Below are 115343 nucleotides of genomic sequence, written 5' to 3'. Positions count from 1 at the left end.
GCGATAGGCGAAATCCTGGTGATTGAGTGCGTCGAGGATTCCGGGCCGGCTGAGATTGGGGAACCCCATGACGGTCAGCGTGCGAATATAAGAAGCGCCCAGGCGCGGCTCGAGCCCGCCGGTCAGCGGCTCATCGGCGAGCAGCGCGTCGAGATAGAGCGGGGTCTCGGGCACAGCCACAGCGTGGCGGCGGGTCGAGACGGTGCCGTGGAGATAGGTCAGCAGTTCGGCGGAGCCGAGCGCGCGGACCTCGGGCATGAAGGCGGCGAACAGGTCGAGTGCGCGGTCGCGCTCGGCAATGAAACTCTCCAGCGCGCCGCGCCAGTCTCGGCCGGCAGTGCCGCCGGGTCGTTCGACCAGCGAGCGGCCGGCGCTGTCGCTGCTGTCCGCCGGCGGCAGCCAGACCAGGCTCAGATGATAGCGGCTTTCATAATGGGCGCCGCCTCCCAGAAATCCGGCGCGGCGCTCCTGCTCAACCAGCCACGATGCGGGGTCGGGGAAATCGCTGTCGGGATAGCCCAGCGCCTCGCGGCGCTCGGCGTCGAAGAACAAGGCCCAGCCCGTGCCGAAACGCTTGAGGACATTGTTGGCGCGCGCGCAGGTCGCGACCAGCTCGGCCTCGGTCGCGCTTTCCAGATCGGGCCCGCGAAAGGCGAGCACGGCGAGAAAGCTGCCGTCCTTGTTCAGGACGATGCCGTCAGCGACCAGCGCGGCCCAGGGCAGATGGTCGGCAAGCCGGTCGGCTTTGCTGCGATATTCGGCGAGGTTCAGCACGCGAAATAGCCTTTCTGGCGCAGGTGCCGCAGGAGGACGGGAGCGAAATCGGCATCGCGGCGCGCCGCCATCACCGCGAGGCTGTGCCCGGCGGCCCAGAGGAGAAGGCCGGCCAACCATTGCTGGAGCCCGAGACCGACCGCGGCGGCGAGCGTGCCGTTGACGATCGCGAGCATGCGGGGCGCCCCGCCGAGCAGGATCGGCGACCCGAGGCTGCCGTGGATCGGCGCCTCGAAGCCGGCGATATGCTCGGTCCCGCTCTGAAAGGCCGGCGTCCCGCTCATGCGATCAGCGCTCCCCCGCCAAAGCTGAAGAAGCTCAGGAAGAAGGACGATGCGGCGAACGCGATCGACAGGCCGAAGACGATCTGGATCAGCCGCCGGAACCCGCCCGAGGTCTCGCCGAAGGCAAGCGTCAGGCCGGTCGTGATGATGATGATCACCGCGACGATCTTGGCGACCGGACCCTGGACCGAGTCGAGCACCTGCTGGAGCGGCTCCTCCCAGGGCATGCCGGTGCCGGCGGCCTGGGCGGTCGCGGCAAGCGCCAGACCGAGGGCGCCGGCGCCGAGCGCGGTGAGCATGGGCGACGGACGGCGCGGGACGCGCAGGCCGGACGTGAGAAACAGGCGCAGGGTCATGGGGCATCTCCTTGTTGGCTGCCGGGGAAAATCGGGGGTGTGGGACACGGCGGCGCGAACGGGTCGCCGAGCAGATCGACGAGGCCGTAGGCGCCGGTGTCGGGATCGATGCCGGCGACGCGCGCGATCTCGCTGACGCGGCGGGCAAGCCCGCGGCCGGATATGAACACGACCATGTCGATCGCCTCGGCGATCAGCCGGCGCGGCACGGTGACGACAGCTTCCTGGACGAGCTGCTCGATCCGGTAGAGCGCGGCCATCGCCGAATTGGCGTGGACGGTGGCGATGCCGCCGGGATGGCCGGTGTTCCAGGCCTTGAGCATGTCGAGCGCTTCGGGGCCGCGCACCTCGCCAACGATGATCCGGTCGGGCCGCAGGCGCAGAGTCGAGCGCACCAGGTCGGCCATGGTGACGACGCCGGCGCGGGTGCGCAGCGCCACGGTATCGGCGGCCGGGCTCTGCAGTTCGCGCGTGTCCTCGATCAGGATCACCCGCTCGTCGATGCTCGCCATTTCGGCGAGCAGGGCATTGGCAAGCGTGGTCTTGCCCGAGCTGGTGCCGCCGACGACGAGGATATTGGCGCGGTCGGCGACTGCACGCCGCAGCCGATCGGCGGCCGCTTCGCCCAATATGCCGTCGCTTACGTAATCGGCGAGCGTATAGAGCCGCGTCGCCGGCTTGCGGATCGAAAAGCACGACGCCAGCGATACCGGCGGCAACAGCCCTTCGAAGCGCTCCCCAGCCCGGCCGTCGAGATGCGGCGGCAGTTCGGCCGAAACGATCGGCGCCCCGCCATGGACTTCGGCCCGGGCATGGCTCGCGACCAGCCGGACGATCCGCTCGACCTGCTCGGGCGCGATCCGGACATCGGTATCGACACGACCCTCGCCCAAGATGTCGACGCGCAGCGCGCCGTCGGGATTGACCATGATCTCGATCACGCGCGGGTCGCCGAGCGCGGCCGCGATCGCCGGTCCCATTGCTGTCCGCAGCATCGCGCGGCGGCGCGCATGCGAAACCGACTCGGTGATCGCCGACACGGGGGCGTCACCGTTCATCGCGGATCCTCGGCGAGCAGAGCATCGCTACCGAAGGTCTGGCGCCCGCTGGCGATCTGCCGGCTAACCTGGGTGACGAACGCATTGAACCGGGCCGAACCGGCGGCACGGCCGGCCTGGTCATTGTCGGCGAGCGGCGGATGGATCGCGAGTTCGTAGCGGACGAACAGCGCGAGGGTCTCGAGCAGGATATGACCGTCGCGTTCGATCCGACCGAGGCCGTGGGTCAGCCGATCGAGACGCGGGCCGAAGCGATCGTCGAGCGCATGCGTGCCGCGCCGGTCGAGCCAGGCGGTTACCGCATCGGCGAGGATCGCCGACTTGGACGCGCCGGGCGCTGCCGCCAGCGCATCGAGCCGCGCGCTCAGGCTTTCCGACAGATAGAATTGATGGCGGATGCGGGCCATGGTCAGAAGCCCGGCAGCAGGTCGCCGGGGCGGTCGCTGCCTTCATCGATGGCAAAGGTGGTACGCGCGATCGTAGCGGCGCGGGCCTGCGCCATCGCTCGACTGTCGGCGGCAAGATCGCCATCTTCCTCGGCCAGGCCCAGCGGATCGACAGGCTGCGACTCGGGTTGCGCAGGCAGGTCCTGAGGCAGTCCCGGATGGCGGTTCTGCTCGAGCCCGCCATCGGCCTGCTCATCGCTGCCGTCATCGCTGGTGATCAGCCGTGCATCGGGCGCGCGCACCAGCCCGGTCCAGTCGTCGCTGCGCGCCGCCGGGCGATCGCGATATTCGCCGGCCCCCAGCCGCGGCGGCGGCAGCACGCGATCCGAGAAATTGCGATCTTCATAGTAGCGCAGCTTCTTCGCGCGGATCGGCGAGTGACCGGATACGAGCACGAGTTCGTCGCTCGGCGGCAGCTGCATGACCTCGCCGGGGGTCAGCAGCGCGCGGGCGGTCTCCTGCCGGCTGACCATGACGTGGCTGAGCCAGGGCGCCAGCCGGTGGCCGGCATAGTTGCGCATTGCGCGCTGCTCGGTCGCGGTGCCCAGTGCATCGGAAATGCGTTTTGCGGTGCGCTCGTCATTGGTCGCGAAAGCGATGCGGACATGGCAATTGTCGAGGATCGCATTGTGCTCGCCATAGGCCTTCTCGATCTGGTTGAGGCTCTGCGCGATCAGGAAGGCGCGCACGCCGTAACCCGCGAGAAAGGCCAGGCTGGTCTCGAAGAAATCGAGCCGGCCGAGTGCCGGAAACTCGTCGAGCATCATCAGCAGGCGGTGGCGGCCGGCCGCCACGCCATCGGTTCCGCCGGCATGAAGCTGCTCGGTCAGCCGCCGCCCGATCTGGTTGAGCACCAGTCGCACCAGCGGCTTGGTTCGCGAGATGTCGGAGGGCGGGACGACCAGATAGAGCGAGAGCGGCCGCTCGGCCTCGACCAAATCGGCGATGCGCCAGTCGCACCGCGAAGTGACCGCGGCGACCGTCGGATCGCGGTAGAGCCCCAGGAACGACATCGCGGTCGAGAGCACGCCCGAGCGCTCATTTTCGGACTTGTTGAGCAATTCACGGGCAGCGGAGGCGACGACCGGATGGACCAGCGGCGCATCAGCGGTGCCGAGGTGGTTAGTCGCCATCATCCGCTTGAGCGTGGCGACGAAAGAGCGCTGCGGGTCGGACAGGAAGGTGGCGACCCGCGCGAGCGTCTTCTCTTCCTCGGCATAGAGGATGTGAAGGATCGCCCCGACCAGCAGCGAGTGCGACGTCTTCTCCCAATGGTTGCGCCGTTCGAGCGCGCCTTCGGGATCGACCAGGATGTCGGCGATGTTCTGGACGTCGCGCACTTCATGCGCGCCGCGGCGAACCTCGAGCAGCGGGTTGTACCGCGCCGAGGTTGCGTCGGTCGGATTGAACAGGAGGCAATGCGAGAAAGTCGCGCGCCAGCCGGCAGTCAGCTGCCAGTTCTCGCCCTTGATGTCGTGAATGACGGTCGAGCCGGGCCAGCCGAGCAGGGTCGGAACGACGAGACCGACGCCCTTGCCGCTGCGCGTCGGCGCGAAGGCCATGATGTGCTCGGGTCCGTCATGGCGCAGATAGCGATGGCCGGCAGCGCCGAGAAAGACACCGGCATCCTCGAACAGGCCGGCACGGCGCAGATCGTTGGGCGTTGCCCAGCGCGCCGAACCATAGGTGGTGACATTGCGGCGCTGGCGCGCGCGCCACAGCGACCCGAAGATCGCGGCGCCGCAGCCGACCAGTCCGCTTGCCGCGGCGATTTCGCCAGCCGTGTCGAAGACGTGCGGGGCGTAGGCATCGAAATGATACCACCAGACGAACAGCGCCCAGGGCCGGTAGATTGGCGTGCCCCCGACAATCAGCCATGGCGCGCCCAGTTCAGCCTGATAGGCGAGCGCCGCTGCGGCCCATTGCGTCGCGAACCACACGCCCGCGATCACGATCGCGAGCACGACGAAGATCTGGCCGATCAGCAATTTTGTCGGGGTCATGCGGGCTCTCCGCCCGCACGAGAATCAGGTCGCGGGCCTCAGCCCCTGTGTCGGATGCTCCGCCGGTTGGCGGCAGCGCCCGCGCTTCGCCAGGGAGCGCCATTCACCGCCACTGGAAACTCGTCGGACCAGGCGGCTCATTCGCGGCAATGTCTGATTTGCGCCCCAAAGTCGGTCATTCCGCTGGCTGGCCGCTGACCCTGAAAGCCGCCGTTCGTTGAGCAAATACCGATTGGCGTGATGGGTGGATTACGGTCCGACCGTTTTCGGGACTCATATGGCGTAAGGAGCCGTTCACATGGCGCAGCTGCCGCCACATAACTCAACCGCAGTTTCTCGGACGAAGCGAGCTACCCCAACCTCCCGACGTGCGCTTACCTCGTCTCGGCTTAGCTTACATTCTCACCGTTACGTGGCGTCTTTCGGGCCTCGACGATCCGCAGGAGATGGCTTGCGAGGATCAACATCTCACCCGCTTCTGTCGCGTCCTCCAGCGCGACGGTCCGATGGCTGACCGGATTCTTATAGGAGCCGATCGCGCCAGAGAAGAGTGCCGAGAGCGCCTGGCGCTCGGCCGGCACCAGGCTCATGTCCGTCAGCGGCCCAGTGTCTGGATGGAACGCCTGTCGCATCAGATCCGTGCCGATGTCACGCGCGGTGAACCCGCCCGCCTCTCGCACTGCCTCCTCGACGGCTTTGAAAGCCTCGAACACGGCGGTGTCGTAGTTGCCGCGGATGAAGTTGCGCCACGCGCTCGCAGCTAATGACGGATGGAGGAGCTCCCGCGGAAGTAGACTAGCCTTGCGGAAGTCCGCAAACGCGGTCTCGCTTGCGACCGCCTTTCCGCGCCGTGTGACGAACTGCCAGCTGTCGCCTTTGGAGGCGATGAGGCCTTGGGCCTCCATCCAGCTCCATGCCTCAGCGATCGCCTCTTCAAGCGGAGCGGTCAGCTGCCTGGGATAGACCTCATTCAACTGCCTCAAGCCGTTGATGAAGTTGTGCAGATGTACCTGACCACCGTCCTCGACGAGAGCCCGCAGGATCACGCCGCCGAGCTCCTCCGGCTCCAGTTCCAAAACATCCTCTCCGTTTGGGATCCGACGCGCGAGCCGTTCAACCACCTGCGTTCTCCAGTCAGCGGGGCGGACCGCGCCGACATTTCTGTTGCGAACGCAAGCCGCTATCATACCAATGCGGCGGATGGATACTTTAGGCCGAACTGACCTCCCGTGACCGCCTTCGAAATCACCAAGGAGATGATCGGCCGCATATCCGACGTGCAGCTTCGCGAACTGCTAGCGCGCCTGCTCGAGGCCGAAGCGCGCGCGCGCAGCATTCCGCTGTCGGGCATCGCCGTTGGTGGCAACCAGACCGCCGGCGACGGAGGCGTCGACGGTTCGATTTCCTGGGTGGGCGCGCCGGAGCCAGCAGGCTGGCTGCCTCGGCGGCTGATCCACTTTCAGTCGAAGGCCGAGGCGATGGGGCCGGCCAAGCTGACCAAGGAAATGCGGCCCAAGGCGGTGGCACGCTCAATCTTCACGGAGCTCGCAGAGGCGGAAGGCGCCTATGTCGTCTTCTCCAGTGACGACCCATCGAAATCAGGCCGCGATGCACGGTTGGGGGCAATGCGGAACGCACTGGCCGACGTTCCTGGCGCCGACGGGATTGCACTCGACTTTTATGGTGCCGCCAGCATCGCGCGATGGGCCAACCAGCATGCGGGCGCCGCCCTCTGGCTTCTCGAGCAGCTCGGTCGCCCGTTGGCGGGTTGGCGAGGCTATGGCGCCTGGTCGGCACCCGGAAGCGCGGGGCAGCTTTATTTGTTTGACGACACAGCCCGCGCTGTCATCGACGGTCGCGACTTGGCGATGCGGGAGGCCATCGCGACCATGCGGGAAATCCTGTCCAGTTCCGGCGGAGTCGTGCGCCTCATCGGACTGTCGGGGATGGGGAAGACGCGGCTCGCCGAAGCCCTCTTCGACGACCGCCTCGATGGATCGAGCGCCTTGCCGCAGGAACGAGCGATCTATGGCGACGCCGGCCTCGACCTCGCAGTGAGCGCGGCACTGATGACCGAGCAGATCGCCGTCGCCGGCGTCGATGCTGTCATCGTCGTCGATAATTGCACGCAGCGCGCCCATGGGCAGCTCGCCGAAATCGTTCGCCGGGGACATAGTCGCGCGAGCTTGCTGACGATCGATTATGACGTGCTAGGTGAACAGCCGGCCGGCACGCTGGTGACGCTCGGCAGCAACAGCGAGGATATCCTGAGGGGTGTCCTAGGGCAGCGCTTCCCGCGGCTCACCGACGCCGAGCGCCGCCACCTCGCCGAGTTTTCCGGCGGAAACGCCCGGATCGTCCTCAAGATCGCCGAGGCCGGCGACAAGAATATCGACCTGTCCAAACTCAAGGACAGCGAGCTGCTCGAGCGGCTGTTCCAGAGCGGCCGGCAGCAGGCGGACGGCAAAGCGCGCGAATGCGCCGAAGCGGCATCGCTCGTACATGCATTCTACGTGACCGCTGGCGACGGGCACGAGATCGAGCATCCGTTGCTGGCGGGTCTCGCCGAGGTGACCCCGCAACTTTTCTTCCGTACCATCGCGACCTTCCTCGACTGGGGGGTGGTGCAGCAGCGCGGACCGCAGCGTGCGGTCATGCCGCCGCCGCTCGCCAACATGCTGGCGGCGCCCTATATCCGCCGCAGCGACCCCGATGTGCTGATCGCGACATTTCGCAGCGGTCCACTCCGCCTGTTCGCCTCGTTCGCGCGGCGCATCGGACAGCTGCACGATGAACCTGCCGCAGTCGCCATCGCTGAGCGTTTCTTCGCGGCAGATGGCCCGCTCGGGCATCCGGTCGCGCTCGACCCGCTAATGCACCGCGCGTTCATCCATGCCGCACCGGCCTCGCCCGAAGGCGCGCTGAGCGCAATCGAACGGGCGCTGGCGGGCAGCGCACGCGCGCGCCTGCTCGAGCCCGACGAACAGCGGCGCGATCTCAGCCAGCTTCTCGTCCATCTGGCACACGAGCCGCGCCTGTTCGTCCGCGCAATCAGCGTGCTGCTCGCCTTCACGCTGGCAGACCGCGACACGCGAGAGGAACTCCAGGCGCGATCCCATCTGCTCCAGCGCTTCTGGCCGATCCTGTCGTTCACACTCGCCGATCAGGATACGAGGCTGGTCAGCCTCGACCGCATGCTCGACGATTCCGCTGACGCGGTCCGCGCCCTTGGCGTCGAGGCGCTCGACCATATGCTCGACGCTAATCATTTCAGCTCGTCTCTCAATCTCGAATTTGGCGCCAAGGCGCGGCTCAAGGAATGGCGGCCGAACAACGGTGCGGGCTACCAGCCCTGGTTTGACGCCGCCTATGGTCGCCTGCTCGCCATCGCCGCGAGCGGTCGACCCGAGGCCGGGCGCGCGCGAGATGTGATCGCGGAGCATTTTCGCGAGCACTACGACAGTTTGATCGACGACAAGACGCTGGACGCCATGCGCACCGTCGGCGCCGGCGGCTATTGGGAGCATGGCTGGCGGGCGATCAACGACACGCTCCATTTCATGCAGCGTCGGCCCGTGCCCGAAGATCCCGCTGGCGCGGCGAAGCTCGATACGTTGATCGCGCTGGAGCGCGATTTTCGACCCAAATCGCTCGATGATTTTTTCGACACCTTTGTCCTGGGCGAACCATGGCGGCACTGGCATCCCAATGGCAGCGATCGGAGGCTGCTGCGCAGCGCCAGCACGCTCGCTCGCGCCGTCGGACGCGCCATGATGCGCCGCAAGGTCCCGCTCGCGCCATATCTCGACCGTGCCGCCACGGCGAACGGCGCCAACAGCGTGTGGCCGTTCATGGTCGGGCTCGCGCAGTCGGCAACCGATCTCGATTCGCTGTGGGACGCTGCCTATGCGCGCTTCAAAGCATCCGATCGGGGCCATCCCGGCTTGCTCGGCGGCGTGCTCGAAGGCGCCCGCATCCGGCATCGCGACTGGGTCGAGCGTAGGCTCGATTCGCTCGTCACCGATCCCGCGCTTAGCGAGCAGCTCGTGACCTTGCACAATGCCGTGCCGCTCGACGCCGTGGCGATCGCCCGGTTCAGCACCGCGCTCTCCCAGGGAGTGATATCGGTCGATCGCTTCTCGCAACTGATGATGGGCAGCGTCACCAAGCCGCTATCGGGCGATGTCCTCGCGCGCTTCCTGCGCGAATTGTTCGCTCATGACGAAGGCCTCGTTGCCGCGCTGCAAATCCTTCACATGCGTTTCTACGGCGATCGCAGCGACAACGTGCCGATCGATCCAGCGCTGATCGCGGTGGGGCGCGAGATTCTTTGCGACCCGCGCATCTACACCCAGGATTTCCGGCAGCAGGACCACGGCATCACCGAGATCGCCGAGATCGTGTTCAGGGCCGGCGAGGATCCCGCGCTGGCGCGCGCGATCTGCATCGCGATGCGCAACAATGCCGGCGACAATTACGTCAGCGACCGCGAGTTCAGCGGCGTGGCGGCGCTGATCATGGAGCGCTATCCACTGATCGTCTATGAGGAAATTGTCGAGAAATCGGCCAACGAGCATCTCCTTGAACGCTTCTTCGGCGAGCTTGCCAACGATGATGAGGATAAGGTCCTCGAGCCCGAAAAGGGCGTCGCGACCCTACTCGACTGGGTCGCGCAGGACGCTCAGGCGCGTGCGCTCAAAGTCGCCCATCTCGTCCGGTACATGGTCAAGGACGAAGCCAGCGGCGAATTGCGCTGGTCGGCGCTCGCATTGGCATTGGTCCGCCTCGCCCCAGATCCCGCCGCGGTCCTGCGCGCGTTCGAGCAGCGCTTCTTTACCGGGGCCGGCTGGGGACCCTTTTCGCTCCGGTTTGTCCGCCGCCGGCCGCTGGTCGCCGCGATGCTCGTCGATGCCGATCCGTGCGTTCGCGCCTGGGCCCGCGAAGCGGGACCGCGGCTCGAAGACAGCATCCGCCGCTGGGATGACCGGGATCGCGATCGGGACAGCCGCTTCGAATAGGCTGGGCTGTGGTGACCGCTGTTCCGCCCGGCAGGGCGATGCACCAACTAGCCGAATAGCGATCGCGTCGCTTCGGGTTCGGACAGGTTCAAGCGACGCTTGACGAAATCGAGCAGCACTCGGCCCGCGGCGGTCGGGGCGAGCTTATGCCCTTTGCACTTCGGACAATTGAAGCTGGCGCGCATCTCATAGCCGTTGCCGGGCGGTGCATCGCCGCTGCCGCCGCAGGCGTCGCACGGCTCCTCGAGCGGTGGCAGTTCGGGGTCGTTACCGTGCATGGCGGATCCTCGGTTGTGCGGCGTTGCGGAGGAGGGCGGGCGAGCGACGCACGCTAGGATCCACGCGGCTTGAATGGTCGCGTCCGCTTCCCGGTAGGCTTCACGCTGCGCTTCGGCTTGGGTTTCGCCGCGGGCGCCGCCTTGCCGCTCGGCCGCACACTGGTCGGCTTCGTCTTGGTGGTGCGCGTCGGCGCTGGAGCTTTTCGTTTCTTAGGTGCGTCGGGCGCCTGCGGCACCAGACGAAATTGCTTCACGACGGCCCTGATGCCCTCGACGACATTCTCCCAGGCGTCGCCGCGGCGCGCCCATTGGTCGATCGGCTTGGCATCCCTCGGCAGGAGCTTGTACCTGGCCATGCGCGTGTGCCGCCACTGGCACTGGCGCAGCAGGACGACGACGACAAAGAGCTTCTTGCGGGCCGCCTTGCGCAGCGCGAACCCATATTCGGTCTCGAAGCAATAGCGTGAAGCCAGATAGTTCGGGCTCGCCAGCGCGACGAAGATGTCCGCTTGCTTCAATGCCCGCCTGATATTGGGATCGAGCTCGGCGCCGGGGGTTATGTCGCCGTCGAACCACGTGCGCACGCCTTCGCGGTGCAGCTGCGCCATATGAGTCTCGAAGCGCCTCCTGAAATCATCATCGAGATGCGAATACGACACGAAGACCGATGCCTCGCGCGCACTAGCCATGTCGGCGACACTTGCTGTCATTTAGCGTCAACATTGTTTCAGCCCAAAGATCTCCGTGCTTGTCCAGCCTGCGCCGCCACGGCACCGGCTTGGCTCGCGCACTTCTTCCAGCTCTGCTAGTCAGGGTCCATGGAAATCTTGCGCGTCCCGAAGCACCCCGGAAACGCAACCGTGGCGCGCCTGACGCTCTTAAAGGCGCATGGCGGCCGCGTTCGCGCGAATCTGAAAATTGAAGGCTCGATGTCGGGGTTCATGGAGGATCGCGACCATGCGACGGTCGCCCAGGCGGAAGACTGGGCGATCAAAGGAGCCGAGCAGCGGCGCGCCAGCGTGCTCATTATCGAAGATCGCACCTAACAGATCCCGGCAAGACCGACTGGCTTTTCGTAACATGGCTATCCATCGTTCGCTCCGTTCAGCTCGACAGGTGCGGCCGCCAGGCTCATCGGTGGACTCACATTAACGTGTGTTTGAAGTTGAGATCGGTGACGGGATCGCTGAACGTTCGCATCTGGGTCTAAGCGGGGCTTCAGATTTCTGACCGAACGTCTGCTTTGCGCTCTGGCCACCGAAAACCGGCCTGTCGGCAACTAGCCCAAACTCGGACGGGACACGCTCCTAGCTGATCACCGGCCCGCCCCGTCCGCGCCCGAGGCTCCAGTTGACGCCATCGCCGCGCATCAGACCCGAGACCGGACTCCCAAGCTGACGGTCAAGGGCCGGCTTCCAGGGCACGAGCGTGAACTCGCGCGATTTCTCGACCAGCGCAAACCGCCCGCTGACCAGATCGAGCCGGCGTTTGAGAACGCCCTCGATCCGCTCTCCCGAACGCGTCTCGACGAACGGCTTGCCGAACTCCCCAGCCACCTCGCCCGCGACCCGCAGCAATTCACGCCGCTGCAGGGCCGCGATCAGATTGCCGGCGACCCGGATGGCGCCACCCGCCTGCGGCTCGGCTAGTTCCTGCTCGACTAGCCATTGCCGGCGCACATCCTGTGCAGCCTTCACCTCCTGCCCGAACCCCGCCGCGCGCACCGGGGTCGGATCAATGCCGGTTTCGAGCCGGTCGAGCCAGGTCGCGGCATCGGCGCGCGGGAGCTGCGCCAGTGGCACGGACGACAGCGTTTCGATCGTCACCGGACGGTCGCGCGCGAGCCGCGCTTCATAGGCCTCGACCTGGGCGAGATGATCGGGCGCGATGGTCCAGCTGCCATCGGGGTGACGCTCGGCCCCGCCCGTCGTCCGCCGGATCGCTTCCAATCGGCGGACATGGGTTTCGGCGAATGCCTCGCTGGCATTGGGGTCGTGGCGCAGATGCAGATCGACAGAATAGCGCCCGTCATTTGCCGCGGCGACGGTGGCAACGGTGCGGTCGACCTCGCGGATGCCGCCCGTCGCCGGCGCGATCCGCACGATCGCGCCTTCGCCAATCGGCTCGACCGCATCCCCGCGCCCGATCCCGACATAATGGGTGCGGCCATCGACCCCGTCGACAATCAGGAAATGCCGGTCGCGATGCTCGTCGGCGAGCCCGCGCATCACCACGCGCCCGACCAATGGCGCTGCCTGGTCGGTAGCCGGGTCATAGATATGGCGATCGCCCGCCGGCCGGTCGAGCCGCCGGGCAGTGAGTTCGCGCTGCAGGGTGCGGATGATGTCGCCGCGTTCGCCCATCTCCCGCAGCGTTGCTTCGAGCCCATCGGCGAGCTGCCAGCGCCCCTGCCCCTGATGTTCGGCGAGACCCATCTGCCCCAGCGCCTGCAAGCGCCCGGCGCGCAGCGACTGCTGCAGCGGATCGCGCGCGGCGATCGAGACGGTGCGCGTGCTGTCCACATCGCGCAGCAGCTGCCGGTCGGTCGCGGTCAGCCGTTCGGCGCCGATATCCTGGCGCAGCCGGGCTTCGATTTCCTGGTCCGTGCGTGGCCCGAGATCGAGCGTGACCAGTTCGGCGGCGCGGGCGCGCATGCCATGCGCAATATATTCGCGCGCGATCACCAGATTGCGGTCCTGATCATCGACCCCGCGCAGCATGATGTGGGTGTGCGGGTGCCCCGTGTTGAAATGGTCGACCGCGACCCAGTCGAGCCGGGTGCCGAGATCGGCTTCCATCTGCGTCATCAGCCGGCGCACCATCGGCTTGAGATCGGGATATTCCGCGCCGTCCTCGGCCGAGACGATGAAGCGGAACTGGTGGCGGTCGCCGCTGCCGCGTTCGAGAAAGGCCTTGCCATCGGCCTGGTAGTGCTCGGCCGAATAGAGCGCGCCGGGCTCGCCGTCGCGGGTCACCCCGTCGCGCTGGATGTAGCGCAGATGCGCAGTCGCCCCGGCCAGCCCCTTGCCGCCGAGCCGGACGAGCCGGGTTTTGATCGTGACCCGCCGCCCGCGCTGCCCGGCCAGAGCGGCCCGGCTCGAGAGCAACCGGCCAATGCTCGCACCGCGCCCGATGCGGCTGCCGTCGAAGCGGCGATTGCGGCCCTTGCCGATGCCGCCAGTCAGCGCGACCGCGGCGACCACGCGCCCGAGATATTTACGGCCCTTCTTGCCGGCGCCGCGCGACCGCTGGCGGCCGAGCCGCGGCTCGAACTCGTCCTCGCTCATCGCCGCGCCTCGACGCTGTCTCCGGCCTCCACCCGAGGCCCAGAAAACCGGGGAATTCCGCCATTTCCAAGAGGAACGCCTCCATCGCCAAAGGCGATGCCTCCACAAAAAAGGATGTGCAGACAATCACTTGGGCAATGACCGGAGGCATTGCCTTTATCTTGCATTCCCTTCTCCTCCTTCCCCCACCCCACCAGGCTCAAAAAAAGGGAGAAGCAGCGCCCGACCGACGCCGCTCCTCCCTGGCCACATTCGCCTGCGTCAATGCGCATCCGCGAACGCCTCCCGCGCTGCCTTGGCGCTGCGGAATGTCCGCCGGCCCATCAGACCGTGCGGCACCCCATCGCCATCGACGATGCTCACCGCGACGAACCAGCGCCCGTCGAGCCGCCCGCAGATTGCCACCCGATCGAGCTCGAAGTCCTCTTCGTCCTCCCCGTCGAAAGCCCCGAGCCAGCGTTCTTCGGCCCGCGCCTCCCACAGGAATTCGCTTTCCTCCGCCTCGAGAAACCGCTGCGCCAAAGCCTCGCCCGCGCCCCTTCCGAACTCGATCTCCAGCCCGGTAATCAGCCGCTCCATGACCCGGTCCGACGCCGCGCCGATGCTCTGGAAATACGCCATGATCTGTCTCCTCGACCTCGCGTTCTCACCATTGAGAACATGCATGTGGAGACGGGTGGCGGAGCGGCTGTCAGGGCCGCTGGAGCGCAAGCGGAAGCGCCGCGAAGCGGACGTGGGGGGAACCGATTTTCGCAGAAAATTGGGGGGCACCCGCGGGCCTTGATAGCCGCTTCGCCGCCCGTCATGCTCGGACATATCGAGACGAGCCCCTCCCCCGCCCGCGATCATTCTCTGCCCTTGCGGACCGCGAACAGCCCGCTTTCCGCCGGCACTGGAGCTGGTGTTTGTGGCGCGGACTGGAGGTCGCGGCGCAACGCGAACAGCAGCTGGCGCGGCGGACTGTCGGCGGCGATGGCCAGTGCCGCTGGCCGCCCGGTCACCGCCGCCAGATAACCGACGGTCTCGGCCGTCAGCGTCGATCGGCGGGCAAGATAGGCGGCGTAGCGGCCCGGCCCGGCATTGTAGGCAGCGAAGCAGCCGGGATAGCCGAACCGGTCGTACATCGCGCGCAGATAGGCGGTGCCGGCCAGGATATTGTCGCGCGGCTGATCGGGATCGGTGCCGAGCCCATGGGCCTCGCGCATCGCCGCCCAGGTGCCCGGCATCAGCTGCATCAGGCCGATCGCGCCCGCGCGGCTGCGAATCAGGCGGCCACCCAGATGCGTGTTGCCGCCGCTTTCGGCGCGCATCACCCGCACGATCCACGTCTGCCGGATGCCGAACCGGACCGATGCCTCGGCGATAAACGGCTGCCAACGGAGCACGCGGTCGACCACGGGCGCCGGCGCTTGCTGGGCGAGGACCGGTAGCGGAATCGCTGCCACTGCGAGCGCGATGGCGAGCCTCAGCGCGCCCATAGCAGCCGCGCCTCCCCGACGATCGCCGAGGCCTGCGCAGCCCCGAAATAGCGCCCGTCGAACGACGCTGCGACGCCGGGAATGAGCAGCAGATAGTCGCCGTCGCGCAGGGTCCGGCAGCCGTTCCACCACGGCATCAGCCGGCCCTGGCCGTCGCGGCGGGCACGCTGGGCGGCGATATGACCATTGATCAGCACCGCGGTCCCGTGTCCGCAGATGCGGTCGCCGGGCACCGCCGCGACCTGCTTCACCAGCGGGACATTGGCGGGAAGATAGTGCCGCCGGGCGGCGAGCAGCCGCCACGGCTCGGGCGCCCAGGCGATGACGGTGGCGCCGCGCAAAGGCCGCGCGATCGGCCGCACCGCATAGAGCCCGCGCGGCATGCTGGCGCTGGCATTCCATACCAGATGCGGCGTCGGCGGCGCGATCACGCTGCATCCGACCGCGACGATCAGCACGCCGAGCGCGGCGGCGCGGCGCGCAATTCGGCGTCGGCGGGCACGGTCGCGGCGCAGCTGCGCCCCGAAATCGGCGATGGCGAGCAGCCCGGCCCGGCTCACTTGCCCGCCTCCCGCACGCCGTCGGCGCGCGCCTGCGACCACACCACCAGATCGTCGATATGATATTGGACCATATGCATGTGGCGGCGCGGAGTCGGGCCTTCGCCCTTGCCACGCAGCCGCTGCAAGGAGCGCTCGGAAATCCCGAGATAATGCGCTGCCTGCGCGGTGTTGAGATAGGGCGTGCCGTGCCGCGCGGCTTCGGCGCGGCGGATTTCATCGTCCATGCAAGTCTCCGGTGCTGCTGGCGGCGGCGGGCCGCGCTGAGGCTCCGGGACTTGGGCTACGGGCGGGCGCTGGCAGAGGCTCGAAGATCAGCCCCCGCAAAATCGAGCCCCCCGGCACCGGACAGGGCAACGGCCCCGCGCGTCGCCGCGCGGGGCCGTCCGTCCGTTCTCTTTCGGCCGGGCTCAGTCGGCCGGGTTCCAGATGATCGCGAAGGCATCCTCGTCGTCCTGGCCGGCGGCGCGGCCGAGATTGGCGTAGAGGGTGCGCGGCCCGAACTCCGGCGCGGCCATGGCGAGGCTGACATAATCCTTGCCCGAGCGCTCGCCGGTGCGGATCCAGCCGCCGCCGACCTCGCTGCCTTCGGCGAGCACCCGATAGTCGGGCTGATTCTCGCTGGTCTTGCCGCGGTTGGGGATGATCTCGATCTCGGCGCGGATCGAGAGGGTCTTGAGCTGGCCTTTGAAGCCTTCGCCGTTGCGGGTCACATAGCCGATTGCGGGCATGGGTCGTCTCCTTGTCTGCGCCAGCGACCTGTTCGCCGGCGACAGGCCGACCGTGGGCGAGCGCCATAGCCGGAACCCGAACCGGCACGGCCGGAGCGGCAGCGGAGGACCGGAGCCAAGGGCTTATTTGCGAGCGAAGCGGCCGCGAGGAGCGCGTGAAACGCGCGGGGAAATAAGTCCGCAGGCGATGGTTTCGGGGGACGGCGGCGCTGCCAGGTCATGGCCTTCAAGCCGTCGACGGGTCGCCCGTCGCAAAACTTGGACGACCACAATTCGCCTCGGCACCGACCCCCCAACGCAGCTTCGATCGGGACCAGAACCCTCTTCCGCGCGATCGGACATCGGACCGCACAGACCAGCAGCCCGCCGAATAGGTGACCGTCGGCAGCGAAATTTGTGCGGCCGGCCTGCGGAACAGGGCGTCTGGGGCATCTACGAAAGTGGACGCTGCTCGCACGCAGGCCGTCCGGTCCGCCACCTCGCGCCGTCCCTTGCGCGCGGGGCAGCGGGAGGCTTCAGGAGAAGTCATAGCAGGGCCGGCCATCATCCCCGACGGAGGGTGGCCGGCTTTGTCCGACGATGGCATCGTTCCCGGCTTGTTCTGCCCACACTATCGGCTAGAGTCCTGCGATGCGCGCCACAGCCCTTGCCCTCACCACCCTGCTCATCGTCGCCACGCCGGCATCCGCGCAGCGATCGGTGACCGGCACGATCCGCTACGTCACCGATGGCGATACGTTCCGGCTGGCGAGCGGCGAGCGAATCCGTATTGCCGGGATCGATGCCCCCGAGACCGACCCGCGCCAGGCCAAATGCCGGCTGGAAGTGACGCGCGGCAAGGCGGCGAACGCGGTGCTGGCGGGGCTGATCGAAGCGCGGAGCGTGACCATCACCCGGGTCGGCCGCAGCTACAACCGCACCGTCGCGACGGTGGCGGTTGGCGGCCGCGATCTGGCGCAAAGCCTGATTGCCGCGGGCGCGGCGAAGCCGTGGCCGCGCGGCCGACCCAAGCCCGACTGGTGCCGCGCCTGATGCGGAAACCCCGCGCCCGCGCATCTAGCGGGTCAAGCGAGACCGGATTAGACACAGCCCATGTCAGGAATATCAGGACACGGATTCGGGCGCGGCGCGCCACGAATTAGCACCCGCCGGATCGGCTGATCCGGCGCGCGTGATCGAGCCGCAGCGCGCGGCTCGCCGTTTCCCGATATCCTGAAGGTTTCTTATGTTCGACCTCGTGACGCACGCCCGGCGCGTGCGGCTCTCCGTCACTGCCGATCTCTGTCCGCAGATCACGCTGCGCATCCTCGGGCTGCTCGCGCAGCGCTCGATCATTCCCGTGACGATCGCCGTCACCCGCAGGCCGCGCAGCCTTGCGATGGTGGTGGTATTTGTACCTGCCGATGCGCAACAGAGCGCGGTGCTGCTGGCCAAGATCGAGGCGCTGGTCGGGGTCAGGCGCGCACGGCTGGCGCAAGCCTGAAGCGCCCGCCGCACCGGCCTGGGCCGGGCGGCGGGCGCGCCGATTTTTGCAGGTCCGGATGAAGGGCGGCGCATCGCGCCGCCCCTCTCCTTACGCTGCCAGCGGCAGCGGTTCGGGCACCGGATCGGGGTCCGGTCTGGCGATCTTCGCATAGGCCTGCACCGTGCCGACCCCGCCGCGCGTCGTGTAAGCGGAGGGCGGGAACGCCATCCAGCGCGGCACCCAGTTCTCGACCTTGGGCCGTCCATCAGCGCCGTCGAGATGCGCGCGGATGATCGCTTTGAGCGTCTTGCCCTTCTCGGCCTTGTTGGCGGCAGCGACGGTGTCGCCCGCGACCTCGGCGACCATCGCCAGCAGCACCTCGCGATCGCGCAGGCTTTCGAACAGCGCGTCATCGGCCTGCCAGTGGCGCGCCATATCGGTGCCGAGTTCGACGCCCAATGCCTCGACCACCGCGCTGCCGCTCGCCAGCGTCTCCCCCATCACCACCGCGACAATCTCCAGCACGATGGGATCGGGCAGTTCGATCAGCCGCGCGAACAATGTGGCGACCGACCAGTCATCGCCATTGCCGCCGGTGACCTGCGGGCTGTCGGCATCGGCCCCGAGCACCGCCAGCACCGCGCGTCGCGCGGTGTCGAACGCCGCTTCGGCGCTGCTGCTCTCGATGCTCTCGGCAATGGCCTCGGCCCGGATCGTGCGCGGGTCGGGCGACACCCGCCACAGATGCGAGCCGCCGATGGCGTGGGCGACCAGCAGCCTGAGCGCGAGACCGGGACGGGCGAGCAGATCGGCGCGCACCGCCGCATGGCGGTGGAGATCGACATAGGTTTGCAGGGTCGAACTGATCTCCGGACGCGGGGCTTTGGTGGTGGTTTCGGGGGTTTCGCCGCGCGCGAGTGCGCGGGCTTCCTTGGCGGTGACATAGCCTTCGTAGAAGCTGACCTCGCCGCTGGCGCGCTGCTCGACATAGACGCGCCCGCCCTTGCGCTTGCCCGCGCGCTCATATTCCCAGCTGTGAAAATAGGTGCCCGGCTCCAGCAGCACGACATCGCTCCAGCCCTCGGCGAGATAGGCCTCGCGGCGCGCTTCGATGGCGGCGCGCTGCGCCGCCCAGAAGCTTTCGGCATCGGCAAAATAGCCGCCCTCGCCGAACAGGTCGGCGACAACCGCGCCGCTGTAGCTGTCGAGATCGAACAGCGCATGGCCGACCGAAATCAAGGCCCCGCCGAACAGCCATGATTTCAACTGGTGACCGGTTGGACAGTACGCCTCCCTGCTGTCGTGGAGCGCGAGCCAAGCCTTTTGCTGGCTCTTGCTCGCCATGGTCAGGTGGCGGACAGTGGCGCGGTCGATGGCCTCTTGGCGGTAGAGGTCGCGGATACGCGGACTAAGATTGCCGAGCGCGAGGATGCGTCTGACCCCGAGTTCGGGCAGGTCGAAGGTCGTCGCGATATCGGCGACGCTGCGGCCTTCCTTGACCAGCCGCACGAAGCTTTCCCATTGCTGGACCTCGTCCGGATCGCGGCGCGCGACATTCTCGATGATCGACGCCTCGATGGCGGCGGCATCGTCGCCCTCGGCCAAGATACGGCACGGCAGCGGCTCGGCCTCGCCGGTTTCGGCGGCGACGAGGGCTGCGGCATGGAAGCGCCGCGCGCCCGCGACGATCTCATAATGATCGCCGTCGGTACCCTCGGGCGCGGCGCAGGGCCGCACCAGCAGGGTCTGGATCACGCCGCGCCGCCGCACCGTCGGCAGGATATCCGTCACATCGGGCGCTCTCTTGGCGTAGCGCATGTTGGTCTTGCTGATGCTCAACCGGTCGAGGGGGAGATAGATCAGAGTCATAGCAGTTACTCCACAGAATGCGGCGGATGCCCCACCGCGCGGCATCCGCCGTCAGGCGGCAGGATCGGGGTCCGGATTGTCGGGGTCCGGATCGATGGCGGGCGGCGTGGCCGCGCGCCGCAACAGGGTTTCGGCAAGGATGATCGATCCCGAGCGGCGCGCCCATGCTGCCCAGGTCGCGAGGCGATGGGTGGTGGTGAAGCCGAGATCGCGCTCGATGCCGAGGCCATAGGGCAGCCGCACCGAGGTGATTTCGCGCAGCGAAAATGGCCCCAGTTCCGGACAGCCGAAACCGAGATCGGCGAGGCCGAACAGGGTGTCGTCATCCGCGTCGAGTTCGGTTGCGAGCCATGTCGCCGCCCCGATCGGATTGAACAGCTTGAGGACGGGGAGCGCATCGGGTTCGGCGCGCCCGTCACGCTGCGCGGCGCGGCGGGCGATGGCATTGGCGCGCAGCTGGAAGCGCAAGGCGGGCGGGAGCAGGATCATGCCGCGATCCTTTCTGCGTCGGTGACCGCATCCGCCGCCGCAGCATCGCGCAGGGCGAGCAGGTAATCGGCGGCTTTCGTGGCGGCAGAGGCGGCGCGGAAGATCGCGCGGCTGTCGTGGAGCAGCAGGTCGAGCCATCCGGCGAGGTAATCGGCATGGCGCACGGTCGGGACTATGCCCAATGCGGCGCAGAGGAAGGCCGACCCCATTTCGGCGGCGAGTTCCTCGCGGGCATAGGCCTCCGAGCCGAACGCGCCGGTGAAGTCGCGCGCGAGCCGCGACCGGTGCCCGGTCCAGTGGGTCAGTTCGTGGAGCGCGGTGCGGTAGAAATTGATCTGATCGAAGAACGCCTGTTGCGGCGGGACCATCACGAAGTCGTGGCCGGGGGCGTAGAAAGCGCGCTCGCCCCCGATCCGGAAATCCGCGCCCGACGCCTCGATCAGCGCCTCGGCGACCGGCACGATCTCGCGGTCGGGCAAGGGCGCGGGGTCCGCCGCCAGCCCCCCACGCAGGCCCTCGCACTGCGCGACATTGAAGACGGTGAAGCGCTTGAGAAACGGAATGCCGCGCGCATCGTCGCCATCACGCGCGGCGCGTTCCTTCTCGGCGCCGGGAATGAAGCGGTCGGCATAGACGACGGTGACACCATGCTCGCCCTTGCGGACACAGCCCCCGGCACTCTGCGCCTGCCGGAAGGTCAGCCACGATTGGGTGGGGAAACCATGCTCGATGACTGCCGACCAGAGCAGCAGGATATTGACCCCGGAATAGGGCCGGGCGGTCAGCGCATTGCGGGGCAGGCCGGGCGCGATCCCCTCGCCGCCTGCCAGCGATCCCCAAGGCTGGACCCATGGGAAACGCCCGGATTCGAGCTCGGCGACGATGCGGCGGGTGACCTCGTCATAGAGCGAAGCGGCGGGCGCGGCAGCCGCAGCGCCCGCCCCCCGGTCGGCAGAAACGGCAGCACCCTTGCCCCGGGCGGAACGGCGGCGAACAGCAGACATGCGATATCCTCCTCACCTGCCCCGGCACGAAGCCTCCCCGGAAAGCGGGGGTGGGCGGCGAGGAAGCCCAGAGAGGCCCGCAGGGCGCGGGCACGGCACCCAAGGGGGCGCAGCGCAGCGGAGCAGGCGACCGCCAAGGGAGCCTTGCCGTGACCGCAAGCGGGCCTAGTCGGGCGCGCCGGCCATCCCCGGTTTCTCGAGGGAGGCCCACAACCACGCCGCTGCGCAGCAGCGTCCGCAGACCCCACTTCACCCCTTCCGCCAGCCGATCGTCACCGCCAGGCCGAGACGCCAACAGCGGCTCGGGGGCGCAGCCCTAGAGCGGCGGTCGCCGCAGGCGAGGCGCCGGCCCCTCTGGATGATTGCGGACTATTTCCGACAACGCGAGAGAGCAAGGTTCGTCACAGTCTCGGCAATGACCGATACGCGCAAGATCCTGAGTACCAATCTGCGTGTGCTTCGCGGTGCCCGGAAGAAGAGCCAGGAACTGCTGGCAGAAATCGCCGGGATCGATCGCAGCTTCATCAGCGATACCGAGAACGGCAAATACGGGATCTCGATCGACAAGCTAGAAAGCCTGGCCGGCGCTCTGGGCGTCGAACCCTGGGAATTGCTGCATCCCGACACGGCGAAGAAATACAAAGGCGACGCCGACTAGGTGAGCCAGGGCGCAGGCCCGGCGATCAGCGACCGGCGCGCACACGCGACCAGCCGCTGGACGCGCAGACGGAAGGACGGCGCGGCGACCCGCCAGCGCGCAGGCGGTACATCGAACAGGGCACCGGCGATCTCGCGCTGACCGGCACCGGCACGAAGGGCATCGCAGACGCGCAAGGCCAGCACCCAGCGATCGGCACGCGGCTCCCGCGCGAACAGCGAACCGCTAAACCGCCCGGTCCGCGCCACCACCGACAGCCGCCGCAAAGCCAGCACAGCAGGCTCGCCAAAAACCAGCCCATCGACAAAGAACCGCAACGGCACCGGACCGCCACCCAGCGTCCCGTCTGCGACATCCAGCCGCAACGACCGTAGCCCGTCGGACACCAGCCAATGCTCGACGCCGTCGGCGACCACCACCGACGCCGGCTCACCGAGCACACCGACATCGAAACACTCCCCCGCCCCGCCCACGACACAAGGCAGCACGGAGCGATAGACCGAAGCGGACCAAAGAGGCCGCGCCACCTGCGCGTCCATGCAAGGATCGACCGGCCCCAAGAGGCCTAACCCACCGAACCCAGCAGACCAGCCATCCCGATACGCCTCCGAGCGGCGCAGCCATTCCCAAGCAAATGCCGGACGCGCTGCGTTCAACAGCCAGGCATAGTCCCCGGCTTCCCGCCAGTCAGGCCAACCCTCACCACCACTAAAACCACCACCGGGAGCGGACGCCGGCACGGCGGCCGCTCCCGGCTAACCCCGTCGCCCTACCTGCTCAGCCGCCCAAGAGCCCGGCGCGCGCGGCGGCCTGTTGGCCGGCGACATAGTCGCCCAGCGCCGAGGTCTGCTCGTCGTTCAGGGCATCGGCCGGCGGCAGCCCGGCCAACCCGTCGCCCCACAACAGCTCGGACGGGCAGCGGCCCTCGACATTGCCGAGATTGGGGCGATGCTGGGCATAGCCGACCAGCGCCGCGAGTTCGGGCGAGAAGGTCCGCGCGATCGCAGGCGGATAGATGAGCCACTGGTTCTCGAACGGCTTGAGCCAGCCAAGACAATAGCTCACCACCAGGCCGCGGCGCGGCAGCGCGGTCATATTGGCGCCACCGCCATGCATCGTGCTCCCAAGGAACATCAGGACATCGCCCGGCGCCAGCTCGGGCGTCACCGCATCTGCCTCGTCGGCGACGCCACCCACCGCACCCAGATGACTGCCCGGCCACAGCCGGGTCGCGCCATTGGCGACGGTGAAGTCGGTCAGCGGCCACATGACGTTGATGAGATAGTCGAGCTCACCCTTGGGTCCGCCCCACATATCCTCGTCGCGATGCGGGTATTGCGCGAGCGCGCCGCCGTGGATCTCGATCGCCTGGGTCAGGTTCAAGCCCACGCGGTCGCACCAGGGTCCGAGCACGGCGTCAGCCAGACCCAGCGCCAGCGGATGCTGCACAAAAGCCTCAGCGACCGAAGACCGGCGCAGCATTGCGCCGAGCCGCTTGGTCGAACGGCCATAGAAATTGCCGTCGCAGAACGGTGCATCAGCCAGCGGGCCGTCGAGATCGGCATTGAGCGCCGCCACGGCGTCCACATCGATCGCGCCGCGCACGACGCAATAGCCCTCAGACCGCAGCGCGGCCAATGGAAGGTCGATATCGCTCATCGCCCCCTCCCTCACGCCGCGACAGCGACGGGGCGCAGCAGCCCCGGCGTGTAGATGCCGTTGGCCGCCAGCAAGTCCGGCGTCGCCGCATCGATCTCCAGCGCGAAGGCGCCGAGCGCCATGCCGCCGACCACGCGCACCGGCCCAAGCGCGCGCCCGCGCCAGCCCATCTCGAGCACGGCGTCGCGGAAGTCCGGCCGGACGAAGCCGACCAGCAGTGAAATGCCCGCATCGAGCGCATGGTCGACCATCGCGCTGATCAGGCGGTTGCGCACCACCAGCCGCTGCGCCGCAGGCAGACGCTGCGGCAGACACAATCGGGTGATCTCGAAGACATGCACCCCGCACGGCACCGGTCCATCGACCAACTCGCAGAACAGATCCGCCAGCAGATGCGGCATGACGGTCGGCAGCAGCCGCAGTGAGCCGCGATGCGCGCCGGTCTCGTCGACCTCGCGGACATAGACGGCGTCGGATCCGTCATACCCATCGATTTCGAACCGACCGCCGACGACCGGGACATCCCAGCGCATCAGGTCGACGAAGAGACGGCGGCGGTCTTCGAACATGGCGGCATCGGCCGCCAACGACAGGTCATAGCCTCGAGACAATTGGATCATGCGCAAGCTCCCGGAAATAAGGAGCCACACAACAATCAGGTCAGCAGGCGCAGGTCAGTTCACCCATATGGGGGGATTGGCAGCTATGCGTGCACTGCGCTTGATCCGCGCGATCGTGCCGAGGATTGGTCAGCTAGCAATCACTCGAACGGTGTCACGGTGACGGAGAAGTCGATGATGCCAAGCCGCAAAGCAGCCTCTATCAACTGCGCGCGGGTCACGACGTCGAGTTTCCGCATCGCTGCCTTCACATAGCTGTGCACGGTCTCGAGACCACAACCGATGATCATCGCGATGTCGGGGTCGATCTTACCGCGGGCGATCCAGCGTATGACCTCGCGTTCGCGCGGCGACAATGTCGGTAACAGGCTGCGACCATAGCCCATGATCCTCCGTGCCGCCTCGAAGGCAAGATGGCCGATGTCATCGGCAAGATGCTGGCGCGAGCGGCTGATCGACCTTGTCGAGCGGGTCGCGAAATTGATCGAGCCTTCGGGTTCGCCAGGCACGTTAGCGGGAACGGTGAAACCCTGCCGGATGCCGAAGCGGCGCGCCTCGTCCAATATCATCCTCTGGCCGGCGCTGAGCTGCGACGCCACCAGCGCGTCGCTCCAGAGGAAGCCCATCGACCCGCGCCGCGCGATCGCAAGGATCGGGTCAACAATAACCTCGCCGCGCGCGACCAGCTTGCGATCCCAGCCCTCGGGGTAGTTTTCGTAGCGTATAAGCCTTCCGCTCGCTCGGCGCAGACTGTTCGAGTGAAGGATCGCGACATAGTCGAAGCCGAGTTCTCGCGAGGCTTCCACGATCAATCGCGCGAGTTCTTCCTTCGTCTCGCAAGCCGAGGCGCGGTCACGAAATTCACGCAAGATCGATGGCGGCCGCCGCACCTGTCAGGCGCTCCCCGCTATCCAAAGTCAGGGTCCGGCGGGGGATCGACGCGCAAGGAAACGTCGCGCGATAGCGAAAGTTCTTGTAGAGTATTTCCTACAGTGCTAACAGGCAAATCAATTCCCATCGCAAGATGTCCCCCGATTACGGCAGCAGCATAGATACCTGGCGACGGGTTTTCCGGGTCAGATCGCGACCGAAAGTGCGTCCGTTTCTGATGTTCTGGTTGGGATAAGGCGTATTCGGATTGCGCCCTCCGGCTCGCCTTGGTCACGGTCTGGCTAGCAGCGAGGGTTTTCCGGCGAGCAACTAGTGCTTCACAATCCAGCCTCTGCCGCCGCTCAGTGGTCCACCTGCCGCCCAAGATAGGCCGTGGGAAATTCCGATTTCCCTGCCGGTTCGCCGATGCGGGCGCGGACGGAGTGCATTTCGCGCAGGACACCCAACACGTTTGTTCCCCTCCCGTTCTCCGCGTGGTAATGAGTCGGCATGGCCGCGGTGCGCAAGATCATCCATGTCGATATGGACGCGTTCTTCGCGAGCGTGGAGCAGCGCGACAATCCCGCGCTTCGCGGCCTGCCGGTCGCGGTCGGCCATGGCGAACGGCGCGGCGTGGTCGCCGCGGCGAGCTACGAGGCGAGGAAATTCGGGGTCCGCTCGGCCCTCCCCTCGGTCTCTGCGCTCAAACGCTGCCCCGACCTGATCTTCGTGCCGCCGCGCTTCGAGGTCTACCGCGCGGTGTCGCAGCAGATCCATCAGGTGTTCCAGGAGTTCACCGAACTGATCCAGCCCTTGTCCTTGGACGAGGCCTATCTCGACGTGACCGACGACCGCCCGCAAATCGGGAGCGCCTGGAAGACCGCGAAGGCCATTCGCAAGCGCATCCTCGAGGAGACCGGCCTCACCGCCTCGGCGGGCGTTTCGTACAACAAGTTCCTCGCCAAGCTGGCGAGCGACCAGAACAAGCCTGACGGGCAATTCGCAGTGACGCCCGACATGGGCGCGGCCTGGGTCGAGACCCTGCCGGTCAAGCGCTTCCACGGCGTCGGTCCGGTGACCGCGGCGAAGATGGAGCGGCTGGGAATCCTGACCGGCGCCGACCTCCGCGACAAATCGCTTGGCTTTCTGCAGCAGCATTTCGGCAGCTCGGCCGAATGGTATCACACGATCGCGCGCGGCATCGACGAGCGCCCGGTCGATCCTAACCGCGTGCGCAAATCGTCGGGGTCCGAGACGACGTTCGGCGAAGACCTGACCGACCCCACTGCCATTACCGCCCAGATCCTGCGCATGGCCGACGATGTCTGGGGTTGGTGCGAGACCAGGCAGAGGTTTGGGCGCACCGCGACGATCAAGATCAAGTTCGCCGATTTCCAGCAGATAACCCGCGCGCGCAGCATCACCGGCGCGATCCGCAGCCGCGACACGCTGCACGGCCTGGCGCGCGACCTCGCGAACAGCGTGCTGCCGGCGGAGAAGCCGATCCGGCTGGTCGGGGTGACGGTGTCGAATTTCGAGGATGCGAGCGTCGCGGCCGAGCCCGTGGCAGCGCTGCTTTGATGCTTCGCACAGACGCCCGCGCGCGAATGCCATCGTCGTCACGGCCCGACTTGGCTATGAGGTGGCGATGACGAACACTCTGGACCCGGCGCCGCTTGGGCGCATAGCAGCGATATGCGATGCGCTCTGGTCGCGTTCGATCGACTTCTACCCGAAGGTCATGATCGAAGGTGCGCCCAAATTGCTGACCTCGCACGAGATCATCAAGGAATTCGGCGAGGCATCCGCTCACTGGACCAGGCTCGCCGATGATGACGATCTCGACGACGCCCTCAAGCTGGCGCGCGACAGCCTCGACGAAGTCAAATCGCAGACCGAATATCAGGATCAGAAGGCTACGCGTCTGCTGACGGTGACGACCTTCGTGACGGCCTTGTCCGCGGCTTTGTTCGCCCGGCTGGTCGACGGTTTTCCGTTCGGCAAGGTTATGGAGCAGTCCTGGTGGATGATCCTGCTGATCGGTGCGGCCTATATCCTGTTCGGCATCTTCCTGATGTATTCGCTGTGCGGCGCGCTCGTCACCTTCCATGCGACGCGCACGCGCTTCAAATATAAGAAACACAGCCATGTCTCGGTGGAGGATGGACCGGCGCCGTCGCGGCTCTTCTATCAAGGTATCATCAAGGTCCGCCCGAGCATCTGGAGTCTCGAGTTCGTCGGCCCCAAGCCGGCGGCCGACACCGATACGCCGACGCTCAACCCGAAATTGAGGGCCAACTATCTCGCCGACATGGTCGGAGAGACGTATCTGATCGCGTGCAAGACGGCCGACAAATTGCGCTATTTGGACCCGGCGCAGCGCCTACTGGCGACCGCGCTCAAATGCCTGATCGCGTGGATCCTGCTGCTCGCGGTGCTCGCGGTCTTACAACAGGAGCAGGTTAGCCCGCCGACGGCGGTCAAGCTCGTCCCCGCGGACGCACCGATTGCGGTCGACGCCAATGTCACCGCGGTGCCGCCGCTCTCGGTCACGACGACACCCTCTCCCACGCCCGAACCGATCGCCAATGCGGCGGCAAGCGGGGCCGCTAACGCGCAATCGCCTCTCGAAAACAAACAATGAGCCAAACAGATGGGGTGCCACCCGCGACGGTGTTCGTCGATGCGGACAACACATTATGGGATACCGATCGGGTGTTCGCCGAGGCCCAACTCGGCCTGCTCAGCGGCGTCGAGGCCGCGACCGGCACCCCCTGCCCAGTAAGCGATCGGCTCGGCTATGTCCGCGCGATCGATCAGGCGATCGCGGCGCGCCATCATAGCGGGCTGCGCTATCCGGCCAAACTGCTGATCAAGGCGACGGCTCTGGCGCTGTCGGGCAAGGGCGCGGTCGAGGCGGCGCGGGCGAGCCGGCTGGGCACCGCCCCCTCCCATTTGCCGGCGTCGAGCGAAGAGGAAATCGAGGCGCTCTACTGGCGTGCGCTCAAGGCAGTACCCGTCCTTCGACCTGGAGTGATGGCGGGCCTGTCGGCGCTCCAGGACGCTGGCTGTGCGGTGCTGATCGTCTCGGAAGCGGCGCGCGGCAAGGTGGAGACGGTAATCGGCGCGACCGGTCTCGAGGGACATTTCACGCGGGTGATCGAGGGCCAGAAGCGGCCCGAACTCTATCGCCGCGTGCTGCGTCTCGCCCGCCTACCCAAGCGTGCGTTCATGATCGGCGACCAGCTCGATCGTGACATCGCCCCCGCCAAGGCCGCGGGGCTTGCGACGATCTACTTTCCTGGCGGGTTCCGGCCCGAATGGACGCCGGACGCCGCCGAGGTCGGTCCGGACTTCACGATCACCGATTTCAGCGAGGCCGCGCGCATCATCGTGGCCAGCCCCGACGCCTGACTATTTCTTCTCGAGATCGAGCCATACGGCGTTGCGGGCGCCGAGCGTCTCGAGCATCTGCTTAAGCCTGTCGCGGTCGCCAAAGTCGCCGCCCGGCACCTTGCGTCGATCGCCGATCGTGCATTCCAACACCTGGTCGAAAAAGTCGGTGGTGGTGATCGAGCGGGTGACTCGTTTGGCAACGTCGGACGCGCGCAGGACGCCGATGCCGCTCGGCCTGTAGAGCCAGACGACCGAGCCCTTCTTGGTAATCAGTTCCATCCGTCGGCACTGTTCTTCCAGCTCCCGCCATTTGCGTTTGTCCTCACGTTTCGCCTGGACGAGAATTCCCTTGGTGGTCTCGTTCCCGGCCGCGTCTTGAACCGAGATGGCGAAATAGAGATCGCTCCCCATCGGATTTTCGAGGCTTTTGGGACCGTGCGACGTGATCGTCTCGCTGATGACGCGGATCCGATATCCGGCGAGTTCTTCGCCGTCGAAGCGATCCTCGAGCCGCTGGCCAACGCGCGACGTGATGTCGGGCTCGCCGATCAGGCCTTTCATGCGTTCGCGCACGAGGTCGTCGAGCGCCGGACCGATGGCCGAGGCGATCTTGGCGCGATCGACAGCATTGCTGATCAAGCGCCGCGCTCGCTTGCCAGAAGGCCCGTCACCGAGGACATGTCAGAGGTAGCTGGCATCGACGCGCACCTTCAACGTCTGGGGCCCGGTCGGATAGGCAGCCACGCGCCCGCGGCTGGCGCGGTTGAGCAAACGCAGCCCGACGCCGTCGTCAGCGGTGGTGTCATATTCCACCTCGCGCAGCCATTGCACCATGCGCGGAAAGTGGCGGTTCTCGCCGACATTGATGCGGCGGCTCCAGTTCATCTCGGTACCGATGCGTTTGACGACGGCGCGCAGAAATTCGTCGAGATTGACGTCGATGGGTTCGTCGTCCGCGAAGGCGAGCGCTTCGTCCCAGATCGCTTTCTTGAACAGGCTCGGGGCCACGTCGTCGATGTCAGGCGCGAGCGGCGCGGAGGGATCCTTCATCTCATCGAGAATGAAGGACTTCAGAACGTCGTCGGCCTGCGCGGCGCGGCGGATGCCCTTGTCGAGCCCCGAGGTTCCGGTCGCGATGGCCTTTGCATAACGATCGAGCGCCTGGCGGAAGCGATCCTTGGGGTATCCTGACAATTTGCCCATCGGTTCGCCGACGGTCTCTTCCCAGACCTCACCCATCAGGCGCGTGGCAGCGCCATAGGTCTTGATACAGCCGTCGTAGAACGAACCGCGCGTCGGGACATCATTGTCGTAGCTCAAAATCCACCCCCAGTTTCTGTTTTCGTCTCGCGAATGACATGGGCGGTGAACGCGCCGCTTGTCTCGTCGAAATCGTCCAATTGCCAGAAGACGCCCTTTTGCGGGAAGCATCGCTCGATCTGGCGTGGGTCTGCTGTGACATCGACCGCGACGGCGATCACCGCACGAAACCGGCCGCCCAGCGCGTCGCGGCAATATTTGAGGAGTTGCGTGCGCTCGGTCGATCCCGGGCGGCTGCGCCATTCCGCGGTCGGGTCTTCGGTGTCGTCATAGGTGAGATCGCCGTTCCGGCCTTTAACGCCGTCCTGCCACAGCACGAGGGCGACCACCGACTGATCGGCCGAACGCCCCGACCAGGACCAACGCGTATTGACGAGGTCCACGCCAAAATGCGCGAACGAGGTCGTCTTGTTCCAGCTTTCAGCCATGCCCCTCCCCGATTAGACCTGCGCGACTCGTGCGCGCACTCCCGCCCCGGTCTATCCTAGCGCGCAAGGTCGAGCGGCAAACCGCTAAGATGCCGAGGCGCTTCTGCGGAACTGCCGCCCCCACGCATCTAGGTGAGAAAGGCCCGAGCGAGGTCAGGGGGACATATGGCAACCGACGATACCCAGCCGCCGCCCGGCGCCGCGCCCGACTGGACGATCCCGCAAGGCTGCGATCGCTATTCCGCCGACGAGCATGCCATGTGGGATCGGCTGTTCGCGCGGCAGGCGAAGATGCTGCCTGGCCGCGTCCATCCCGCCTTTCTTCAAGGTCTCGATATCCTGCGCCTGTCGAAACCCGGCATTCCCGACTTTGACGAACTCAACGAACGGCTCCACCGGGCGACCGGCTGGACCGTGGTGGCGGTCCCCGGTCTCGTGCCAGACGCGGTGTTCTTCGAGCATCTCGCCAACCGGCGCTTCGTCGCCGGGCGCTTCATCCGCACGCCCGCGCAGATCGACTATCTGCAGGAACCCGACATCTTCCACGATGTCTTCGGGCATGTGCCGCTCCTCGCGAACCCGGTGTTCGCCGATTACATGCAGGCCTATGGCGAAGGCGGTCTGCGCAGCCTGGAGTTTGGCGCGCTCGACAAACTTGCCCGCCTTTACTGGTATACGGTCGAGTTCGGGCTGATCGAGCAGGACGGCAAGCTCCTGCTCTATGGCGCCGGCATCGTCTCCTCCTATGGTGAAAGCCGCTTCGCGCTCGATGACGCCAGTCCCAACCGGATCGCCTTCCTCAAGCGGGTCATGCGGACGCGCTACCGGATCGACGATTATCAGCAGAGTTATTTCGTGATCCCGTCATTCGAAGCTTTGCTCGAGACGACGCTCGAGACCGATTTTGCGCCGATCTACGGACAGATCGAACTCCTGCCTGAACTGGCGACCGACACGGTGATCGCCAGCGACTGCGTGCTCCATCGCGGCACCCAGGCCTATGCGCAGGCCAAGACCGGCATCGCGAAAGCGACGGCATGACCGCCTTGCCCGCCCGCCGCCTGACCGACCGCGAACGCGAGGCGCTGCTGCGCCGGCAGCCCATGTGGCAGCTCAAACATGAGCGCGAGGCGATCACGCGCTATCTGCGGTTCGACAGCTTCGCTGAAGCGTTTGGGTTCATGAGTGCGGTGGCGATCATTGCCGACCGGCTCGATCATCATCCCGAATGGTCGAACGTCTATGACCGGGTCGAGATCATTCTCACCACGCACGACGCCGACGGACTGAGCCCGCGCGACGCGGCGCTGGCCGAACGGATCGATGATCTGGCATTGCTGTTCGGCGCCGACAGTCTTTCGCCACGCTCCGTCTACACATCGCCGGCCGCTCAACCCTGACTGCACCGAAAGCGCGCGACGCGGTGGGCATTCGCCGATCGTTATCGGCCGCGAGGCAGCCGGTAACGCACAACTAGGCTCGCCCCCTTGCCGCTGGGTGGTTGAGCGATGATCTGGTCGCCGACCCGCAATTCGTCGTGCATCACCGCGCTACAGGACGGCATCTGATGGCTCGGGCCAGGATAACTGCCCAATTGCCGATGCAAGTCGCCCGCGGCAATTTCGACGCTTTCCTCTCCCGCACTGGTGGCGGCGCGAAATCGGGCAAGCAAGGCTTCGCGAAACTCAGCGGTCGTAGGCATGACGAAATGTCGCAAGCCTTGGCGAGAAGAGCAACACCCGTCACATCACGCGCAGCCGGTTTAGCCGCGGCGTTTCTCTTAGCGACAAAGTAGTATTTACCGTCTCATAGTTGTCGGGGGAGGCGAATCGCGTTGGCATCAGTCGCTGACATTGGCGCTACGGAAAGCGCGGATGGACACGGAACTTGGGTCGCGCGGTCGATAGCCCGGTGTCTGACGGGTCTTGCCGCCGCTTGCACGCCTGCTGATCGCATGGCGCTGATCCGGTCGTTGGTGCGCCTCAAAGGCGGGCGCATCGACCTCGCCGCGTTACCGCGGGACATGACCCTGGACGACTATGCCCTGCTCGGGCGTTTCGGGCTCGCCCGCACGAACTCCGACACGGCGCTGCGCATCGTCGATGAGGACGACCAGCCCGGCCTCGACGGGCTGACGGCTGCCCTGCGGTTCGATTCTATCCCGCGCCATGCCTATGAGCCGGCATCGCCTGACGGCGTATTGCTGCGGTTGAGCCAGCACGAGCGCTATCGAACGATCGCGCAAAAGGCTGCCACCCGCGCGCTGCTCACGCAACCGCCTGGGTCGGGTCTTATGGTCAGCATGCCGACGGGATCTGGCAAGAGCCTGTTGTTTCAGATCGCCGCCAATTTCGAGCGCGAAACGCAGCCAGGCGCGTGCGCGATCGTGATCACCCCGACAGTCGCCCTTGCGCTCGATCATGAACGAACTTTATCTGGCATGCGCGGTCTCGAAGCGAGCAAGGCACTCACCGGCGACACGCCGTTCGCGGAATCGGAAGCGATCATCAACGGGTTTCGCCGGGGCGAAATCCCGCTGGTCCTGTTGTCGCCGGAAAAAGCACTGAACCCGGCGCTGCTCGACCACCTTGTGGAGGCGGCGCTACCGCATTCGGCCGAATTTGGTCTCGAGGCGCGCCTGACGCATGTGTTTGTCGACGAAGCCCATATCATCGAGAGTTGGGGCCGCGGCTTTCGGCCGGATTTCCAGCGTTTGCCGGCGCTGCTGGGTCGGCTGCGCCGGGCCAATCCGGCGATCCGTGCCGTGCTCCTGTCGGCGACCTTGCCCGAGAGCGCCCGAACCGTCCTGCGCAGCGCGTGGCGACTGGACGGCGAATGGCTGGAGATCGACGCGCGTCTCCCGCGTTACGAACACGATATCGTCGTCTCTCACTACGACTGGGAAAGCCAACGGCACGCAGCGCTCGATCATCTCCTTGACCGGGCGCCTCGTCCGGTCATCGTCTATACGACGCAGATTGCCGACGCCGCCGCGTTGCACGCGCGCCTCGGCGATGCTGACCATGGCTTCGATCGGCTCGAATTGTTTACGGGTGACACTGGGCCGGGCGACCGGCGGCGGATCGTCGATGCCTGGGCGGCCGACCAGATCGATATCGTCGTTGCGACCTCTGCCTTTGGCATGGGTATCGACAAGCCTGATGTGCGCTCGGTCATTCATGCCTGCCTGCCTGAGGGTCCGGCACGCTGGTATCAGGAGATCGGGCGCGCCTCGCGGGACAACGGTCAGGGACTGGCGGCGTGCCTGTTCATTGATGGACCTAGCGACAGCGATGTGAAGCAAGCCTATGGTCTTGCGACCTCGGGCTGGCTGACGCGCGATCTTGCCGAGCAGCGGTGGGCGGGCCTGCTCAGTGCGGCAACCGGCAAACGCTATGTCGGCGAGCATCTGCAGATGACGATCGATCTCGATGCGTTTCGAGAAGGCCTAAGGCCGCGCGCTGGCGACTGGAACCGCGGCTGGAACATGACCTTGCTGACGCTGATGCAGCGCGCCGGTATTCTGCGGGTCCTGTCGATGCCAGTAGAGGGCGACCAACCGGAGTTCGCCTGGACGGTGGAAATCCTCGATGCTCGTGCGCTGGTGGGTGTCGACGATGCGTTGTGGCAAGCAGTCGCCGTCGTCCGAGACGGCGAGCTCACCGACGCTAAGGCGGATCTCGACGCCTTTGTGAAACTCATGCGCCATCCGACGAAGGCCTGCGTCACGCGGACGGCGTTCGAAATCATCGAGCCACGGACCTACGCTCCGGCGTGCGGCCGCTGCCCCTATTGTAGAAAAGCGGGCATGACCCCGCCCAACCACCTGATCGCGGCCGGTCTGGAACAGCGCTGGCGAACGCCGCTTGCCTGTCGTACCGCGCTGCCCGCTGAAACGCTGCTCGTGGCGCCGAGTGATCCGCATTTCGAAGCCGGTTTTCCCGATCTGATCAAGTGCCTTACCGCAGCCGGTGTGGATCAAATTGTCCTGCCGCATGGATTGGCGAGACAGGCTGCCGAGCTTATGCTGAATTCAGCGACACGACTGGGACTCGTGATCGACGAGAGGGAGTGGACGGGGGAAAATCAATTGGCGGATGTGCCGACTGCTATTGTCTTGCCGGACGACGCTTTCCTTGCGGAGGCGCTGGTTGATCGTGCCCGTGATTTTCGCGCGCGCTCCTGCTCTGCGCTCCTTATCATATCGCGACCCGATCGCGTGGTTCGCGGACGGCGGCTCGACCAGACCATCTCGCGCTATGCACCTTATGCGGAAAGCCAACTCGCCGCGCTTGCCGAGATTGAGGGCGGCGCATGACTCTGCTCTCCAGCCCCCAAGGCACGCCGGAGCGGGTCTGGTCGCTTGTCGCCGGCCTGTCTGCCCTGGGCGGATCCTCGCCACGCGCTACCTATGAGGCGCTGCTCAATCCCGGGTTCGAGCGCGACGGGGCGGAGGTGAAGGCCAAGGCGACGCTCGCATCGGACGCGCATAACGCCGCGCTCAGCCTGGCGCTGGTCGACTCCGCACGCGATCAGGTCAGCCTTGCCGTTTCGCTGCCGGAGACTTTTCCGCAATTTGCCGATCTTGTCCACGACCGGCTGATCGCGCTCGACACGGGCGACGGCGATGCCGCGCTGCTCGAAGGCTATGCGTGGATGGTCGCCGAGAGCGATCGTCAGAACGGCCTCGAATGGATCTACCAGGCCGGCCGAGAGGAGTTTGCCGACAAGGCCAATGCCGGGCTGACCGGCAAGGAAATGAATTCGACGAAGGCCGTAGCATGGCGCCGTTGGCTCGCCTTTCTCGGCCTGGGCATCCCGATGCCATCAGACCGATCCGCACCCGATTACCCCTCACCCGCCTCGCGTATTTTGCGTGAGATCGAACGCGCCGGGATAGAACACGGGTCAATATTGCCGGCCAGCGTCTTCGTCGCCTTGATCGCCCGCCGAATGCCCTATCTCGATCGCGGCCGGTTGTTCGTCCAGGCATGTCAGCGGATCGGCCATGCGCCGCCTGTCGGACGCCTGTCGCCGCTGTTGAGCGCGGCATTGCGCGATCTGCACGACGACCAAAGCCTGCGTCTCGTGCCCAGTGGCGATGCCGCGGACCGAGTTCGCCTCAGCGCGGACAGTTCGCACGCGATCGATGCCTTTACGACGGTCGCCCTATTCCCGGGGGCGATCCAATGAACGCGCCGTACCCCGCTTGCTGGCGCGCCGAGGACGCCCGATCAATCTTCGTGACTGAGGCGCTTGAGGGCGACGACGCGATCTTCCTCGCCACGCACACTCCAATCGAAGGGTTCGAGGTTGCCGGCCGCGATGCCGCCGAGTTTACCGGCCGCGACGAACAGGCGGTGCTCGACACCCTCGCCGATCCGAGCCGGGAACATGCCTTTTGCGTCGTCCAGGGCGAGCCAGGGTCTGGCAAGTCGCATCTCATCCGCTGGTTGTCGGTCAACTGGCCGCATCAAACCGACATCAAGCTGCTGCTACGCCGCGCCGACGGCTCGCTTGAGGGTGCGCTCCGCCAGCTTCGTGATCGCCTCCCCACCGAATTCGCGCATCTGTTCGACAATCTTGGGCAACGGCAGAACACATCCTCGCGCGGCCGCTCGAACATCTTCCTCAGCACGCTGTCCAATACGCTCGAGCCGGGACATTTCGATCGGGCGATGCCAGACGAGGCTTGGTGCAAGACGTTCGCGCCGGCTGAATTGCTTTCACATCCGGCGATCAAAGCCGGCTGGAAAGCGCCATCACGCATCCTCGACCTGCTCGAAGGTGCAGGCGGCGGGCGAAATTCGGCAACGGCGTCGTTCGACCTGTTCGATGTCCAGGAACTGGGCGACCTTTGCCCGCCGCTTCGCGGGCAGGCGGCGATCGCGCATAGCCATGATCTGGCGCGACGGCTCGAACGCGAAGCCGACACGATCCGGGTGTTTCGCGAGGAGCAATGGCTCGCAGACGAACTGGCCGACGAGCATGCGGACCAGTTCCCCACGAGCCTGGCGCTCATGAAGGCACTGAATCTGCGGCGCAACGACGCGATCCAGAATGTGCTGGGCATTTCCGCGCAAGGGCTCAAGACCTTGTTCCGCCAGGTGCGCGAAGCTCTGGCCGACCGCAAGCAGCGGCTTGTGCTGCTGCTCGAGGACATCACCAGTTGGGAGGGGCTGGATGACAGTCTGATCGACGTCCTCGTGTTCAATGCAGCCGCGCGCGGAGAAGCGGATGAGCAAGCGGTTTGCCCGCTCATCTCGGTCGTCGGCGTGACGCCGGCTTATTATGACAAGCTGCAAGGGAATTACCGCCAACGCATCACACATGAGGTGCGGCTCGGGAAAGCGACCGATGGTCTGCAAGATGTCGCGACGTTGCGCGAGGGCGAGACCCGGCGGCAATTCGCGGTCCGCTATCTTGCCGCAGTACGCGCCGGGCCGGCCGCGCTGAACAACTGGCTGGCGGAAAGCCGCCAGGGCCGTGAGGCGCTGCCGCCCAATCGCTGTATCGAATGCCCCCGGCAGGAGGTGTGTTTCGACATTTTCGGCGCCGAGGATGGCATCGGGCTGTTTCCGTTCACGCCCCATGCGTTCGACCGCTTCTATGAGGCGCTCAAGGAGAATGACAACGGTCAGACCTGGAAAACGCCGCGGGGTATCCTGCAAGCAATCCTGAACCCCAATCTGCTCCAGCCCGATAGCCTTGCCGCCGGGACCTATCCGGGCAGCTTCATCGAACCCGACGCATTTCGCGCTGATCGTCGATCCGATCTGGCGCTTGCCCCTCGGCTCAAGCAGATCGTCGATAATCGGATTGAGGCCCCTGAAGAGCGCGCCCGCATGCGGCGAATGCTCGCTTATTGGGCCAATCCGGATCGGGCTGACACGACGCCGGTTGGCGAAGGCCTCGCCTTTGCGGGTACCAGCCGCGCGGTGTTTGATGCCTTCGGTCTGCCGTGGATCGGAGCAGACGACGCATCGGCTGCGGCGCCGATCGCGGCCGCGCCAATCATTGTTGTACAGCCGATCGTCGATACGCCGACGGACGACGAAGACGAACCGCCGCAACGCCCCAGTGGTCTTGCCCCAATTCGCCCGGCACGGCCAATTGTCTCGGCACCCAAACCGAAAAGGTTGATGCCGACCAAGAGCGAGCTCGAAGTCCTGCGCGAGCAGATCCGAAGCTGGACGCCCACCGACGCGATCCAGAATGGCAGCCGATGGAACGAGATCCTCTTCCTCCTGGTCGAGGAAGTCGACAGCCGCGCGATCGGCGTGCCGCCGCCGTTGTTCCAGAAGTTGATCACGCGCGATATGGTGAAGCTGCAGGGCACCGCGACGCGCCAGCTAGACTATTTCACCCTTTCGGCCGAGCCCTGGGTTCGCAACGGTCTCGAAGCGTTCATTTCACTGCGGCTCGACACGGGCATGTCGATGGAGGACGCCGAATATCATCGGCGTAGCCTAGCGACGATGATGCGTCGGCTAGCGACCACCATGGTCGCCTATCTCGATCGCAAAATCCCCCGGCTCGCTGATGGCGCGCGCTGGTCCCAGGTGGCGACCTTCGCTCAGGTTCTGCTCGCCCGCGCCTATCTGCGCGGCGCGACCAGCGTCGATGCGCCCGTTGCCGACCAGATGCGCGCGATCTTGAGCGATGAGGGGCTGTCGGAAACGGATTTCAGCGCCCGCAGTGCGCCTTGGCAGGAATGGCTGACCGCCACCAAGGGCTTCCATGAACGTCTGCGCACCGAACTTCGTGCGATGATCAGTCTCAATCTGACCGATAATGCGACCGGAACCAGCGGCGGTAGCGCGCTGATCGATTCCAGCGAACTGATGGGCGCGATCGTCCGGTTGGGCGAAACCGGGCGGTGCGACCCGGTGCCGGAAGAAAACGGCGGCCTCCCCGATCTGTACAAGCGCGCGCGTGAACTAGCCGGCACTTGGAATGAAAAGCGCAGCCATATCGAGCGCACCGAATTCGGGCAGATCAAGGGCCGGGCTGACACGCTCTCCGGCCTGCTGCGCGGAAAGGATGTCGCAACCCACCTCGGTCGCCTGGACCGCTGCATCACAGGCATCGCCGAGTTGCTGACCGGCGCCGCCGCCGACAAGGTGCTGGCATGGCGGCAAGCCAACGACCGGTTGAGGGTGAGACTGAGCGAAGGCGCGGGAACCCGTGCCGAAACCTTGATCTTTGCGCTGGAGGAAGAGGGGATTCCGGCGAAGCTGCTGCAGCGCCTGGCTTGGCTTGCGCAGCAGCCGGCGCGCGATCTCGAGGATATATTGGTCACCGCGCAGACCGGCGAACGCGCGGTCGAGGACTTACGAAAACATGCGCAGGACTGCGTCCGCGAAGCCGGCAGCGGCGGCTCGCTATCCGAGGTCAAGGCGGTCGGAAAGGCTCTCCACGCCGCGGTCGCCAAGCCGGCCGCGCAAGGGGCCGAGGCATGAGCGACGCGCTACTCGAGGCCGAAACGCTGTTAGAGCAGTTGCCCGAAGCGGTTTCGCGCCGGACACTTGGCGAGCGGTTGGGCAAGGCGATCACCGAATTGCGCACGGCCGGCCACCAGATCCAGCGCATGACTGCGCTGGTCGAGACCGCTGACATGACCGGGTTCGGAACGCCTGCGCACCAGCGCGAAGTGCTGACGGAAATGATCGAGTGCGCACAAACGGTCGGCGAAGCTCTCGAAGATGCCGAGGATGCCGAAGCGTTACGCGCTGCAGTCTATGAGTATTCGACCGACCTAAGCCGGGCGATCGCGGCGCTCGAGCGTTCGATCCGCGACCATTGGCGGGCCGTCGCCAGCGAGCGATTCCAGCCGCTCATCGGCCTAGGCGAATTGCTGACGTCGATGAATCTCGCCAACAACCTCGGGCCGCGGCTGGTCGCGTGCGGCCGAAACGGCGTCAACTCGGCCAACGTGGCATCCGCCGCCGACCTCCACGGCGCCGTTTCGACGCTGTCGAAGGAATATGATGCGCTGCAGGCCGAACGCGCTGCCGAGATCGACGAAGACGAGGTGGGTGAATTCATCAACGCGCTTGCGGACAAGCGCGCGACTCTCGCGATGGTGACGCCTAAGGTCCAGGCTTGGCTCGCCGAACATGCCGCGCTCGACCGGCTCGGCATCACGACCCGCTAGCCAGAAAGCGTTGGAGCAATGATCGGCTGACGCTGGCCTCGGCAAGAGTGTCGCTCATGAGGTCACTGGCTTGGTGAACGCAGCTTCGGCATCCATCGGCACAGAGCGGCGCTGACAGACGAAATACCTGTTCGGCGAGCCGCGCCTCCGGTCCGAGCGAACCAGCGGCGTTAAGATCGAGCGCGGCATAGGCGTCGTGCAGGCGTTTAAGGATTGGGGCGGTGCCCTGAGATGCGGCATCGACCGCTGCCGACGCCAACTCCCACCCGAGTACCGGTCGGTCGAGTGAACCAAAGGCGGTGCTCCGCACCTGCTCGATGTCGGCGGCGACATCGTACAGCGCAAACGGCTCCGCCTCGACCGCCTCCTGTGCAAACAGGGTACGGACCAGCACTTGTGGTAGCACGGGGCCCGCAGCAGCAGGCGCCGCTGAGCCAAGTTCCTGCGCGATACTGCCAAGTGCGGCAGGGTCGCGCGGATCGAACGTACGCCAGAAATCGTGCCGATCGGTCATCGCCCAGAAACGGCGGACCATCGCATCCTCGTCGGCGTTGGGGCATGCCCCAAGATAGCCATCGGCGACGAGGGCGAGCAAAGCGGGCCAGTTATCGATCACGCCTCGGACGGTACCGTCCCCATGCGCCCCTGCTTCGCAAATTGTGATGCGATCGCCGGCATCGGCCCCGAACTGCAGCGGTAGCTTTGCATGGGCGAGCAATTGCCGTTCATCGCCCTGCCCGACCTGCGTCACGAGCAGCTTGAGGCGCACAGTCATTGAATGGAGGATCGTGGAGCGCAGGTATCCGTGCATCGCAATGGGATCGCGGACGTCCTTGAGTGCTTCGCTCAGCACGGTGTGAAATGCATCGTCACTAAGGGTAAGCGCGGCGCGGGCGACGCGGGTGATGGTCATCAGGGGATGCTGGCTCAGCAACTGCTGGCGCACGTCCTCGAACAAGGTGGCAAGCGCTGAAGGTGACCAAAAGCGCGCGAGACGGCGCAATTGGGGTGCGAAGGTCGGATGCGAGGCTGCAGCAGCGATAATGTCGGCGCCCAGGCGAGCATCATAGCCCGCGATACCGATCGCGCGGCTGCGACTATCGATGAGGTAGCGCAGGAACTGGGCCTCGTGCCAGCGTTGCTGTCCTTCCGCTTCGGCAAATCCAGCCTGAACGCTCTCCACGCAGGCTGTGATCGCCTGCTCGTCGATAACGAACTGGAGGCCTTCGGTCGGCACTTGATAGCCGTGCAGAAGCGTGCGGTCGGTGACAGGATCGGTGAATATCTGGGACATGCTCAACGGATCGACACCGCGGCTGTCGAACTTGAGTTCGGCGTCTGCTCCCCAGAATACGCGCGCAACTTCAAGGCCGGATGGGTGGCCTGCCACCTCGTCGCCGATATGTGCGCCCACATGCGAGAAGCACGCATGTGGCGTGGAGCCGACGTTCCGCGCACGCGCCAGATCGGCCTGGACAAGCAAGAACCCGCGCAAGCTTGCGTTGCTATCGTGACGCAGCGGCATCGCGTGAGGGTCGAGCGGCACGATCGCTGGGTCGCGATCGCTGTCGAAGCCGATCTCGGGAGTCCAGTGCGCACCGGCAATCCAGCCGAGTTGCTGCAATGTGGCGACCGTCGGCCGGCAGAGATCGGTGTGAATGTCGCCCAGCGCAGCGCGAACGTCGCTTGGCAGTTCCGCAAGCAGCGCGGCGCTGTCTGACCGCAATGGTGTGCGTTCGGCGTGTTGATAATCGTCGGCGGCGAGCCAGGGCGCACGGCCATGTACGGGCGGCCGCCAATGGACGATCGAGGCGTTGTAGCGCCGCGTCGCATTGCCAGGTGCGATTGTCACGAGTGCGAGGCCGATATCCTCGCCGCCGCCGCCGTTCACCCCCGGACCACCCACGGTGAGCGACGGGAGGTTGATGGTGTCGAACAGCAGGTCGGGCGCCCAGCGAAAATTGCGGCGCATGTCGCTCAAGAAGCGGCCCCCTGCCCCGGACTGCGACGCTACGGCGGCAGCCCAGAAGCCGGCGGCGTCCGCAACGCCAAACTCGCTCCAAATACCGGCACCGAAGACAGTTTCAACGAGTTGCCCGGCTTCCACCAGGATTGCGCGCGAGGGCGTATCACCCGAATTCAGAACAGCGCCGCGACCGAGGCTGCGCGAAATTCCGTCGAGCAGCGTGGTCAGTGCCTGACCGCGCCGGACGAAGAAATTGTCGGGATTGAGCGGAATGCGGAACCCCGATGGCGCGATCATTTCGGCCGGGCGCCTGAACCACCAACTGTCGCGCGGGGAATAGATGGAGAGGGTGACCGCGGTCGTTGGACGATCGTGGATGCCTCGGCCGCCGCGGCCCTTGCGCTGGATGAAGCTCGCCAGATTTTGCGGCGCGTAATGCTGATAGACTAGGGTGATGTCCGGATCGTCGTAGCCAACCTCCAGCGAGGATGTGGCAAAGACGATGTCCGACCCTTTGACGAGCGCTTCCGCGTCGCTGCTGGTCCCGGAATAGATCGGCGAACGCGCCACACGCAGCGGGCCGCCGGCGACCCGGCGGCCGTTGGCGCCGCATTGCCGGGCGTCGTTGGCAGCGAACCACCAGCATTCGCCGTCGGCGAAACGGTCGCAACCGATCGGCTCCTTGCAGCATAGGGTCTGGGGCTGGCCAGTCGGATCATCGCCATAATCCGATATTCGCAGCGCGGCGAGTTCCTTGCCTTCCTCGGCGTCCGTATAAGCGCCGTGAAGTCGACGCATCTTGTCGATCGAATCGAAGAAGACCAGCCCGCGATACCCGCCTTCGTCGCCGGTGCGGCGGCGCATACCATGCCCGAGGCACATCAAGCTCTGGATCGTTGTCGAGGCCCCCGCGATGTCGGCGCCTCGCGACTCCACCTCGGGCTGAATGAAGTAGAAGACCTCCCGCCCGCGCGGATTTGCTTCAAGTTCTGCTGCTTCGGGTCGGATCGTACGCACATCGGTACGACCGATTAGCCGTCCCCAGGCCTCAGCCGGATCTGAAACGGTCGCACTCATTCCGATCGCGACCAGCGGCCGCGTGTCGGCGCCACTGGTTTCGGCCCGCGCGGCCAGACGCCGCAGCGCCATGCCAACCTGCGCACCGTGGATGTGCGTATAGAGGTGGATCTCGTCCGCGAGCAAAGCACGCGGCGGTGCAAAGCGGGGGTCGTCGCCGAACAATGCACCGTAGCGCGGATCATGCAGCCACTGATGCAAACTGTCGGTGGTCGGCAGGAACAGGGATGGCGGACGCTCGCGCAACTGCGCCTTCGATCCGATCCAGCCGTCGTAACGCCAGTCGCCCGTTGTACAGATGAGCGCATCGGCGCCGTCGCGCCCCGCCCCGGCGCGCAGGTGCAATCCTTGGCCGCAGGATGGACACGCGAAGAAGGGGAACTCGAACGCCGTTGGCCCGGCAGGCCGCCACACGTCGCGGTAGCGCTCGTGCATCCCGTCGAAACTGTCAGGCACGTCGCCGACCTGGAGGCCAAGCGTGAGCATCGGCAGGTTGGGAATGCTGGCGGAGGCCGCAAGATAGCCCGCGAGACGCTGTGCCTGGTTGGCGGCGAGACGAATGCGCGGATAAGCGAGGATTGCACGCACACCGCGCACGCCCTCGAGCGCATCCCCGAGAGCGCCGGCGATCAGCGGTAGAACCGCGGCTTCGGTCTTACCCGAGCCGGTATCAGCGGCAATTGCGATTGCCGAAGGGCCTTCCCCGCGCCACGCCTCAAGGCCGTAGATCAGACCCTTGCGCTGGAACTCCGCGAGCGCGGCCGTTTCGCCCCACTGGCTCGCCAGTGCGCGAAACAGCCCCTCCAGTCCTTGCGCCTGGGCGGGCGATGCCGCCGCGATCGCCTCGTCGAACACCGCCCGGATCGCGCGGTTGCGGACCGGCTTGTTGCGGTCACGAAGTTCGACTTTCAGATTGCGGACCAGATAGGGACGGTCGTTGGCATCATCGGTTTTGAAGCGCTGTTTGACGTGGCGGACTTCCCGCGCCAACTCGGCGACGCGGCTGCGGACCCGCGCATCTTCGGCGAGCATGACGTGCCCATGGGCCTCGAGCCGCGCCAATGCGGCGACCATGTTCTCGTCGCGCCATCGCAGGTCGCGGTTAAGGGTGGTGATCGACGTCCAGCTATCGAAAATGCCGAAATTGATGCGGGCGACCTCGAGATCTTCGAGGCGGTTCAACACCCGATAGTCGTTGTCCGAGATCGAAGGCAACGGCGCGTCGGGCTCAAGCTCCTCGCTCTCCGCGGCAGGCGCGGTCATGGCAAGGGTCATCGCGCCACCGGCTGCGCCGATGGTCAGCAGCCCCTCGCTCTGCAATGCCTGAATGACCGGCAGGAAGATGTCGTCCTGCTGTTCCGACATCCACGCGAACCGGTCTCGGGCACGATCGTAGAAGCAGTATTTGCCAGCTCTGCCTTCGCGAATGACAGTGGCGATGCGTGCGCGCACCGTGTCGATATCGATCGGATAGACACGCCGCGCAGCCTCGAACGGCTTGGCGCGCCAATAGCGACCGAACTTCCCTTCAAGTTGCTCTAGCGAAATCCAGCCAAGCAGGTGCAAGGTACGGGCGTCGGCGAACGGCTCGGCGGTGAGCGCCATCGCTTTACGCACCTGGCTGAGCGTGGCTGAACCATAGTCATTGCTGGCGGAGACGCGCCGTATTGCGGCAAGCAATCCTTCGAGCGCCGGCGTCATCTCCGGCACCTCGGCCTCGACCACGGCGTCAGGCGTCAGGTCGACATCGAGCGGATCGCCATCGAAGCCGCGGGCGCGGATTTGCGTTCGGATCTTCCGGCCACCGGGGCCGTCGAGCACGGTTTCCGCGACGAACCCGCAGGAATAGACGAACTCGCGGAGCAGTTCGGCCTTATCCATCGTTTCCTGCTCAGCCGGTACCGCTTCGAGCAGACGCCGACTGATGATGAGCACCAATTTCGTGCGGGCGCGGGTCGAGGCAACGTTCAGGCGCTCGGGCGAGAAGATGAACTCGGCTTCGGCAAGCGCGAATTCGGGGTCGGCAACGCAATAGGACAGGATGATCGCGTCGCGTTCCTTGCCCTGGATGCGATCGACGGTCTCGACGAATGCATCCGATTTGAGCGCAGCGGGAATCAAGGCGCGGATCGCTGCATTCTGCGCGCGATGTGGGCTGACGACCGCTGCAATCTCGGTCCAGAATTCGGCCGGGGTCACAGGTCCGCCCTGCCCCTCGACGCGATCGGCGAGTTCGAGGGTCAGCTTCGCGGCAAGATTGGCCTCGAACGGATTAGAGGTTGCCGCCGCCGGCCCGTCGTGGACGAGCACAACGATGGGGAGCGCCGGGTCGAGCGCGACGCGCGAGACCATGTCTAGGTTGTCTCGCCATTCTGCTTTGAGTGCGAGCCGCGCATCGGGGGCAGCCGAGACATACCGCCCGGGATAGAATTTCCGCTCAGGGAAGTTGGCGAGGGGCGCGTTGAGCCGAAACGTCTCTTCCAGCGGAAATTCCGCTGCATTGGCTGATTTGAGAAAGGTGTAGAGCGAGCCGCCCATCTCGCGATCCTCGATCTTGGTCGAGCGCATCGATCGCACCGGGGGCAATTGTTGGTCGTCGCCGGACACAACGATACGGCAATTTGGCGCCATGCCCGCAAGCGCCATCAGGCCTTGGCCAAGCACCATCTGCGAGGCCTCATCGATGCAGATGAGATCGAAGAGCGGCGCCGTCGGGCCATCGACCGTCGGGAGGACGCCCGAGGCGATCAGCCGGTACAGGGACCAGATCGTCGCGCCGACAACAGCACGGCCACTGGCAAGCTGCTGCTCGACTTCGGATTCATCGCCGCGTTCGATCAATTGCACGCCGGCCGAAAGGCCGCCGCCGGGAGGCGCCCCGTAGAAGATTGGGGCGGGCGCAGTTGGGTCATGCAATGCCTGTCGCTTGGCAACGGCATCCAGAACGTTGCCCACCGCGTTCTTGGTGAAGGCAGTCACCAGGGTTCGCGCAGGGCGCTGATGCAAGGCACGCGTTATCCCATCGCCGGTGATCAGCCACGACAGCAGATGCGTTTTGCCGGTGCCAGGCGGCCCGAGGACAAGGCCGACGCGTTGGTCCGCCAGTCCGCGCCACGCGCTATCCTGTGCTGGACGGAGTGGGCGGTCGGCTTTGGCGGAGATCGACGGGATCGCGAAGCTCTCAAGGCCTTCGGTCCATAAATCACGGTCGGCCGCCGTGGCGGCAAAGCCTCGCGGGTCACGAAGAAAGGAGAGAATGTCGTCGCGCGTGCTCATGGCTGCACCTGGGCGCCGAGGAACTGAAGAAACGCGTCGGCCTTGGGTGAATTGAGATCGACGAAGCTTTGGTCGAGCCACCAACCATCCTGGCCGGCGCGGCGCTTGACCTCCTGAAAGATCGGATCGGTGAAGTTCGGTCGAAACATGCGCAGGCGCAGCAGATTGGGCGCATCGCCGCTCCAAGGCGACATGATATCGCAGCCAATCGTTCGCCAGAGGCGCGGCTCGAGCACATAGTCCGGATCGCCGTCGCTCAGGATCAAACCCATGGTGCCGGCTGCAATGTCGGCATCTTCGGACTCGCGGGGGATCGAAAAGAGCAAATAGCTGTACCGTCCTTTGTCGCTCACATTGAGAAGGCGCATCGGACCGATCGCCCGGCCGGCGTCACGGCGCACGCGGGTCGGTTGCGCCAGCCGGATCATCGTATCGAGCAGGCCTGCCCGGTTCTCCAGCAATTCGAAGGCACGCAGGACGTCGAGATCGCCGGCGTCGAGTGGATTGAAGCTGGCTTGCAGCCGAAACGGCTGCTTGTTCAATCGAAGCATCGGCGGGCCGCCCGCATCGACACGGCGCCAATGCTCGGCGCGCAGCCAGTCGGCGATGGCTTGCGTGGCTGCCAAGCGGGCGGATACGTCGGCGCGGATCGCGTCTATATCGGGGCCCTTACCCTGCCCCTCCCGCAAGTGGCGGCTGACATCGAGGGCGAGCAGCGATGAAAACGGTCGTTCGAACGCCGGCCCCGGTTGATAGGCGATGCCGATCGCTCCCTCGCGTTGCAGCGCCCCGGACACTTGGCGAAGATCATAGGAAACCGTCACCGGAAGCGAGAGCAACTGCTCGACCACGCTGCGGAGTGCGGTTGCGGGCAAATGCTGCATGCCTCGAAACTCCGGCTCTGGCACGACCTCGTCGGGAGGGAACAGGCGCACCATGTGCAACAGTCCCGTGCGAACGCGGGGGTCGTCGAGATGCCGCTTCACGGCATTCTGCAGCGCCAGCGCCTCGGTTGTTTCGTACAGGAAGATGTGGGCGTAGCGGCTGGCTGGATCGCTTGGGTCGCTGACCGCTTCATTGTGCGCGTCGATCGCTTCGAGATCGACGACCAAGCGCCCGAAAATCGACACCAGCGCATCGGCCTCGCTGCGGCGATCGCTCGTCGCTAGGACCTCGATATGCTCGCGGACGCCCGTCCCATCGACATAGCGGTACCCGAGGGTCACGAGCGTGTCGTCGACCGGGTCGTTGTCCGCAACCAGATAGATCGCCGCATCTGCTCTGGGCGGCATGAGAAAACTATGGGGGTCGGGGCCGGGCTGCACAGCGTCGTCACGTAGCGCGCGGGCGCGGCTGACGAGTTGATCGGCCCGGCGGGATAGCGACCAGCCCGCGCCGTCGATGCGACCGACACCGGCGCCGAGGTCTGCCAAACTGGCTACGGTGCCGACCCCGATCGACAGCAACGTCCGCTTCGCCTCGTGGCTGAGCCCCGCGACCGCTGACACGTCGCGTGCATAAGCGGGCCGGGCCGGTCCGACCGCATCGATACAATGTGGCAAATACGAACATTGCTCGCACTTAAAGTAGACGTGGAAAAAGGTCTCGTCGCGCCCAGGTTCAACCACCTTTGCGGCAATCGCCGGCAACGTTGACCTGCAAAAGTCTTCGACAAGCCGCAAATAGGGGCTGAGTGCGAACGGTTCGGCGGTCCAGCGATTGCCCTCAGCGTCTCCATCATCGGGAATCCGCCAGATTTCGCCGACCGCCTCGACGGTTGCCGTTACGCCGAGTTCGTCGAGCATTGCACGCAAGAGCAAGACGTAAAAGGCGACCTGCGTCTTGTGAAAAGCCCGCGCCGCCCGCGTCGCCTTGATGTCGATGACGGTAAAGTGAAGTTGGCCGGAGCGCACCTCGCGCCGGATCAGATCAGCGAAGGAGCGGCGCAGCTTGATATCCGCGCCGCCGACGAAGGTCGGAAGTCCGCGCGGTCGCAAATTGACTTGCGCGGCGTAGGTCGCCGGTCCCTGGCCGCGCAGGAAGGCGACGGCGTGTCGCTCAAGCAGGCTTTCCTCGCCTACTCCCGGACGCAGAACGTCCGCGTCGCGCGCTAGTCGGGCGACAACCCGGTTTTCATAATCGACGCCGAGCGTTGCCCAAGGCTGTTCACGCTGATCCTTCGCCACGGGTATCGCGGCAAGTTCGGACGGGTCCATGATCTCGTAGCGCGTCTTGCGTTCGCAACGGTATTGAAACCAGGACTTGATCGTCGAGCCGCTCAGGCCTGAAGCCATTCTTCCCCCCGCACGCCGGTTGCCCCGGCCGATGTCACGCTGCGCTTTGTGCTACGAAGCTCTCCCAGCCCCTTTGTCGCAGATCGCATGCTGGGCAGCTAGCGCAGCCATAGCCCCATTCGTGCAGCGTTTCATGGTCGCCCATATAGCAGCTGTGCGTGTGGTCGCGGATCAGATCAACGAGCGGCGCGCCACCAAGTCTCTCAGCCAGCGCCCAGGTCTGCGCTTTGTCGATCCACATCAGCGGCGTGTCGACGACGGTGTTACTGCCCATGCCAAGATTGAGCGTGACCTGGAGCGACTTCAGCGTGTCGTCGCGGCAGTCGGGATAACCCGAATAGTCGGTCTCGCACATTCCGCCGACCAGGTGCCGCAGGCGGCGGCGATAAGCGAGCGCGGCAGCCAGCGTGAAGAACAGGAGGTTGCGTCCCGGCACGAACGTGTTGGGGAGGCCATCGTCGCGAAGCGCGATCTCGGCGTCGCGCGTCAGCGCCGTTTCGCTGACCTGGCCGAGGATCGACAGGTCGAGCATATGGTCGGGCCCGAGCCGCGCAGCCCAAGCTGGATTGATACCGACGACCGATGCGCGGAACGCCTCGCGGCAGTCGAGTTCGACGCGGTGACGCTGACCATAATCGAAGCCGACGGTCTCGACGGTGTCGAACCGATCCAGTGCCCAGGCGAGGCATGTGGCGCTGTCCTGGCCGCCTGAGAAGAGGACGAGCGCGCCGGAGTCGCTGGTCATGCCGCCACTTCCTCGCCCCAGTAGGAGCAGGCTTCGCCGCTGCTGTCGCGGTAGACGCTGACCTTGAACAGATTGCCCACTTCCGGCGAGAGCCGGTTCCAAATCCAGCGGCTGAGATTTTCCATCGTGGCCGGTCCGAGGTCGTTGATCTCGTCGAGGAAGCGATGGTCGAGCGCATCGCGGGCGTCGGCCATGGTCCGTTCGAGAAGCCCGAGATCGACGACCATGCCGGTCACCGGATCGGGGCGGCCGCGCACGGTCACTTCGGCGCGGTAGCTATGGCCATGGATGCGCCGGCTCGATTCGGTGTCGATCGACCGATCGAGGGTGTGGGCGGCATCGAAGCGAAACTGCTTGCTGAGCTCGAACATCAGCGGATTCCGATCATCTTGTGCGACTGGAGCGACAGGCGCCAGCGCGGGTTGTCGGTGCAATAGCTAATCGCCGCCTCGAGATTGGCGGCGGCGGTCGGTGAGTCCATCGGCTGCAGGAAGAAATGGTCGAAGGCGAGATGGGCAAACCGCTCGGGCAAGGCGGTCTCCTGCGGATAGACAAGCTTCAACTCATGCCCCGATTGCAGCAAAAGCTCGGCATTGGCCTTGGGGCTGACGCAGATCCAGTCGAGCCCGGCGGGCGCGGCTTGCGTGCCGTTAGTCTCGACCCCGATCTCGAAGTCGCGGGCGTGGAGTGCTGCGACCAGCGCATCATCGACCTGCAGCAGTGGCTCGCCGCCGGTCAGCACGACATAGCGGTTGGCGGCGGAACCGTTCCATTCGGCGGCGATCGCATCGGCCAGCGCGTCGGCGTCCGCGAAGCGACCGCCCCCGGTGCCATCTATGCCGACGAAGTCGGTATCGCAAAAGGTGCAAACCGAGGTGGCGCGATCGGCTTCGCGGCCCGACCAGAGGTTGCAGCCGGAAAAGCGGCAGAAGACCGCGGCACGGCCCATCTGCGCGCCTTCACCCTGGAGGGTCTTGAAGATCTCCTTGACCGCGTAGCTCATGCCGTCCCCGCCTCGGGTTCGAGGAGCGGCACCGGCGCGGCCTTGCGGCGCTTGCGCTGGTCGGCCTTCACGATGCCGATCAGATAATGTTTGAGCAGCGCGATGTCGCGATTAACGTTCTGCAAGGAATTCCAGCGGCGGACCTCGCCCGACAATTCCCATTCGCCGCTGGTCCAAGCGGTCTTGTCCTTCAGGCATTCGAGGCCCTCGCGGAATTCCTCGACGCTGCGCGCCTCGGACCGCTGGGCGAGCACTTCCATGACATCGCCCATGGCCTGGATGCCCGCACCGTGGAGCAGGCGCGAGGTGGCGGGCTTCTGGCCGTGCCAGGCCTCCGGCCAGACTTTCTTCACGGCCTCAAAGAAATTGGAGATCAGCCGGACACAGCGTTCCACGCCCTTGGGCGAACGGATCATCTCGCGCATGACCCCGTTAGTCAGCGATTCCATGATGATCCGCTGCATGACCGTGTCGGCGATGATGCCTTCGGGGCAAGTATGCTGCTTGATATAGCCCTTGAGCGCGGTGTTCTCAAAATTGAGGCGCGCGGTCAGATCGGACGCGACAGACCGCCGGCTGAGCCGCGGCGGGAGATTGTCGACGGTCGGCAGGAGCTCATAGATCAGCGACTTGGGCAGCGGTTTGGTGTTGTTGATCAACACGAACTGGCGGCGCAGTTCGGCCTCGTCGCGGCAGATCAGCGCGGACACGAAAATCTGGAAGTCGCGGTCGACCTCGGCCAGCGCGGACAGGCGCTGCTGGCCGTCGACGACAAGGCCAGGGATGCCGGTGCTCATGTCGATCGACAACCGCATCGTCCCATTGCCGAGATCCTCGATCTCGACGCGGTCAGTGAAGGCCACAACGATCGGGTTGGGGAGAACCGAGTTGGGCTGTTCGAGATAATCGCGGATCTCGCGAATGTGCGCGGCGACCTGCGGACGCTGGAAGCCGCTGAGTTCGCCCTGCGCGTCGCGCCCGATCCGCTCGATCGAAGCGAAGCGGAGGACGTCGGCAGCGGTGGCTGCGAAGCTGAGCACCTGGTGCTCACTGCTCTGCTGCGCACAGACGGCGAGGTAGGTCATTTGGGTTGACGGCACGCTTCAAATCCAGTCGTTCAATATGGTCGTGATAGACAGCGAGATTGTGGATCCCACGGCGCTTGTTGCGGTTGCTGCCGCGAAAGATGATCACGTCGATCGCGGCGTCTTGGCAGATTTTGCAGGGACATTGCTTCCAGGGGCGCTCGCTCAAGGTGACCCGGTAGCGCTGCGCAAGCCGCGCCAGCGCAACGCTGTCCTTGCAGTCTTCATAGGGCTTCTCCTCGACCAGCGGCGCGCTGTAGACGAGGACATTGTGAAGCGTTTCCTCGAGGTCGGCGGCACCACGGTCGAAGGCGCGCAATGAGTTCAGCGCGAGCGCTTCGAGCCGCACCAGTTCCTCGGCGCGGAACATGCCCTTCTTGACGCCCCGCTGCAGCTTGGGATTCTCGATCGCCTGCGGCACCCGGATCGAGGTGAAGTAGCGCAGCCCCAGCCCTTCGCCGGGCAGGTAATAGTTCTGCTTGGCGTCCTTGAACGCGCGGATCAGCGGCGAGGTCGTATCGAAGCTTGCGATGTCGTAGCCGTGGAAGCTGTCGATATCGTCGGCCTTGGCGAAGCCCAGGATGTGGAGCCTCGTCGAGGCGGGCACCGCGTCGCGGATCGCCTCCAGGACCAGCTTGATCTCGGGCGACTTCAGCGGGACCATGCCGCCGATAGCGAGATAGTCATAGCCCATCGTGACTAGCCGGCGCGCCGCCTCGGCCATGCTGCCGGGCGACCAGCCCTGGACGACGCCGAGCGGCGTGAAACTGGCGTCGATCGCCAGCGCCTCGCGACGGAAGGCGTCGGCATTTTCCAGCGTGATCTCGAAGCGGGCCTTGGCGTCGTCGGTGCCGCCGGACATCCCCTGACCGGCGGGGTCGAAATCGAAAATGATGTGATCGACCGAACAGCCGTGGGTGAAGCCGCATTCGTCGTAGAATTCGGCCATTTCGGACGCGCTATAGGGCGGGCGCTCCTCCTGGACATAGGTGAAGGCACCGCAGTCACCGAAAATGTCGAGATGCGCGAACTGGGGCGTGTCGAGCCGCAGGAACTTGCGCACGCCGACCAGATGGAAGCGGCGTGCCTGGCTGGCGGTATATTTGCCTTTGACCCGGTGGTCGCCGACGATCCCGCGCGACACCAGCACGCCATCATAGGGGGCGTAACCCAGAATCTCGTGCGGATAGGCATCGTCCCAATAGGGCTGACGCTCGGCCGGACTGCGATCGGCAAGGAAGTCGAAGGCTGGATCGACGTAGTCGAGACTGTCGGCGAAAATGAACTTCATTTCGGCGTTCGCGCCAGATCGCGCTCGAGATGCAGCAGGTGGTCGGTCAGTTTGGTGATATGCTGCGAGGTCGACTGGATCTCATTCCAGTCGAAGCCAAGCCCGTCCCAGGTCCCTTCGGTCCAGCGACAGCTTGGCGCCAGGCGTGCCAGCATGCCACGCACGGCCGCCGCCTTGTCGGGCGCCGCATCGGCACGCAGCATGAGCGTGTCCATCAACGCGCCCATCGCCCGGATCCCGGCCGAGTGCATCAACCGGCTCTCGGTCGAGGGGCGTCCCCAGGCATCGGGGAAAGTGTCGCGCACCGCATTCCAGTAGAGCAGCAAGGCATCATACATCGCCGCGGTATCGGAGCCCGATCCGTTCTGGCGGAACTGACCCAATGCGCCGGCCGCGGTCTTAAGGCTCGTTTTCATCGTCTCGATCAGCGCGGTATCGGTGACGATGCCGCTGCGATCGGACTCGCGTTTGATCAGCCCGAAAAACGGCGAGTTCGGGTCGGTGTTGAGGGCCGCGCACAACGCGCTCGGCAGTTGCTTCGCGGCGAGGTCGCGGGGGAGCAGGACGCTGACTTCGGGCAGCAGTTCGTTGATGAGCGCTGTCGGCAGTGGCCGGACCTTGTTGACGAGGATGAACTGCTCGCGCTGGGTTTCAACCGCGTCGGAGACAAACCCGATGACGGGGACCGCGATCGTTGAGTCCTTCGCGGCGCCCAGCGCCAGCGAACGTTGTTGCCCGTCGACGATCCACGCCGCCCGCCGGCCCTCGGGATAGATGGGGATCGAGAGCGTTCCGGTTTCGCCAACCTCGGACGCTTCGCCGGGCGCGCGGCCCCGCGACCGTGAAAACTCGATGCTGGGCGACAGCGCCAGGATGATCGCATTGGGAAAGAGAACCGGGCCGCTGTCCAGAAAGGCGGTGATTTCCTTGACGTGGTCCCGGATCTCGCGGCGCTGGAAGCCCTTCAACTCATTGTCGTCGCGCCGAATGCGGCTGATATCGGCGACGCGGTTGATATCGGCACCAAACAAGAAAAAGGCGTAGACGCCGATGCCGCCCTGCTCCGCGCGGACGGCTCGAACCTTGAGGCAATCACGCGCGGTCATGCCTGTTCTCCACGGATCTGTCGGGCAAGGCCGGCAAAGCGGGATTGTTCGCACGCGATGCCAAGATCATCGCGGAAGATGCGCAGCAGTTTCGAGGAACTGCCGCCAGCGCGTAACCAGTGCATGCGCATCAGGTCGAGCAGTGCGGCATCGTCGTGCCGTGCGCGATCATGGCGTGCGGGCAAGCGCCAAGCGGCCAGCGCAGTCTCGACGGCGGCAGCATCCTGAACGGCGGTGCCGGCACTGCCGAGCGCAACGAAGTGGCGCAACGCCCGTCCGGCAAAGTCGCTGCGGGTCCCGGGAATGTCACTGTCCGGGCCGTCGAGACGATCGTCATAAGGCATGATGAGATGCCGTAACCCCGGCGCGACCCGTGCGCTCGGCGTCCGTGTGAAGATGCGCACGGTATCGAGCTTGGCGGGTGGCAGAGCGAGGAGTTCGTCGGCAATCAGGGCGAGATAGGCGTCCGACAAGGCCACCAGGATCGGCCCATCCTCGCCGGCGACGAATTCCGCCAACGGCCGAGCGAAAGGCGACACTGCGCGCAACGCGGTCCACCAATGCGCGGCGCCATAGGGTCCCGTTACTTTTCCCGCGACGCTGTCGGCGGCGCCGACCAGGACGGTACAGGCGTAAGGCGGTGCGTCGGTGCTGGCATCGATGAGACCGAGCCCGGCAGAAATGACCAGCAGTCTCGCCTTGGTCGCGGTTGCCACGGTCACCGCTTCCTGAAAGGCACGCCCGCCATAGATCGATGTAGCCGGGAAGCGCTCCGGTGCCGCTTCGAGTCGTTCGGCCCAAGCCGCAGCCAGGGTCGGCAGCGGCGCGGCAGCGAGGTCGGACATGTGCAGGGCGTGAGGGATCGGCTTGCGCTTACGATTGGTGCAATTGGTGATCACAAGCGTCACAAATTCGTCCCCCTGCCTGTTTTGGCAGGCGCATTAACTTTACGCGCGGCGGGACAATTTGGCCACATTAAATGCAGCGAAATGGTGCACAGAAAATCCTGATAAATGGCCGATTGGTCGCGCCAGCCGGCACGAAACCGGTCTTATCAGCTACCAATCGCGCCAAAACCTGGACCCGAATCAGACGCAATAAATACGCCCTGACTTTCTATGCGCCGCTCTCGTCGCGCGCGAGTATCGCCAAGGTCGCTGGGTCGGGGCCACCACACCAGCGCGCCAGCGCCGCCTCGATCAATGGCCCGGCCCCTGACTCGACGAACAGTGTCAGCGATGAGCGCAGCTTGATGGCATCGATGCCGCCGAACACGGCTTCGGCGGTGGTGCCGGTCAGATACTCTAGCGCGGCGACGCATTCGCGGTAGCGCGGCCCGAGCAAGGGATGGTCGAGATAGCCCCGTGCCTCGTCGAGTGAGCCGATCGCGTAACGCTGTGCCATCGCGCTCGATCCGAGCCCGGCGCTCTGCGGGAAGATGAACCACATCCAGTGGCTGCGCTTGGCACCACGCCGGATTTCGGCGAGCGCAGTCTCGTAGCTGGTCGCCTGCGCCGCGACGAATCGCTCAAGGGCGAACGGGTCCTGGTTCATCCTGCCCTCTTCGCGCGGAGCGCCTGCCCGGCTCCAGCAAAAATTTCTCCGTCAGCGACAGACCACCGGATTCCGTGCCGCGCCGGGACTTCCCACCGATCCATCAACAAGGCCGGCCGCGCCGCCCGCTTGACGGGCTGGAACAGAGAGAACAGATAGGGAACGATTCAGCCGTATCCGAGTCTCTATGCCGTTATGCGTCACCACCACGTCCTCGAAGATCTGCGCGCGCGTATTGCCGCGATCGAGGGCGTCGGTGTGCGCCATGCCCATCTTCCGTTCGGCGATCCACTGATCGACGCCGCCCTGCCCGGCGGCGGGATCGCGGCGGGCGCGCTGCACGAGATTGCAGGCAGTCCTGAGCTTGCCGACGATGCCAGCGCCACGATCTTCCTGGCCGGCATGCTGGCGCGGCTCGAGGGGCCGGTGTTCTGGTGCCAGAGCTGGCGCGACCTGTTCGCCCCCGCGCTGCATCTTGCTGGGCTCCATCCCGACCGGGTAATCCATGTCGAGGCGGGTTCGGACACCAACGTCCTGCTGGCGATGGAAGAATGCCTCCGCCATGCCGGCATCGGCGGGGTGGTCGGCGAGATCGGCCGCTATTCGACGACGGCGTCGAAGCGCCTGCAGCTGGCCGCCGAAGCTTCGGGCGTCACCGCCTTCGTGTTCCGGCGGGCATCGAAGCGCGACGCGGCACCCGAAGGCACCGCGGCAGTAACCCGCTGGCGGATCGCGGCGTCGCCGAGCGAGCCGCTCGGCATCCCCAGCCTCGGACGCGCGCGCTGGCGGGTCGAACTCGAGCGCGTACGCGGCAGCAATCCCGCCGCCTGGATCGTGGAGGGATGCGATGCGCAGGGTCGTATCGGTCTATCTGCCGCACTGGTCGACCGACCGACTGCGGCAGAAGACACGTCCATCGCCGCCTGAGGGCGCCGCTCCCCTTCCCCTGGTAACCGCGATCCCCGATCACGGCCGTCGCGTGATCGCGGCGGTCGACCAGGCTGCGCGCAAGCTCGGCGTGGCCCCGGGCATGACCCTGACCAAGGCACGCGCCTTTGCCGGGCCGCTCGAGGTGATCGAAGCCGATCCCGACGCCGATCTCGAAGGCCTGCGCCGGCTCGCGCTCTGGGCCGGGCAACGCTATTCGCCCTGTGTCGCGCCGGATCCGCCGCACGGCCTGTGGCTCGACATCACCGGCTGCGCATCGCTGTTCGACACCGAGCGGGCCTTGCTCAAGGATCTCCACCGCCGCCTCGCGGCGTTCGGACTGAGCGTCCAGTTGGCTGCCGCCGATACGGCCGGCTGCGCGCATGCGGTCGCGCGCCATGTGCCGGCGGGGCGGCCGGTGACGATCGAGGCCGGCGATCACCGCAAGGCGATCGCGCTGCTGCCGGTCGCGGCGCTGCGACTGGAGCCCGATACCGTCGAAGGCCTGCGCAAACTCGGCTTCGAGCGGATCGAGCAGCTGATCGGCACGCCCAGAGGCCCGCTCGCCAAACGGTTCGGACGCCAGCTCCATCGCCGGCTCGACCAGGCGCTGGGGTTTGTGCCGGAGCCGATTGAGCCGGTGTTTCCCGAGCAGCGCCCGCGCGCGAGGCGCGCCTTTCTCGAACCGATCGCCACCGCAGAGGCCTTTGCCCAGGTAATCGGCGACCTTGTCGCCGATGTCGTCGCGCAGCTCGGCAAGATGGCGAAGGGCGCACGCCGGCTCGATTGCTATTTCCACCGGGTCGATGGCCATATCCAAGCGATCCGCGTCGGCACTGCGGCGCCGTCACGCGATCCCAAGCATCTCGCCAAGCTCGTCGCCGCCAAAATCGACACGATCGATCCCGGCCTCGGCATCGAGGCGATGACATTGGTCACGCCGCTGATCGAAACGCTGGCGGCGCGGCAGAGCGCGGGGCTCGATTCCCTGCAAACCGACCCGCGCGGCAAGGCGCCGGACCTCGCGGCGCTGGTCGATGCGCTCGCCAACCGCTTCGGGCAGCGGCGGCTCTACCGCACCAGTCCTTATCCGAGCGCCATGCCCGAACGCGCGATCGAGGCAGGCCCCGCGCTCGGCGAGCCCAAGGGTCGGGCCTGGGACGGTGATCTTCCCCGCCCCTGCCGCATGCTCAACCCGCCCGAGCCGGTCGATGTGACCGCGATGCTGCCCGACCATCCGCCGGCGATGTTCATCTGGCGGCGGCGGCGGTTCAAGGTGACCCAGGCCGACGGTCCCGAGCGGCTGCACGGCGAATGGTGGCGCCCTGCCGGCCATGAGTCCGATCAGCCCTTTGCGGTGCGCGACTATTACCAGGTCGAGACCGACAGTGGGGCGCGCTACTGGCTGTTCCGCCTTGGCGATGGCGAGAACCCGGCGACCGGGCCGATGCGGTGGTTCCTGCACGGCGCGTTCGCATGACCGCCAGCCCGCCAGAACCTCGCCAACTGGCGCCAATGCCATGACCGAGCCCGCCTATGTCGAGCTGCAGGTCACCAGCCATTTCAGCTTCCTGCGCGGCGCCTCGTCCCCTGAAGAACTGTTCGCGGCGGCCGCGCTGCTCGGCGCGCCCGCGCTCGGCATCGCCGACCGCCATTCGGTCGCGGGGATCGTGCGCGCCTGGGATGCCGAGAAGACCACCGGCGTGCGCTCGATTGCCGGCACCCGGCTCGATCTCACGGACGGCACCGCGCTCATCCTCTATCCGACCGACAAGGCCGCCTACGGTCGGATGTGCCGGCTGCTCAGTGTCGGCAAAGCGCGCGCCGGCAAGGGCGCGTGCCATCTCGACTGGGCCGATGTCGAGGAGTGGCAGGAAGGGTTGATCGCCATGCTCATCCCCGACAAGGCCGACGGCGCGACCCAGGGCCAGCTCTGCCGCACCAAGCGCGTCTTCGGCGACCGCGCCTATTGCGCGCTCTCGATCCGCCGCCGCCCCCGCGACGCAATCCGCCTGCGCGATCTCGCCGCGCTCGCCGCCACCGCCAAGGTCCCGACCGTCGCCACTGGCGATGTCCTCTATCATTCGCCCGACCGCCGGCTGCTGCAGGATGTCGTCACCTGCATCCGTGAGAAATGCACGATCGACCAGTTGGGCGAGCGCCGCGAGCGCTTCGCCGACCGCCATCTCAAATCGGCGGCCGAGATGACGCGGCAGTTCAAACGCTATCTCCAGGACACCAGCCCGGTCGCGCGCAGCGTCGAACTTGCCGACCGTTGCCGGTTCAGCCTCGACCAGCTCAAATACCAGTATCCCGACGAGATCCGCGTGCCCGGCCGCACACCGCAGCAGGAGCTCGAGCGGCTCACCTGGGAGAAGGCGCCCGACCGCTATCCCGATGGCCTTAGCCCCAAGGTCCGCGACCAGCTTGTCCATGAACTGAAGCTCATCGCCGAACTCGACTACGCGCCCTATTTCCTGACCGTCCATTCGATCGTGGCGGAGGCCCGACGCCGCGAGATCCTGTGCCAAGGACGCGGATCGGCCGCCAACAGCGCGGTCTGCTATGTGCTCGGCATCACCTCGATCGACCCGGTCCGCTCCGAACTGCTGTTCGAGCGATTCGTCTCGGCCGAACGCCGCGAGCCGCCCGATATCGATGTCGATTTCGAGCATGAGCGCCGCGAGGAAGTCATCCAGTGGATCTACGAGACCTATGGCCGGACGCGCAGTGCGCTGACGGCGGTGGTCACCCGCTACCGCGCACGCGGCGCGGTGCGCGAGGTCGGCAAGGCGCTGGGCCTCAGCGAAGACATGACCGCCGGCCTGTCGTCGTCGGTGTGGGGCTGGAGCCGCGAAGGCGTCGAGGAGAAGCATGCCGAAGAGCTCAACCTCGACCTCAGCGACAAGCGCCTCGCCATGACGCTCGAGCTGGCCCGGCTGCTGATCAACACCCCGCGGCATCTGAGCCAGCATCCCGGCGGGTTCGTGCTGACCCGCGACCGTCTGGACGAGCTGGTGCCGATCGAACCGGCGGCGATGGAAGACCGCCAGGTGATCGAATGGGACAAGGACGATATCGACGCGCTGGGCTTCATGAAGGTCGATGTGCTCGCGCTCGGCATGCTCAGCTGCATGCGCCGCGCCTTCGAGTTCATGGCCGAGGACAAGGGCACGCCGCTCGATCTCGCCACCATCCCCGCCGAATGCCCCGAAACCTATGCGATGATCCGCAAGGCCGACACGCTTGGCGTCTTCCAGATCGAAAGCCGCGCCCAGATGGCGAGCCTGCCGCTGATGGCGCCCACCACCTTCTACGATCTGGTGATCCAGGTCGCGATCGTGCGGCCCGGCCCGATCCAGGGGGACATGGTGCATCCCTACCGGCGGCGACGCGCAGGCCAGGAAGAGGTCACCTACCCCACCCCCGAGCTTGAGCGGGTATTGTCCAAGACGCTCGGCGTGCCGCTGTTCCAGGAACAGGCAATGCGCGTCGCGATCGAATGCGCCGGGTTCACCGCCAGCGAAGCCGATCTGCTCAGACGCGCGATGGCGACGTTCAAGCTCACCGGCGGGGTCAGCCATTTCAAGGACAAGCTGATCGATGGCATGATCGCGCGCGGCTATGAGCGCGAGTTCGCCGAGAAGACCTTCAGCCAGATCGAGGGGTTCGGCAGCTATGGCTTCCCTGAGAGCCACGCCGCCAGCTTCGCGCTGATCGCCTACGCCTCGTCCTGGGTGAAATGCCATCACCCCGACGCCTTCTGCGCCGCGCTGCTCAATGCCCAGCCGATGGGCTTCTACGCGCCTGCGCAGATCGTCCGCGACGCCCGCCAGCATGGCGTCGAAATCCGCCCGATCGACGTCAACCACAGCCGTTGGGACTGCACACTCGAGGAGCCGACCGGCCGCAACCACTACAAGGCCGTCCGCCTGGGCCTGCGCATGGTGCGACACCTCGCCAATGCCGATGGCGCGGCGATCGCGGGTGCGCGGGGCGACCAGCCCTACACCTCGGTCGAGGAAATCCAGCGCCGCGCGCATGTCGGCCGCGGGGCGCTTGATCGGATCGGCGAGGCCGACGGCTTCGGCAGCCTCGACCTGAGCCGCAGAGCGAGCCTGTGGGGCGTGAAGGGCCTCGGCAACGAGGCACTCCCCCTATTCGCGGCGGCCGACGAACGCGCCGGCAAATTGCTCGCCGAAGCGATCGAACCGGAAATCATCCTCGCGCCGATGGGCGAAGGCGCCGAGGTGGTCGAGGACTATCGCGCCTCCGGTCTCAGCTTACGCGCCCATCCGCTCGCCTTCCTGCGCGATGAACTGAAGGCGAAGAAGATGATCAGATGCGAGCAGCTCCAGACCGTCAAGGACGGTCGCTGGATCGAGCTCGCCGGCATCGTACTAGTCCGCCAGAAGCCCGGCTCGGCCAAGGGCGTCATGTTTATCACGCTCGAGGACGAGACCAATGTCGCCAATCTGGTGGTGTGGACCAAGATATTCGAAGCCAATCGCCGCATCGTGCTCGGCGCCTCTATGATGGGGGTGCGCGGGCAGGTCCAGCGCGAGGGCGAGGTCATCCATGTCATCGCCCAGCGGCTAACCGATCTCTCCCCCATGCTCGCCAGCGTCGGATCCCGAAGTGACGTCTCCGACATCTACCGCACCGCGCGCGGCGACATCGCCAAGAATCAGGTCGGACCCGATCCCCGCGATCCGGCCAACCGCACGCTCGGCCGACCGGCCCGCGAAATCTACATCCCCGACCTGCGTCTCGGCTCGGGCATCATCCCCGGCCAGCCCACCGAAGGCATAAAGGTACGAACACGGGATTTCCGTTAATTAATAGCGCCATGGATGAGGGCGGAGCGTTTCCCGCGCTAGTCCAGAGCTTACAGCGGGTAGGCAAATGATGTAGTGATGATTTAAACGCGATTCATTGCGCTTTGCGCTCGCGCTAGATGAAGCGGCTGTGCGACTTGATGAAAATTCATTGTACGGCTATGACGGAATGCTACATCTACCAATAATACAAATCATTCTTTTTAAATGGAGCGTGCGTTATACCGATTGAAAAAGCACCTCCATTATTATTACAGATCTATCTTAGATTTTATAGAAAGAATGTCATTCAATGGGCATCGCATTGGGCAATTTCAATTGCGACCAGCGTGAATACTGACCTTCCTTGCCCGGATCGAGATCGACATCGCCCCTAAGCCAGTAACGAAACCAGTCGAGATTACGCTGGTAGACGGCGAGCTTCTGCCGGGGCTCTACTTTGATATGAGGAGCGAAGGGGAACACATGGAGTTCGCCCTTTCCGCTAGCGGTGACACGAGCTTGAAATTCAGGTGACTGACGCGCTTCCTGTTCCGGCAGCTGAAGTAGAACAGGAGCGGTGATGTTATCGACTTGCAACGAAAAAGATCGCCGTTTCCAGCCGCTTGCATCCTTATCAGGCGGGCCAAGTCCCCATTGATCTCTCAGATTCTGACGAAAAAATTCTCGTCCGATGCCAGCGTTGAACCAATAGTAAGCCGGTTCCGCTTGTACGGACGCAATTGAAACCGCGCTAAGCAATGTGCTGTGCGTCGCGATCCACATAGCTACTTCGCTCCCGAAGCTCAGGCCGCCCATGCCAATCTTTTTAGGATCAATAAGCCGACGGCGATCAAATTCAGTGATTGCGGCGAGCACCGCTGCATAGCCCGTCTTATAACGGATCTCCCCCTTTTCGATGCCGGGTTGAACCTGATTGACGCAAAGGGCTGCGATCCCGCTCGCCGCTAGTGCACGCAGTGGCCACTCGTTGCCTAATCCGCCGCGCAGGAAGCCAGCGCAGCGATAATAAGAGATGAAGAGTGGCAGCCGTTCAACCGATTTCGGGCGGACAAGCCAACCCGATGCGCGTACGCCATTGACATTCCACTCGACCGCCTCGGTGATCAGATCGCCGCGTTTAGGAATGTCGTTCGGTTGATCGAGGACTAGAGTGCTGCTCCCGTCTAGCGCAATGCGCTCCAATTGTGGGGGGGTGTCCGCCGTCTCCCCTACACAGAATGCAGCCACACGCGACACCGCACAAGCACTAAGCTCGCCGCCGCCACCGCCAAGTAGCCCTTCACTTGCAGCAAGGCGTGACACCCCCCGTGTCGCATCCCAAAGATAGATGCTTTGGCGAATGCGCCAATCGCGTGTTGTAATAAGGAAACGCCCGTCTCCAATCGCGACCGACCTCCATAGTCTCGGTGCAAGTCTATTACACGGCTCCTTATCTATGCATATGCCAGCCTCCTTGATCTTCGCATGCGCCTCCTCCGGAATTTGCTCGGGGGGGCGCTGCAGCAAATTTGCTTCATCTATGTTGGCAGGCTCTTCGTCGTCCGCGCTTGAACTTTGACGAAAGACTTTCCTCGGCAATTGATCGAGCAAAGCTTCTCGGTCGAACCAGTCGCCGCTTAAGCGCTGACTCGCTGGCCTACCTCCAATAATGGCTCCGCGGTATAACGTCTGTGCGAGATCGACGCGCCCATCGACCAAAATTCCGCTGTCCCGCTCCGCCTCCTCAGCCAGAGCGATAGCGGCACGTGTGGGACCGAGTTCAAAAATGATGCTGCCGTCGGACGCGACTGCGAAGCGCTCAACATCGGCATCGCGGACAATCAAAGGTACGAGGGAGCCTCCATGTATGTCTCCCTCCCAAATCCCCGTGGCACCATCGATCCGCGCGCGAATGTAAAACTTGTCACTCGTCGGCGACCAAGCCGCCGCCCCCGCCTCAACGTTTCCGACACCATCCCAACTAGCGTTGCCGCCGCTTCCAATATGTTGAGCAGTTTTTGTGCCGTCGGTAGCTACCAGATGCCAACTGGTGTTGATTTCCCCCGTAACGATGGATGGCTGTTCGCGCCGGTAGAGTAGCCATCGCCCATCGGGCGAAATCGCTAAGCCAGAGAAGTCCCACATTTCTACAAGCTCGCGAGGACTTGTTTGGGCGAAAGCGGGAAGGGTTACTGCAAGAAGGATGGCTGCCCAGATCGCGCGGCTCACCACGAAACTGAGCCTTGCAAAGAGATCATTCGTCCGAACGGGTTGGCTTTCTCGGGGTCATAGGCGAGTGCCGACGTATTCGATCGGTTATTAACATACGGCGGGTCGCGGTCGAACAAATTGATGATGCTCAGACCCAACTTAAGCCCGCGACCACCAAGGTCGCTGCCAAATTGCTGGGATATACTGAGATCGAAAGTTGACCACGAGGAGACTCGTTCCGCCAAGGCCGGAACCTCATTAACTGACGACCCGACGTAGTTGGCGAAAAGTGTTGCCGCGAAGCCACCGTCGGACCAGCCAGCACGGCCTCTTAGACGCCAGCTTGTAGGATTTCCAAAGGTTCCGACGACATCAACCGCTGGCGTTCCAGGAGTCAGTCGCCGATCTATTCGAAAGATATGGGTTCCGGATATTCCGAGATCGGCTTTACCGTGGGCGAAGTCGGGCGAGTACCCTACATCGAAGTCAATTCCTGTCTGATGCACAGCAGAAAGATTTCGGATTTGTCCATCAAGAACTGCGTCTATATTCGCTGGCGCAAATTGAAAAGGGTTGCGGAATGTGGGAAATGAGAAATAATAAGAAAGAAGTTCATCTGACGGACTTCGAGTGACAACTCCGGCAAATAAGTCAGGGCGCGACAGAAAGCGAAGGAAATCCTCACTTACCGAGCTTATCCTATCGCGATACCTGACATCGAAATATGTAATGGATGCTTTCAAATCGGGGATCGCACGTGGCGCCAAATCGAGTCCGATAGTCCAGCCCGTCGCCTTCTCGGGCTTTATTCCGGCACTGTAGCCGAAGAGCGCAATGACATTTGCGGTGCCGGTCGGCGAGGTGGGATCGGGGACTCTCAGGGTTGTGTAGCTTGAGATGGCGGGGCCGATAAGCTCGTCGAAAGCAGGGGCGCGGAATGACGTACCGTAGCTTCCCCGCAGCACGATGCCGGGAATTGTCTCCCATCGCAGGCCAACTTTTGGATTGGTCGTGCGTCCGACATCGCTATAATCTTCAAGGCGACCCGCTAGAGAGATATCAAGGCTATCTATCCCAGTGACTCGATTGTCGCGACCGACGATTGGCACCAGAATCTCGGCGTAGGCTGATCGTACATGGCGCGGCCCTGGCAACACACTCAAAGATGATGGAACAGGGATGGCCGTATTAATGTCGTCCACAGTATATCTTTGATAGTGTTCGCGGCGGTACTCAGCCCCAAAGGCAACACGGATGTTTCCGCCCGGTAGGCGCGCGATGGAACCATCGACTCGAAGTGATGCGGACAAGCTTTCAAAAGTGTCTTGCGACCTTATGCCGCCCCGTATGTCTGCAACGGTTCCCGGATTGTTTGCGCTTCCGTCCCCGAAGACATTAAAGGCTGTGAGAGGATTTGTGTCGCCAATCGCCGCCGCAAGACGTGCTAGGTTGGGAATGTTCAGGCTGTCATTCCGGCCCTCTTGGCGACCGTAGGCGCCACCAAGCTGAAGGCGCCATGCACCAAAAGTCTTTTCAAGGCTCGCTGAACTACTGATTCCGCGAACTCGCCCGGTGTCGATCGGTGCTCCCATATCACGAGCAAAGTTGTAGTTCACTGTTACTTGCTGTCCGGTTCCGATAGGATCGACATAGTAAGGGTTTGTAACCGGTACCGACACCACGCTGAGGTACTCGTTTAGCGCCAGTTTCCGATATTCGCGCTGAGCAGCCAGCACGTTTGCCCGGAAAAGAAGGCTGCTCGTTAAGTCAACCTCCAGTGCGGCGTAGGCGCTGTGAACGCGCTGGCGAGGAACAAGGTCGCTTGCGGCACGACGATCCCCAAGATTGCGGGTGCCGGCCACGAGTTGGTCTGGCGAGAGGTCTCGCCCGTCTTGCCCGGAGGGGATTGCGAATGTCTCGCCGTTCGCCGCGGTGATCGTGCCGGGCACGGCGAACAACGAACGATAATCTGGGCCGCCGAATGGCCGCAGATCTTCAGTAGCGAATGCCCGTTTAGCAGCGGCGAGAGCCTCGCGCTGACTAAATTGGTAAGCGAGCGTAAGATGGCCACCATTCCATTTTTTGCCGATGATCTGGCCGATCTGGACGTCACCCATGCCTCCGTTGGCCGTGCCAGTGCGGAGGAGCGTTTCCGCGCCTTCAAAGCGATTCCGCAGTCGAATATTTACGACACCCGCTACGGCATCGGCTCCGTATATAGCTGATGCACCATCGGTTAGAACCTCGACTCGATCAATCGCTCCTAAAGGGATCAACGATACGTCGGCAAACGCGCCGCCAAGGCCTCCAAGGGCAGGCCGGTTCCCATCGATAAGTACAAGGGTTGAAGAAGGGCCAAGTCCCCGCAGATTTACACTAGAACCATAGGTGGCGTCGGTTCCGGTACCGTTTCGTGTAGTTGCCCCTAGGGTCGTCTCGCCCGGGCCGCCGCCAAAAAATTGCGGTAGTGCTTGAAGAAGCTGCTGAACCGAATTTGCACCGCTCTTTTCAATGCTTGTTCGGTCGATCGTTACGACGGGAGATCCAACAGGGGCAGCACCTCGGACGCGAGTACCGGTCACGACGATTGTTTCGGACCGGACTTCACTGGACCGCCTTTCGACGCCGTTTTCGTTGCCCTCCTCGTTAACGTCCTCCCCCATTGACGAAGCCACCTGACCCCGCGCCGGCGCGTCAGCGACGCTGCCCACTACGTTTGGGTCCGCAACGATCGTATAGCTGTTCGCCCGAAGCCGACGCGCCGTTAACCCGCTCCCCTCGAGCAGCGCCGCGAGCGCCTGTTCGGCGGTCATCGATCCCTTGATTGCGCGCGACGACTTGCCGCGGGTCAGCTTCTTGACCGCGACGATCTGGATATCGGCCTGACGCCCGAGCGCCGACACGGCGCGGTCGAGTGACTGGGCGGGCACATCGAAACTACGGGTCTGCGCCTGTGCCGGACTGGCGACACAAAGAACCGCAGTGGTGGCGAACAAGGCGCAGCGCGTGAAAGCCGTCATGGATGATTTCCCCCCTCACCCCGCTTGCGGGGCCATTGGGAAGGGAGAGACCCGGGATTCATTTTTCCGCAGGATCACCGCAATATTTCTGTCACGGACGCGCGCGCCCGATGCGGATCCGCGCCGGATCGCTGAGATCGACGGGCACCGAAAGACCATCGCGCACGGCGGCGGCGAAGGTTTCCGGGTCATTGGTGCCGAACTGACCGTCGAGCTGCTCGGAGCGCAGCGCCGGATCGACGATCTCGATCTGGCGGCTGTTGTAGCGGTTGAACTCGGCGGCGGCATCGGACAGCGGCGTCGAGACCAGATCGATCTTGCCCGCCCGCCAGGCGAGCGCCCGATCGACCGCGGGCGCCCCGGCGCCTGCCGGCTTGATCAGCGCATTGTCGGCGACGAACGCGCTTTCCCCGGCCATCAGCCGGATGCGGTTGCCTTCGGCGCCATCGGCCCAGGCCTCGACCACGCCCTCGGTCACGAGGATATCGGCGCCATCGTCGCGCCGCCGCACCGAAAAAGCCGTGCCCACCGCCTGCGCGCGCACGCGTCCGGCCGCGACAATGAATGGGCGTTTGGCATCCTTGGCGACCTGGAACCACGCCTCGCCGCGGGTCAGTTCGACCCGCCGCGCATTGGATGCGAGTTCGACCGCGACCGAACTGTCGGTGTTGATCGAAGCGATCGAGCCATCGCCCAGTGGCACGCGGCGGATTTCCCCGACGGCGGTCGCGTAGCGCGCATCGCGCAGGAACAGGAACGCGCCCGCCACCGATGCCGCGATCGCAGCACCCGTGCCGCCGAGCAGCCAGCGCCGTGTGACCCGCCACGGAGTCAGCCCCTCGCCCTGATCTCCCACCCCATGCCCACGGCCAGCATCCGAAAGCAATTCCCCTGCACCAGTATCCCCCTGCCCGGCAGCAGCGGCAGGCTCGTCGAACATCGACCACAAGGCCTGCGCCTGCAGCAAGGCCCCCGAATGGCGCGGATCGGCGGCCAGCCAGGCCTGCAGCGCCGCCTCATCACTATCGCTCCAGGTCGGCTCGGCCATGCGCACCACCCAGTCGGCGGCATCGTCATCGCGGTCGGGCATCGGACTGTTCATGCGCGGCGCACCCGCGGCTGCGCGGCGAGCGCCTCGCCGTCCTGCTGGCTCGCGGCGCCCCACGCGCGTTTGAGATCGGCGAGCCCGGCGCGGATTTCATGCTCGACGATGTTCTCGCTGACATTCAGGGCTTCGCAGATCTCGCGCTGGCTCATGCCGTCGATCCGCCGCATGGTGAAGATCCGCCGCCGCCGCTCGGGCAGGGCCGCCAAGAGCGCCATCACCCGCTCGAGCTCGATCCGGGCCCCGGCATCGCGGTCGGGTCCGGGCGTCTGGTCGCGATAATCCTCATCGGCCAGCGGCACGAAGGGGACGATCTTCTGGCGCGAGGCGCGGCGGGTGACGAGATTGCGGGCGGTCTGGAAGAAATAGCCATGCGGCCGCTCGATATGCGCATGGTCGTCGAGGCCTGCGATGAGGCAATAGGATTCCTGGATCACGTCCTCGATATCCTCTCGTGCAAGTCCAGCGCGGGAAAGCCAGGCGCGCACGCCGCCTTCGTGGGGCATCACCTCCCGGGCGACCCACGTTGCCAGCCGGCTGCGCCGTTCGCTAGGCTCTCTATGGCGCGTGGCGTGCCATCCTCTGCGATACCGTGTGCATCATCTTACCCTCACAGAGACACGCCCCGCAATTTTCTGCGAAACGCCGCGCGATTTATTTTGCGGCCGGGCCGGAGCGCGCGCCTGATTTGCCGGGGCTCCGCCATCCTGACAGGCTGCCCGTCCGCGGCCGGACAACCCGACCTATGCCAGACTAGAATTTGGCGGGCGGCGAGAACGGCCGATCCGCATCGACCACGAACATGACCAGCTGGCTGAGGCCGGCCCGCCCCGAACTGCGCAGCTGCATGGCCATCTCCGCGCCATGCGCGTTGAGTGCTTCACGCGGCCCGGCAGTCTCGGTGCCGTGATAGGTGCGCTGGGTGACCTCGCCGTTCAGCACATAGATTGCCTCGGCACCGGGATGGGTGTGGACCGGCGTCTGCGCGCCCGGCGGGCCGCCGGCATGATTGATCCGCAGCAGATAGGTGCGCGCGGTCGGCACCGGGATCGGGCCAATCTCGGCGACCTTCGTTCCGCCGGGCGTCGCCCCGCCCCTGGCACCCAGGGTGAACAGCAAATGGCGACCCTCCACCGACGCCGGGAGTGCATACTCGCCTTTATGAGCCAGCGCCGCAGCAGCATCGGGGAAGGTCTCGATCCGCCAGTAGAGCGGCCGGTCCGCCGGCAGCCGGTCGACGCGCTGCTCAGTGACGGTCTTGATGAAGAAGGCGGGCTCGGAGGCAGGCGCGACGTTGTCCTGTCCAGCGATGGCGGCAACGCCCGTCAGGCTGGCCAACAGGATGGCGCTCAGCGTGCGTATCATCCGCGGTCTCCCGTGCAGTTGCGCCGAGACTAAATCGCCGAGACGCGACCGACAAGATCGCGTCGCCTGACCAGCGAGCGAAGTCGGGACGATTGCCCGAGCGTCCTCGCACCTGAGGGGCTTATCTCGCGCCCGCCCCGTCCCCAGATAGCGAAGCATGACAAGGCTTCTCCTGGCAGGCGCAACGGGCCTGATCGGCTCCGCCGTGCTGGAGCAGTTGCTGGCCGATCGGCGCGTCTCCCGGATCGTCGCGCCGACGCGCCGCGCGCTCGCGCCGCATGCCAGGCTCGACAACCCGATCACGACGATCGAGGCGCTGCCGCACGACGCCGACTGGTGGGCGGTCGATGGCGCGATCTGCGCGCTCGGCACGACCCGTGCGCAGACGCCCTCACCTGACGCCTATCGGGTCATCGACCATGACTATCCGCTGACGATCGCGACGCTGGTGCGCCAGCGCGGCGCCAAGGCCTTCGCGCTGGTCTCGTCGGCGGGCGCCGATGCGAAATCGCGGTTCCGCTACACCCGGACCAAGGGCGAGCTCGAAGAGGCGATCGAGCACCTCGGCTTTCCGTCGCTGACGATCGCGCGCCCGGGTTTCCTGGGTGGCCGGCCCAAGGAGGAGCGCGCCATGGAACATGCGATGGCGACGCTCCTGCAACTCGCCGGCCCGATCCTCCCGGCAAGCGCCCGCATCAATCCGGCCGCAACGGTGGCCGCGCTGCTGATCGACGCAGCGCTTGCGAGCGCCGCTGGCAAGCGCATCATTACTTCGGCCGAAATCGCCCGCGCCGCCGGCCGGGCGCGCTGAATGGCACGCAACCGCTACTACCAAGGTCCGGTCAGCGATCATTTCGACGGGCTGCGCTTCTTCAACCCCGGTGAGCCCGACACCGACCGCTCGCTCGGCGAGGTGCTGCGGTGGAAGCGTGCCGTGCCCGACAATCCTTGGCCCGCATCGATCCCAGTGACGCCGGTGATCCCCGATGCTCGGGTCGAAACCCTGCGGGTGACGATGGTCGGCCATGCCACGCTGCTGATCCAGCTGGCCGGGCTCAACATCCTGACCGACCCGGTCTGGTCGGACCGCGCCAGCCCGCTAGTCTTTGCAGGGCCGCGCCGGGTGACCGCACCCGGCATCCGGCTCGACGATCTGCCGCCGATCGATGCCATCCTGCTCTCGCACAATCACTACGACCATCTCGACATCGCGACATTGCGCGCTCTGCACCAGCGCCACGCCCCGCTGATCGTCACCGCGCTCGGCAACGACAGCATCATCCGCCGCCATATTCCGGACGCGCGGATGCTGGCGGGTGACTGGGGCGACCAGTTCGAGATCGCAGCGGGCGCACAGGTCAATATCGTCCCCGCCACCCACTGGTCGTCGCGCGGGCTGGCCGACCGGCGCATGGCCCTGTGGTGCGGCTTCATGCTGGGCGCCGGCGGCCGGCTCGTCTATTTCGCGGGCGACACCGGCTATGGCACCGGCCGGATCTTCCGCGACATGCGCCAGCGCTTCGGCCCGGTCGACCTCGCGCTGATCCCGATCGGCGCGTATGATCCGCGCTGGTTCATGGCCGCCCAGCATACCGATCCAGAAGAAGCCATCCGGATCATGCGCGATCTCGAGGCGCGGGCCGCGGTCGGCATCCATTGGGGCACGTTCAAGCTCACCGACGAACCCCGCGACGAGCCCGCGCAGCGCCTTGTCGCCGGTCTCGCCGCGCAGGGTCTCGATCCCGGCACCTTCGTCGCGCTCGGCCCGGCCGAAGCGGCGAACTTCGACTGAGCCGAGGCAACCGCTCGCTCCCTCAGTCGCCAAACCCCTCGAGCACGATCTTGCCGCGCGCCTTGCCACTTTCGAGCAGCGCGTGGGCCCGGCGCAGATTGGCGGCGTTGATCGCCCCGAAATGCTCGCCGACCGTCGTCCGGAGCGTTCCCGCATCGATCAGCCGGGCGACCTCGTCGAGCAGCTTGCCCTGCTCGCCCATATCGGCGGTCTGCAGGCTCGAACGAGTGAACATCATTTCCCAGTGCAGCGATACCGACTTGCCCTTGAGTGGCATCACGTCGAGCGTTTCGGGATCGTCGATCACCGCGATCCGCCCCTGCGGTGCGATCAACGCTGCTGCGATCGGCAGATACTGCGCGGCATGCGTGGTCAGGAACACGAAGCCCGGCGCGTCGATCCCGACGCCCGCGACCTGCCCGGCCAAATCGGCGGTATGATCGACGACATGGTGGGCGCCGAGATCGCGCACCCAGTCGGCGCTCTCGGGACGCGAGGCGGTCGCGATCACGGAAAGATCGGTCAGCTGGCGGGCAAGCTGGATCGCGATCGACCCGACCCCGCCGGCGGCACCGACGATCAGCAGCGCGGGCGCGACGCCGGGCACATGCTTGCGGACGTCGAGCCGGTCGAACAGCACTTCCCAGGCGGTGATCGCGGTCAGCGGTACGGCGGCGGCATCGGCGAAGCCAAGCGAGGCCGGCTTGTGCCCGACGATGCGCTCATCGACGAGATGATATTCGGCATTGGTGCCCTGGCGACCGATCGCGCCGGCATAGAAAACCTCGTCGCCGGGGCGGAAGCGCGTGACCTCGGGGCCGACCTCCACGACCACGCCGGCAGCATCATAGCCGGCGACAATCCATTCGCCCGGCTCGGGCACGCGGCGGCCGCGGCGGACCTTGGTGTCGACCGGGTTCACCGACACGGCGCGGACTTCGACCAGCAGGTCATGCCCCGTCGCCTGCGGCCGTGGCAGATCGATGTCCTGCAGCGCCTGCGGATCGTCACTGGGAAGGGGCTTGTTGAAACCTATCGCACGCATCGCTCGACTCCATCTGGTTGCGAGCGGCTCATCTGTGACCTACCTTCATGCATCGCAAGAACGCACAATTTTCGTACATAGTGTCGAAAAGGATACCAATGGCGCGCCGGCACAAAGGACATTGCAGCCCGGGCTGTTCGGTCGAGGCGACGCTGTCGCTGATCGATGGCAAATGGAAGGGCGTGATACTTCACCACCTGATGGAGGAGACGATGCGCTTCTCGACCTTCCGGCGGCGGATGCCGAACGTCACCCAGCGCATGCTGACCAATCAGCTGCGCGAGCTCGAGGCCGACGGACTGGTGTCGCGGACGGTCTATGCCGAGGTCCCGCCGCGCGTCGAATATCGCCTGACCGACCTCGGCCGCACGCTGACCCCCGTGATCGAGGCGCTCCGGCAATGGGGCGACGCAAATCCCTGGGTGGGTCAGATCGAGGAAGCGGCCTGATCGCTGCGGGCCGCAACCGACCGTTGCTGCCCCTCCCCTCAACCAGCTTGGAGCGAAACGCGTTCGCGGCTATGATCGCGTTATGTTCCGCGCGACTATTTCCGAACACGAGACCTCGCCACTTGCTTGCGCGCCGTCCGACGCCGGCGATGCGCCCGACTTCGTCTCGGTCGATGTCGAGACGGCATGCGGCCGGGTCAGCAGCATCTGTCAGATCGGCATCGTCGGCTTTCGAGACGGCAAGATCGCCTTCGAATATGAAACACTGGTCGATCCGCGCGACTATTTCAGCAGCTTCAACACGCGCATCCACGGCATCACCGAGGATCATGTCGCGGGCAAGCCATGCTTCGGCGACCTCCACGAAATCATCGACGGGCATCTGACCGGCCGTGTGACGGTCGCCCATAGCTATTTCGACAAGGGCGCACTCAGCGCCGCCTGCCGGGTTCATCAGCGCATGCCGATCGAAGCGACCTGGCTCGACAGCGTTCGCGTCGCCAAGCGTGCCTGGCCGGAACTTGGCAGCCACCGGCTCAACATCGTCTCACGGCATCTCGGCATTCGCCTCAAGCATCACGACGCGCTGAGCGACGCCCGGGCCGCCGGGCTGATCGTGATCAAAGCCAGCGAGGAAACCGGCATCCCGCTCGAGGGCTGGCTGACCGCTCCCAAGCGCGCCTCGGTACAGCCTGCCCCCAAACCGGCACCCGACGGTCCGCTCGCAGGTCAGCGCGTCGCCATTCTCGGCGAGCCGCGCCATGGCGAACTCGCGCACCACATCGCCGCGCAGGGCGGCCGGATCGTCGCGGCGGTCGGCAAAACGACGACGATGCTGGTGGTCTGTGCCGACGATCCGTTCGGCTATTTCCGCTACGATGCGCAGTTCCGGCGAGCCCGTGAGTTGCAGGATTTGGGGCAATCTATCGAGATCCTGAGTGCCGCCGCGCTCGGTGCACGCTACATCGGCCTCTGACAGGCTGGCGCTGCAGCGAAGGGAACGCTGGCGCCAGATCACGAGTTTTCAGCTGGAACTGCCGGAGATGCTGCGGTGATCATGGCGCCATGACTTCTGTCTCATGCCTGCCCGAGCGCCTGACCAGGGCGTGCACTGCCGTCGCGCTGCTGGCGCTATGCCCGGTGTTGGCAGGCTGCGATCGCAAGACGGAAAGCGCGGACGGTAACGTGCAGGTCGCGACGCAAACCGCCGGCAATTCACCCGAGATCGATGCCTATCTCAACCAGTTCAGCGCCGATGATCCCGAGGCCTGTTTCAACGATCCGGCGCTGGTCGACGCATCGTTCAGGTCGCCGGAAACAGCCATTGCTGCGGTCCCGCCGGCACGGGTGATCGTCGCCATCGACGCGTCGGGGTCGATGGCGGGTCGCGTGTCGAGCCGCCAGAAGCTCGAACTCGCCAAGTCAGCCGCCGCGGCGTTCGTCGAGGAACTGCCCGCAACTGCCGATGCAGGCCTGCTGGTGTTCGGACAGGCAGGCAACAACCGCGCCGATGGCAAGGCGCAGTCCTGCGCCGCGGTCGATCTGCCGGTGCCGATGACGCGTGATCGGGCCGCACTGGTTCGCGCGGTCTCGACGATCCGACCGGTGGGTTGGACCCCGCTCGCCGCTGCCCTCAAACGCGCCGAGGTCCTTCTCGCCGCCAATGGCCGTCCCGGCGAGCAGATCATCTATGTCGTGTCCGATGGTCAGGAGACCTGTGGCGGCGATCCGATCGCAGTGGCCCGGTCGATCAACCAGGGTTCGACCAAAGCGATCATCAACATCATCGGCTTCGCGGTTCCCTCCGGCGAGGCTGCTTCGCTCCAAGCGGTCGCGGCCGCCGGCGGCGGCAGGTTCGTCAATGCCGGGACCGATCGCGAAATCGATGCGACCGTTGCGCGGATCCGCGAGGACGGGCGCAAGGCGGCGAACCGCCTGGCGCAGAGTGGCGCGGTTGCGCAGAACAGGATCGCGGCCTCGGGTGCCGCCGCCAAGGCGCGGATTTGCGCCAGCGGCCTGGTCGCGAAGGAGCGGATCGCAGTCAGCGGCGATATCGCGAAGAAGCGCATTGCCGGCAAGGATGTCGCGCTGGAGGAGCGCGCCGAGAAAGTGCTGGCGGAACGCCACGCCGCGCTCGAACGCCGAGCCGCGGCATTCGTCAGCGCAGCGGAGGCCAAAGGCGACCGCGCCAACGAGGCGATCGACAGGAACGCAGCCCTGGCCCGTTGATGGCCGCCGCCCTTCCATCGCCTTGCTGGCCAGTGGAAATTTTGTCCCGCATCCCCATATAAAAGATACATTTTCACCGACAGTCGAGACAAAAGATGGCCAATGGCTGGGCGCCCGATGGCGCCGTTCAGGATCAGATCGAGGACAGCATCCGCGACGCGCTCGACGCCGCGCGCAGCCGCATGCCGACCGGCAAGGGCCTCGAGGAATGCGAGGCCTGCGGCGAGGATATCCCGGAGAAGCGCCGCGCGGCACTGCCCGGCGTGCGCACCTGTGTCACGTGCCAGAGCCAGCGCGACCAGACCCATGTCGCGCACAGTGCGATCAACCGTCGCGGCAGCAAGGACAGCCAGCTGCGATAGTATTTGTTCTCTGTTCGTTCTTGCGATAGTCTCCAGCCAGTTTCACCAACCGCGAGTCGCGTCATGTCCAGACTCCATGCCTGCGCCGCCACGGTCGCCGATCTCACTGCCCGCTTCGGGCTGGAATCCGTCGGCGACACCGTGATCCCGACCGAGACGGTCGAGGGGCTGCCCGGGCTTGCGATCTTCGAGCGCGGCGGCAAGCGGCACCTGCGCAACATGACCTGGGGGTTTCCGCGCTTCACGCGCGCGATGCACACGCGTGGCGAGGAGCCGGGGCGGATCGGGCTGGTCGCCGATCTCACCAATCCGATGTGGGACGAGATGGTGCGCGACACCGTCTATCGCTGCATCATCCCTATCACCCACTTCGGCAATCCCGACGGCGTGCCGGGCGCCAAGACCCGGACCTGGTTCTCGGTCAAGGATCAGCCGGTGATGGCCTGGGCGGGGTTCTGCCGGAATATTCCTGACCATGGCCCGGTCTATGCCGGCATGACGATGACCGCCAATGACGCGATCCCGCCGACCAATGACCGCATGCCCGTGCTGCTCGACGCTTCCGAATATGAGCGCTGGCTGCATGGCACCCCCAAGGACGTGATCTCGTTTCAGTATCGCGAGCCGTTCGCGGCCGAGCGGATGATCGTCACACCGACCGAGGATAAATGGCGCAGCGGCAAAGGCCCGCCGGGCGTAGCCGAGGCCGCCGTCCCGCAACTCGCGCTGATCTGATCAGCCGAGCCCATGAATGCGATGACCGATCTGTTCGGCGGAACGCTGGTCGACGATAACCCCGCCCTGGTACCCGGCCTGAGCAGCGCCCCGGATCTGATCGACGCCGCGACCGAAGCCCGGCTGATCGCGGCGATCGATCGCGAGGCGCTCAGCCCGTTCAAATTCCAGGGCTGGCTCGGCAAGCGCCTGACCACCTCGTTCGGCTTCCACTATGATTTCGAGCGCGGGCATTTCGGCGCGACCGATCCGATCCCCGACTGGCTGGCGCCGATCAAGGCGCGCGCCGCGGCCTTTGCGGGCGTTCCCGACGACGACCTCGTCCAGGCCTTGCTGATCCGTTACGACCCCGGCGCCGGCATCGGCTGGCACAAGGACCGCCCGGTGTTCGAGCATGTCGTCGGCATCTCGCTCGGCGCGCCCGCGACGCTGCGGCTGCGGCGGCGTACCGCCAAGGGGTTCGACCGCGCTTCCGCTCCGCTCGCGCCGCGGTCGATCTATCACCTGACCGGCGAAGTCCGCCACGACTGGGAACACAGTATCGCCGAGATGGATGAGACCCGCTGGTCGATCACCTTCCGCAGCTTTTCCGAAAAGGGTCTGCGCGCGATGCGCTGACGTGCTCCACGCGGTCTCGGGAGCGCATCGCCGATCGTTGCGTTATCCCGACAGACGGGAGCAGCGGCGAGCGCCGGGCCACCGCTCCTCAGGAAAGGACAGAGCATGGCGACCGCTGCCACCGACGCATTGATCATTGCCTGTCCGAATTGTGCGGGTCTCAATCGCGTTCCGCGCGAACGGCTCGGCGGTGGCAATTGCGGCAAATGTCATCAGCCGCTGTTCAGCGCGGCGCCGGTGACCCTGACAACCGCCAATTTCGACGCCCATGCCGGGCGCGCCGACCTGCCGCTGCTGGTCGACTTCTGGGCCAGCTGGTGCGGGCCATGCCGCCAGATGGCGCCTGCGTTCAGCGCCGCCGCGAGACAGCTCGAACCCTATATGCGGCTCGGCAAGCTCGACACCGAGGCCGAGCAGGCAATCGCCGGGCGCTACGCCATCCGTTCGATCCCGACGATGATCCTGTTCCGCAAGGGTCGCGAGATCGCGCGGCAGTCGGGTGCGACGCCCGAGCAGGCGATCGTTAGTTGGGCCCGCACAGCAGTCAGCGGCGGGTGAGCGAAGCCAGGCAGGCGGTTACCCGATCACGCCAGACGGCCGCTATTTCGTAGTGCGCGGCCGATTGTGGCGGCTGAGCAACCCGGCCCTCCCCGCTGCCACGCGCGAGGCGCTGGTCAAGGATCTGATGGCGGCGCGGCGGGCGGTCGGCGTCGCCAAACGCGCCGGGGATCGCGATGCCGAAACCGCCGCGCACGCGGCGGTCGATCGCGCCAAACATGCGCTCGGTGAACGTGGTCCCGTCTGGTGGAACGATGGCGCCCCTGACCTCAACCGTCACATGGCGCGCACGACGCCCTATGCCGACTGGTTCGCGGCCCTGGATTGACCGGGCTTCGCCCGCAACGATTTCAGTGATCGCTATGCCCGGGCCGACCCGCGTCGCTCGCGTCATGATCGTGCGTCCCCACGTGTGGTGCACAGCAGGCACAGCGCTGGGGCGTGCGCTGCCGGGTCTTCGCCGCCAGTGCGCGGCGCTCGGCGCGGTTCATCGGCGGCGCATGGAGTTCGTCGGTGCCGGCCATCAACTCAGCTCCCCGGAAACGTCGGCGGCCGGCGGGATCAGCCGGTCCGCGCGAAGCTGCTCGAACAGATCGGTGAAGGCATCATCGGTCGGCTGATAGGCGCTGAAACCCATCCGCCGGCTTTTGGACATGTCGGTCACGACCTCGATCGGCCGCCCGAGATCGGCATCGGTGTGCCAGGGCGACGCCAGGCGCTGCAGGTCCGGTTCGACCAGACCGTCGCGCTCCGCGATCCGCCGCCAGATCGCGTCATCGCCTGCCAGCTGCTGCTCGAGCGGTCGGAGAGTACCGTCGAACGGCACAGGCTCGATCCCGAACCAGGCGGCAATCCGGCCCCACATCCAGCTCCAGCGGAAAACATCGCCGTTGACGATGTTAAAGTCCTCGTTCGCCGCGGCCGGCGTCGTCGCAGCCCAGAGCAGCTGCCGCGCAAGCTGGCGCGCGTCGGTCATGTCGGTGAGACCGTTCCACTGCGCCGCCGAGCCCGGAAAGGTGAAGGGCCGCCCAGTTTCGCGGCAGATCGTCGCATAGACGGCAAGCGTGGTGCCCATGTTCATGGCGTTACCGACGGCTTTCCCGAGCACGGTGTGGGGACGGTGGACGCTCCAGGTGAAGCCGTCGCGCGCGGCGGCGACGAACACTTCGTCCTCCTGCGCATAATAGAAATTCTCGACGTCGAGCCGGCCCTGGTCCTCGCGAAACGGGGTCTGCGGCAGCGCGCCTTTGCCATAGGCCTCGAACGGCCCGAGATAATGTTTGAGCCCCGTGACCAGAGCGACGTGGCGCGGACCATCGGGCTTGGGCAGCCCATCGAGCAGGTTGCGCACCATCGCAGAGTTGACGCGGATATTCTCGGCCTCGCTTTCTTGGCGCAGCCAGGTCGTGATAAACACGGCGTCGGGCTGGAGTTTGGCCAAGGCCGCTGCGGTCGCCGCAGCGTCCTGCAGGTCGGCAAGCACCGGCTGCACGCCCGCTTGCCCAGTCGCGCGCCGCGCGAGGCCATGGACGTCCCAGCCCTGTTCGAGGAGGAGTTGCGCGGTCGCGCTGCCCACGATGCCGCTCACGCCTGCGACCAATGCTGTCTTTGCCATCATGCTGCTCCGATCCGGGGACCATACGGCAGCCAGGCTGACGGCAAATCCATCTTACTCACCAGGATGAACGGCTGCCGTCGCAGGGCGTTCCGGAACCCCCGACGGCCAATTGCGTGATTTGCAGTCGTCGTGGACGCAGAATGCCCGGCCGTGCGTTGAGACACCAAACCGTCCCACGGAGACCAGAATTCATGATATTCTACCCGACAGAGCGAGCCGGCCGTTGACCGCACCGAGCGCCACCGGTGCCGTTCGCACCGTCGTACTTCCGGGTGGAGAAGAGGTCCCCTGCCTGGGACAGGGCACCTGGATGATGGGCGAACGCAAGGATCGTCGCGAAGCGGAAATCGCCGCGCTGCGCACGGGCATCGACCTCGGCATGACCCTGATCGACACCGCGGAAATGTATGGCGAGGGCGCAAGCGAGACGCTGATCGGCGAAGCGATCGCCGGACGCCGCGATGACCTGTTCCTGGTGAGCAAGGCCTATCCCCAGAACGCCTCGCTTGCCCGGCTCCCGCGGTCCTGCGAAGCCAGCCTCAAACGGCTCGGGACTGACCGGCTCGATCTCTATCTGCTGCACTGGCGCGGCAATGTGCCCCTCGCCGAGACCGTGGAAGCGATGGAGGCCCTGCAGTGTGCCGGCAAAATCCGCCACTGGGGCGTCAGCAATCTCGACACCGACGATATGGAGCAACTGGTCGAGGCCGGCAGATCGGCCTGCGTCACCGACCAGATCCTCTACAATCTCACCCGGCGCGGGCCGGAGCATGACTTGCTGCCCTGGCTGGCCGAGCAGGGCATGACGGCGATGGCCTATAGCCCGGTCGAACAGGGCCGCCTGATCGGCAACCGCAAGCTCGCCGCGCTGGCCGCGGACATGGGTGTAACGGCGGCGCAGCTGGCGCTTGCATGGACCCTGCGCCAGCCCGGCATGATCGCAATCCCGAAGGCGGCCACCGCCGACCATGTCCGCGAGAACCGCGCCGCAGCCGATCTCGTGTTGACCCCGGACATCCTTGCCCAGCTCGATGCGGCGTTTCCTGCGCCGCGCGAGCGGCGGCCGCTGGAAATGCTCTAGCCAGCGGGGCGACAGCCACGCCGTCGGTCGTCGCGGCGCCTGGCACGGTCGATCAGCCGGCTGGTTTGCGGCGTTTCCGCTTGGGTTTGTCTGCAAGCTCGATCCACACCGGCGCATGATCGCTGGTCTTCTCATAGCCGCGGACATGCATGTCGACCTGCGCATCGACGAGCCGGTCGGCGAGCGTGGGGCTGAGCAGCAGATGGTCGATACGGAGACCCGCATTGCGAGCATAGGCGTTCCGGAAATAGTCCCAGAAGGTATAGATGGTCTCGTCGGGATGGATGGTGCGCAGCGCGTCGGTCCAGCCCTGCCCGGTCAGGCGGAAGAACGCCTCGCGCACTTCGGGCGCGAACAAAGCATCGTCGAGCCAGCGCTCGGGTTTGTAGACATCGCTTTCGGTCGGCATGACGTTGAAGTCGCCGAGCAGCAGCACCGGCAGGCCGCTCTCGAGCAGCCCGGCGGCATGCGCGATCAGCGCCTCGAACCATTTGAGCTTATAGTCGAACTTGGGTCCGGGCCGCGGATTGCCGTTGGGCAGGTAGAGCCCGCCGATCAGGATGCCGTTGACTGCCGCCTCGATATAGCGGCTCTGCGACGGATCGGGATCGTTCGGCAGGCCGCGCCGGGTCTCGTGGATTTCGCCGACCCGGCTGAGCAGCGCAACGCCGTTCCAGCTTTTCTGACCGTGCCAGATCGCATCATAGCCAAGGTCGCGGATCGCGGCTTCCGGGAACTTCTCCTGCGGCGCTTTCAGCTCCTGCAGCACGACGATATCGGGTGCGGATTCCTCGAGCCAGCGCAGCAGCACCGGGAGCCGGCCATTGACCCCGTTCACATTGTACGTGGCGATCTTCACAGGTCGGGCAGCACCTGATCGGCGCGTCCCCAGCCGGCCAGTGCCTTCGAACCGGCGCGTTTCACCAGATCTTTGGCGTCGCCGATGTGGAAGTGGTTGGGCGCGTCGATCGTTTCCATTTCCTTCCAGGTTATCGGCGCTGCCAAGGGCGCTTCAGGACGCGCGCGCACGGCATAGGGCATGACCGCGGTCGCGCCGCGCTGGTTGCGCAGATAATCGACGAAGATGCGGCCCTTGCGCTGCGCCTTGGGCAGCGCGGCGGTGAAATTGGCGGGATCGCTCTGCGCCACCGCCTGCGCGAGGCGATGCGCGAAGTCCTTGACCTCGGGCCATTCGGCCTGCGGCACCAGCGGGGCGATGACGTGCACGCCCTTGCCGCCGGTCACCATCGGGAAGGTCTCCAGCCCGATCGATTTGAGGATATCGCGGAAGTGGAAGGCGGCGGTGCGCACCGCCTCGAAGTCGAGCCCTTCGTCGGGATCGAGATCGAACACCAGCCGGTCGGCTTTCTCTACATCCTCGATCCGGGCACCCCAGCCATGAAACTCGATCGTGCCCATCTGCACGCAGGTCAGCAGCCCGTCGGCGGTGTCGACGAACAGATAGGGCTCGTCATGCCCGTCTTTTTCGCGGATTGGGACATGCTTGACGGTGTCGCCGAAGCTGCCGGCGTCATGCTTCTGGAAGAAGCATTTCTTGGCGCGACCCTGTGGGCAGCGCACGAGACTGATCGGACGGCTGCTGACCCAGGGCAGCATCACGGGAGCGACGGCTGCATAATAATCGGCGAGCTGGCCCTTGGTGATCTGGCTTTCGGGGAAGATCACGCGCTCGCGGTTGCTGACCTTGACCTTGCTGACGGCTGGCGCCGCGATCTCGGCAACCGGCTGCTCGGCCTCCAGTACCACCGCCTCGGGCTTCTTGTCGTCGCGCAGGCCGAGATAGGAGGGATGCCGAAGCGTCCCCTCATTGGTCATCTCGGTATAGGCGATCTCTGCCACCAGCTTGGGCTTGAGCCAATGCGCGCCGCGGACCTCGGCGCGCGGCGCCTTGACGGTCGCGTCCTTCTGCGCGAGCGGCTCCATAATCTCCATCAGGCGAAACAATTCGGCAGTGTTGAAGCCGGTGCCGACCTTGCCGGCATAGCGCAGCACACCATCGTCATGGATGCCGAGGATCAGCGAGCGGAAGGCGCGCGACTTGTCGGACGGGGTCCAGCCGACCACCACGAATTCCTGACGCTTGATGCACTTGGTCTTGAGCCAGCCGCCCGAGCGCGAGCCGATGTAGCGGCCATCAGCTTTCTTGGAGATCACCCCTTCGAGCCCGGCGTCGCAGAAACTGTGGAGCAGCTTCTCGCCATTGCCCTCGATATGCTCGGAGTAGCGGATGCGCGACGAGCCCTCGGGAAGAATCGCGCGCAGCATCGCCTTGCGTTCGGTCAGCGGCAGGCCGGTCAGATCCTCGCCGTCCAACTGAAGCAGATCGAAGGCGATGAAATCGATCGTTCCCGGCGCACCCTTCAACGCCCCCTGCAAACCCTGGAAGCTCGACCGTCCGGCTTCGTCCATCACGACGGCCTCGCCGTCGAGCAGCGCCGAACGCACATCGAGCGTCGCGGCCTGGTCGACGATCCCGGCGAACTTCTCCGACCAGTCCAGCCCCGAGCGGGTATAGGCGCGCGCCGCGCCGCCACCGACCGCGACGAGCAGGCGGTAGCCGTCATATTTCATCTCGTGGAGCCAGCGGTCGCCGGCGGGCACGCTGTACAATAGGGTCGCGAGCTGGACCGGCTGGAAGGGCGGCGGTTTCAGCGCAGGCGCCGACTTGCTCCGCGCCGGTGCGCGCTTGCCCGCTGCCGACTTGCCTGCTGCGGACTTACCTGTTGCCCGGCCTGGTGGTGCGACGGTCGCCATCTTTCATAGACTCATGCCCGGCAGACTCGTTCCGGCGCACGTCCGACTCGTCTCGCCGCTCCGCGTTCGAAATCGGCACGTCCCGTGCAACGCGCAAGGACAACGCAGCGTTCTCCCCTCACGAACAAGAGGAGGATGAGATGGCCGACAACAAGACTTTGCGCGGACCGCAGGACAGCAGCCGGATCGCAATGGGTGAGGACTATGAAGTCGAATATTGGACCGACAAGTTCGGCGTCAGCCGTGACGAACTGCAGAAAGCGGTCGATGCGGTCGGCAACGGCGCCGACGCCGTCGAAGCGCATCTGAAGACCTGAGCCTGCCGGGGGCGGTTCAGGAAGAATATCGACTGTCCTCCACGCCTGCGCACCCTCTCCAAGCGGCTCACTACCGCTCCGTCCGCTGCCCTGTTCCGACATTTCGACGTGCCGGCAAATCTGATAGCATCGCCCGCATGTGCAATCTCTACACGGTCAGGAAATCGGCGGCGGAGGTCGCGGCGCATTTCGGGGTCAGCGACCCGATGGCGTCAAATGCGCCCGAAGAGGTCTATCCCGGAACCCCGGGCTATGTCGTGCGCGAGGAAGCCGGTGCCCGGGTGATGCAGTCGATGACCTGGGGCTTTCCGCTGCGCCTGAAAGGCATGTCGCCCACAGCCAAGCCAACGCCGGTCAACAACATCGCCGACCTGCAGAGACCGATGTGGAAAGGCCTCGCTGCCAAGCCCAACTGGCGCTGCCTGATTCCGGTCACGCAGTTTGCCGAGGCCGAAGGACCCAAGGGCTCGAAAACCCGGACCTGGTTCTCGGTCACCGACCAGCCGATCTTTGCCTGGGCAGGACTGTGGCGCCTCTCCGACGAGTGGGGCCCGGTCTATTCGGGCGTGATGACCGACTGCAACGAGGCAATCCGCCCGGTCCATGACCGGATGCCGGTGCTGCTGCATGCCGATGAATGGGATCAGTGGCTGCACGGAAGTTTCGACGAGGCGCTGTCGTTCCAGTCGCGCTGCTTTCCCGACCATCTGATCGCGATGGAGCGGACCGACGAGCTCTGGGTCAAGCGCAAGCCGGTGGCGGTCGTCGACGCGCCGCCCGCGCTGCTGTGACGCCCGATCAGGAGCGGATGGCGGAAGCTCTGGCGGTCGAGCGTATCTATGGCGCGCATGCACCCCGCCATGTCGCTGAGCGGATCGGCGCGCTGGCGCTCGCGCAGGACGTGGCCGGCATCGCACGCTGGAAGGAGATCGCGGTGCGGCTTGACCAGTTGACCAAGGCCCGCCAGCCCGCAGCCAATTGATAGGCACGGCTCCCCCCCCCCCTCGCCGGTCACGCACCCTGAAGTGAGCGGGTCACTTGCGACACCCGCCTCACCCAAGTCATGCGGCGAACTCGGTCGTCTCATCCAGACGTCGGACGACGACCTCCATGCTCAACGCGCGCCGGGGACCGCTCCATGATGGAAACAGTCGATCAGCATCTCGGTCAGCACACGGATCTTGCGCGAGGGATGCTGGCCTGGCGGGCGCACCACGAAGATGCCGGCGGGCGGCGGCGGAAACCGGGACATCACCTCGACCAGCGCACCCGATGCGATGTACGCGTCGGTCAGCCCATTGGGCACACGCGCGATCCCAAGGCCCACCAGCGCGGCCGCAACCAGCGCAACGCCATTGTCGGCCTTGAACCGGCCCTGCGGCCGGATCGTGCCGACGGTGTCGCCGTCCTGATATTGCCAAGCCTCGGTCCCTTGCATGAGCGCGTCGTGCGCGAGCATCTCATCCGGTGTCTCGGGCGCGCCACGCGCCGCGATATAGGTGGGGCTCGCGACAAACTTGCCGAACAGCGGGCCGACCCGCTTGGCGACCAGATTGCTGTCCTCAAGCGTCCCGACGCGAATAGCGCAGTCATAGCCCTCGGCGACGAGATCGACGAAGCGGTCGCTGTAGCAGGTGTGGATGTGGAGTTGGGGATAGCGCAGCGCCATGTCGGCGAGCACCGGCGCGAAATGAGTCGGTCCGAACGACAGCGGCGCGGCCAGCCTTAGCCTTCCCCGCAGTTCGCCTTCCGGGGCGATCGCCTCCTTGGCCACATCGATCTCGGCGACGACGCGCGCTGCATAGTCGCGAAAGCTCGTTCCTGCTTCGGTCAGCGCCGCGCCGCGGGTGGTGCGTGCCAGCAGTTGGACGCCGAGGTCGGCTTCGAGGCGCAGCAGTCGGCGGCTGACGATCGACTTCGAGACGCCGAGCCGGCGCGCGGCAGGCGAGACGCCGCCGGCGTCAGCAACCTCGACAAAGGTCCGCAGCTCCTCGATCTCCATCAGGCGTTCCTCGATCCGCGACACGGCGTCGCGTCCCGGATGTCTACCGCATCGGTTTCAGCGACGGCAAGACGAGACCGACGGTGTGACTGTCCCACGCACGCGTCCCCGAGAACGTCCGCAATCGCAGAAAAAGAGGATGATCATGACCTTCCGCAACGGCCTGAACTCACTTCTTCGTCCCGAAGACTCGGTGCTTCTCCTCATCGACCACCAGCCCTACCAGCTGTCCAATCTGAACAGCCACGACCCGCAGGCAGTGGTGAACAACACCACCGCGCTGGCCAAGCTCGCCAAGGCCTTCAACGTGCCGACAATCCTGACCAGCGTCATCGCCGCTCGCGGCGGCAAGCTGTTCAAGCAACTGACCGACGTGTTTCCCGGGCAGGAGGTGATCGACCGCACTTTCATCAACACGTGGGAAGACAAGCCGACCGTCGACGCGGTCAAGGCGACCGGCCGCAAGCAGCTGATCATCGCCGGCCTGTGGACCGAAGTCTGTGTCGCGATGCCGGCGATCCAGGCGGCGGGCGAAGGCTGGGATGTGACGGTCGTGACCGATGCGTCGGGCGGCACTTCGCTCGAGGCGCACGAGGTCGCGATTCAACGGATGATCGCCGCCGGGGTCAACATGATGACCTGGATCGCGGTCGGCTCCGAATGGCAGCGCGACTGGGCGCGGCTCGAAACCGCCGCGCTGCTGCCAGACATTCTTATAGATCACTGCGCCGGTAGCGGCATTGCCTACATGTGGGAGCAGCAGCTTCTCAATACGCCGGTCGGCGCCGCCGAATAGTGCAAGGGTGACGGGGCCGGACAGCGGCATCGCTACCGGACCCCGTCACCTGCTTCATGCCTCGGGCGGATCGAGAAAGACGTAGAGCGCCTGGATCAGCCCATTTTCGATGTGCGCGACATCGAGGCCAGTGACGGCGACAGGACCATCGGGCGGACCGGCACGCCACGGCAGGCGCCCGACACCGTGATGGCCGATCGCCGGGCGCACCGCAGTAAAGCTGAAGTCCGGCGGCAGCGTCGCGAGCAGCGCGCCGACTGCGTCATTGATGGCGTCGTGACCCTGGACCGGGCGGTCGGGCTCGTACAGCACCGCATCCGCGGCGTAGAGCCTGCGTATCGCGACGTGCCGTACGGCCGGATCGCGTTCGCCGAACACCTCGCCGAGGTTGGCCTGCATGAGCGCATCATAATCGGTATCCATCGGACTTCCTTTTCGTACAGGGCCACACACTTGCGCGCACGTTGGCGTGAGACGCAGCACGCTGCCCGCTATGATGCCAGCTCGAACGCCCGGCCTGTAGTGGCCAGCTGCGCGCTGCTGCGTCGCAGGATGCGGAACGTCGGATCAGGAACGCCAGCATCGCCAGCCTGCGTTGCGCAATCCGCGACACGGCGTGGCAGATGCCGGCACTTCGGAAGCGCGATCACGAACATTAGCTACGCCAATGCAGGTGACCCGCCCTCGCTCGCACTCAGCGGGCCGGCAGGGATCGCCACTCCAACCACGATATAGAGAGCGCAAAGCGATGATCGAACTGAATGGAAAGCGGGCTTTGGTGACCGGCGGCTCGCGCGGCATAGGCGCGGCGATTGCCGTGGCCCTGGCCGAAAATAGTGCCGACGTCGCCTTCACCTATCAGCAGTCGGCGGCGAGAGCCGGTGCAGTGGTCGAGTCGATCGAGAAGCTCGGACGGCGCGCCATTGCCATCCAGGCAGACAGCGCCGACCCCGAGGCCATCACACGCTCGGTGAGCGAAGCGGTCGCCGCACTTGGAGGGCTCGACATCCTCGTCAACAGCGCGGCGGTCGGCCATATGGGAACGATCGCTGACCGCGATCCCGCGGACTATCAGCGGGTGATGGACGTCAATGTTCGTGCGCCGGTCCTCTTCGCAAAGGCGGCGATCCCGCATCTGGGCAGTGGAGGCCGGATCGTGACGATCGGCTCGGCGCTCGGCGAACGCGTGCCCTTCCCCGGGATCACGCTCTACGCCATGTCGAAAGCGGCACTCACTTCGTTCACGCGCGGCCTGTCGCGCGAACTGGGTCCGAGCGGCATCACCGTCAATCTGGTGCAGCCGGGTGCGACCGACACAGAGTCCAATCCGGCGGACGGCGACGCAGCCGCGTTCCAGGCGAGCCTGACCTCGCTCGGACGCCATGGCGAGCCACGCGAGGTCGCGAACGCTGTGGTGTTTCTGGCGAGTCCGGCGGCGAGCGTCATTACCGGAGCGACGCTCACGGCAGACGCTGGCGCAATCGCCTGATCGGCGGCGGCCCGGTGTTCCGCAAGTTCGGGAGACGCGTAATGTACGCGATCGGCGATCTCGAGGCCGGGGCCGACCAGCGGTCCTGCAGCTCCACGTCCGACTTCGCGTATCAAAGGGCGAACAGGCGGTGACATCGAGCCCGGCCGCGGATTTCGATCTCTTATGCATCTAGGAGATGTCGGTCTCAGCAACCGACGCATCGCGATGATCGCAAGGGAGTGTTACGAACGCCCTGGCAAAGCGGTGAGCCATTCAGTGTCGGTTGGGCCCCTCGCCTCGCCGATCCCAAGCAACCACTCAGGCGCCGCCGCGACCCTATACGCGGCGGCGCTATTTTTAAGACCTGCTGGACCGCGCCGAGTGTTCGGCCTCACCCGTAAAAGCTGCGGGGCGCCGGTTTTTCCTCGGGAAGCTCGGTGATCCCTTCATTCTCGGAAAATCGTGGTGAGTAGCGTTCCCGTGGGGTCTGCCAGCGGCGGATGAAGTCGAGTGGATCCTGCGAGCCGAGAAAATCACGCGCCAGCGCCAGACGCTCTGTTACCGCTTCGCGCTCTCCGTCCGGCAAGGTCGCCGCGCGCGCCTCAACACCGGCGAGGAAGCGCTCGATGCCAATCAACTCAGTCCAGCGCTCGATGACAGTATCGAGGTCGGACCGGCTGTCCTTGATCGACTGAAAAATGCGCCGGCGATCTTCATCCCGGCGCCGGATGTCTTCCTGACGCTCATATTCCTGCCGCCTCAATTCTGCCTGCCGGTCGGCCTCTTCGAGCCGGGCAACCATCTCGGGAGCGAATGCTTCGATCTCTTCGACGATCGACTTCACCTTAGGCCGCAGCGATGCGGTCTTGGTTTCATCCCAATGCTTCTTCCAGTCGACTCGTGCGTAGGGCGAATAGGCGACGATGCGCATCCGTCCCGACGGAAGGTCGCGGTTCGTGGTCCAGGTGCGGTCCTCATAATAGGAACGGCGTGGCGGGACGTAATCAGCGTCGGGAATATATTTGCCGTTGACGTATCGCAGCACGGTGTTGGCCGACATCTCGATAACCGCAAGACCGATCGCAACGGTGCCGATGAACACGACGGTCGGTCGCCATGGAGACCAGAGACCGGAATACTCCCAGCGGTCGCGCGGTTTCGATGGGACTTCACGTTCCTCGACCAAGCCCCGTCTGAACTCACTGTCATTGGGCGCGATCACGGCACGGTGGCCTATCGAATCAAAGGCGTTGAAGAGATCATTGGCCAGCTCGAGTGCCTTCTCCACGCCGGTCTTCGACGACAACACATCGACCGTCAGCTTTTTATAGGGCTTGAGGTAGGCGCCATCGTCGATCGGGCGGCTGTGCTCGAGATGCCCGCGTGCGCCGCGGATCAGGCCGTGGATAGCGGTGCGCGCGATCCTAATCTTTTTCTCAGGCGCACGCTTGGCCGGCGCGACCGGCTTTTGCCGGGGTACCCGCGGCGCCATGCCCTCCTTAGTCCATTCGAGCGCGTCGCCAGGCTGTGCCGGGGGTAACGGCGTCTGGGGTGGGGCTTTGCCCACCTCCATCTTCGCCCAATAGCCAAGGCCCGGACGCGGGACGTTGAGCAGCTTGCATATGCGGGCGAGATAGCTGTCCGAAACCTCGAACCGCTTGGCGAGTCTCGTCATCGGCTCCGACCAGACAAGTCGGTAGAGTTCTTCACGCGAAACCACATTGCCCCCCTGAGGAAATTGCCGCGGCGGCATTCCTGCTGAAGAGACGCGCGGAGGGACGAATTCCGCGTCTCACCTTCCGGAACGGCAAATGGCGCGTCACCGCAGCTTCCAAACAGCGGAGGCTAAAACCGGGTCGAACGAAAGGTCGGATGGTCAGTCAGCAGGCGGTCGCCAGCGCGCTCCATCTTCCGCCGATGCGTTGAGCCTTTCGAGGAGGAGCCTGATTTCCCTACTCTCGTCCTTGAACAGATTTCGGACTTCGTCCACGAAGGGGAGCCAGCGACACCATCGGAAAATCTGGACTTTTCCCCGTCCGGGGTCCCGCAATCTCGCGGTGACCTTTGGGCGATTTGCGGTGTCTGCGGCCGACGATCGATCGAACCCGGAAATGCTTCGTCACATAAAGCTGAACCGGCGTTCAGCATCGGGTAATCTCGCATACGGCACGGTCCGTCGGCCCAAGTCCACGGACCCGAACCCGTGCCAGATCGTTCTTCCAACGACGGACGATCGCCATGAGTCGGTAGCCATGGCGGCATTGGAGAAACTGATGTTGCTGCACCCTGCCCCCCGTGCCCGCCTGCGCGCGATCGGCACGACCCTTGTCGGAGCGTTGGCACTGGCCGCCTGCGCGACGCCGACCCCGTATCAGCCGGCCTCCGGCTCCGGCTTCTATCGCAACGGCTATAGCGACCAGCAGATCGAGCCGAACCGCTATCAGGTGAGCTTCTCCGGCAACAGCCTGACCTCACGCGAGACAGTCGAGCGGTATCTGCTGTACCGCGCCGCGCAGCTGACGCTGGAGCGGGGCTATGATTATTTCCTGATGGCCGATCGCGACACCAATTTGCGCAGCCGGACTTTTTCGACGCCGGGCGTTGGCGGGTTTGGCGGCTGGGGCGGTGGTTTCGGATGGGGCGGCTGGGGTCCGGCATGGCGCTATCGCAGCCCGGCGTTCGGCTGGCGCGCATGGGACCCGTTCTGGGGCGATCCGTTCTTCGACCGCTCGGTCGATATCCGCACCGTCGACAAATATGAGGCGATGGCGGAAATCGTGCTGGGCAAGGGTCCCAAGCCCGCGAACAACGTCCGCGCCTTCGACGCGCGGGCGGTGTTGCAGAGCCTCGGGCCGAGCGTGATGGAGCCCGAACCGCGGCGGTAACGCTGCGATACGGGTAGAAACAGGAAGGCCGCCGTTCCCATGGGGACGGCGGCTTTTCCTGTGGTGCTGACGAAGTACGCCGGGCGATCCATCGTATCCCCGCGCAGGCGGGGATCCAGAGCCAAAAGCGTCGCGCATCGTAACCCTGGATCCCCGCCTCCGCGGGGATACGACAGGGCGTGCGACTGGTCGGGTGTCTTACGCAACCAGCGCGCCGTGGCAATGCTTGTACTTGCGGCCCGACCCGCATGGGCAGGGTGCGTTGCGGCTGACGCGACCTTCCCAGCTGGCGGGATCGTCGCCCAGTTCCTCGTCGGGCACCGGTGCCGCCATCTGCAGCATCGGCACGCGGGTGGTGATAAGGCCCTGCGCGCCCTCTCCGCCCCAGCTGTCGTCCTCGCCGGTCAGCGGGTCGATATGCATCGTCAGGAAATCGGGCAGCTCGGGAAGCTCGGGCGGTGCTTGGAAATTGAAATTGGCGTGCGCCATCGTCCGGGTCACGTCCTCGCGGATGCTGGCGAGCATCCGTTCGAACAGCGCGAACGCTTCCTGCTTATACTCGTTGATCGGCGTCTTCTGCGCATAGGCGCGCAGGTGGATCACCGCCCGCAGCGCGTCGAGCATCGCCAGATGCTCCTTCCAGTGATGGTCGAGCGTCTGGAGCAGGATCGACTTTTCGATCTGCGTCCAGCTGTCGGCATCGAGTTCGGCCGACTTCGCATCGACCAGCGCGTCGGCCTGCGTACGGATGCGTTCCTCGAGCGTCTCGGCGTCGAGGCCGTCCTCGTGCGCGATCCAGTCGGCGACCGGCGCATCGACACCGAGCAGTTCCTGCGCGCGTTCCTGCAGCCCTTCGACATTCCATTGTTCGGGATAGCTGTCGGGCGGGACGGCATCGCCGACGACGGTGTTGACCGTCGCATGGCGCATGTCGACCACGACGTCGCCGACCGTCTCGGCATCCATCACGTCGGCGCGCTGTTCGTAGATGACCTTGCGCTGGTCGTTCATCACGTCGTCATATTCGACGACCTGCTTGCGGACGTCGTAATTGCGCGCCTCGACCTTCTTCTGCGCGGTTTCGATCGCGCGGCTCAGCCACTTGCTGCCAATCGCCTCGCCATCTTCGATATTGTTGCGCATCATCTTGGCGAACAGCGTGTCCGGCCCGAAAATCCGCAGCAGATCGTCGTCGAGGCAGAGGTAGAAGCGCGACAGGCCCGGATCGCCCTGCCGGCCCGAACGGCCACGCAGCTGGTTGTCGATGCGGCGGCTTTCGTGGCGCTCGGTGCCGAGCACGAACAGCCCGCCGGCCGCCAGCACCTGCCGCTTTTCCTCGATGATCTCGGCGCGGATACGCGCGGCGGCGGCGTCATATTCGCCCGTCCCCTCGACCAGATCGGGATGTTCGTCGAGCATCCGGAATTCGAGGTTGCCGCCCAGCTGAATGTCGGTACCGCGCCCGGCCATGTTGGTCGCGATCGTCACCGCGCCCAGCCGCCCCGCCTGCGCCACGATATGCGCTTCGGATTCGTGATAGCGGGCGTTCAGGACCTTGTGATCGACGCCTTCCTGCGTAAGGAATTCGGACAGCAGTTCCGATTTTTCGATCGAAACCGTGCCGACCAGCACCGGCTGCCCCTTCGACGCATGTTCCCGGATCTTTTTGGCGATCGCGCGGAACTTGTCGTCGAGCGTCTTGTAGAATTCGTCCTCTTCATCGACGCGACGGACCGGCACGTTGGTCGGGATCGACACGACGTTCATCTTGTAGATGTCGAAGAACTCGGGCGCTTCGGTCGCGGCCGTGCCGGTCATCCCCGACAGTTTCGGGTACATGCGAAAATAATTCTGGAAGGTGATTGAGGCGAGCGTCTGGTTCTCCGGCTCGATGTTCACGCCTTCCTTGGCCTCGGCGGCCTGGTGCAGGCCATCCGACCAGCGGCGACCGTCCATCATGCGGCCGGTGAATTCGTCGATGATGACGACCTTGCCGTCCTTCACGATGTAATCGGTGTCGCGCTTGAACATGATGTTCGCGCGCAGCGCCTGATTCACATGGTGCACGACCTGCGTGTTTTCGAAGTCGTAGAGGTTGGCGCCGAACAGCAGCCCGGCATCCTCCAGCATCCGTTCGACCTTTTCGGTGCCGTCCTCCGTCAGCACGATCGACTTCTGCTTCTCGTCCTTTTCGTAATCATCGGCGCTCAGCCGTTGCACGACCTCGTTCACTGACCGGTACAGGTCGGACTTGTCGTCGGTCGGGCCGGAGATGATGAGCGGGGTGCGCGCCTCGTCGATCAGGATCGAATCGACCTCGTCGACGATGGCGAAGTTGAACGGCCGCTGCGTCATCGACGCACGGTCGAACTTCATATTGTCGCGCAGATAATCGAAGCCGAATTCGTTGTTCGTGCCATAGGTGATGTCGGCGGCATAGGCAGCGCGGCGTTCATGGTCGGGGATGTTCGGCACGATCACGCCGGTGGTCAGGCCAAGAAAACCGTAGATCTGCCCCATCTGCGCCGCGTCGCGCCGCGCCAGATAGTCGTTGACGGTGACGACATGGACGCCGTCCCCCGGCAGTGCGTTGAGATAGCAGGCAAGCGTCGCGACCAGCGTCTTGCCTTCGCCGGTGCGCATTTCGGCGATCTCGCCGCGGTGGAGGACGATGCCGCCGACCATCTGAACGTCGAAATGGCGCATGCCGAGCACGCGGCGCGCCGCCTCGCGGACCGTCGCGAACGCTTCGGGGAGCAGCGAATCGAGCTTCGCGCCATTCGCCAGTTGTTCGCGGAACTTCGGAGTCTGTGCGGCCAGTTCCGCGTCGGACATGGCCGTCAGCGTGGGTTCGAACTCGTTGACCTTAGTGACGATCGAACCGAGCGATTTGACGTAACGGTCGTTGGACGACCCGAACAGCGATTTGGCGAGGCCACCGAACATGGATGTGCTTCCTTGGGAAATGCGGCGCGCGCGCCCTATCATTCCGGCGGCTGCGCGATAAAAATGGGACGGAACAGCGGGGGCAGGCGCTATTCGTGGGTCCGCAACGTCCGGTCGCGCACCGCGACATGCGGCGCGGGCGTCAGGAACAGCGGTTGCGGTTCGCCATCCCGCGGCGGTTCGGGGCGGGCAGTCGCGGGCGTGCGGACCTCGACGATCGCGACCGCGATCTGGGCCGCCACCGCCTGCGCCGCCGCGACCTGCCGCGCGTTCGCAACGCCCACGCCGGGGAGCAGGCCGGTCAGGCCCGTCAGCAGCGCAGAGAGGAACAGCAGCAACCGCAAGCGATACGTCCGAACGTTATGGTTTCGCGACGGGATGGTCGTACGCGCCGCTGACATAGGGAAGCACAGGCCCCGCGTCCACCCGCCCGCAACAAAGCGTTGCAACGCGCGCGCCCATGCGTAGGAACCGTCCTACTCTCCCCCCTGTCGCAAGGCAGGCTAGACCGGACACCGCGCCTATGTCGACTGCCGTATCGCCGCTCGCCACGCCCTTTCCCGCGCTGCCGCCGATCAGCGGCGTGACGCTGCGGGTGGCGCGGGCGCGGTACAAGACGTGGGACCGGTGCGACCTGACCTTCGCGACGCTGGCCGAGGGGACGGCGGTCGCGGGCGTGCTGACCAACAGCAAATGCCCCTCGCCCGAGGTCGAATGGTGCCGCCGCGCGCTGGTGCTCGGCCGGGCGCGGGCGCTGGTGGTCAACGCGGGCAACTCGAACGCCTTTACCGGCGACCGGGGCCGTGCGGCGGTCGAGGCGATCGCCGCGCGCACCGCGCAGGCGATGGCGTGCCAGCCGTCCGACGTGTTTGTCGCCTCGACCGGGGTAATCGGCGTGCCGCTGCCGATCGACAAGGCCGAGGCCGGGCTGGATGCCGCCTTCGTCGCCGAACCCTGTGGCTGGGAGGCGGCAGCGGAGACGATCGGCACCACCGACACTTTTACCAAGGGCGCGTTCACGACCGCGAAGGTCGGCGACCGCACGATCAAGCTGGCCGGGATCATCAAGGGGTCGGGCATGATCGCGCCGGACATGGCGACGATGCTCGGCTTTATCTTCACCGATGCGGCGGTCGATCCGGCGTTCCTGCAAAGCGTGCTGGAGGCCGCCAATCGCCAGACCTTTTCGTGCATCACGGTCGATGGCGATACCTCGACCAGCGACACGGTGCTGGCGTTCGCGACCGGTGCTGCGGGGGGTGAGCCGATCGCTTCGTTCGACGATGACGGCGCGGACGCGTTCGCGACGGCGCTGCACGACCTGTGCCGGCAACTGGCGCATCTGGTGGTGCGCGACGGCGAGGGGGCATCGAAGTTCATCGCGGTCACCGTCGAGGGCGCGGACAGCGACGGCAGCGCGCACCGCATCGCGATGAGCATCGCCAACTCGCCGCTGGTCAAAACCGCGATCGCGGGCGAGGACGCCAATTGGGGCCGGGTGGTAATGGCGGTCGGCAAGGCCGGCGAGGCGGCCGAGCGCGACAAGCTGGCGATCCGCTTCGGCACGACGCAGGTGGCCGAGGGCGGTGTGGCAGTCGCGGGTTACGACGAAGCGCCGGTGGCGGCGCATCTGCAGGGGCAGGAGGTCGAGATCGGCGTGGATCTGAACCTCGGCGAAGGTCGCGCGACGGTGTGGACCTGCGACCTGACGCACGGCTATATTTCGATCAACGCCGATTACCGAAGTTGATCGTTCGAGGATCCAAACCGTCCGGTAGGTAGCCATCATAGGTGCGAAGCAGGTCGGCTTTGACCATCCGGTCGACAAGCAGCAGCCGCTTACTCATGCCCATATGGCCGTAGCCTCCCGGTCGGGCCGTTTCACGACCAACGAACCTGACCCGCCACAGCCGATGCTTACCGTCCCGCTTGCCAACATGGTTCGCGAAAACCGGAGCCATACGCAGGTCGGACGCCTCATCAATGTCGAACCAGATAGAAGGCGCAGTGTAGTTCCGCCCGCTCGCCCAATCGATTGGGACAAACCGGCGGCCTTCGAATTCATCGATGTATATGCCGTCATAAGGACGGGTCGGTAAAAAGTCGTAGCATCGGCGGGCACCGACAAACTTATGAACCCGTGTTCCGCCAACGCTTTCGACCTCGGAGCATCGGAATTTCGGATCGTGGCCGGTCAGCAATAGAATACCGCTATCAACTAATCTCTTCGCGCCTGACGTATCGCTGCGCGATGCCCATCCAATGCCGACGCAAACAAGAACCAAAAGGGCGAAGATCGACCATCCGACCTTCGCCCTCCGTGTCATCAGCCCAGTTCACCCTCGAGCCACGCCTTCAACTGGCTCTTGGGCCGCGCGCCGAGCAGGTCGGCGACTGGCTGGCCGTTCTTGAACAGCTTGAGCAGCGGGATCGACTGGACGCCCATCGAACCGGCGGTGTCGGGGTTGGCCATGATGTCGACTTTGGCGATCGTCACCTTGTCGCCCAGTTCTTCGGCGATTTCCTCGAGCGCCGGGGCGATCATCTTGCACGGGCCGCACCAGTCCGCCCAGAAATCGACCAGCACCGGCTTGTCGGATTGCAGGACATCGGCGGAAAAACTGGCGTCGGTTACGGTCTTGGTCGGCATGGGAGTCTCCTTCTGGACCAACATTTATGAACGGCGGGGCGGCACCTCAAGCTTCGCGTGGCAAGCTTTGTTCCCTCGGCTCCAAGCCCGGCTTGTGCGCCGCCAGCAGGTCGGCAGGCAGAACGAACAGTTTCGGCCCGGCGGTATAGAGCAGCGCCGCCTCGATCGACCGGTCGGGAAAGATGACGGCGAGCGCAGCGGCATAGGCGGCCATCTGTTTCAGATGATAGACCGGAATGTCGTCGATCGCGGGCGGCACGCGGCGACCGGTCTTGAAATCGACGACGCGGACGACCGTTTCGCCGATGCACAGGCGATCGACGGTGCCGGCCACGACCTGCGTGCCGACGACGGCGGCGATCGGCGCTTCGGCGAGTGCGTCGGGGCCGAACAGATCGGTGAAGACCGGATCGTCGAGGATCGCCATCGCGTCGCGCGTCACCCGATCGCGCAATTTCGCGTCGTTCACGCCCGCCGCCCCGGCCAGCCAGCGTTCGGCGGCGGCGGCGAGCTGATCGCGGGGCAGGTCGGGCAGGCGTTCGAACAGCTGGTGCAACAACCGGCCGCGCTCGGCGGCGGCGCGCATCGTCGCGGTCGGGGGTGGATCGGACACTTCGTCCTCGCCCAACGCGGAGGGTGCCAGCGGACGCGGCGGGCGCGCTTCGGCGGGGGCCGGGGCGCGGAGCCACGCGGGGGCGGCGGTTGGCGCGGGTGCGGTCGTGCCGCGACGGGTGCGCGCGACAACCGGGGCTTGCCGGGTCAGGCCGGTAAAGACGCGCTCGCCCTCCCCCGCTGGTACGCCCAGCGCGTCGAACGCGGCGGCGGCGGCGCTGTACCAGCTGAGCGCCGGCGGGATGCCCTGACAACGCGCCGAAGGGGCACCGGCGATGACCAGCCGTTCCTCGGCACGGGTCGCGGCGACGTAGAACAGCCGCCAGTGTTCCTCCAGTTCGCGTCGGTCGATCGCGGCGACCGCATCGTCGACCGGCGTACCCCGCTCGCCACCACGCGGACGAAACACGGGGAAGGCCGCGCCGTCATGGCCTTCCGGCGTCCACGCGACGATGTCGCGGCGGCTGTTGGCGGGATCGATCGCCGCGTCGGCCAGCAGGACCAACGGTGCCTGCAATCCCTTCGACCCGTGCGCGGTCATCACCCGCACCGCGCCGCCCGATGCCCCAGCGTCGCGCTTGATCTCGACTTCGCCCCGGTCGAACCATTCGACGAAGCGTTGCAACGAGGACGTGGCGACGCTTTCGAACGACAACGCCGCGTTCAGCAGTTCGTCGATCGGGTCGCGGGCCTCTTCGCCCAGCCGCGCGATCAGCTTGCGACGGCCATCGAGATCGCCCGACAGCAGTTCCTCGAGAAACCGATAGGGGGTGGCGAAATCGGCGCGGCGCAGGATGCGCGACAACGGCTCGACCGCGTCGCTGCCGGTCTGGCGCAGATGCCGCCACAGGCTGCCACCCTCGCGCAGGGCCCCGGCCAGCAACTGTTCCTGCGTCCAGCCGATCAGCGGCGATACCAGCAGGTTGGCGAGGCTGAGATCATCTTCGGGCTGGAGCGCGAAGCGGATCGCCGCGAGCAGATCCTGCACGGCGAGCGGCGCGTCGAGCCGCAACCGGTCGACGCCCGCGACCGGCACCCCCTCCGCATAGAGCCGCGCGACGATCAGCGAGGCAAGGTCGCCGCGCCGCTTGACCAGCACCATGATGTCGCCGGGCTGGAGCGTCCGCCCCTTGGATTCCAAGGGCAGTGTGCCGATCCAGCCCTTGATCGCGCGGGCGATGTCGCGGGCGATGACGCGGGTCGAATCGTCGATCCAGCCTTCCTCGTCCTCCCCCGCCGCCTCGACCACGGTGGGCGCCCATAGGGTGACAGTGCCGGGGCCAGGCACTTCGCTGTCATGGGTTTCGGGCGTATCGATGCCCATGCCCGGATCGGGCAAGGCGGCGATGGCAGCGTCGACGAACTCCAGCACCGGGCGGGTGGTGCGGAAACTATGGGTCAGCGACAGCGTGTCGAGCTCGCGCGCATCGCCGCGATAATCGTCGGGCAACGTCGCGCGGCGCGTGAAATCGCTGTGCGCCGCCCGGAAATAGATCGGGTCGGTGCCCTGAAAGCCGAAAATCGCCTGTTTGTAATCGCCGACGACGAACAGCGTCCGCATCCCCGCCGCGCGCACCGCATCGCCGCTGAAATATTCCTCGACCAGCGAGCGGACGATCGCCCATTGCTGCGGATTGGTATCCTGCGCCTCGTCGATCAGGACATGCTCGGTGGTCTGATCGAGCTTGAAGCGGACCCAGTCGCCGATGCCTGGCTGCGCGAGCAGCTTTAGCGTCTCGCGGATCAGGTCGTCGAAATCCACCGTCCCCGCCCGCCGCTTGGCCCGGACATAGGCATCGGCATAGGCGCGCCCGGCCTCCAGCGCGCCGGCCAGCGCATCGGCGTAAGCAAACTGCGCGCGGATCGACAGCAGTTCGGCGGCGCGGGTGCCGACCGCTTCGGCCAGTTCGTCATAGTCGGGGTCGGCGGCGATCAACTTGGCCGATGCCTTTTTAAGCGTATCCTTCTGGGTAAAGAACATGGCCCGGACATCGCCCAGCCGCAGCGCGCGTTCGGCGGGGGGCTGCGCCAGCCAGTCGAAGATCGCGCCATGCAGCTTCAGCCCGGTCGCGGTGCCCCAGGCGCGATTGGCCTCGGCCAGCCGATCCAGCGCGTCGCAATCGAATTCGTCGTCGCCGCACGCCCGCGCGATTACCTCGTCCACGTCCCCCGACGGCAGGTGGAAGGCACGGCGCAGGAACGGCTGGAGTCCGCTCGGCAACTCCGCCATCGCCTGCGGATTACGCGCACATTCACGCAGGAATCCCTCGGCCGCCCCCTCACCCATCCGCAACGACATGGCGGCGATGGCGTCGCCGATCCGGGTCGACCCGCTCCGCTGTTCCTCGACCAGCAATTCGGCCAGCGCCTCGCGCGCCATGCCGGCTTCCTCGCGCGCCTCCAGCGGGCGGAAGCCGGGGACCAGCCCCGCCTCGACCGGGAAACCGGCGAGCAGGCTCTGGCAGAAGCCATGGATCGTCTGGATACGTACCCCGCCGCCCGGTGCGTCGAGGACGCGGGCGAACAGGGTGCGGGCGCGGGCGAGCAGCGCCGGATCGTTCACATCCTCGCCCAACGCGAACAGATCGGCCCGCAGGTCGGCAACCGGCAGCCGGACCCAGCGCGCGAGCCGGCTGGCAACGCGTTCGGCCATTTCCGCCGCCCCGGCCTTGGTAAAGGTCAGGCACAGGATCGCCGCCGGATCGACCCCGCGCAGCAGCAGCCGGAACACCCGCGCCGACAGGACGTGCGTCTTGCCGGTGCCCGCCGATGCCGACAGCCAGACATGGCGATGCGGATCGCTGGCTGCCGCCTGATCGTTCTTCAGCCGCTGAAGCGCGCGGACTTCACTCACGGCCATACCATTCGTCGCGGCGCATCAGCTGGTCATACTCGGCATAGGGGGCATATTCGGGGACGAGCTTGGCGACGAACGCCTCGTCGCCGGTCAGGAAGCGGGCGACGGCGTCTTCGAAATGCCCCTTGGCTACGCGCACGAAATCGTCGGCGACCACCCGCCCCTTCGACCCGTCGGCATTGACCGGCGAGGTCATCTTGCCGAAGCGGTCGCCATCCTTGGTCAGCGACCAGTATTCGAACGCGGTGGCGGTGCCGCGCACCCCGCCGAAGCAGCCGCGCTCCGCCATCAACCCCAACAGCCCCAGTTGCAGGCTGTAGCCGGCAGCGACCGCCTTCGCGCTCGGGGCCTTGCCGGTCTTGTAATCGATGATGGCGAGGCCGCCGTCGCTGGCGCGATCGATACGGTCGGCCTTGCCCGACAGTTCGACACCGGAAATCTCCAGCGTGCCGCCGCATTCGACGCCGGCGACGATCCGCCCTTCGGCGAGCTTCTCATGGGTGAAGGCCGCTACCCAATCGATCGCCTCGCGCAGGCGCGGCACCCAAAGAGCGCGCAGCAAGGGGTGGGTGCGCGGATCGTCGGACAGTGCCTGCAACCGGCGGTGCAGCTTCACCGGATCGAGCCCGTCCTCGCGCGCCCAGCGTTCAAGGACACCATGCACCGCCGTGCCGCGCCACGCGGCGGTCGGATCGGCATCGACCGCATCCAGCGGCGACAGCCGCAGCATCCGCCGCGCGTAAAAGGCGTAAGGGTCGGCCTTCAGCCGGTCGACCTCGGTCACCGAAATCCGACGCGGGCGCAGCGGCACCGGCGGACGCGGTGCCGGACGCGACGCGGCGGCATAGCGATCGGGCGTATCGATCGCCCGCGCCCAATCGCGCAAATGCCCGGCACGCTCCAGCCCGTCATCCAGCGCCTGCAACCGCAACCACAGCCGCGAGGCAATGGTCGGCGCAGTCGCATCGCGCGCGGCGCGGGTCAGGATCACGTCGCGCGCCCCCAGCGCACCGGCAAAGTCGTGCGCGGCAAGGCCGATCCGGCGTTCGAGGCCGGGCAGCTTCAGATCGGCGCGGATGCGAGGGGCAAGCCACGGATCGGGCGACGGCAATTGCGGCCAGACCCCTTCGTTCAGACCGCCGAGGATCATCAGATCGGCGGTCTGCAAACGCGCTTCAAGCAGACCGAGAATGGCGAGCCGGGGATGCGCCCCCTGCGGCGGACGCACCGCGACTTCATCGAGCAGGGTGCGCAACAGCGCCGGCAGCGTGCGCGGGTCGATCGTCGGCGGCCCGATCGGTGCCTGTTCCTCCAGCGCGGCGATCAGTTCGGCGGCGGCGCGCCCTTCGGGCCGGCTCCATGCCGCATCGTCCGCCAGTTCGCTCGCGGTCTCGCGCAGCAGCACCAGCAGGTCAGCCAGCGGCTGCGGTCCGGCGGCAAAGGCGGTGGCCAGCGGCGTCAACAGCGGGCACGCCATGTCCCAGAAGGGCTGCGCGGCGGACCGGATCGCGGTATCGCGCGGCTCGCCCTCGCGCAGATGGCGGTCGATCCCCGCCAGCCCCGGCGCGGGGCGCGGCCCGCGCAATGCACGATCGAGCCGGCGCACCCCGTCGAGCCATGTGACGCGCTGTTCGGCCTCGCCGCTGCGTACCAGCGGATGTTTCAGCAGCGCCAGCAGCGCGACCGGCGCGAAGCCCTGCGCCGCCGCCTCGACCACCGCCAGCAGCAGCGTGCCGGGTGCCAGCAGCGACAGCGGCTGTCCGGCGGAATCGTCGACCGCCACGTCCCAGCGCGCCATATGCGCCGCAACCCGACGCGCGAGCATCCGATCGGGGGTGACCAGCGCGGCGGTGCGGCCCGGCGTTTCCAATGCCTCGCGCAGCGCGATGGCGATCGCCTGCGCTTCCTCGGCCGGGGTCGCCAGTTCGACCATCTTCACGCCCGACAGACGGCGGTCGGCGGCGGGGACGTCGATCCAGTGATGGGTCCGGTCGGCGGGACTGAGCGCGGTGGCGATGGCGCGGCTGCGCGTCGGGGTCGCGTCATGCTCGCTTGCCGCCTGCCAGCGAACGAATTCGCGGCGGTTGACGCCCATCCGGTCGAGCAACAGTTTCAGATGAAATTGCGGGTGGGTCTCGATCGATCGCTTTCGACGGCCGGTCACCGGATCGGGATCATGCGGCCCCAGCGACGCCCATTCGTCGTCGTCCATCGCGAGGTCGAGGCCCGGCAGGACCACCATCCCGCTCGGCAGGCCGGCGACGCAACGCTGGATGCGGGCAAGCGCAGGCGCGTTGGTCGCGATCCCGGCCGCGCAGACGAACCCCTTGGGCGGGACGGCCGTCCAGCGCGCGGCCAGCCGCTTGAGCAGCCGGGTCCGCCGATCGGCAAGGTCGATCCGCCCCAGCGCCGCCAGTTCGCCCGGCCAGCGATCGAGTACGATCTGGAACAGTTCGAGCGAGCGCTCCCAGTGCGCCGACAGCGTTTCGTCGAGGTCGAGCGTCCGCAGCGCCGCCGGGTCGACCTCCTCGACCAGCAACTGGTCGAGCGTCGCGGCCAGATCGCCCGCCAGCCGCACCGCCTCCGCCCCGTCGACCGGGCGACCGGCGCGTTGCCGTTCCTCGGCGACCAGCCGGGCGAGGATCATCCGCCGTGCCAGCGGGTCGATCGCGGGCGGGATCGGCGCGGCATCGGCCGGGTCGGCGAAACTGCCGGCCCCTTCGTCCAGTTCGGGATCGCCGATCGCGACCAGCCGGGGCAGCAGCAACCCGCCGCCGCTGGCGCGCACGAACGCCTCCTGCACCGTCCGCTTGGCGCGGTTGGTCGGGACCAGCACCATGCCCTGCGCGAGGCCGACGGGGTCGCCACCGAACCGGCGGATCAGCCCCACCGCCAGCGCATCGGCGAACGCGCGGTGGATCGGAATGGTGTAGAGGCCGAGGCGCTTTGCCTCAGCCATCGGCGAGGAAGGCTTCGGTCATCGGGATCGCGCCGGGCGTACCGACATCGAACCATAGCCCCTGATGCACCGCACCGAATGCCCGGCCGGCCTCGATCGCGCGGTTCCAGAACAGGTTGGTCGAAAACGCGCCTTCGGGCCAGTCGGCGATGACCCGCGGCGACAGGATCTGCACGCCGGTGAAGACGAACGGCGCGAGCCGGCCGGGTTTGCGGCGGCCGGTGATGCGCCCCAACGCGTCGATATGGAAATCGCCCTGCCCGCGATGACCATGCGCCAGCGCCTGCGGGACGAGCAGCAGCAGCGCGTCCATCTTCGCATCGTTCCACAGTGCGCTCAGCAACCGGATCGAATCGACCGGGCCATCGACCCACAGATTGTCCGAATTGACGCAGACGAACGGCTGATCGCCGATCAGGTCGCGCGCCTGCACCAGCCCGCCGCCGGTCTCCAGCAACTGCGCGCGTTCGTCGGACACGGCGACGTCGATCCCCTTCACCCGGTGCTTCAGATGCGCTTCCATCGCATCGGCAAGGTAATGGACGTTGACCACCGCGCGCTTGACACCGGCCCCGCGCAACCGGTCGAACACATGGTCGATCAACGGCTTGCCCGCGACCTCGACCAGCGGCTTGGGGCGCATCGCGGTCAACGGGCGCATCCGCTTGCCCAGCCCCGCCGCCAGCACCATCGCGGTTTCGGGCACCTGTGCCTGCGGATGGGGGCGGATCGAACGGAGCGTGGTCATGCGAGTTCCTGCGGATCGCCGCGCTGGTGCGGCGGGATGTTGAGATCGAACCAGCGCGCGACGCCGGCCAGCGCCGGATGGGCGAGATCGCGTTCCAGATAGCGCCACACGCGCGGGCACAGCGCGCCATAGCGCGGCTTGCCGTCGCGCCGCCACAGCCGGGTGAAGATGCCGAGGATCTTCGCATTCCGCTGTGCGCCGAACAGATGATAGGCGGCGTCGAACCCTTCGCCCACCCCGGTCGATTCGCGGTAGCGCGCGATCATCGACGCCTCGACCACCGCCGGCACGTCGCGGCGCGCATCCTGCAACAGCGACACGAGGTCATAGGCCGGGTGCCCGGCCAACGCGTCCTGAAAATCGAGCAGGCCCAGCCGCGTATCGTCGAGCAGCATCAGGTTTTCGGCATGATAGTCGCGCAGGACGGTCACCACCGGCATGTCGGGCAGCGCGTCGAACGCCGCATTCCATGCCGCCGTATAGCCGTCGATGTCGATGCTCAGCCCCAGCGCGTCGCAATACCATTCGATCAGCAGATGGGCTTCGCGCAGGATGAACGCGCGGTCATAGGGGGGGACCGGCGCGGCTTCATGGCGTTGCAAGCGGAGCAACTGGTCGACCGCCGCTGCATAGAGCCGCCCCTCGCTCTCGGGCGCGGCGTCGACCGTCTCGCGCATCCGCATGTCGCCGAAATCCTCGAGCAGCATGAAGCCATCGGCGGCATCGTCGGCAAGGATCGCGGGCGCGGCAAAGCCCCGTTCGGCCAGCCATGCCGCCATCCGTGCGAACTTGCGCGTATCCTCGGGCGGCGGCGCATCCATCAGCACCGCGGTCCGCCCGGTCCCGATCACGCGGTAGTAGCGGCGGAACGAGGCATCGACCGCCAGCGGCAGGATCTGCGCGTCGCCCCAGCCGGCCCGGGTCAGGAATGCAGGTGCCGCATCGCGCGGGTTCAGGTCAGCGGCCATCGGCGTTCCCAAGCCTCCGGCACCCGCGCTGTCAAGCGCCGCCCGCCGGCGTCGTCGAACGCGAGCGTCAGCCACAGCCCGTCGGGCCACGGATCGTCGCCCAGCCGTTCGGGCCATTCGACCACCAGCGCGGCATCGTTCCGCGCCTCGTCCAGCCCCAGTTCCAGCGCCTCTTCAGGGTCCTCGATCCGGTAGAGATCGACGTGCAGCACGCTGATGCGCACTTCGGGGGGATCATAGGGCTGGACGATCGCGAAACTCGGCGACGGTGCCTCCCCTTCCAGCCCCAGTGCCGCCAGCAATCCGCGCGCGATGCTGGTCTTGCCGGCCCCCAGCGGCCCCGACAGCGCGACGACATCGCCCGGCCGCAATACGGCTGCCAGTCGCGCGCCGAGCGCGTGCGCCGACGCTGCGTCGGGCAGGTGGATCACGGCTCGCGCGGCAGGTCGATCGTGACCAGCGTCCCCAGCCCCTTTTCCGACACCAGCTCGATCGTGCCGCCATGCGCCTCGACCGCCTGCCGCGCGAGCGGCAGGTCGAGGCTCAGCGCGCGTTCGCCGACCCGCGCCGCGCCAGCCTGTGCGAACCGATCGAATGCGCGGGCGACGGCGTCCTTCGATAAGCCCGGCCCGTCGTCGGACACGACGATCCGCGCCTGTTGCGCATCGCCATCGACGTGCAGCAGCACGCGCCCGCCCTGCCGCAACCCGCCCAGCGCATGGTCGAGCAGGTGGCTGATCGCCTGCCGCAACCGGCGCGCATCGCCCAGCATCACGCCCGCCGATGGCAGGATCTCGACCACCAGTTCGATGCCGCGCGCCGTCGCGGTGGGCCGCGCCGCTTCGGCCGCTTCGTTGGCGATCATCTTCAGCGCGACCGTGGCCCGCGCGACCGGCAGCGTTTCGTTGGCGGTCAGGTCGAGCGTGTCGTCGATCAGCCCGCTCAACCGTTCGACCGATTCGAGGATCGCGTCGGTATAGCGCCCGCCATCCTCGCTGAGCTTGCCGGCATAGCCCGCCTGCAACATCTCGGCGAAACCCTTGATCGACGTCAGCGGAGTGCGCAGTTCATAGCTCATCGATGCGACGAAGGCGTTCTTGACCCGGTCGGCCGCCTCCAGCGCCTCGTTGCGGTCGCGCAGCGCCTGTTCCATGCGGCGGCTGTCGGAAATGTCGAGCATCGTCAGCAGCGCATTGCCATCGGGCAGCGGCACCGCGCCGAATTCATAATGTCGCCCGTCGGCCATCGCGAACCGGCCCGAACGCTGCATCCGCTGCTGCGTGGCGAAGCGGACCAGTTCGGGGATCAGCGCGGCACGGCCGGGATTGGCGAGGCTGCCGGCGACCCGCTCGGCCAGCGCATCGACGCGCGGATGCCCGTCGAGGAACGCGTCGTCCAACCCCCAGACCTGCCGGAACTTGGCATTCCAGATTTGCAGGCGACCATCGGCGGCGAACACGCCCAATGCCTCGAACAAATTGTCGAACGTCGCCGTGCGGACGCGCAGCAACGTGTCGCGCGCACTGGCCAGCTGCACTTCCTCGGTGCGATCTTCGAAGATCAGCAGCAATCCGCCCTCGGGCAGCGGCTGGGCGACGACGCGCAGATGGGTGCCGCCGGGCACATGCCATTGTTCCTCGATCGCGCCCTCGGCCGCGCGGAACCAGTCGCGGCGCTCGGCCTTCCACCCCGGAAAGTCGCGGACCTCGGGCAGGCGCTTGGCCTCGCGCATCCGGTCCAGAACGCGGTCGAATTCGGGCCGGTCGGCCAGCCATTCGGGCTTCATCGCAAAGGCGCGCAGGAAGGGCTGGTTGTAGAATACCAGCGTCCGGTCGGGTTCGAATTGCGCCACCCCCGCCGACAGCCGGTCGAGCATCGCCCGCTGCGCATCGCGACTGCGCTTCAGCGTGCCGCGCGCTTCCTCGATCTCGTGCACGTCGATCGCGAAGCCGCCGGTACCGCCATCGCGCAGCGGCATGTCGTGGACGCGCAGCATCCGCCGCTCGCCGTTGATCGTCGCCGGCATCGCCGCGTGTTGCGGCTGCCCGGTGTCGCGCGCGATCGATGCACTGGCCAGCGGCCCGCCCATGCCGACGCCCTCGACCAGTTCGACCTGTCGCGCGATCACCTCGCCTGCATCCAGCGCATCGACGGCACGGACATAGGCGGTGTTGACCATCGCCAGCCGCAGCGAATCGTCGCGATACCACATCGGCATCGGCGCGGCTTCGATCAGGCTGGAGAGTGCATCGAACGCGGCGCGATATTCCTCCGCCTCCGCACCCAGCGTCGCGATCTCGTCATGGAATTCGGTCGCGTCGAAGAACCAGACGAGCACGCCGCCGGGCGTATTGAGTTCGGGCGGCGCACGGTCGCCAATCGCGAACAGCGAGCGCGCCGATCCCGTGGCGCGGATGACGGTGCGAAACGGCTTGCCCCCGCGCAACGCGGCATTGATCGCATCGAGCAGCCGGTCGGCACTGCCGGGTTCGAGGCCGTTTTCGGGATCGCCGAGATCGGCGACGGTCCCGGGCAGCTCGCTCTGTCCCAGCCGGTCGGCGAGTGGCCGATCGATCGACAGCCGCCCGTCGGCCCGCACCACCATCGCCAGCGCCGGCGACGCCGCCAGCGTCGACCGCAGCGAATCGAACAGCACCCGATCGGCCAGCGCCCGCCGCCGCGCGGACACCCCGGCATAGAGCGCCCAGACGCTGCCGACGATCAGCACCGCCAGCACCGCGCCGCAGATCACTGCGGCCATGGTCGTGACGGTAATCACGGGCGATCTCCGGCGGGCGGCGACAGAAGAGCAAGCATGAACACCGCTTCTGCCTAGTCCTTCGCAGGCATATAAAAAAGGGGCGACACCGCATGGTGCCGCCCGGAATCGTTCAACCGAAACGCTGGCGCAATCGGATCACATACGGAAGCTGGCGCCGGCATAGATGAAGCGCCCGACCCCCGAAATCGGATAGGTCAGCGATCCGAGGTTCGGTGTCTGTTCGAACAGATTGTTGACGCCCCCGTAGAAGCGGAAGCTGTCGTTCACCCGCACTTCCGCCCGAATGTCGTGCTGGAACAGCTCGGGGTAGAAGAAGTAACGCGGGTCGGAGAGATCCGGATTATTCGCCAGTTCTTCGGTCGTGAAGCGGCGGGTCTTGCTGAAATAGACGAGGCCGTAGTTCAGCGACAGCGCGTCGATGGTCCACGTCACGTTGCTCGACCCGCGCCAGCGGGGGTTATAGGCTTCGAGCGTATCGATATCGACGTCGGCACCCACCGTGGGGACGAACGAGAGATTGTCGAGATAGCCGGCGTTCACACTAACGTCGAAGCGACCCAGATTGCCCGGCTTGAACGTATAATTGACCCCGATGTCGGCCCCCGACGTGCGGAAGGCGGCGACATTGGCCGGCGTGACGTTGAAGCCGATGCGACGCTGGGGATCGTCACCGTCGCCCAGCACGTAACCGGTCTGGGTCGAGCGGAAGACGTTCGCGCAGAACGGGTTGTCGATCGTCGGCTGATCGACGCACAGCTGCGCCAATTCGGTCGGAGTCGGCGTGTTGATCGCATCGCTGATGCGGATGTCGTACCAGTCGGCCGTGATCGTCAGTCCGGGGATGAACCGCGGACGCAGCACGACGCCTGCGGTCCACGTCGTCGCCGTCTCCTCGGTCAGGTTACGATTGCCGCCCTGCGTACCCCGACGCGAGGTCGTGGCCGAAGGAACCTGCGACGGGCTGAAGCTGGCGATCTGTCCCGGCGTCAGACCGAGCCCGGCGAGCAGCGTCTGGCAATTCGCCGCCCGGAACTGCGTTCCCTGGTTCCGGTTCGCGAGATCGCATGGATCGGTGACGAAACCGAACGCGCCGGTCGCGGGCAGGAACAGTTCGCCGATGTTCGGCGCGCGCACCGCCTGCGAATAGGAACCGCGGAAACGAATATCGGGGATCGGGGCATAGATGCCGTCGAACTTCCACGTGCGCGTCGAGCCGACCGTCGAATAGTCGGACAGGCGCGCCGCCGCGCCGAACGACAGCAGCTCGGCGAACGGCATGTCCGCCAGCAACGGAATGTTCAATTCGCCGAACACTTCCTTGACGTCGAAGCTGCCCGCGCTCGGCGGGAGCGCGGCGAAGTCGCGCAATTCACCGTTCACGATCAGCGCATCGGGGTCCGACCGGCTGCCCTCGCGCCGATATTCGCCGCCGAACGCGAAGCCGATCGGGCCGCCCGGCAATTCGAAGATGGCGCGGCTATCGCCCGAGATCGATCCAGATACGACATGCTGGTCGACCGCCGCACGGTTGACGTTATTGGCAAGGACGAAATCGAGCGCTGCCTGCGACGCGACGCCGTTGCCCAGCAGGTTGAGCGGACGACAGGCGCTGCCGGCCCCCGGCGTAAAGGTCGTGGCAGGCTGGTCGAGCGCCGTCGCATCCAGCGTCGAACGGCAGACGATCGAACCGTCGGGTGCCCGGACCGCGTCGATCGCCGCCGCATAGCGGTCACCGATCAGGTTGGACGTCTGCGTCGACCGAGCGTTGGTACGGCCATAGACGTAGGAGACTTCGTAGCGCGCGTTCTCGGCGATCTCGCCATCGAACCCGACGACACCACGCCACGTATCGCGACGTACCCGCTCACCGCGGATGCCGAAGTCGAAATTGTCGCGTGAGATAAAGGCACCGTCCGGTGCCGCGTTCGCGCCGAAACGATCGGCGAGGAACGCGTTGTCACCGTTCAGATACGTGAAGAAGTCGAAGCTCGGCTGTCCGACCGAATAGGCACGGGTCCGGACGAACTTGCCCTCTGCGAAGAACCGCACCTTGTCCGAAAATTCGAAGCTGGTCAGCAGGTTGGCGGCGTGGCGCTCGATTGCCGGAAACAGGTCGCCAAAATAGCCCGCGGTCGGGGTATTGGACGAACCGCCCTGCGCACGACCGCTCGACCCCGGCAGGAAGGTGCCGCCGTCATAGATGCGACCGCTGCCGGTGAAATCGGGAATGCCATCCAGGTTCAGGTCGACCGCACCGTCCGGCGCGCTGTCAGCCCAACCGAGGTTGGTATAGACGATCCGATCGGGCAAATCGGGATTATCGAACGGGTTACCATCGGGACCCGGGCGGAAATCGTTGATGTTCTGCCACAGTTCACGATAGCGGCTGGGATCGCCCGAGAATGGCCGCGCAAAGCTGCTCAGCCGTTCGGTGTTGCTGTATTCATAGGCTGCGGTGATGTTGCCGCGTCCGTTGGCGAAATTCTTGCCCGCGACGATCGATGCCAGCTGGTTGCCGGCATCGCCATCATCCGAGATGCCGCCCTGCAGGCGGGCCGAAACCCCTTCGAAATCACGCCGCAGCACGAAATTGACCACGCCGGACACGCCATCGGCACCGTAGATCGCCGACGCGCCGCCGGTCAGCACGTCGACCTTTTCGATCAGGTCCTGCGGGATCGAATTGGTATCCACTGCGGCAGTGTTCGGTACACCGGCAACGTGACGACGGCCGTTTACGAGAACGAGCGTGCGATCCACACCAAGATTGCGCAGGTTCAGGAAATTGGCACCCGTGCCATTCAGCTCCGTTGGGCTGGACCCGCCCGACCTTGCGCCACCGATCGACGCGGTCAGCGCCGGATTGCGGATCAACACGTCAGTAATATTGTTCAGACCGGTCGCTTCGATGGCGGCGGCGTTCACCGAAACGATTGGATTAGCGACTTCCAGCTCGGGACGCGCGATACGCGAACCGGTAACGACAATTTCCTCGCTGGTATCGACCGTACTCTGCTGGTCATCAGCGACAGGAGCCGCGTCCTGCGCGGACGCCGATGCGGCGGCGAGCAGCGCAGTGATGGCAAGGACGCTGCGGGCCGCACCTAGGCGCCAGCGCGAAATCGGTTGTTGCATGGTTCGGACCCCTTTTTCCGATGTTTGCGTATTCTTCATCGATACGCTTTCACCGCCAGCATCAACCGCCGGCAAAGCGACTGGCTCCCGCGCACTGCGTTTTGCGTCTGCGTGTTGTACGATCGCAACACGCCGCCATCTACCAGCAACAAAAAAGGGCGGACATCCAACCGGATGCCCGCCCCTCTGACGCTTTCGACCCGGTCGGATCAGTAGCGATAATGGTCCGGCTTGAACGGCCCTTCGACCGGCACGCCGATGTAACTCGCCTGCTTCGGGGTAAGCTTCGACAGCTTCACGCCCAGCTTTTCGAGATGCAGCGCCGCGACCTTTTCGTCGAGGTGCTTGGGGAGGACGTATACTTCGTTCTTGTAGTTCTCACCCTTCGTCCACAGTTCGATCTGCGCCAGCACCTGGTTGGTGAAGGACGACGACATCACGAACGACGGGTGGCCGGTGGCGCAGCCGAGGTTCACGAGGCGGCCCTTGGCGAGCACGATGATCTGCTTGCCATCGGGGAACTTTACCAGGTCGGTACCCGGCTTTACTTCGTCCCACTCATAGTTCGACAAAGCGGCGATCTGGATCTCGCTGTCGAAGTGGCCGATGTTGCAGACGATCGACATCGGCTTCATCGCCTTCATGTGATCGGCGGTAATAACGTCGGCATTGCCGGTCGCGGTGCAGAAGATGTCGGCGCGGGTCACCGCTTCGTCCATCGTCACGACCTCGAACCCTTCCATCGCCGCCTGCAGGGCGCAGATCGGATCGACTTCGGTCACCATCACGCGCGCGCCGCCGTTGCGGAGCGACTGCGCCGAACCCTTGCCGACGTCACCGAAGCCCGCGACGCAGGCGACCTTGCCGGCGAGCATCACGTCGGTCGCGCGACGGATCGCGTCGACCAGCGATTCCTTGCAACCGTAGAGATTGTCGAATTTCGACTTGGTGACGCTGTCGTTGACGTTGATCGCCGGGAACGGCAGCTCACCCTTCTTCGCGATTTCATACAGGCGGTGGACGCCGGTCGTCGTTTCTTCCGACACGCCCTTCAGGTTCTTGACGGTCTCGGTCAGGTATCCCGGACGCTTGGCGATGAACGCCTTCAATGCGCGCTGGAACTCGACCTCTTCCTCATTCTCGGGCTCGCCCAGCGTCGCGCCGGCTTCGAGCTTCGCGCCCCACAGCGCGAACATGGTGGCGTCGCCGCCATCGTCGAGGATGATGTTGGCGGTCTGGTCGCCCCAGTTGAAGATGTCGCCGACATAGTCCCAGTAATCGGCGAGGCTCTCGCCCTTGATCGCAAAGACCGGAATGCCCTTGGCCGCGATCGCGGCGGCGGCATGGTCCTGCGTCGAGAAGATGTTGCACGTCGCCCAGCGGACGTCAGCGCCGAGCGCGGTCAGCGTCTCGATCAGCACCGCGGTCTGGATCGTCATGTGAAGCGAACCGGTGATCCGCGCGCCCTTCAGCGGCTGCGACGCCCCGAATTCCTCGCGCAGCGCCATCAGGCCCGGCATCTCGGTTTCGGCGATCTCGATTTCCTTGCGACCGAAATCGGCGAGGCCGATGTCGGCGATGACGTAATCGGTCTGCTTGTCGGCAATGGCGGTGGCCATGGATACTCCTGGAGCTTGGGCCATGGGCACGCCCATGGCGGATGACTGCGCCTCTACCGACCCGTCGGTCGAAACGCAAATACGAATATAAAGATTTCTTTATATCTGTTTCGTGACGCTGGAATGCGAGGGGTAGGCGGCAACCGCCCGGTCACAGGCGACTAGCGAAACGACCCTAAGAAACCATTCTCAGGCAGTTCCGGCCCCCGGCGACAACAGGCGCGTATCGATGCCGGCCCGGTCGTATCCCGCCCGCCAGCGCTGCGCGGTCGGCACGTCGAACAACAGCGCGGCATCGCCGTCGACGTTCATCCAGCCATGGCGCGACATTTCGGCATCCAGCTGCCCGCCTTCCCAGCCGGCATAGCCCAGCGCGATCAGGAACCGTTCCGGCCCGCTGCCGCCCGCGATCGCGCGCAGCACGTCGACCGATCCCGACAACGCCCATTTGCCGGCGACGTCGATCGTGTCCTGCCCGCCCCAGCCGGCATCGTGCAGCACGAAGCCGCGCCGCGTTTCGACCGGTCCGCCCTGATGGATCGGCACATCGGGTGCCGCGCCGGGTTCGATCTCCAGCTGCGCCAGCAACGTGTGCAGCGTCAGCCCATCGATCGTATCGCCGACGCCGATCCCCATCGCGCCATCGGCATCGTGGCTGCACATCGCGATAACGGCATGGTCGAACCGGCGGTCGCCAATGCCGGGCATCGCCAGCAACATCTGTCCGGTCAGGAATCGGGTCTGGTCCATGATCGGACGACGCTAATCGTCCCGCGGCTGCGGCGCCATGCTTGAAAAGGGCCGCCAGCGCTCCCACGCTTCGCCCGTGCGCAACGATGCGCGGCTATTCCCGGAGAAAATGATGACGATCAAGATCGGCGACCGCCTGCCCGACGCGAAACTGGTCAAGGTTACGCCCGACGGCCCCGATCAGGTGTCGACCAGCGACTTCTTCGCCGGCCGCCGCGTCGCGCTGTTCTCGGTACCCGGTGCCTTTACCCCGACCTGCTCGGCCAAGCATCTGCCGGGCTTCGTCGAACAGGCGCAGGCGTTCCATGACAAGGGCGTCGACGAAATCGCCTGCACCGCGGTCAACGACGCCTTCGTGCTCGACGCCTGGGCAAAGGCCGGCAACGCGACCGACACGGTGACGATGCTGGCCGACGGCAATGCCGATTTCGCGAAGGCGACCGGCCTCGACATGGACAGCTCCGCCTATGGCATGGGCACCCGGTCGCAGCGTTACGCGATGCTGGTCAATGACGGCGTGGTCGAAGCACTGCACGTCGAGGCACCAGGCGAGTTCAAGGTCAGCTCGGCCGAAAACCTGCTCGCCTCGATCTGATGCGCGCGACCGGTTTCGATACGCGCGTGTCGGAACCGGTCGGCCCGTCCCGGGTTGATAAGATGTTACGCAACCATATCGAACGGGAAAGGGACGCGTCATGACCAACTCGACGACCACCACGGATGTCGCCAACGACGTCGCCGAAGCCTCGGGCAGCTTTGCGGAAAAGGCATCGGCGACCTATGCCTCGGCCAAGGAAACCGTAAGCGACGCCGCCGCCAAGTCGCGCGACGCCGTGGCCGATGCCGCCAAATCGACCGCCGAGACGGTGAAGGCCCATCCGGGTGCCACCGCCGCGATCGTCGCCGGCGCGGCCGCCGCGATTGCCGGGGCCGCGTTCGGCGCGTCGAAGCTGATCGACAAGAAGCGCGAAGCCGACGCCACGCCGAAGGTTCCTTCGTCGGCGACCTGATCTCCCAAGACCCGGCGCACCGCACTGCGCCGGGTCTTGACCTGCCATATGCGATCGCCCTAGCCACGATCGATGACGCAGGCTTCCGATATCGTTGCCGAACTCGATCGGCTCTACACCGCCTCGGTGGCACGGTTGCGCGCTGCGCTCGACCGCTACCTGACCGATGGCACGCCGCCGGCCTCGTCGGCGCGGGTCGATGGCAGTTTCGCCTATCCTGAAATCCGCCTGACCTATCGTGGTGGCAGCGAGCGGCCGATGCCGTCGCGCGCCTATGGCCGGCTGACGACCCCCGGCGAATACCGGATCAGCGTGACCAAGCCGGCGATGTTCGCCGCCTATCTAACCGAACAGCTCGAACTGCTGATCGCCAACCACGACGTCACCGTCGAGGCGGTTGGTGGACGGCAGGAAATCCCCTTTCCCTACGTCCTCGACGCCGGGCACGCGCTCAGTCTCGATGCGGTGTCGGCGTCCGAACTGGCGCGGTTCTTCCCCGCGACTGAACTGGCGCATATCGGCGACGAGATCGCCGACGGCCTGTGGACCGCGCACGACGACAGCCGGCCGCTGGCGCTGTTCGACGGGTTGCGCACCGACTTTTCGCTGGCCCGGTTGCGCCACTATACCGGCACCCCGCCCGAACATATCCAGCAATATGTGCTGTTCACCAATTATCACCGCTATGTCGACGAATTCGTCCGCTGGGCCGGCGAACAGCTGAAGCCCGCCGCCGATGGTACGCCCAGCCGCTATACCGCGCTGTCGGGAGCCGGCGGCGTGCTGGCGACCGCCGAGGACGATGCCGAGCGCATGGTCAGCGACAGCGCGTGGCGGCGGCACCAGATGCCGGCCTATCACCTCGTCGCGCCCGACGGCACCGGCATCACGCTGGTCAATATCGGCGTCGGTCCGTCCAATGCGAAGACGATCTGCGACCATCTGGCGGTCATGCGGCCCGAAGCGTGGCTGATGATCGGCCATTGCGGGGGCCTGCGCCCCAGCCAGCGGATCGGCGATTACGTGTTGGCGCACGCCTATCTGCGCGACGATCACGTCCTCGACGACGTGCTGCCGCCCGAAATCCCGGTGCCGGCGATCGCCGAGGTCCAGGTGGCGATGGCGCGCGCGGCGGAGATCGTGTCGGGCCAGTCGGGCGACGAACTCAAGAAGCGCCTGCGCACCGGCACCATCGTCACCACCGACGACCGCAACTGGGAATTGCGCTTCAGCCGTTCGGCGCTACGCTTCTCGCTGTCGCGCGCGGTCGGCATCGACATGGAGTCGGCGACGATCGCCGCGCAAGGATATCGCTTCCGCGTCCCCTATGGCACGCTGCTGTGCGTTTCCGACAAACCGCTCCACGGCGAATTGAAGCTGCCCGGCCAGGCCAACCGCTTCTACGAACGCGCGATCAACGAACATATGCGCATCGGCATCGAGGCGTGCGAGCAATTGCGCCAAGAGGGCGCCCGCCTGCACAGCCGCAAGCTGCGCGCGTTCAACGAGCCGCCGTTCCGGTAAGCGATGTTCGGGAGGGAGGCACGACGCCTCCGCGCCCCTTCATCGCTCGAAACGGGTCCGGCGTAACATGGCACGGCATCCTCCCGACCGCCCGCAGACCTGCGGCGGATCGATATGCAGTGATGGCAACGAATTTTCGTCCTTCCCGCGCAGGCGGGAATCCATAGCCGCTACGCTTTCCGCCGGATTGGCGACATCAGTGCATATGGACTCCCGCCTGCGCGGGAGGGACGACACGGCGTCGGTCGGCCACATCCGCACTGAACGGGTCGAATGTCGCCTGACCCTACACCTTGTACCGATCCGTCGGGATCTGCGGCTCGCTCGCCGCCGCGCTCTTGTGGAACAGCGCCTTGTCCTCGGGCCGGAACGCCCAGCGCCACAGCACCGCGAAGTAGATGGCGAGCATCACCGGAATGCCGAACAGCAGTTCCGCCCATTCATAGTGCTTCGGCAGCCGCATGATCAGCGATCCGGCCACCGCCGCCGCCAGCACCGCCCACACGAACGCCGGCCGGAAATCGCGGACACTGACGCCGAGCAGCTTCGACAACAGCCCAGACTTGATCACCGATCCCAGCCCGACCGACAGCGTCAGCGCCATCGCCGGCCCGACCGCCGCGTAATTCTGCGGCAGGCCCAGCGTCCGCATCAACGCAACCAGCGCGAAACTCAGCAACACCTGAAACGTCAGCAGCCCCAGCGAAATCATCAGGTTACGGTGGCGCGCGATATAGACCAGCGCCGCTTCGGACACCGCGCCCTTGGCCGCGAAGACTTCGGCGAACAGCAGGAACGACAGCGCCCCCGCCCCGCTCACGAACTCGCGCCCGACCACCCCCATCACGCCCGACGCCGGGATGCTGCCGGCCAGCGCCAGCGCCGCCTGCGCGGTGATGATCCAGAAGCCGACCTGCCGCACCTGTCGCGCGACGGCGGGCTTGTCGCCGGCGGCAAGGCTGTGGGTGATGACTGGCCCCAGGACCGGATCGAAACTGGTCTTCAGCTTCTGCGGCAACGACGCGACCTGTTGCGCCATGTAATAGATGCCGACGATCGCCGGCCCGAACAACAGCCCCAGGATGAAGCGATCGACGTTGCGCGTGCCCCATTCGATCGCATCGGCACCGGCCAGCGGCATGTTGCGCTTCACCAGCGCCAGCATCGGCCGCAGATGCGGCGACCAGCCGATCGGCAAGCCATAGCTGCGGACGAACGGCACGATCGACGCGACCAGCGCCGCCGCCATCGACAGCACATAGCTCATGATCAGCCCGTCGCGGGTCGAGTAATAGCTCAGGCCCCATGCCGCGATCGAGATCGTCCACGGCTCGATGACCGCGCGCGCCGTCACCGCCGCCTTGACGTTCAATCGATAGGCGAGCGCCGCCAGACTGACGTCGGACCATGCGATAGCGAACACGATCAGCGGCAACAGCCGTTCGAACCCGATCACCTGACTGTTCGGGTACATGATCTGCGGAAACACGAACAACACCGCGCTCGCCGCGACCGACAGGATGAAGGCGACCGCCAGCGCGTCCCACACGACATGGGCATGCGGTCGATCGGTCGACGACAGCGCCTGCGCCAGCCCCCGTTTCAGCCCCAGCGTCGCGACCAGCGCCGCCAGTTCGACCACCAGCACCGCCAGCGCGAACCGCCCGACGATCTCCGGCCCATAGATGCGCCCGGCGATGAACAGGAACGGCAGCCGCGCGACCAGCCGCAGGACGAATCCGAACACGTTGGTCCGCCCGCCCTTGGCAAGCGCGGCGATGTCGTCGGTCGGCTGGGTCGGCGCGTCGGTCATACGTCGCGCGAAGGCTGGATCATCGCGGCGTCATACGCGAGGGGGGCGACCCGCCATAGCCCCCCGTTGCGCTTTGGCGACGGGGTGCGACTTGGGGGCAACGGTCGGGGATGGATGCAGCTTGCTCCCCTCCCTGGAAGGGAGGGGTCGGGGGTGGGTAGGCCCGCGAGGGAACGTCTCGCCA

100 protein-coding genes and 2 pseudogenes (1 of these 102 only partly in view) are annotated in these 115343 nt (G+C 65.8%); 40 read left to right on the top strand and 62 right to left on the bottom strand.

Annotated features, from left to right (window positions below; translation table 11 throughout):
• From trbE to ASE50_RS14270, 7 genes are all read right to left on the bottom strand, one after another.
• Window positions 1-774, bottom strand: the beginning of a protein-coding gene (gene trbE, locus ASE50_RS14300; protein WP_056401863.1) for a conjugal transfer protein TrbE. Its footprint begins 1671 nt before the window's first position; 774 of the gene's 2445 nt are visible here — the first part of the coding sequence; the start codon lies at window positions 772-774; the stop codon falls past the left edge of the window.
• Entirely contained in the window at window positions 768-1058 is a 291-nt protein-coding gene (locus ASE50_RS14295) for a VirB3 family type IV secretion system protein (protein WP_056401860.1), read from the bottom strand. Before ASE50_RS14295 ends, trbE begins: the two co-directional genes overlap by 7 nt.
• Window positions 1055-1357: a TrbC/VirB2 family protein gene (locus tag ASE50_RS14290; RefSeq protein WP_156347484.1), complete on the bottom strand. Its 303-nt coding sequence runs from the start codon at window positions 1355-1357 to the stop codon at window positions 1055-1057. The genes ASE50_RS14295 and ASE50_RS14290 overlap by 4 nt, the downstream gene beginning before the upstream one ends.
• Before the next feature lie 53 nt (window positions 1358-1410).
• Entirely contained in the window at window positions 1411-2472 is a 1062-nt protein-coding gene (gene trbB / locus ASE50_RS14285) for a P-type conjugative transfer ATPase TrbB (protein WP_056401854.1), read from the bottom strand.
• On the bottom strand, window positions 2469-2879 hold the full coding sequence (locus ASE50_RS14280) for a ribbon-helix-helix domain-containing protein (RefSeq protein ID WP_056401852.1): 411 nt from the start codon (window positions 2877-2879) through the stop codon (window positions 2469-2471). The genes trbB and ASE50_RS14280 overlap by 4 nt, the downstream gene beginning before the upstream one ends.
• A 2-nt stretch (window positions 2880-2881) precedes the next feature.
• Window positions 2882-4921, bottom strand: a complete 2040-nt coding sequence (locus ASE50_RS14275) for a conjugal transfer protein TraG (protein WP_056401849.1) — start codon at window positions 4919-4921, stop codon at window positions 2882-2884.
• 389 nt (window positions 4922-5310) lie between these two features.
• Window positions 5311-6042, bottom strand: a complete 732-nt coding sequence (locus tag ASE50_RS14270) for a TIGR02391 family protein (RefSeq protein WP_162236196.1) — start codon at window positions 6040-6042, stop codon at window positions 5311-5313.
• A 108-nt stretch (window positions 6043-6150) separates the two neighbouring features.
• Here ASE50_RS14270 and ASE50_RS14265 point away from each other — a divergent pair, with 108 nt between their 5' ends.
• The gene (locus tag ASE50_RS14265) at window positions 6151-9939 is read left to right on the top strand and encodes a hypothetical protein (protein WP_056401843.1); all 3789 of its coding nucleotides are present in this window, start codon (window positions 6151-6153) and stop codon (window positions 9937-9939) included.
• A 47-nt stretch (window positions 9940-9986) separates the two neighbouring features.
• On the opposite strand, the gene ASE50_RS14260 is transcribed toward ASE50_RS14265, so the two are convergent.
• The gene (locus ASE50_RS14260) at window positions 9987-10217 is read right to left on the bottom strand and encodes a hypothetical protein (protein WP_056401840.1); all 231 of its coding nucleotides are present in this window, start codon (window positions 10215-10217) and stop codon (window positions 9987-9989) included.
• A 53-nt stretch (window positions 10218-10270) separates the two neighbouring features.
• The gene (locus ASE50_RS14255) at window positions 10271-10927 is read right to left on the bottom strand and encodes a toll/interleukin-1 receptor domain-containing protein (protein WP_082439031.1); all 657 of its coding nucleotides are present in this window, start codon (window positions 10925-10927) and stop codon (window positions 10271-10273) included.
• A gap of 108 nt (window positions 10928-11035) precedes the next feature.
• Between ASE50_RS14255 and ASE50_RS14250 the strand changes: the two genes are divergently transcribed.
• Window positions 11036-11263: a hypothetical protein gene (locus tag ASE50_RS14250; protein ID WP_056401834.1), complete on the top strand. Its 228-nt coding sequence runs from the start codon at window positions 11036-11038 to the stop codon at window positions 11261-11263.
• Window positions 11264-11524: 261 nt separating this feature from the next.
• Here ASE50_RS14250 and rlxS read toward each other — a convergent pair whose 3' ends face one another.
• The 6 genes from rlxS to ASE50_RS14220 all read right to left on the bottom strand — a co-directional run bounded on the left by rlxS (window position 11525) and on the right by ASE50_RS14220 (window position 16273).
• Window positions 11525-13504: a relaxase/mobilization nuclease RlxS gene (rlxS, locus tag ASE50_RS14245; RefSeq protein ID WP_056401831.1), complete on the bottom strand. Its 1980-nt coding sequence runs from the start codon at window positions 13502-13504 to the stop codon at window positions 11525-11527.
• Between the two features lie 261 nt (window positions 13505-13765).
• Window positions 13766-14125: a hypothetical protein gene (locus tag ASE50_RS14240; protein ID WP_200909552.1), complete on the bottom strand. Its 360-nt coding sequence runs from the start codon at window positions 14123-14125 to the stop codon at window positions 13766-13768.
• 224 nt (window positions 14126-14349) lie between these two features.
• Window positions 14350-14982, bottom strand: a complete 633-nt coding sequence (locus ASE50_RS14235) for a lytic transglycosylase domain-containing protein (RefSeq protein ID WP_056401828.1) — start codon at window positions 14980-14982, stop codon at window positions 14350-14352.
• Window positions 14970-15542 (bottom strand): S26 family signal peptidase, encoded by a 573-nt coding sequence (locus tag ASE50_RS14230; RefSeq protein ID WP_056401826.1) that lies wholly within the window; start codon window positions 15540-15542, stop codon window positions 14970-14972. The genes ASE50_RS14235 and ASE50_RS14230 overlap by 13 nt, the downstream gene beginning before the upstream one ends.
• Window positions 15539-15769: a helix-turn-helix domain-containing protein gene (locus ASE50_RS14225; RefSeq protein ID WP_056401824.1), complete on the bottom strand. Its 231-nt coding sequence runs from the start codon at window positions 15767-15769 to the stop codon at window positions 15539-15541. The genes ASE50_RS14230 and ASE50_RS14225 overlap by 4 nt, the downstream gene beginning before the upstream one ends.
• A gap of 183 nt (window positions 15770-15952) precedes the next feature.
• Window positions 15953-16273, bottom strand: a complete 321-nt coding sequence (locus ASE50_RS14220; RefSeq protein ID WP_056401822.1) for a DUF736 domain-containing protein — start codon at window positions 16271-16273, stop codon at window positions 15953-15955.
• A 630-nt stretch (window positions 16274-16903) separates the two neighbouring features.
• On the opposite strand from ASE50_RS14220, the gene ASE50_RS14215 reads away from it, so the two are divergent.
• The gene (locus ASE50_RS14215; protein WP_056401819.1) at window positions 16904-17305 is read left to right on the top strand and encodes a thermonuclease family protein; all 402 of its coding nucleotides are present in this window, start codon (window positions 16904-16906) and stop codon (window positions 17303-17305) included.
• Window positions 17306-17498: 193 nt separating this feature from the next.
• The gene (locus tag ASE50_RS14210) at window positions 17499-17756 is read left to right on the top strand and encodes a hypothetical protein (protein WP_056401816.1); all 258 of its coding nucleotides are present in this window, start codon (window positions 17499-17501) and stop codon (window positions 17754-17756) included.
• A gap of 90 nt (window positions 17757-17846) precedes the next feature.
• Here ASE50_RS14210 and ASE50_RS14205 read toward each other — a convergent pair whose 3' ends face one another.
• Genes ASE50_RS14205 through ASE50_RS14195 form a run of 3 tightly spaced genes read right to left on the bottom strand, consistent with a single transcriptional unit; the run spans window position 17847 to window position 21100 of the window.
• A complete protein-coding gene (locus tag ASE50_RS14205; RefSeq protein WP_056401813.1) occupies window positions 17847-19607 on the bottom strand; it encodes a ParB/RepB/Spo0J family partition protein in 1761 nt (586 codons plus the stop codon).
• A gap of 51 nt (window positions 19608-19658) precedes the next feature.
• A complete protein-coding gene (locus ASE50_RS14200) occupies window positions 19659-20096 on the bottom strand; it encodes a DUF2958 domain-containing protein (RefSeq protein ID WP_056401810.1) in 438 nt (145 codons plus the stop codon).
• Window positions 20093-21100: an ArdC family protein gene (locus ASE50_RS14195; protein WP_056401807.1), complete on the bottom strand. Its 1008-nt coding sequence runs from the start codon at window positions 21098-21100 to the stop codon at window positions 20093-20095. Before ASE50_RS14195 ends, ASE50_RS14200 begins: the two co-directional genes overlap by 4 nt.
• Before the next feature lie 415 nt (window positions 21101-21515).
• Here ASE50_RS14195 and ASE50_RS14190 point away from each other — a divergent pair, with 415 nt between their 5' ends.
• Window positions 21516-21758 (top strand): helix-turn-helix domain-containing protein, encoded by a 243-nt coding sequence (locus tag ASE50_RS14190; RefSeq protein ID WP_056401804.1) that lies wholly within the window; start codon window positions 21516-21518, stop codon window positions 21756-21758.
• On the opposite strand, the gene ASE50_RS14185 is transcribed toward ASE50_RS14190, so the two are convergent.
• From ASE50_RS14185 to ASE50_RS14170, 5 genes and pseudogenes are all read right to left on the bottom strand, one after another.
• Window positions 21755-22285: a DNA -binding domain-containing protein gene (locus ASE50_RS14185; RefSeq protein ID WP_162236195.1), complete on the bottom strand. Its 531-nt coding sequence runs from the start codon at window positions 22283-22285 to the stop codon at window positions 21755-21757. The two genes, ASE50_RS14190 and ASE50_RS14185, sit on opposite strands and share 4 nt — an antisense overlap.
• Window positions 22286-22354: 69 nt before the next feature.
• Window positions 22355-22498 (bottom strand): annotated as a pseudogene (locus tag ASE50_RS19765) (transcriptional regulator domain-containing protein); the annotation flags it as partial.
• Between the two features lie 37 nt (window positions 22499-22535).
• Window positions 22536-23417, bottom strand: coding sequence for a phytanoyl-CoA dioxygenase family protein (locus ASE50_RS14180; protein ID WP_056401798.1), 882 nt, complete (start codon window positions 23415-23417; stop codon window positions 22536-22538).
• Between the two features lie 11 nt (window positions 23418-23428).
• Window positions 23429-24037, bottom strand: a complete 609-nt coding sequence (locus ASE50_RS14175) for an acyl-homoserine-lactone synthase (protein ID WP_056401794.1) — start codon at window positions 24035-24037, stop codon at window positions 23429-23431.
• A 140-nt stretch (window positions 24038-24177) separates the two neighbouring features.
• Window positions 24178-24906, bottom strand: coding sequence for a helix-turn-helix transcriptional regulator (locus tag ASE50_RS14170; RefSeq protein ID WP_162236194.1), 729 nt, complete (start codon window positions 24904-24906; stop codon window positions 24178-24180).
• 511 nt (window positions 24907-25417) lie between these two features.
• Here ASE50_RS14170 and dinB point away from each other — a divergent pair.
• The 3 genes from dinB (at window position 25418) to ASE50_RS14155 (ending at window position 28321) form a co-directional block, all read left to right on the top strand.
• Window positions 25418-26488: a DNA polymerase IV gene (dinB, locus tag ASE50_RS14165; protein ID WP_056401788.1), complete on the top strand. Its 1071-nt coding sequence runs from the start codon at window positions 25418-25420 to the stop codon at window positions 26486-26488.
• A gap of 67 nt (window positions 26489-26555) precedes the next feature.
• On the top strand, window positions 26556-27551 hold the full coding sequence (locus ASE50_RS14160) for a DUF308 domain-containing protein (protein WP_056401785.1): 996 nt from the start codon (window positions 26556-26558) through the stop codon (window positions 27549-27551).
• Window positions 27548-28321 carry an HAD family hydrolase gene (locus tag ASE50_RS14155; protein ID WP_082439029.1) on the top strand — a complete coding sequence of 258 codons (774 nt, stop codon included), beginning with the start codon at window positions 27548-27550 and terminating at the stop codon, window positions 28319-28321. The genes ASE50_RS14160 and ASE50_RS14155 overlap by 4 nt, the downstream gene beginning before the upstream one ends.
• Here the strand turns inward: ASE50_RS14155 and ASE50_RS14150 are convergent, their stop codons facing one another.
• The 3 genes from ASE50_RS14150 to ASE50_RS14140 are packed head-to-tail and all read right to left on the bottom strand — an operon-like array spanning window position 28322 to window position 30051.
• Window positions 28322-28942 carry a hypothetical protein gene (locus ASE50_RS14150; RefSeq protein ID WP_056401779.1) on the bottom strand — a complete coding sequence of 207 codons (621 nt, stop codon included), beginning with the start codon at window positions 28940-28942 and terminating at the stop codon, window positions 28322-28324.
• Window positions 28943-28984: 42 nt separating this feature from the next.
• Complete coding sequence (locus tag ASE50_RS14145) at window positions 28985-29623, bottom strand: hypothetical protein (protein ID WP_056401776.1); 639 nt, start codon at window positions 29621-29623, stop codon at window positions 28985-28987.
• Window positions 29620-30051: a hypothetical protein gene (locus ASE50_RS14140; protein WP_056401773.1), complete on the bottom strand. Its 432-nt coding sequence runs from the start codon at window positions 30049-30051 to the stop codon at window positions 29620-29622. Before ASE50_RS14140 ends, ASE50_RS14145 begins: the two co-directional genes overlap by 4 nt.
• A gap of 165 nt (window positions 30052-30216) precedes the next feature.
• Here ASE50_RS14140 and phhA point away from each other — a divergent pair, with 165 nt between their 5' ends.
• The 7 genes from phhA to ASE50_RS14110 all read left to right on the top strand — a co-directional run bounded on the left by phhA (window position 30217) and on the right by ASE50_RS14110 (window position 39208).
• Window positions 30217-31092, top strand: coding sequence for a phenylalanine 4-monooxygenase (gene phhA, locus ASE50_RS14135; RefSeq protein WP_056401770.1), 876 nt, complete (start codon window positions 30217-30219; stop codon window positions 31090-31092).
• Window positions 31089-31451, top strand: a complete 363-nt coding sequence (locus tag ASE50_RS14130; RefSeq protein WP_056401767.1) for a 4a-hydroxytetrahydrobiopterin dehydratase — start codon at window positions 31089-31091, stop codon at window positions 31449-31451. Before phhA ends, ASE50_RS14130 begins: the two co-directional genes overlap by 4 nt.
• A 101-nt stretch (window positions 31452-31552) precedes the next feature.
• Entirely contained in the window at window positions 31553-31846 is a 294-nt protein-coding gene (locus ASE50_RS18845; protein ID WP_156347479.1) for a hypothetical protein, read from the top strand.
• 159 nt (window positions 31847-32005) lie between these two features.
• Window positions 32006-34369: a DEAD/DEAH box helicase gene (locus ASE50_RS14125; protein ID WP_056401763.1), complete on the top strand. Its 2364-nt coding sequence runs from the start codon at window positions 32006-32008 to the stop codon at window positions 34367-34369.
• Window positions 34366-35244 (top strand): hypothetical protein, encoded by an 879-nt coding sequence (locus ASE50_RS14120; protein WP_056401758.1) that lies wholly within the window; start codon window positions 34366-34368, stop codon window positions 35242-35244. Before ASE50_RS14125 ends, ASE50_RS14120 begins: the two co-directional genes overlap by 4 nt.
• Entirely contained in the window at window positions 35241-38513 is a 3273-nt protein-coding gene (locus tag ASE50_RS14115; protein WP_156347478.1) for a hypothetical protein, read from the top strand. Before ASE50_RS14120 ends, ASE50_RS14115 begins: the two co-directional genes overlap by 4 nt.
• On the top strand, window positions 38510-39208 hold the full coding sequence (locus ASE50_RS14110; protein ID WP_056401753.1) for a hypothetical protein: 699 nt from the start codon (window positions 38510-38512) through the stop codon (window positions 39206-39208). The genes ASE50_RS14115 and ASE50_RS14110 overlap by 4 nt, the downstream gene beginning before the upstream one ends.
• On the opposite strand, the gene ASE50_RS14105 is transcribed toward ASE50_RS14110, so the two are convergent.
• From ASE50_RS14105 to ASE50_RS14060, 10 genes are all read right to left on the bottom strand, one after another.
• Window positions 39195-45527 carry an AAA domain-containing protein gene (locus ASE50_RS14105; RefSeq protein WP_056401750.1) on the bottom strand — a complete coding sequence of 2111 codons (6333 nt, stop codon included), beginning with the start codon at window positions 45525-45527 and terminating at the stop codon, window positions 39195-39197. The genes ASE50_RS14110 and ASE50_RS14105 overlap by 14 nt on opposite strands.
• The gene (locus ASE50_RS14100; protein WP_056401747.1) at window positions 45524-47821 is read right to left on the bottom strand and encodes a PD-(D/E)XK nuclease family protein; all 2298 of its coding nucleotides are present in this window, start codon (window positions 47819-47821) and stop codon (window positions 45524-45526) included. Before ASE50_RS14100 ends, ASE50_RS14105 begins: the two co-directional genes overlap by 4 nt.
• Window positions 47822-47855: 34 nt before the next feature.
• Window positions 47856-48566 (bottom strand): 7-cyano-7-deazaguanine synthase QueC, encoded by a 711-nt coding sequence (queC, locus tag ASE50_RS14095; protein WP_056401744.1) that lies wholly within the window; start codon window positions 48564-48566, stop codon window positions 47856-47858.
• Window positions 48563-48937: a 6-pyruvoyl trahydropterin synthase family protein gene (locus ASE50_RS14090; RefSeq protein WP_056401741.1), complete on the bottom strand. Its 375-nt coding sequence runs from the start codon at window positions 48935-48937 to the stop codon at window positions 48563-48565. Before ASE50_RS14090 ends, queC begins: the two co-directional genes overlap by 4 nt.
• Window positions 48937-49569, bottom strand: coding sequence for a 7-carboxy-7-deazaguanine synthase (gene queE, locus ASE50_RS14085; RefSeq protein ID WP_056401736.1), 633 nt, complete (start codon window positions 49567-49569; stop codon window positions 48937-48939). The genes ASE50_RS14090 and queE overlap by 1 nt, the downstream gene beginning before the upstream one ends.
• Window positions 49566-50654, bottom strand: a complete 1089-nt coding sequence (dbpB, locus tag ASE50_RS14080) for a DGQHR domain-containing protein DpdB (protein ID WP_056401733.1) — start codon at window positions 50652-50654, stop codon at window positions 49566-49568. The genes queE and dbpB (ASE50_RS14080) overlap by 4 nt, the downstream gene beginning before the upstream one ends.
• Complete coding sequence (gene dpdA / locus ASE50_RS14075) at window positions 50617-51945, bottom strand: tRNA-guanine transglycosylase DpdA (RefSeq protein ID WP_056401730.1); 1329 nt, start codon at window positions 51943-51945, stop codon at window positions 50617-50619. Before dpdA ends, dbpB (ASE50_RS14080) begins: the two co-directional genes overlap by 38 nt.
• Entirely contained in the window at window positions 51942-53051 is a 1110-nt protein-coding gene (gene dbpB / locus ASE50_RS14070) for a DGQHR domain-containing protein DpdB (protein ID WP_056401727.1), read from the bottom strand. Before dbpB (ASE50_RS14070) ends, dpdA begins: the two co-directional genes overlap by 4 nt.
• On the bottom strand, window positions 53048-53959 hold the full coding sequence (locus ASE50_RS14065; RefSeq protein ID WP_156347477.1) for a hypothetical protein: 912 nt from the start codon (window positions 53957-53959) through the stop codon (window positions 53048-53050). The genes dbpB (ASE50_RS14070) and ASE50_RS14065 overlap by 4 nt, the downstream gene beginning before the upstream one ends.
• 208 nt (window positions 53960-54167) lie before the next feature.
• Window positions 54168-54605 carry a DUF1810 domain-containing protein gene (locus ASE50_RS14060; RefSeq protein ID WP_056401723.1) on the bottom strand — a complete coding sequence of 146 codons (438 nt, stop codon included), beginning with the start codon at window positions 54603-54605 and terminating at the stop codon, window positions 54168-54170.
• Between the two features lie 195 nt (window positions 54606-54800).
• Between ASE50_RS14060 and ASE50_RS14055 the strand changes: the two genes are divergently transcribed.
• From ASE50_RS14055 to ASE50_RS14045, 3 genes are read left to right on the top strand one after another with little or no spacing between them, the layout of a single operon-like run.
• Entirely contained in the window at window positions 54801-55532 is a 732-nt protein-coding gene (locus ASE50_RS14055) for an ImuA family protein (RefSeq protein WP_056401720.1), read from the top strand.
• A complete protein-coding gene (locus ASE50_RS14050) occupies window positions 55453-57012 on the top strand; it encodes a Y-family DNA polymerase (protein WP_056401716.1) in 1560 nt (519 codons plus the stop codon). The genes ASE50_RS14055 and ASE50_RS14050 overlap by 80 nt, the downstream gene beginning before the upstream one ends.
• Before the next feature lie 40 nt (window positions 57013-57052).
• Entirely contained in the window at window positions 57053-60370 is a 3318-nt protein-coding gene (locus ASE50_RS14045) for an error-prone DNA polymerase (RefSeq protein WP_056401713.1), read from the top strand.
• Window positions 60371-60655: 285 nt separating this feature from the next.
• Here ASE50_RS14045 and ASE50_RS18840 read toward each other — a convergent pair whose 3' ends face one another.
• The 5 genes from ASE50_RS18840 to ASE50_RS14025 all read right to left on the bottom strand — a co-directional run bounded on the left by ASE50_RS18840 (window position 60656) and on the right by ASE50_RS14025 (window position 68053).
• Window positions 60656-62581: an Atxe2 family lasso peptide isopeptidase gene (locus ASE50_RS18840; RefSeq protein WP_156347476.1), complete on the bottom strand. Its 1926-nt coding sequence runs from the start codon at window positions 62579-62581 to the stop codon at window positions 60656-60658.
• Window positions 62578-65583: a TonB-dependent receptor gene (locus tag ASE50_RS18345; protein WP_082439027.1), complete on the bottom strand. Its 3006-nt coding sequence runs from the start codon at window positions 65581-65583 to the stop codon at window positions 62578-62580. Before ASE50_RS18345 ends, ASE50_RS18840 begins: the two co-directional genes overlap by 4 nt.
• Window positions 65584-65674: 91 nt before the next feature.
• Window positions 65675-66673: a FecR family protein gene (locus ASE50_RS14035; protein ID WP_268794940.1), complete on the bottom strand. Its 999-nt coding sequence runs from the start codon at window positions 66671-66673 to the stop codon at window positions 65675-65677.
• A gap of 8 nt (window positions 66674-66681) precedes the next feature.
• Window positions 66682-67194, bottom strand: coding sequence for an RNA polymerase sigma factor (locus ASE50_RS14030; protein ID WP_082439026.1), 513 nt, complete (start codon window positions 67192-67194; stop codon window positions 66682-66684).
• A gap of 247 nt (window positions 67195-67441) precedes the next feature.
• Complete coding sequence (locus ASE50_RS14025; protein ID WP_056401701.1) at window positions 67442-68053, bottom strand: cupin domain-containing protein; 612 nt, start codon at window positions 68051-68053, stop codon at window positions 67442-67444.
• A gap of 157 nt (window positions 68054-68210) precedes the next feature.
• Between ASE50_RS14025 and ASE50_RS14020 the strand changes: the two genes are divergently transcribed.
• Both ASE50_RS14020 and ASE50_RS14015 read left to right on the top strand, forming a co-directional pair.
• Entirely contained in the window at window positions 68211-68864 is a 654-nt protein-coding gene (locus ASE50_RS14020) for an NAD-dependent epimerase/dehydratase family protein (RefSeq protein ID WP_056401698.1), read from the top strand.
• Window positions 68865-69845 (top strand): MBL fold metallo-hydrolase, encoded by a 981-nt coding sequence (locus tag ASE50_RS14015; protein WP_056401696.1) that lies wholly within the window; start codon window positions 68865-68867, stop codon window positions 69843-69845.
• Between the two features lie 22 nt (window positions 69846-69867).
• Here ASE50_RS14015 and ASE50_RS14010 read toward each other — a convergent pair whose 3' ends face one another.
• Window positions 69868-70890, bottom strand: coding sequence for a zinc-binding alcohol dehydrogenase family protein (locus tag ASE50_RS14010; protein WP_056401693.1), 1023 nt, complete (start codon window positions 70888-70890; stop codon window positions 69868-69870).
• Between the two features lie 98 nt (window positions 70891-70988).
• Here ASE50_RS14010 and ASE50_RS14005 point away from each other — a divergent pair, with 98 nt between their 5' ends.
• The 8 genes from ASE50_RS14005 (at window position 70989) to ASE50_RS13970 (ending at window position 76169) form a co-directional block, all read left to right on the top strand.
• On the top strand, window positions 70989-71339 hold the full coding sequence (locus ASE50_RS14005) for a winged helix-turn-helix transcriptional regulator (protein ID WP_056401689.1): 351 nt from the start codon (window positions 70989-70991) through the stop codon (window positions 71337-71339).
• A gap of 82 nt (window positions 71340-71421) precedes the next feature.
• Window positions 71422-72315 carry an exonuclease domain-containing protein gene (locus tag ASE50_RS14000; RefSeq protein ID WP_235512351.1) on the top strand — a complete coding sequence of 298 codons (894 nt, stop codon included), beginning with the start codon at window positions 71422-71424 and terminating at the stop codon, window positions 72313-72315.
• A gap of 89 nt (window positions 72316-72404) precedes the next feature.
• Window positions 72405-73568, top strand: coding sequence for a vWA domain-containing protein (locus ASE50_RS13995; RefSeq protein ID WP_082439025.1), 1164 nt, complete (start codon window positions 72405-72407; stop codon window positions 73566-73568).
• Between the two features lie 95 nt (window positions 73569-73663).
• Window positions 73664-73930: a DksA/TraR family C4-type zinc finger protein gene (locus ASE50_RS13990; RefSeq protein ID WP_056401685.1), complete on the top strand. Its 267-nt coding sequence runs from the start codon at window positions 73664-73666 to the stop codon at window positions 73928-73930.
• A gap of 63 nt (window positions 73931-73993) precedes the next feature.
• Window positions 73994-74665 carry an SOS response-associated peptidase family protein gene (locus ASE50_RS13985; RefSeq protein ID WP_056401682.1) on the top strand — a complete coding sequence of 224 codons (672 nt, stop codon included), beginning with the start codon at window positions 73994-73996 and terminating at the stop codon, window positions 74663-74665.
• A gap of 12 nt (window positions 74666-74677) precedes the next feature.
• Complete coding sequence (locus tag ASE50_RS13980) at window positions 74678-75283, top strand: alpha-ketoglutarate-dependent dioxygenase AlkB (protein ID WP_056401680.1); 606 nt, start codon at window positions 74678-74680, stop codon at window positions 75281-75283.
• A gap of 105 nt (window positions 75284-75388) precedes the next feature.
• Complete coding sequence (trxC, locus tag ASE50_RS13975) at window positions 75389-75841, top strand: thioredoxin TrxC (protein WP_056401674.1); 453 nt, start codon at window positions 75389-75391, stop codon at window positions 75839-75841.
• Between the two features lie 52 nt (window positions 75842-75893).
• Entirely contained in the window at window positions 75894-76169 is a 276-nt protein-coding gene (locus ASE50_RS13970) for a hypothetical protein (RefSeq protein ID WP_235512349.1), read from the top strand.
• Between the two features lie 195 nt (window positions 76170-76364).
• Here the strand turns inward: ASE50_RS13970 and ASE50_RS13965 are convergent, their stop codons facing one another.
• Window positions 76365-77456, bottom strand: a complete 1092-nt coding sequence (locus ASE50_RS13965) for an SDR family oxidoreductase (RefSeq protein WP_056402010.1) — start codon at window positions 77454-77456, stop codon at window positions 76365-76367.
• Window positions 77457-77751: 295 nt separating this feature from the next.
• Here ASE50_RS13965 and ASE50_RS13960 point away from each other — a divergent pair, with 295 nt between their 5' ends.
• Window positions 77752-78540, top strand: coding sequence for an aldo/keto reductase (locus ASE50_RS13960; RefSeq protein WP_268794939.1), 789 nt, complete (start codon window positions 77752-77754; stop codon window positions 78538-78540).
• A 52-nt stretch (window positions 78541-78592) separates the two neighbouring features.
• Here ASE50_RS13960 and xth read toward each other — a convergent pair whose 3' ends face one another.
• Both xth and ligD read right to left on the bottom strand, forming a co-directional pair.
• Window positions 78593-79399 (bottom strand): exodeoxyribonuclease III, encoded by an 807-nt coding sequence (xth, locus tag ASE50_RS13955; protein ID WP_056401667.1) that lies wholly within the window; start codon window positions 79397-79399, stop codon window positions 78593-78595.
• Entirely contained in the window at window positions 79396-81315 is a 1920-nt protein-coding gene (gene ligD, locus ASE50_RS13950) for a DNA ligase D (RefSeq protein ID WP_056401664.1), read from the bottom strand. The genes xth and ligD overlap by 4 nt, the downstream gene beginning before the upstream one ends.
• Window positions 81316-81455: 140 nt before the next feature.
• Here ligD and ASE50_RS18340 point away from each other — a divergent pair, with 140 nt between their 5' ends.
• From ASE50_RS18340 to ASE50_RS19280, 3 genes are all read left to right on the top strand, one after another.
• Complete coding sequence (locus ASE50_RS18340; RefSeq protein ID WP_082439023.1) at window positions 81456-81632, top strand: DUF3606 domain-containing protein; 177 nt, start codon at window positions 81456-81458, stop codon at window positions 81630-81632.
• A gap of 137 nt (window positions 81633-81769) precedes the next feature.
• Window positions 81770-82423 (top strand): SOS response-associated peptidase, encoded by a 654-nt coding sequence (locus ASE50_RS13945; protein WP_056401661.1) that lies wholly within the window; start codon window positions 81770-81772, stop codon window positions 82421-82423.
• 17 nt (window positions 82424-82440) lie between these two features.
• Window positions 82441-82614, top strand: coding sequence for a DUF6961 family protein (locus tag ASE50_RS19280; protein WP_200909551.1), 174 nt, complete (start codon window positions 82441-82443; stop codon window positions 82612-82614).
• A gap of 132 nt (window positions 82615-82746) precedes the next feature.
• On the opposite strand, the gene ASE50_RS13940 is transcribed toward ASE50_RS19280, so the two are convergent.
• Window positions 82747-83658, bottom strand: a complete 912-nt coding sequence (locus ASE50_RS13940; protein WP_200909550.1) for a LysR family transcriptional regulator — start codon at window positions 83656-83658, stop codon at window positions 82747-82749.
• 121 nt (window positions 83659-83779) lie between these two features.
• Here ASE50_RS13940 and ASE50_RS13935 point away from each other — a divergent pair, with 121 nt between their 5' ends.
• Complete coding sequence (locus tag ASE50_RS13935) at window positions 83780-84430, top strand: hydrolase (RefSeq protein WP_056402004.1); 651 nt, start codon at window positions 83780-83782, stop codon at window positions 84428-84430.
• Between the two features lie 54 nt (window positions 84431-84484).
• Here ASE50_RS13935 and ASE50_RS13930 read toward each other — a convergent pair whose 3' ends face one another.
• Entirely contained in the window at window positions 84485-84853 is a 369-nt protein-coding gene (locus ASE50_RS13930; protein WP_056401658.1) for a nuclear transport factor 2 family protein, read from the bottom strand.
• 325 nt (window positions 84854-85178) lie between these two features.
• Here ASE50_RS13930 and ASE50_RS13925 point away from each other — a divergent pair, with 325 nt between their 5' ends.
• Both ASE50_RS13925 and ASE50_RS19760 read left to right on the top strand, forming a co-directional pair.
• Window positions 85179-85919 carry an SDR family NAD(P)-dependent oxidoreductase gene (locus ASE50_RS13925; protein WP_056401656.1) on the top strand — a complete coding sequence of 247 codons (741 nt, stop codon included), beginning with the start codon at window positions 85179-85181 and terminating at the stop codon, window positions 85917-85919.
• Window positions 85907-86032, top strand: a pseudogene (locus ASE50_RS19760) (DNA-binding protein); the annotation flags it as partial. The gene ASE50_RS13925 and the pseudogene ASE50_RS19760, both read left to right, overlap by 13 nt.
• A gap of 260 nt (window positions 86033-86292) precedes the next feature.
• Here ASE50_RS19760 and ASE50_RS13920 read toward each other — a convergent pair.
• Window positions 86293-87621, bottom strand: coding sequence for a hypothetical protein (locus ASE50_RS13920; RefSeq protein ID WP_156347475.1), 1329 nt, complete (start codon window positions 87619-87621; stop codon window positions 86293-86295).
• A 553-nt stretch (window positions 87622-88174) separates the two neighbouring features.
• On the opposite strand from ASE50_RS13920, the gene ASE50_RS13915 reads away from it, so the two are divergent.
• Window positions 88175-88786, top strand: a complete 612-nt coding sequence (locus ASE50_RS13915) for a CC0125/CC1285 family lipoprotein (protein ID WP_235512347.1) — start codon at window positions 88175-88177, stop codon at window positions 88784-88786.
• Window positions 88787-88984: 198 nt separating this feature from the next.
• Here ASE50_RS13915 and secA read toward each other — a convergent pair whose 3' ends face one another.
• On the bottom strand, window positions 88985-91732 hold the full coding sequence (gene secA / locus ASE50_RS13910) for a preprotein translocase subunit SecA (protein WP_056401645.1): 2748 nt from the start codon (window positions 91730-91732) through the stop codon (window positions 88985-88987).
• Window positions 91733-91821: 89 nt separating this feature from the next.
• Complete coding sequence (locus tag ASE50_RS13905; protein WP_156347541.1) at window positions 91822-92070, bottom strand: hypothetical protein; 249 nt, start codon at window positions 92068-92070, stop codon at window positions 91822-91824.
• A gap of 185 nt (window positions 92071-92255) precedes the next feature.
• Here ASE50_RS13905 and argJ point away from each other — a divergent pair, with 185 nt between their 5' ends.
• Window positions 92256-93482 carry a bifunctional glutamate N-acetyltransferase/amino-acid acetyltransferase ArgJ gene (gene argJ, locus ASE50_RS13900; RefSeq protein WP_056401636.1) on the top strand — a complete coding sequence of 409 codons (1227 nt, stop codon included), beginning with the start codon at window positions 92256-92258 and terminating at the stop codon, window positions 93480-93482.
• Here argJ and ASE50_RS18835 read toward each other — a convergent pair.
• From ASE50_RS18835 to ASE50_RS13850, 11 genes are all read right to left on the bottom strand, one after another.
• Window positions 93460-94059 carry a hypothetical protein gene (locus ASE50_RS18835; RefSeq protein ID WP_156347474.1) on the bottom strand — a complete coding sequence of 200 codons (600 nt, stop codon included), beginning with the start codon at window positions 94057-94059 and terminating at the stop codon, window positions 93460-93462. The two genes, argJ and ASE50_RS18835, sit on opposite strands and share 23 nt — an antisense overlap.
• Window positions 94059-94382 carry a thioredoxin gene (trxA, locus tag ASE50_RS13895; RefSeq protein ID WP_055995696.1) on the bottom strand — a complete coding sequence of 108 codons (324 nt, stop codon included), beginning with the start codon at window positions 94380-94382 and terminating at the stop codon, window positions 94059-94061. Before trxA ends, ASE50_RS18835 begins: the two co-directional genes overlap by 1 nt.
• Before the next feature lie 46 nt (window positions 94383-94428).
• Complete coding sequence (gene addA, locus ASE50_RS13890; protein WP_056401634.1) at window positions 94429-97854, bottom strand: double-strand break repair helicase AddA; 3426 nt, start codon at window positions 97852-97854, stop codon at window positions 94429-94431.
• Window positions 97841-100810, bottom strand: coding sequence for a double-strand break repair protein AddB (gene addB, locus ASE50_RS13885; RefSeq protein WP_056401631.1), 2970 nt, complete (start codon window positions 100808-100810; stop codon window positions 97841-97843). The genes addA and addB overlap by 14 nt, the downstream gene beginning before the upstream one ends.
• Window positions 100803-101558, bottom strand: coding sequence for a nucleotidyltransferase family protein (locus ASE50_RS13880; RefSeq protein WP_056401628.1), 756 nt, complete (start codon window positions 101556-101558; stop codon window positions 100803-100805). The genes addB and ASE50_RS13880 overlap by 8 nt, the downstream gene beginning before the upstream one ends.
• On the bottom strand, window positions 101555-102514 hold the full coding sequence (locus tag ASE50_RS13875) for an aminoglycoside phosphotransferase family protein (protein WP_056402001.1): 960 nt from the start codon (window positions 102512-102514) through the stop codon (window positions 101555-101557). Before ASE50_RS13875 ends, ASE50_RS13880 begins: the two co-directional genes overlap by 4 nt.
• Window positions 102511-102954: a tRNA (adenosine(37)-N6)-threonylcarbamoyltransferase complex ATPase subunit type 1 TsaE gene (gene tsaE / locus ASE50_RS13870; RefSeq protein WP_056401998.1), complete on the bottom strand. Its 444-nt coding sequence runs from the start codon at window positions 102952-102954 to the stop codon at window positions 102511-102513. The genes ASE50_RS13875 and tsaE overlap by 4 nt, the downstream gene beginning before the upstream one ends.
• Window positions 102954-105287 carry a sensor histidine kinase gene (locus ASE50_RS13865; protein ID WP_056401995.1) on the bottom strand — a complete coding sequence of 778 codons (2334 nt, stop codon included), beginning with the start codon at window positions 105285-105287 and terminating at the stop codon, window positions 102954-102956. Before ASE50_RS13865 ends, tsaE begins: the two co-directional genes overlap by 1 nt.
• Window positions 105288-105443: 156 nt before the next feature.
• On the bottom strand, window positions 105444-108443 hold the full coding sequence (locus tag ASE50_RS13860) for a TonB-dependent receptor domain-containing protein (RefSeq protein ID WP_235512345.1): 3000 nt from the start codon (window positions 108441-108443) through the stop codon (window positions 105444-105446).
• A gap of 209 nt (window positions 108444-108652) precedes the next feature.
• The gene (gene ahcY / locus ASE50_RS13855; RefSeq protein WP_055995708.1) at window positions 108653-110062 is read right to left on the bottom strand and encodes an adenosylhomocysteinase; all 1410 of its coding nucleotides are present in this window, start codon (window positions 110060-110062) and stop codon (window positions 108653-108655) included.
• Between the two features lie 189 nt (window positions 110063-110251).
• Window positions 110252-110812, bottom strand: coding sequence for a YqgE/AlgH family protein (locus tag ASE50_RS13850; protein WP_056401625.1), 561 nt, complete (start codon window positions 110810-110812; stop codon window positions 110252-110254).
• Window positions 110813-110924: 112 nt separating this feature from the next.
• Between ASE50_RS13850 and ASE50_RS13845 the strand changes: the two genes are divergently transcribed.
• From ASE50_RS13845 to ASE50_RS13835, 3 genes are all read left to right on the top strand, one after another.
• Complete coding sequence (locus ASE50_RS13845; protein ID WP_056401990.1) at window positions 110925-111407, top strand: peroxiredoxin; 483 nt, start codon at window positions 110925-110927, stop codon at window positions 111405-111407.
• A 100-nt stretch (window positions 111408-111507) separates the two neighbouring features.
• Window positions 111508-111822 carry a hypothetical protein gene (locus tag ASE50_RS13840; protein WP_056401622.1) on the top strand — a complete coding sequence of 105 codons (315 nt, stop codon included), beginning with the start codon at window positions 111508-111510 and terminating at the stop codon, window positions 111820-111822.
• Window positions 111823-111894: 72 nt separating this feature from the next.
• Complete coding sequence (locus ASE50_RS13835) at window positions 111895-113346, top strand: AMP nucleosidase (RefSeq protein WP_056401619.1); 1452 nt, start codon at window positions 111895-111897, stop codon at window positions 113344-113346.
• A 286-nt stretch (window positions 113347-113632) separates the two neighbouring features.
• On the opposite strand, the gene ASE50_RS13830 is transcribed toward ASE50_RS13835, so the two are convergent.
• Complete coding sequence (locus ASE50_RS13830) at window positions 113633-115159, bottom strand: lipopolysaccharide biosynthesis protein (protein ID WP_056401616.1); 1527 nt, start codon at window positions 115157-115159, stop codon at window positions 113633-113635.
• Window positions 115160-115343 lie beyond the last annotated feature (184 nt).

Origin of the sequence: Sphingomonas sp. Leaf5, assembly GCF_001421155.1 — a bacterium.
Classification (GTDB): Bacteria; Pseudomonadota; Alphaproteobacteria; order Sphingomonadales; family Sphingomonadaceae; genus Sphingomonas.
Note: the sequence above shows the minus strand (reverse complement) of the source record. Positions and strands in the feature narration are given on the sequence as shown.

Bases quoted from the DNA above. Each gene is read 5' to 3' on its own strand.
- ASE50_RS13985 (WP_056401682.1), top strand. From the start codon at position 73,994: ATGTCCAGACTCCATGCCTGCGCCGCCACGGTCGCCGATCTCACTGCC.
- ASE50_RS14105 (WP_056401750.1), bottom strand. From the start codon at position 45,527: ATGAGCACGCGCGACGACATTCTCTCCTTTCTTCGTGACCCGCGAGGC.
- ASE50_RS14010 (WP_056401693.1), bottom strand. From the start codon at position 70,890: ATGCGTGCGATAGGTTTCAACAAGCCCCTTCCCAGTGACGATCCGCAG.
- ASE50_RS14050 (WP_056401716.1), top strand. From the start codon at position 55,453: ATGCGCAGGGTCGTATCGGTCTATCTGCCGCACTGGTCGACCGACCGA.
- dpdA (WP_056401730.1), bottom strand. From the start codon at position 51,945: ATGAAGTTCATTTTCGCCGACAGTCTCGACTACGTCGATCCAGCCTTC.
- queE (WP_056401736.1), bottom strand. From the start codon at position 49,569: ATGAGCTACGCGGTCAAGGAGATCTTCAAGACCCTCCAGGGTGAAGGC.
- trbB (WP_056401854.1), bottom strand. From the start codon at position 2,472: ATGAACGGTGACGCCCCCGTGTCGGCGATCACCGAGTCGGTTTCGCAT.
- ASE50_RS13850 (WP_056401625.1), bottom strand. From the start codon at position 110,812: ATGGACCAGACCCGATTCCTGACCGGACAGATGTTGCTGGCGATGCCC.
- ASE50_RS14215 (WP_056401819.1), top strand. From the start codon at position 16,904: ATGCGCGCCACAGCCCTTGCCCTCACCACCCTGCTCATCGTCGCCACG.
- argJ (WP_056401636.1), top strand. From the start codon at position 92,256: ATGTCGACTGCCGTATCGCCGCTCGCCACGCCCTTTCCCGCGCTGCCG.
- ASE50_RS13990 (WP_056401685.1), top strand. From the start codon at position 73,664: ATGGCCAATGGCTGGGCGCCCGATGGCGCCGTTCAGGATCAGATCGAG.
- ASE50_RS14100 (WP_056401747.1), bottom strand. From the start codon at position 47,821: ATGGCTTCAGGCCTGAGCGGCTCGACGATCAAGTCCTGGTTTCAATAC.
- dbpB (WP_056401733.1), bottom strand. From the start codon at position 50,654: ATGACCTACCTCGCCGTCTGTGCGCAGCAGAGCAGTGAGCACCAGGTG.
- dbpB (WP_056401727.1), bottom strand. From the start codon at position 53,051: ATGACCGCGCGTGATTGCCTCAAGGTTCGAGCCGTCCGCGCGGAGCAG.
- ASE50_RS14025 (WP_056401701.1), bottom strand. From the start codon at position 68,053: ATGATACGCACGCTGAGCGCCATCCTGTTGGCCAGCCTGACGGGCGTT.
- addB (WP_056401631.1), bottom strand. From the start codon at position 100,810: ATGGCTGAGGCAAAGCGCCTCGGCCTCTACACCATTCCGATCCACCGC.
- ASE50_RS13930 (WP_056401658.1), bottom strand. From the start codon at position 84,853: ATGGATACCGATTATGATGCGCTCATGCAGGCCAACCTCGGCGAGGTG.
- ASE50_RS13945 (WP_056401661.1), top strand. From the start codon at position 81,770: ATGTGCAATCTCTACACGGTCAGGAAATCGGCGGCGGAGGTCGCGGCG.
- queC (WP_056401744.1), bottom strand. From the start codon at position 48,566: ATGACCAGCGACTCCGGCGCGCTCGTCCTCTTCTCAGGCGGCCAGGAC.
- ASE50_RS14090 (WP_056401741.1), bottom strand. From the start codon at position 48,937: ATGTTCGAGCTCAGCAAGCAGTTTCGCTTCGATGCCGCCCACACCCTC.
- ASE50_RS14030 (WP_082439026.1), bottom strand. From the start codon at position 67,194: ATGCCCCACGAAGGCGGCGTGCGCGCCTGGCTTTCCCGCGCTGGACTT.
- ASE50_RS14240 (WP_200909552.1), bottom strand. From the start codon at position 14,125: ATGGCGTATTTCCAGAGCATCGGCGCGGCGTCGGACCGGGTCATGGAG.
- trxA (WP_055995696.1), bottom strand. From the start codon at position 94,382: ATGCCGACCAAGACCGTAACCGACGCCAGTTTTTCCGCCGATGTCCTG.
- ASE50_RS14000 (WP_235512351.1), top strand. From the start codon at position 71,422: ATGTTCCGCGCGACTATTTCCGAACACGAGACCTCGCCACTTGCTTGC.
- ASE50_RS14290 (WP_156347484.1), bottom strand. From the start codon at position 1,357: ATGCTCACCGCGCTCGGCGCCGGCGCCCTCGGTCTGGCGCTTGCCGCG.
- ASE50_RS14220 (WP_056401822.1), bottom strand. From the start codon at position 16,273: ATGCCCGCAATCGGCTATGTGACCCGCAACGGCGAAGGCTTCAAAGGC.
- secA (WP_056401645.1), bottom strand. From the start codon at position 91,732: ATGTTCGGTGGCCTCGCCAAATCGCTGTTCGGGTCGTCCAACGACCGT.
- phhA (WP_056401770.1), top strand. From the start codon at position 30,217: ATGGCAACCGACGATACCCAGCCGCCGCCCGGCGCCGCGCCCGACTGG.
- ASE50_RS14260 (WP_056401840.1), bottom strand. From the start codon at position 10,217: ATGCACGGTAACGACCCCGAACTGCCACCGCTCGAGGAGCCGTGCGAC.
- ASE50_RS14140 (WP_056401773.1), bottom strand. From the start codon at position 30,051: ATGGCTGAAAGCTGGAACAAGACGACCTCGTTCGCGCATTTTGGCGTG.
- ASE50_RS14015 (WP_056401696.1), top strand. From the start codon at position 68,865: ATGGCACGCAACCGCTACTACCAAGGTCCGGTCAGCGATCATTTCGAC.
- ASE50_RS14235 (WP_056401828.1), bottom strand. From the start codon at position 14,982: ATGGGCGCGCTGAGGCTCGCCATCGCGCTCGCAGTGGCAGCGATTCCG.
- dinB (WP_056401788.1), top strand. From the start codon at position 25,418: ATGGCCGCGGTGCGCAAGATCATCCATGTCGATATGGACGCGTTCTTC.
- ASE50_RS14200 (WP_056401810.1), bottom strand. From the start codon at position 20,096: ATGATCCTGCTCCCGCCCGCCTTGCGCTTCCAGCTGCGCGCCAATGCC.
- ASE50_RS14175 (WP_056401794.1), bottom strand. From the start codon at position 24,037: ATGATCCAATTGTCTCGAGGCTATGACCTGTCGTTGGCGGCCGATGCC.
- ASE50_RS14195 (WP_056401807.1), bottom strand. From the start codon at position 21,100: ATGTCTGCTGTTCGCCGCCGTTCCGCCCGGGGCAAGGGTGCTGCCGTT.
- ASE50_RS14120 (WP_056401758.1), top strand. From the start codon at position 34,366: ATGACTCTGCTCTCCAGCCCCCAAGGCACGCCGGAGCGGGTCTGGTCG.
- ASE50_RS14110 (WP_056401753.1), top strand. From the start codon at position 38,510: ATGAGCGACGCGCTACTCGAGGCCGAAACGCTGTTAGAGCAGTTGCCC.
- rlxS (WP_056401831.1), bottom strand. From the start codon at position 13,504: ATGAGCGAGGACGAGTTCGAGCCGCGGCTCGGCCGCCAGCGGTCGCGC.
- ASE50_RS13835 (WP_056401619.1), top strand. From the start codon at position 111,895: ATGACGCAGGCTTCCGATATCGTTGCCGAACTCGATCGGCTCTACACC.
- ASE50_RS14280 (WP_056401852.1), bottom strand. From the start codon at position 2,879: ATGGCCCGCATCCGCCATCAATTCTATCTGTCGGAAAGCCTGAGCGCG.
- ASE50_RS14295 (WP_056401860.1), bottom strand. From the start codon at position 1,058: ATGAGCGGGACGCCGGCCTTTCAGAGCGGGACCGAGCATATCGCCGGC.
- ASE50_RS14005 (WP_056401689.1), top strand. From the start codon at position 70,989: ATGGCGCGCCGGCACAAAGGACATTGCAGCCCGGGCTGTTCGGTCGAG.
- ASE50_RS14130 (WP_056401767.1), top strand. From the start codon at position 31,089: ATGACCGCCTTGCCCGCCCGCCGCCTGACCGACCGCGAACGCGAGGCG.
- ASE50_RS13935 (WP_056402004.1), top strand. From the start codon at position 83,780: ATGACCTTCCGCAACGGCCTGAACTCACTTCTTCGTCCCGAAGACTCG.
- ASE50_RS18340 (WP_082439023.1), top strand. From the start codon at position 81,456: ATGGCCGACAACAAGACTTTGCGCGGACCGCAGGACAGCAGCCGGATC.
- ASE50_RS13995 (WP_082439025.1), top strand. From the start codon at position 72,405: ATGACTTCTGTCTCATGCCTGCCCGAGCGCCTGACCAGGGCGTGCACT.
- ASE50_RS13845 (WP_056401990.1), top strand. From the start codon at position 110,925: ATGACGATCAAGATCGGCGACCGCCTGCCCGACGCGAAACTGGTCAAG.
- ASE50_RS14115 (WP_156347478.1), top strand. From the start codon at position 35,241: ATGAACGCGCCGTACCCCGCTTGCTGGCGCGCCGAGGACGCCCGATCA.
- ASE50_RS14020 (WP_056401698.1), top strand. From the start codon at position 68,211: ATGACAAGGCTTCTCCTGGCAGGCGCAACGGGCCTGATCGGCTCCGCC.
- ASE50_RS13925 (WP_056401656.1), top strand. From the start codon at position 85,179: ATGATCGAACTGAATGGAAAGCGGGCTTTGGTGACCGGCGGCTCGCGC.
- ASE50_RS13860 (WP_235512345.1), bottom strand. From the start codon at position 108,443: ATGCAACAACCGATTTCGCGCTGGCGCCTAGGTGCGGCCCGCAGCGTC.
- ASE50_RS14190 (WP_056401804.1), top strand. From the start codon at position 21,516: ATGACCGATACGCGCAAGATCCTGAGTACCAATCTGCGTGTGCTTCGC.
- ASE50_RS13915 (WP_235512347.1), top strand. From the start codon at position 88,175: ATGTTGCTGCACCCTGCCCCCCGTGCCCGCCTGCGCGCGATCGGCACG.
- ASE50_RS14055 (WP_056401720.1), top strand. From the start codon at position 54,801: ATGCGTCACCACCACGTCCTCGAAGATCTGCGCGCGCGTATTGCCGCG.
- addA (WP_056401634.1), bottom strand. From the start codon at position 97,854: ATGGCCGTGAGTGAAGTCCGCGCGCTTCAGCGGCTGAAGAACGATCAG.
- ASE50_RS14180 (WP_056401798.1), bottom strand. From the start codon at position 23,417: ATGAGCGATATCGACCTTCCATTGGCCGCGCTGCGGTCTGAGGGCTAT.
- ASE50_RS14160 (WP_056401785.1), top strand. From the start codon at position 26,556: ATGACGAACACTCTGGACCCGGCGCCGCTTGGGCGCATAGCAGCGATA.
- ahcY (WP_055995708.1), bottom strand. From the start codon at position 110,062: ATGGCCACCGCCATTGCCGACAAGCAGACCGATTACGTCATCGCCGAC.
- trxC (WP_056401674.1), top strand. From the start codon at position 75,389: ATGGCGACCGCTGCCACCGACGCATTGATCATTGCCTGTCCGAATTGT.
- ASE50_RS14045 (WP_056401713.1), top strand. From the start codon at position 57,053: ATGACCGAGCCCGCCTATGTCGAGCTGCAGGTCACCAGCCATTTCAGC.
- ASE50_RS13965 (WP_056402010.1), bottom strand. From the start codon at position 77,456: ATGGCAAAGACAGCATTGGTCGCAGGCGTGAGCGGCATCGTGGGCAGC.
- ASE50_RS14035 (WP_268794940.1), bottom strand. From the start codon at position 66,673: ATGCCCGACCGCGATGACGATGCCGCCGACTGGGTGGTGCGCATGGCC.
- ASE50_RS18835 (WP_156347474.1), bottom strand. From the start codon at position 94,059: ATGACACGGAGGGCGAAGGTCGGATGGTCGATCTTCGCCCTTTTGGTT.
- ligD (WP_056401664.1), bottom strand. From the start codon at position 81,315: ATGGCGACCGTCGCACCACCAGGCCGGGCAACAGGTAAGTCCGCAGCA.
- ASE50_RS14205 (WP_056401813.1), bottom strand. From the start codon at position 19,607: ATGACTCTGATCTATCTCCCCCTCGACCGGTTGAGCATCAGCAAGACC.
- ASE50_RS13840 (WP_056401622.1), top strand. From the start codon at position 111,508: ATGACCAACTCGACGACCACCACGGATGTCGCCAACGACGTCGCCGAA.
- ASE50_RS13830 (WP_056401616.1), bottom strand. From the start codon at position 115,159: ATGACCGACGCGCCGACCCAGCCGACCGACGACATCGCCGCGCTTGCC.
- ASE50_RS14125 (WP_056401763.1), top strand. From the start codon at position 32,006: ATGGCGCTGATCCGGTCGTTGGTGCGCCTCAAAGGCGGGCGCATCGAC.
- ASE50_RS13865 (WP_056401995.1), bottom strand. From the start codon at position 105,287: ATGGCCGCAGTGATCTGCGGCGCGGTGCTGGCGGTGCTGATCGTCGGC.
- ASE50_RS14060 (WP_056401723.1), bottom strand. From the start codon at position 54,605: ATGAACCAGGACCCGTTCGCCCTTGAGCGATTCGTCGCGGCGCAGGCG.
- ASE50_RS14250 (WP_056401834.1), top strand. From the start codon at position 11,036: ATGGAAATCTTGCGCGTCCCGAAGCACCCCGGAAACGCAACCGTGGCG.
- ASE50_RS13980 (WP_056401680.1), top strand. From the start codon at position 74,678: ATGAATGCGATGACCGATCTGTTCGGCGGAACGCTGGTCGACGATAAC.
- ASE50_RS14255 (WP_082439031.1), bottom strand. From the start codon at position 10,927: ATGACAGCAAGTGTCGCCGACATGGCTAGTGCGCGCGAGGCATCGGTC.
- ASE50_RS14225 (WP_056401824.1), bottom strand. From the start codon at position 15,769: ATGGACGATGAAATCCGCCGCGCCGAAGCCGCGCGGCACGGCACGCCC.
- ASE50_RS19280 (WP_200909551.1), top strand. From the start codon at position 82,441: ATGGCGGAAGCTCTGGCGGTCGAGCGTATCTATGGCGCGCATGCACCC.
- ASE50_RS13880 (WP_056401628.1), bottom strand. From the start codon at position 101,558: ATGACCACGCTCCGTTCGATCCGCCCCCATCCGCAGGCACAGGTGCCC.
- ASE50_RS14210 (WP_056401816.1), top strand. From the start codon at position 17,499: ATGTTCGACCTCGTGACGCACGCCCGGCGCGTGCGGCTCTCCGTCACT.
- ASE50_RS14275 (WP_056401849.1), bottom strand. From the start codon at position 4,921: ATGACCCCGACAAAATTGCTGATCGGCCAGATCTTCGTCGTGCTCGCG.
- ASE50_RS18345 (WP_082439027.1), bottom strand. From the start codon at position 65,583: ATGACGGCTTTCACGCGCTGCGCCTTGTTCGCCACCACTGCGGTTCTT.
- ASE50_RS14155 (WP_082439029.1), top strand. From the start codon at position 27,548: ATGAGCCAAACAGATGGGGTGCCACCCGCGACGGTGTTCGTCGATGCG.